The sequence below is a fragment of the Streptomyces tailanensis genome (genome assembly GCF_008386495.1).
Taxonomy (GTDB): domain Bacteria; phylum Actinomycetota; class Actinomycetes; order Streptomycetales; family Streptomycetaceae; genus Streptomyces; species Streptomyces tailanensis.
The window spans coordinates 1-113,133 of record NZ_VTHJ01000006.1 but is presented as its reverse complement, the minus strand read 5'-3'; the positions used below and the strand labels follow the sequence as shown (position 1 = coordinate 113,133).

102 protein-coding genes and 7 pseudogenes (1 of these 109 only partly in view) are annotated in these 113,133 nt (G+C 70.7%); 43 read left to right on the top strand and 66 right to left on the bottom strand.

The window, feature by feature from the left end; translation table 11 throughout:
- Positions 1–1,177, bottom strand: the 5' portion of a protein-coding gene (gene egtB, locus F3T56_RS07270; RefSeq protein WP_149823863.1) for an ergothioneine biosynthesis protein EgtB. The gene continues 170 nt to the left of window position 1, outside the view; 1,177 of the gene's 1,347 nt are visible here — the first part of the coding sequence; it begins with the start codon at positions 1,175–1,177; its stop codon lies beyond the left edge, outside the window.
- A complete protein-coding gene (gene egtA / locus F3T56_RS07265) occupies positions 1,174–2,448 on the bottom strand; it encodes an ergothioneine biosynthesis glutamate--cysteine ligase EgtA (protein ID WP_149823862.1) in 1,275 nt (424 codons plus the stop codon). The genes egtB and egtA overlap by 4 nt, the downstream gene beginning before the upstream one ends.
- A gap of 204 nt (positions 2,449–2,652) precedes the next feature.
- Between egtA and F3T56_RS07260 the strand changes: the two genes are divergently transcribed.
- The gene (locus F3T56_RS07260) at positions 2,653–3,486 is read left to right on the top strand and encodes a TIGR02452 family protein (RefSeq protein ID WP_172638838.1); all 834 of its coding nucleotides are present in this window, start codon (positions 2,653–2,655) and stop codon (positions 3,484–3,486) included.
- Here the strand turns inward: F3T56_RS07260 and F3T56_RS07255 are convergent.
- From F3T56_RS07255 to F3T56_RS07230, 6 genes and pseudogenes are all read right to left on the bottom strand, one after another.
- Positions 3,461–3,907 carry a type II toxin-antitoxin system PemK/MazF family toxin gene (locus tag F3T56_RS07255; RefSeq protein ID WP_149823860.1) on the bottom strand — a complete coding sequence of 149 codons (447 nt, stop codon included), beginning with the start codon at positions 3,905–3,907 and terminating at the stop codon, positions 3,461–3,463. The genes F3T56_RS07260 and F3T56_RS07255 overlap by 26 nt on opposite strands.
- A 97-nt stretch (positions 3,908–4,004) precedes the next feature.
- Positions 4,005–5,408, bottom strand: a complete 1,404-nt coding sequence (locus F3T56_RS07250; protein WP_149823859.1) for a flotillin family protein — start codon at positions 5,406–5,408, stop codon at positions 4,005–4,007.
- A 149-nt stretch (positions 5,409–5,557) separates the two neighbouring features.
- On the bottom strand, positions 5,558–5,782 hold the full coding sequence (locus F3T56_RS07245) for a hypothetical protein (RefSeq protein ID WP_149823858.1): 225 nt from the start codon (positions 5,780–5,782) through the stop codon (positions 5,558–5,560).
- Positions 5,783–5,806: 24 nt separating this feature from the next.
- On the bottom strand, positions 5,807–7,258 hold the full coding sequence (locus F3T56_RS07240; RefSeq protein ID WP_149823857.1) for an amidase: 1,452 nt from the start codon (positions 7,256–7,258) through the stop codon (positions 5,807–5,809).
- 121 nt (positions 7,259–7,379) lie between these two features.
- Positions 7,380–8,399: a helix-turn-helix domain-containing protein gene (locus tag F3T56_RS07235; protein ID WP_149823856.1), complete on the bottom strand. Its 1,020-nt coding sequence runs from the start codon at positions 8,397–8,399 to the stop codon at positions 7,380–7,382.
- Between the two features lie 308 nt (positions 8,400–8,707).
- Positions 8,708–9,683 (bottom strand): annotated as a pseudogene (locus tag F3T56_RS07230) (alpha/beta hydrolase).
- Positions 9,684–10,287: 604 nt separating this feature from the next.
- Between F3T56_RS07230 and F3T56_RS07225 the strand changes: the two are divergent.
- The gene (locus F3T56_RS07225) at positions 10,288–11,322 is read left to right on the top strand and encodes a LacI family DNA-binding transcriptional regulator (protein WP_149823854.1); all 1,035 of its coding nucleotides are present in this window, start codon (positions 10,288–10,290) and stop codon (positions 11,320–11,322) included.
- A gap of 160 nt (positions 11,323–11,482) precedes the next feature.
- Here the strand turns inward: F3T56_RS07225 and trxA are convergent, their stop codons facing one another.
- Positions 11,483–11,869, bottom strand: a complete 387-nt coding sequence (gene trxA / locus F3T56_RS07220; RefSeq protein WP_149823853.1) for a thioredoxin — start codon at positions 11,867–11,869, stop codon at positions 11,483–11,485.
- 127 nt (positions 11,870–11,996) lie between these two features.
- Here trxA and F3T56_RS07215 point away from each other — a divergent pair, with 127 nt between their 5' ends.
- On the top strand, positions 11,997–13,454 hold the full coding sequence (locus F3T56_RS07215) for a dihydrolipoyl dehydrogenase family protein (protein WP_149823852.1): 1,458 nt from the start codon (positions 11,997–11,999) through the stop codon (positions 13,452–13,454).
- Positions 13,455–13,461: 7 nt separating this feature from the next.
- On the opposite strand, the gene F3T56_RS07210 is transcribed toward F3T56_RS07215, so the two are convergent.
- Entirely contained in the window at positions 13,462–14,118 is a 657-nt protein-coding gene (locus tag F3T56_RS07210; protein ID WP_149823851.1) for a peptide deformylase, read from the bottom strand.
- 197 nt (positions 14,119–14,315) lie between these two features.
- On the opposite strand from F3T56_RS07210, the gene F3T56_RS07205 reads away from it, so the two are divergent.
- Positions 14,316–15,722 (top strand): PepSY-associated TM helix domain-containing protein, encoded by a 1,407-nt coding sequence (locus F3T56_RS07205; RefSeq protein ID WP_149823850.1) that lies wholly within the window; start codon positions 14,316–14,318, stop codon positions 15,720–15,722.
- An 82-nt stretch (positions 15,723–15,804) separates the two neighbouring features.
- Here the strand turns inward: F3T56_RS07205 and F3T56_RS07200 are convergent, their stop codons facing one another.
- Genes F3T56_RS07200 through F3T56_RS07190 form a run of 3 tightly spaced genes read right to left on the bottom strand, consistent with a single transcriptional unit; the run spans position 15,805 to position 17,135 of the window.
- Entirely contained in the window at positions 15,805–16,152 is a 348-nt protein-coding gene (locus F3T56_RS07200) for a tetratricopeptide repeat protein (RefSeq protein WP_149823849.1), read from the bottom strand.
- Positions 16,153–16,203: 51 nt separating this feature from the next.
- Entirely contained in the window at positions 16,204–16,656 is a 453-nt protein-coding gene (locus F3T56_RS07195) for a MarR family transcriptional regulator (RefSeq protein WP_149823848.1), read from the bottom strand.
- Complete coding sequence (locus F3T56_RS07190; protein WP_149823847.1) at positions 16,653–17,135, bottom strand: MarR family winged helix-turn-helix transcriptional regulator; 483 nt, start codon at positions 17,133–17,135, stop codon at positions 16,653–16,655. The genes F3T56_RS07195 and F3T56_RS07190 overlap by 4 nt, the downstream gene beginning before the upstream one ends.
- A 133-nt stretch (positions 17,136–17,268) precedes the next feature.
- Here F3T56_RS07190 and F3T56_RS07185 point away from each other — a divergent pair, with 133 nt between their 5' ends.
- A complete protein-coding gene (locus tag F3T56_RS07185; protein WP_149823846.1) occupies positions 17,269–18,234 on the top strand; it encodes a pirin family protein in 966 nt (321 codons plus the stop codon).
- A 613-nt stretch (positions 18,235–18,847) separates the two neighbouring features.
- On the opposite strand, the gene katG (F3T56_RS07175) is transcribed toward F3T56_RS07185, so the two are convergent.
- From katG (F3T56_RS07175) to F3T56_RS07125, 10 genes are all read right to left on the bottom strand, one after another.
- A complete protein-coding gene (gene katG, locus F3T56_RS07175) occupies positions 18,848–21,037 on the bottom strand; it encodes a catalase/peroxidase HPI (protein WP_149823845.1) in 2,190 nt (729 codons plus the stop codon).
- Between the two features lie 452 nt (positions 21,038–21,489).
- Entirely contained in the window at positions 21,490–23,442 is a 1,953-nt protein-coding gene (locus tag F3T56_RS07170) for an SMI1/KNR4 family protein (RefSeq protein WP_149823844.1), read from the bottom strand.
- Entirely contained in the window at positions 23,439–23,864 is a 426-nt protein-coding gene (locus tag F3T56_RS47515; RefSeq protein WP_246203464.1) for a hypothetical protein, read from the bottom strand. Before F3T56_RS47515 ends, F3T56_RS07170 begins: the two co-directional genes overlap by 4 nt.
- 105 nt (positions 23,865–23,969) lie before the next feature.
- Positions 23,970–24,800 carry a class I SAM-dependent methyltransferase gene (locus F3T56_RS07155; protein WP_246203462.1) on the bottom strand — a complete coding sequence of 277 codons (831 nt, stop codon included), beginning with the start codon at positions 24,798–24,800 and terminating at the stop codon, positions 23,970–23,972.
- A 123-nt stretch (positions 24,801–24,923) separates the two neighbouring features.
- Positions 24,924–25,814 carry an anchored repeat-type ABC transporter permease subunit gene (locus F3T56_RS07150; protein ID WP_149823843.1) on the bottom strand — a complete coding sequence of 297 codons (891 nt, stop codon included), beginning with the start codon at positions 25,812–25,814 and terminating at the stop codon, positions 24,924–24,926.
- On the bottom strand, positions 25,811–26,566 hold the full coding sequence (locus F3T56_RS07145) for an anchored repeat-type ABC transporter ATP-binding subunit (protein WP_246203460.1): 756 nt from the start codon (positions 26,564–26,566) through the stop codon (positions 25,811–25,813). The genes F3T56_RS07150 and F3T56_RS07145 overlap by 4 nt, the downstream gene beginning before the upstream one ends.
- A complete protein-coding gene (locus F3T56_RS07140; RefSeq protein ID WP_149823842.1) occupies positions 26,563–28,158 on the bottom strand; it encodes a TIGR03773 family transporter-associated surface protein in 1,596 nt (531 codons plus the stop codon). The genes F3T56_RS07145 and F3T56_RS07140 overlap by 4 nt, the downstream gene beginning before the upstream one ends.
- Positions 28,158–29,699 (bottom strand): anchored repeat ABC transporter, substrate-binding protein, encoded by a 1,542-nt coding sequence (locus F3T56_RS07135; RefSeq protein WP_149823841.1) that lies wholly within the window; start codon positions 29,697–29,699, stop codon positions 28,158–28,160. Before F3T56_RS07135 ends, F3T56_RS07140 begins: the two co-directional genes overlap by 1 nt.
- Before the next feature lie 94 nt (positions 29,700–29,793).
- Complete coding sequence (locus F3T56_RS07130; RefSeq protein WP_149823840.1) at positions 29,794–31,380, bottom strand: choice-of-anchor M domain-containing protein; 1,587 nt, start codon at positions 31,378–31,380, stop codon at positions 29,794–29,796.
- A gap of 68 nt (positions 31,381–31,448) precedes the next feature.
- Complete coding sequence (locus tag F3T56_RS07125) at positions 31,449–32,096, bottom strand: choice-of-anchor M domain-containing protein (protein WP_149823839.1); 648 nt, start codon at positions 32,094–32,096, stop codon at positions 31,449–31,451.
- Between the two features lie 111 nt (positions 32,097–32,207).
- Between F3T56_RS07125 and F3T56_RS07120 the strand changes: the two genes are divergently transcribed.
- The gene (locus F3T56_RS07120) at positions 32,208–32,615 is read left to right on the top strand and encodes a hypothetical protein (protein WP_246203459.1); all 408 of its coding nucleotides are present in this window, start codon (positions 32,208–32,210) and stop codon (positions 32,613–32,615) included.
- Between the two features lie 42 nt (positions 32,616–32,657).
- Here F3T56_RS07120 and F3T56_RS07115 read toward each other — a convergent pair whose 3' ends face one another.
- The 4 genes and pseudogenes from F3T56_RS07115 to F3T56_RS07100 all read right to left on the bottom strand — a co-directional run bounded on the left by F3T56_RS07115 (position 32,658) and on the right by F3T56_RS07100 (position 36,473).
- Positions 32,658–33,107: an arginase family protein gene (locus F3T56_RS07115; RefSeq protein WP_246203474.1), complete on the bottom strand. Its 450-nt coding sequence runs from the start codon at positions 33,105–33,107 to the stop codon at positions 32,658–32,660.
- Between the two features lie 116 nt (positions 33,108–33,223).
- Positions 33,224–33,349 (bottom strand): annotated as a pseudogene (locus tag F3T56_RS50010) (TetR/AcrR family transcriptional regulator); the annotation flags it as partial.
- Between the two features lie 10 nt (positions 33,350–33,359).
- A pseudogene (locus F3T56_RS07105) lies at positions 33,360–34,990 on the bottom strand (IS200/IS605 family accessory protein TnpB-related protein).
- Between the two features lie 271 nt (positions 34,991–35,261).
- Positions 35,262–36,473, bottom strand: coding sequence for a trans-sulfuration enzyme family protein (locus tag F3T56_RS07100; protein ID WP_149823838.1), 1,212 nt, complete (start codon positions 36,471–36,473; stop codon positions 35,262–35,264).
- A gap of 99 nt (positions 36,474–36,572) precedes the next feature.
- Between F3T56_RS07100 and F3T56_RS07095 the strand changes: the two genes are divergently transcribed.
- A complete protein-coding gene (locus tag F3T56_RS07095) occupies positions 36,573–37,070 on the top strand; it encodes an Lrp/AsnC family transcriptional regulator (RefSeq protein WP_149823837.1) in 498 nt (165 codons plus the stop codon).
- Between the two features lie 16 nt (positions 37,071–37,086).
- Here F3T56_RS07095 and F3T56_RS07090 read toward each other — a convergent pair.
- Both F3T56_RS07090 and F3T56_RS07085 read right to left on the bottom strand, forming a co-directional pair.
- Positions 37,087–38,431: pseudogene (locus F3T56_RS07090) on the bottom strand (RICIN domain-containing protein); the annotation flags it as partial.
- 202 nt (positions 38,432–38,633) lie between these two features.
- Positions 38,634–38,930 carry a DUF6215 domain-containing protein gene (locus F3T56_RS07085; protein ID WP_149823836.1) on the bottom strand — a complete coding sequence of 99 codons (297 nt, stop codon included), beginning with the start codon at positions 38,928–38,930 and terminating at the stop codon, positions 38,634–38,636.
- A gap of 181 nt (positions 38,931–39,111) precedes the next feature.
- Between F3T56_RS07085 and F3T56_RS07080 the strand changes: the two genes are divergently transcribed.
- The gene (locus F3T56_RS07080) at positions 39,112–39,312 is read left to right on the top strand and encodes a hypothetical protein (RefSeq protein WP_246203457.1); all 201 of its coding nucleotides are present in this window, start codon (positions 39,112–39,114) and stop codon (positions 39,310–39,312) included.
- 55 nt (positions 39,313–39,367) lie between these two features.
- Complete coding sequence (locus F3T56_RS07075) at positions 39,368–40,387, top strand: sugar ABC transporter substrate-binding protein (protein ID WP_149823835.1); 1,020 nt, start codon at positions 39,368–39,370, stop codon at positions 40,385–40,387.
- A gap of 30 nt (positions 40,388–40,417) precedes the next feature.
- On the opposite strand, the pseudogene F3T56_RS07070 reads toward F3T56_RS07075, so the two are convergent.
- From F3T56_RS07070 to F3T56_RS07055, 4 genes and pseudogenes are all read right to left on the bottom strand, one after another.
- Positions 40,418–41,454 (bottom strand): annotated as a pseudogene (locus F3T56_RS07070) (L-idonate 5-dehydrogenase).
- A gap of 24 nt (positions 41,455–41,478) precedes the next feature.
- Entirely contained in the window at positions 41,479–42,258 is a 780-nt protein-coding gene (locus F3T56_RS07065) for an SDR family oxidoreductase (protein ID WP_149823938.1), read from the bottom strand.
- Positions 42,259–42,383: 125 nt separating this feature from the next.
- A complete protein-coding gene (gene katG / locus F3T56_RS07060; protein WP_149823834.1) occupies positions 42,384–44,600 on the bottom strand; it encodes a catalase/peroxidase HPI in 2,217 nt (738 codons plus the stop codon).
- A 24-nt stretch (positions 44,601–44,624) separates the two neighbouring features.
- The gene (locus F3T56_RS07055; protein WP_149823833.1) at positions 44,625–45,068 is read right to left on the bottom strand and encodes a Fur family transcriptional regulator; all 444 of its coding nucleotides are present in this window, start codon (positions 45,066–45,068) and stop codon (positions 44,625–44,627) included.
- Between the two features lie 149 nt (positions 45,069–45,217).
- On the opposite strand from F3T56_RS07055, the pseudogene F3T56_RS07050 reads away from it, so the two are divergent.
- Positions 45,218–47,765 (top strand): annotated as a pseudogene (locus tag F3T56_RS07050) (FAD-binding and (Fe-S)-binding domain-containing protein); the annotation flags it as partial.
- Between the two features lie 3 nt (positions 47,766–47,768).
- Here F3T56_RS07050 and F3T56_RS50450 read toward each other — a convergent pair.
- Positions 47,769–47,948, bottom strand: coding sequence for a hypothetical protein (locus F3T56_RS50450; RefSeq protein ID WP_484422097.1), 180 nt, complete (start codon positions 47,946–47,948; stop codon positions 47,769–47,771).
- Positions 47,949–48,728: 780 nt separating this feature from the next.
- Here F3T56_RS50450 and F3T56_RS07040 point away from each other — a divergent pair.
- Positions 48,729–49,433, top strand: coding sequence for a UdgX family uracil-DNA binding protein (locus F3T56_RS07040; protein ID WP_149823832.1), 705 nt, complete (start codon positions 48,729–48,731; stop codon positions 49,431–49,433).
- Between the two features lie 6 nt (positions 49,434–49,439).
- On the opposite strand, the gene F3T56_RS07035 is transcribed toward F3T56_RS07040, so the two are convergent.
- Complete coding sequence (locus tag F3T56_RS07035) at positions 49,440–50,237, bottom strand: SAM-dependent methyltransferase (RefSeq protein ID WP_172638837.1); 798 nt, start codon at positions 50,235–50,237, stop codon at positions 49,440–49,442.
- Between F3T56_RS07035 and F3T56_RS46040 the strand changes: the two genes are divergently transcribed.
- Complete coding sequence (locus F3T56_RS46040) at positions 50,231–50,395, top strand: hypothetical protein (protein WP_172638836.1); 165 nt, start codon at positions 50,231–50,233, stop codon at positions 50,393–50,395. The genes F3T56_RS07035 and F3T56_RS46040 overlap by 7 nt on opposite strands.
- Before the next feature lie 124 nt (positions 50,396–50,519).
- Here F3T56_RS46040 and F3T56_RS07030 read toward each other — a convergent pair whose 3' ends face one another.
- The 6 genes from F3T56_RS07030 to rhaI all read right to left on the bottom strand — a co-directional run bounded on the left by F3T56_RS07030 (position 50,520) and on the right by rhaI (position 58,450).
- Entirely contained in the window at positions 50,520–51,173 is a 654-nt protein-coding gene (locus F3T56_RS07030; protein WP_149823831.1) for a LutC/YkgG family protein, read from the bottom strand.
- Complete coding sequence (locus F3T56_RS07025) at positions 51,170–52,675, bottom strand: LutB/LldF family L-lactate oxidation iron-sulfur protein (protein WP_172638835.1); 1,506 nt, start codon at positions 52,673–52,675, stop codon at positions 51,170–51,172. The genes F3T56_RS07030 and F3T56_RS07025 overlap by 4 nt, the downstream gene beginning before the upstream one ends.
- Before the next feature lie 31 nt (positions 52,676–52,706).
- Positions 52,707–53,462 (bottom strand): (Fe-S)-binding protein, encoded by a 756-nt coding sequence (locus tag F3T56_RS07020; protein WP_149823830.1) that lies wholly within the window; start codon positions 53,460–53,462, stop codon positions 52,707–52,709.
- Between the two features lie 182 nt (positions 53,463–53,644).
- Complete coding sequence (locus F3T56_RS07015) at positions 53,645–55,093, bottom strand: rhamnulokinase (protein ID WP_246203454.1); 1,449 nt, start codon at positions 55,091–55,093, stop codon at positions 53,645–53,647.
- Positions 55,090–57,129 carry a bifunctional aldolase/short-chain dehydrogenase gene (locus F3T56_RS07010; protein WP_149823829.1) on the bottom strand — a complete coding sequence of 680 codons (2,040 nt, stop codon included), beginning with the start codon at positions 57,127–57,129 and terminating at the stop codon, positions 55,090–55,092. Before F3T56_RS07010 ends, F3T56_RS07015 begins: the two co-directional genes overlap by 4 nt.
- Before the next feature lie 160 nt (positions 57,130–57,289).
- Positions 57,290–58,450, bottom strand: a complete 1,161-nt coding sequence (gene rhaI, locus F3T56_RS07005; RefSeq protein WP_149823828.1) for an L-rhamnose isomerase — start codon at positions 58,448–58,450, stop codon at positions 57,290–57,292.
- A gap of 257 nt (positions 58,451–58,707) precedes the next feature.
- Between rhaI and F3T56_RS07000 the strand changes: the two genes are divergently transcribed.
- From F3T56_RS07000 to F3T56_RS06955, 10 genes are all read left to right on the top strand, one after another.
- Positions 58,708–60,225, top strand: coding sequence for a sugar ABC transporter ATP-binding protein (locus F3T56_RS07000; protein WP_149823827.1), 1,518 nt, complete (start codon positions 58,708–58,710; stop codon positions 60,223–60,225).
- Positions 60,222–61,262 (top strand): ABC transporter permease, encoded by a 1,041-nt coding sequence (locus tag F3T56_RS06995; RefSeq protein ID WP_149823826.1) that lies wholly within the window; start codon positions 60,222–60,224, stop codon positions 61,260–61,262. The genes F3T56_RS07000 and F3T56_RS06995 overlap by 4 nt, the downstream gene beginning before the upstream one ends.
- Entirely contained in the window at positions 61,255–62,256 is a 1,002-nt protein-coding gene (locus F3T56_RS06990; protein ID WP_149823825.1) for an ABC transporter permease, read from the top strand. Before F3T56_RS06995 ends, F3T56_RS06990 begins: the two co-directional genes overlap by 8 nt.
- A gap of 105 nt (positions 62,257–62,361) precedes the next feature.
- Positions 62,362–63,444, top strand: coding sequence for a rhamnose ABC transporter substrate-binding protein (gene rhaS / locus F3T56_RS06985; protein WP_149823824.1), 1,083 nt, complete (start codon positions 62,362–62,364; stop codon positions 63,442–63,444).
- A 64-nt stretch (positions 63,445–63,508) separates the two neighbouring features.
- Positions 63,509–63,829, top strand: coding sequence for an L-rhamnose mutarotase (locus F3T56_RS06980; protein WP_149823823.1), 321 nt, complete (start codon positions 63,509–63,511; stop codon positions 63,827–63,829).
- Positions 63,830–63,895: 66 nt separating this feature from the next.
- Positions 63,896–65,320: a BNR repeat-containing protein gene (locus tag F3T56_RS06975; protein ID WP_149823822.1), complete on the top strand. Its 1,425-nt coding sequence runs from the start codon at positions 63,896–63,898 to the stop codon at positions 65,318–65,320.
- A 114-nt stretch (positions 65,321–65,434) separates the two neighbouring features.
- Positions 65,435–66,460, top strand: a complete 1,026-nt coding sequence (locus F3T56_RS06970) for a LacI family DNA-binding transcriptional regulator (RefSeq protein ID WP_149823821.1) — start codon at positions 65,435–65,437, stop codon at positions 66,458–66,460.
- A gap of 55 nt (positions 66,461–66,515) precedes the next feature.
- The gene (locus tag F3T56_RS06965; RefSeq protein WP_149823820.1) at positions 66,516–67,817 is read left to right on the top strand and encodes an alpha/beta fold hydrolase; all 1,302 of its coding nucleotides are present in this window, start codon (positions 66,516–66,518) and stop codon (positions 67,815–67,817) included.
- A 54-nt stretch (positions 67,818–67,871) separates the two neighbouring features.
- Positions 67,872–68,627: a PIG-L deacetylase family protein gene (locus tag F3T56_RS06960; protein ID WP_149823819.1), complete on the top strand. Its 756-nt coding sequence runs from the start codon at positions 67,872–67,874 to the stop codon at positions 68,625–68,627.
- Positions 68,624–69,142 (top strand): GNAT family N-acetyltransferase, encoded by a 519-nt coding sequence (locus F3T56_RS06955; RefSeq protein ID WP_149823818.1) that lies wholly within the window; start codon positions 68,624–68,626, stop codon positions 69,140–69,142. Before F3T56_RS06960 ends, F3T56_RS06955 begins: the two co-directional genes overlap by 4 nt.
- A gap of 22 nt (positions 69,143–69,164) precedes the next feature.
- Here F3T56_RS06955 and F3T56_RS06950 read toward each other — a convergent pair whose 3' ends face one another.
- Complete coding sequence (locus F3T56_RS06950) at positions 69,165–69,362, bottom strand: DUF5999 family protein (RefSeq protein ID WP_149823817.1); 198 nt, start codon at positions 69,360–69,362, stop codon at positions 69,165–69,167.
- Between the two features lie 124 nt (positions 69,363–69,486).
- Here F3T56_RS06950 and F3T56_RS06945 point away from each other — a divergent pair, with 124 nt between their 5' ends.
- Both F3T56_RS06945 and F3T56_RS06940 read left to right on the top strand, forming a co-directional pair.
- A complete protein-coding gene (locus F3T56_RS06945) occupies positions 69,487–70,317 on the top strand; it encodes a pentapeptide repeat-containing protein (protein WP_149823816.1) in 831 nt (276 codons plus the stop codon).
- 115 nt (positions 70,318–70,432) lie between these two features.
- Positions 70,433–71,158 (top strand): DUF2470 domain-containing protein, encoded by a 726-nt coding sequence (locus F3T56_RS06940; protein WP_149823815.1) that lies wholly within the window; start codon positions 70,433–70,435, stop codon positions 71,156–71,158.
- Here the strand turns inward: F3T56_RS06940 and F3T56_RS06935 are convergent.
- The 3 genes from F3T56_RS06935 to F3T56_RS06925 all read right to left on the bottom strand — a co-directional run bounded on the left by F3T56_RS06935 (position 71,126) and on the right by F3T56_RS06925 (position 75,000).
- Entirely contained in the window at positions 71,126–72,382 is a 1,257-nt protein-coding gene (locus F3T56_RS06935; RefSeq protein WP_149823814.1) for a lactonase family protein, read from the bottom strand. The two genes, F3T56_RS06940 and F3T56_RS06935, sit on opposite strands and share 33 nt — an antisense overlap.
- A 171-nt stretch (positions 72,383–72,553) precedes the next feature.
- Complete coding sequence (locus tag F3T56_RS06930; RefSeq protein ID WP_149823813.1) at positions 72,554–73,693, bottom strand: hypothetical protein; 1,140 nt, start codon at positions 73,691–73,693, stop codon at positions 72,554–72,556.
- Between the two features lie 35 nt (positions 73,694–73,728).
- A complete protein-coding gene (locus F3T56_RS06925) occupies positions 73,729–75,000 on the bottom strand; it encodes an FUSC family protein (protein WP_149823812.1) in 1,272 nt (423 codons plus the stop codon).
- Between the two features lie 128 nt (positions 75,001–75,128).
- On the opposite strand from F3T56_RS06925, the gene F3T56_RS06920 reads away from it, so the two are divergent.
- Positions 75,129–76,463 (top strand): erythromycin esterase family protein, encoded by a 1,335-nt coding sequence (locus F3T56_RS06920; protein ID WP_149823811.1) that lies wholly within the window; start codon positions 75,129–75,131, stop codon positions 76,461–76,463.
- Positions 76,464–76,472: 9 nt separating this feature from the next.
- Here the strand turns inward: F3T56_RS06920 and F3T56_RS06915 are convergent, their stop codons facing one another.
- Positions 76,473–76,967, bottom strand: coding sequence for an FBP domain-containing protein (locus F3T56_RS06915; protein WP_149823810.1), 495 nt, complete (start codon positions 76,965–76,967; stop codon positions 76,473–76,475).
- Positions 76,968–77,109: 142 nt separating this feature from the next.
- Between F3T56_RS06915 and F3T56_RS06910 the strand changes: the two genes are divergently transcribed.
- Positions 77,110–78,084 carry a phosphotransferase family protein gene (locus F3T56_RS06910; RefSeq protein ID WP_149823809.1) on the top strand — a complete coding sequence of 325 codons (975 nt, stop codon included), beginning with the start codon at positions 77,110–77,112 and terminating at the stop codon, positions 78,082–78,084.
- Between the two features lie 70 nt (positions 78,085–78,154).
- Positions 78,155–78,409, top strand: coding sequence for a hypothetical protein (locus F3T56_RS06905; protein ID WP_149823808.1), 255 nt, complete (start codon positions 78,155–78,157; stop codon positions 78,407–78,409).
- 86 nt (positions 78,410–78,495) lie between these two features.
- On the opposite strand, the gene F3T56_RS06900 is transcribed toward F3T56_RS06905, so the two are convergent.
- Complete coding sequence (locus F3T56_RS06900) at positions 78,496–79,524, bottom strand: SDR family oxidoreductase (RefSeq protein ID WP_149823807.1); 1,029 nt, start codon at positions 79,522–79,524, stop codon at positions 78,496–78,498.
- Between the two features lie 170 nt (positions 79,525–79,694).
- On the opposite strand from F3T56_RS06900, the gene F3T56_RS06895 reads away from it, so the two are divergent.
- Positions 79,695–80,363: a M15 family metallopeptidase gene (locus F3T56_RS06895; protein WP_149823806.1), complete on the top strand. Its 669-nt coding sequence runs from the start codon at positions 79,695–79,697 to the stop codon at positions 80,361–80,363.
- Between the two features lie 207 nt (positions 80,364–80,570).
- Here the strand turns inward: F3T56_RS06895 and F3T56_RS06890 are convergent, their stop codons facing one another.
- The gene (locus F3T56_RS06890; RefSeq protein WP_149823805.1) at positions 80,571–81,236 is read right to left on the bottom strand and encodes an HAD family hydrolase; all 666 of its coding nucleotides are present in this window, start codon (positions 81,234–81,236) and stop codon (positions 80,571–80,573) included.
- Between the two features lie 93 nt (positions 81,237–81,329).
- Positions 81,330–82,373 carry a PHP domain-containing protein gene (locus F3T56_RS06885; protein WP_149823804.1) on the bottom strand — a complete coding sequence of 348 codons (1,044 nt, stop codon included), beginning with the start codon at positions 82,371–82,373 and terminating at the stop codon, positions 81,330–81,332.
- Between the two features lie 142 nt (positions 82,374–82,515).
- On the opposite strand from F3T56_RS06885, the gene F3T56_RS06880 reads away from it, so the two are divergent.
- Positions 82,516–82,752, top strand: a complete 237-nt coding sequence (locus tag F3T56_RS06880; protein ID WP_149823803.1) for a hypothetical protein — start codon at positions 82,516–82,518, stop codon at positions 82,750–82,752.
- Here F3T56_RS06880 and F3T56_RS06875 read toward each other — a convergent pair.
- Positions 82,733–83,347 (bottom strand): VanZ family protein, encoded by a 615-nt coding sequence (locus F3T56_RS06875; protein ID WP_149823802.1) that lies wholly within the window; start codon positions 83,345–83,347, stop codon positions 82,733–82,735. The two genes, F3T56_RS06880 and F3T56_RS06875, sit on opposite strands and share 20 nt — an antisense overlap.
- A gap of 107 nt (positions 83,348–83,454) precedes the next feature.
- Positions 83,455–84,111, bottom strand: a complete 657-nt coding sequence (locus F3T56_RS06870; RefSeq protein ID WP_149823801.1) for a DUF4230 domain-containing protein — start codon at positions 84,109–84,111, stop codon at positions 83,455–83,457.
- Between the two features lie 210 nt (positions 84,112–84,321).
- On the opposite strand from F3T56_RS06870, the gene F3T56_RS06865 reads away from it, so the two are divergent.
- Positions 84,322–85,275, top strand: a complete 954-nt coding sequence (locus F3T56_RS06865; RefSeq protein WP_149823800.1) for a ribose-phosphate diphosphokinase — start codon at positions 84,322–84,324, stop codon at positions 85,273–85,275.
- A 36-nt stretch (positions 85,276–85,311) separates the two neighbouring features.
- On the opposite strand, the gene F3T56_RS06860 is transcribed toward F3T56_RS06865, so the two are convergent.
- Both F3T56_RS06860 and F3T56_RS06855 read right to left on the bottom strand, forming a co-directional pair.
- A complete protein-coding gene (locus F3T56_RS06860) occupies positions 85,312–85,692 on the bottom strand; it encodes an anti-sigma factor antagonist (RefSeq protein ID WP_149823799.1) in 381 nt (126 codons plus the stop codon).
- A gap of 147 nt (positions 85,693–85,839) precedes the next feature.
- Positions 85,840–86,268 (bottom strand): MarR family winged helix-turn-helix transcriptional regulator, encoded by a 429-nt coding sequence (locus tag F3T56_RS06855; RefSeq protein WP_149823798.1) that lies wholly within the window; start codon positions 86,266–86,268, stop codon positions 85,840–85,842.
- A gap of 157 nt (positions 86,269–86,425) precedes the next feature.
- On the opposite strand from F3T56_RS06855, the gene F3T56_RS06850 reads away from it, so the two are divergent.
- From F3T56_RS06850 to F3T56_RS49650, 3 genes are all read left to right on the top strand, one after another.
- The gene (locus tag F3T56_RS06850) at positions 86,426–87,883 is read left to right on the top strand and encodes an aldehyde dehydrogenase family protein (protein ID WP_149823797.1); all 1,458 of its coding nucleotides are present in this window, start codon (positions 86,426–86,428) and stop codon (positions 87,881–87,883) included.
- A gap of 33 nt (positions 87,884–87,916) precedes the next feature.
- Positions 87,917–89,026 (top strand): NAD(P)-dependent alcohol dehydrogenase, encoded by a 1,110-nt coding sequence (locus tag F3T56_RS06845; protein WP_149823796.1) that lies wholly within the window; start codon positions 87,917–87,919, stop codon positions 89,024–89,026.
- 696 nt (positions 89,027–89,722) lie between these two features.
- Positions 89,723–90,028 carry a hypothetical protein gene (locus F3T56_RS49650; protein WP_342786902.1) on the top strand — a complete coding sequence of 102 codons (306 nt, stop codon included), beginning with the start codon at positions 89,723–89,725 and terminating at the stop codon, positions 90,026–90,028.
- A 13-nt stretch (positions 90,029–90,041) separates the two neighbouring features.
- Here F3T56_RS49650 and F3T56_RS06835 read toward each other — a convergent pair whose 3' ends face one another.
- Both F3T56_RS06835 and F3T56_RS06830 read right to left on the bottom strand, forming a co-directional pair.
- Positions 90,042–90,596 carry a TetR/AcrR family transcriptional regulator gene (locus tag F3T56_RS06835; RefSeq protein WP_149823795.1) on the bottom strand — a complete coding sequence of 185 codons (555 nt, stop codon included), beginning with the start codon at positions 90,594–90,596 and terminating at the stop codon, positions 90,042–90,044.
- The gene (locus F3T56_RS06830) at positions 90,593–90,955 is read right to left on the bottom strand and encodes a DUF1304 domain-containing protein (protein ID WP_149823794.1); all 363 of its coding nucleotides are present in this window, start codon (positions 90,953–90,955) and stop codon (positions 90,593–90,595) included. The genes F3T56_RS06835 and F3T56_RS06830 overlap by 4 nt, the downstream gene beginning before the upstream one ends.
- A 149-nt stretch (positions 90,956–91,104) precedes the next feature.
- On the opposite strand from F3T56_RS06830, the gene F3T56_RS06825 reads away from it, so the two are divergent.
- Positions 91,105–91,497, top strand: coding sequence for a VOC family protein (locus F3T56_RS06825; protein ID WP_149823793.1), 393 nt, complete (start codon positions 91,105–91,107; stop codon positions 91,495–91,497).
- 6 nt (positions 91,498–91,503) lie between these two features.
- Here F3T56_RS06825 and F3T56_RS06820 read toward each other — a convergent pair whose 3' ends face one another.
- From F3T56_RS06820 to F3T56_RS06800, 5 genes are all read right to left on the bottom strand, one after another.
- A complete protein-coding gene (locus F3T56_RS06820; RefSeq protein ID WP_149823792.1) occupies positions 91,504–91,800 on the bottom strand; it encodes a DUF4235 domain-containing protein in 297 nt (98 codons plus the stop codon).
- A gap of 37 nt (positions 91,801–91,837) precedes the next feature.
- Positions 91,838–92,854, bottom strand: coding sequence for a glutathione S-transferase family protein (locus F3T56_RS06815; protein ID WP_149823791.1), 1,017 nt, complete (start codon positions 92,852–92,854; stop codon positions 91,838–91,840).
- Between the two features lie 403 nt (positions 92,855–93,257).
- Entirely contained in the window at positions 93,258–93,707 is a 450-nt protein-coding gene (locus tag F3T56_RS06810) for a nitroreductase family deazaflavin-dependent oxidoreductase (RefSeq protein WP_149823790.1), read from the bottom strand.
- Between the two features lie 118 nt (positions 93,708–93,825).
- The gene (locus tag F3T56_RS06805; protein WP_149823789.1) at positions 93,826–95,112 is read right to left on the bottom strand and encodes a cytochrome P450; all 1,287 of its coding nucleotides are present in this window, start codon (positions 95,110–95,112) and stop codon (positions 93,826–93,828) included.
- A gap of 51 nt (positions 95,113–95,163) precedes the next feature.
- A complete protein-coding gene (locus tag F3T56_RS06800; RefSeq protein WP_149823788.1) occupies positions 95,164–96,543 on the bottom strand; it encodes a glutamine synthetase family protein in 1,380 nt (459 codons plus the stop codon).
- Positions 96,544–96,837: 294 nt separating this feature from the next.
- Here F3T56_RS06800 and F3T56_RS06795 point away from each other — a divergent pair, with 294 nt between their 5' ends.
- The 8 genes from F3T56_RS06795 (at position 96,838) to F3T56_RS06760 (ending at position 104,843) form a co-directional block, all read left to right on the top strand.
- The gene (locus tag F3T56_RS06795; RefSeq protein WP_149823787.1) at positions 96,838–97,026 is read left to right on the top strand and encodes a ferredoxin; all 189 of its coding nucleotides are present in this window, start codon (positions 96,838–96,840) and stop codon (positions 97,024–97,026) included.
- A 28-nt stretch (positions 97,027–97,054) separates the two neighbouring features.
- Complete coding sequence (locus F3T56_RS06790; protein WP_149823786.1) at positions 97,055–98,296, top strand: NAD(P)/FAD-dependent oxidoreductase; 1,242 nt, start codon at positions 97,055–97,057, stop codon at positions 98,294–98,296.
- 21 nt (positions 98,297–98,317) lie between these two features.
- Positions 98,318–99,130 carry an acetoacetate decarboxylase family protein gene (locus F3T56_RS06785; protein WP_149823785.1) on the top strand — a complete coding sequence of 271 codons (813 nt, stop codon included), beginning with the start codon at positions 98,318–98,320 and terminating at the stop codon, positions 99,128–99,130.
- A 126-nt stretch (positions 99,131–99,256) separates the two neighbouring features.
- Positions 99,257–100,717, top strand: coding sequence for an aldehyde dehydrogenase (locus F3T56_RS06780; protein WP_149823784.1), 1,461 nt, complete (start codon positions 99,257–99,259; stop codon positions 100,715–100,717).
- Positions 100,710–101,654 carry a 3,4-dihydroxyphenylacetate 2,3-dioxygenase gene (locus F3T56_RS06775; RefSeq protein ID WP_149823783.1) on the top strand — a complete coding sequence of 315 codons (945 nt, stop codon included), beginning with the start codon at positions 100,710–100,712 and terminating at the stop codon, positions 101,652–101,654. The genes F3T56_RS06780 and F3T56_RS06775 overlap by 8 nt, the downstream gene beginning before the upstream one ends.
- 10 nt (positions 101,655–101,664) lie before the next feature.
- Positions 101,665–102,510: a fumarylacetoacetate hydrolase family protein gene (locus F3T56_RS06770; protein ID WP_149823782.1), complete on the top strand. Its 846-nt coding sequence runs from the start codon at positions 101,665–101,667 to the stop codon at positions 102,508–102,510.
- A gap of 105 nt (positions 102,511–102,615) precedes the next feature.
- Positions 102,616–104,106: an aldehyde dehydrogenase gene (locus F3T56_RS06765; RefSeq protein ID WP_149823781.1), complete on the top strand. Its 1,491-nt coding sequence runs from the start codon at positions 102,616–102,618 to the stop codon at positions 104,104–104,106.
- Complete coding sequence (locus F3T56_RS06760; RefSeq protein WP_149823780.1) at positions 104,103–104,843, top strand: gamma-glutamyl-gamma-aminobutyrate hydrolase family protein; 741 nt, start codon at positions 104,103–104,105, stop codon at positions 104,841–104,843. The genes F3T56_RS06765 and F3T56_RS06760 overlap by 4 nt, the downstream gene beginning before the upstream one ends.
- A 32-nt stretch (positions 104,844–104,875) precedes the next feature.
- On the opposite strand, the gene F3T56_RS06755 is transcribed toward F3T56_RS06760, so the two are convergent.
- The 5 genes from F3T56_RS06755 to F3T56_RS06735 form a co-directional block, all read right to left on the bottom strand.
- Positions 104,876–105,448 (bottom strand): MarR family winged helix-turn-helix transcriptional regulator, encoded by a 573-nt coding sequence (locus F3T56_RS06755; protein ID WP_149823779.1) that lies wholly within the window; start codon positions 105,446–105,448, stop codon positions 104,876–104,878.
- A gap of 96 nt (positions 105,449–105,544) precedes the next feature.
- Positions 105,545–107,242 carry an amidohydrolase gene (locus F3T56_RS06750; RefSeq protein ID WP_149823778.1) on the bottom strand — a complete coding sequence of 566 codons (1,698 nt, stop codon included), beginning with the start codon at positions 107,240–107,242 and terminating at the stop codon, positions 105,545–105,547.
- Positions 107,243–107,295: 53 nt separating this feature from the next.
- Entirely contained in the window at positions 107,296–108,297 is a 1,002-nt protein-coding gene (locus F3T56_RS06745) for an ABC transporter permease (protein WP_149823777.1), read from the bottom strand.
- Entirely contained in the window at positions 108,294–110,036 is a 1,743-nt protein-coding gene (locus F3T56_RS06740; protein WP_246203453.1) for a sugar ABC transporter ATP-binding protein, read from the bottom strand. The genes F3T56_RS06745 and F3T56_RS06740 overlap by 4 nt, the downstream gene beginning before the upstream one ends.
- Positions 110,037–110,045: 9 nt before the next feature.
- Entirely contained in the window at positions 110,046–111,080 is a 1,035-nt protein-coding gene (locus F3T56_RS06735) for a sugar ABC transporter substrate-binding protein (RefSeq protein WP_149823776.1), read from the bottom strand.
- Positions 111,081–111,780: 700 nt separating this feature from the next.
- Between F3T56_RS06735 and F3T56_RS06730 the strand changes: the two genes are divergently transcribed.
- Positions 111,781–112,863, top strand: a complete 1,083-nt coding sequence (locus F3T56_RS06730) for a helix-turn-helix transcriptional regulator (RefSeq protein WP_149823775.1) — start codon at positions 111,781–111,783, stop codon at positions 112,861–112,863.
- A 28-nt stretch (positions 112,864–112,891) separates the two neighbouring features.
- On the opposite strand, the pseudogene F3T56_RS47505 reads toward F3T56_RS06730, so the two are convergent.
- Positions 112,892–113,133, bottom strand: a pseudogene (locus F3T56_RS47505) (IS200/IS605 family accessory protein TnpB-related protein); the annotation flags it as partial.

Sequence of the window (113,133 nt, the reverse complement as noted above, 5' to 3'; positions counted from 1 at the left end):
CCTTGTACGGGAACGCCGTGAACCCCGGGTAGGGCAGGAAGTCGCTCGACGTCCACTCCCACACATCACCGATCAACTGCCGTACACCCAGTGGTGATTCACCCGCCGGATAGCTGCCGGCGGGGGCCGGGCGGAGGTGACGCTGGCCGAGGTTGGCGTGCTCGGGCGTCGGGTCGGCGTCGCCCCACGGGTAGCGCGTCGAGCGGCCGGTGACCGGGTCGTGCCGGGCCGCCTTCTCCCACTCGGCCTCCGTGGGCAGCCGGCGCCCCGCCCAGCGGGCGTACGCGTCGGCCTCGTACCAGCACACGTGCAGCACCGGCTCGTCGGGCGGGACGACCTCGGTGACGCCGAAGCGCCGCCGCAACCACTGCCGGCCGTCCCGGCGCCAGAACAGGGGCGCGGAGATATCGTGCGCACGGATGTGGTCCCAGCCGTCGGCCGTCCACCAGCGCGCGTCCTCGTAGCCGCCGTCCTCGATGAACGCCTGGTACGCGGCGTTCGTGACCGGCGTGGTGTCGATGTGGAACGGCGGGACGACACGCCGGTGCGCGGGCCGCTCGTTGTCCAGCGCCCATGGCTCGGCCGAGGTGCCCATCATGAACTGCCCACCGGGCACGAGGACTTCGGCCGGGCCGGTGAACAGCGGCGTCGGCGCGGGGTCCGGCGCCGTGAGCACGGCGGGGCCTTTGCGGAGCTGATGGGTGATCAACATCGTCTCGTCGTGCTGCTGTTCATGCTGGGCGATCATGCCGAAGGCGAAGCCCGCGTCGGTGAGCCGGCTGCCGTGAAAGGCGGTGCTCTCCAGTACGTCCAGGGCCCGGCCACGCACCTCGGCGAGGTATTGGCGGGCCTCCCCGGGCGGCAGCAGCGGCAGCGAGGGCCGCTCCGCGCGCGGGTGCTCGAACGCGTCGTACAGCCCGTCGATCTCGGGCCGCATCGCCTCCCGCCCCGCGACGTTCCGCAACAGCCACAGCTCCTCCTGGTTGCCGATGTGGGCGAGGTCCCACACCAGCGGGGACATCAGCGGCGAGTGCTGTGCGGTCAGGTCGGGTTCGTCGACGACGGAGGTGAGGAGCGCGGTACGGGCACGGGCCGTGGTGAGCGCCGCCAGCGCGCGCTCCCGGAGTATGTCGGGGTCGGCGTCGTTCGTCGGTGCCGGGGTCTCGGGTGCGGTCATGCGGGGATGTCCTTCCCGTGGAACAGGTCGAGCAGCTCGTCGGCGGGGCAACGGCCCCGGGCCACATAACGGTCGGTGAACTCGGCGACGGCGTCCTGCACTTCGGTGCTCGCGCCGAGCCGGGGCAGCGCCTCGGCGGCCGCGGCGAAGCACACGGTTGCCGCCTCCCGCAGCTCGGGGTCGGCCAGTCCCGAGCGGGCGGCCGCGACCCACAGGGGATTACGCGGCGGCGGCAGCGAACCTGCCCGTTCCGCAAGGGGTTTGACGGACAGATAGGCGGTTTCGGCGGCCTCCGCGTCCTCGAACAGCGCCGCCGTCACGGCGAGCGGCACGATCCACCCGTCCGCACCCGGCTGGGCGTCGATCATGCGGAATTCGAGGTGGCCGCGCGGCCGGATCGGCGGGAACAGGGTCGTCAGGTGATAGTCGAGGTCCTCGCGGCTCGGCGGCGCGTCGGACCTGGTCCACTCCCGGAACGTCATCCCGCCCGGAACGCCCCAAGGCCCCTCCGCCGCCCGCACGCACATCACTGGCGCGTCCAGCGCCAGCCGCGCCCAGGCCCCGCGCGGGTCACCGTCCAGCGCCGGGGCGTTCGTACGGCCCGGGTCCATCGCCGCCCACAGCGCCTGCCGCGTGGAACGCCAGCCGGTGGTCCGGCCACGCGCCAGCGGGGAGTGCGCGAACGCGGCCACCAGCACCGCGCCGAGCTGGTGCGCCAGCCACCAGCGCCGCTCGTGGCCGAGGGGCCCCGGCTCCTCGTACCCGGCGTCGAGACACACCTGGACGGAGGCCGAGGAACACATCATGGCCCGCCCCTCGGGCCCGAAACGGTCGAGGTAGACCTCCATCGCGTCGTACCGGGGCTCACGCAGATACCGGGTCGGGGGGTTCCAGGGTTCGTGGCCGAAGCCGCTGAGGGCGAGCTCCGACTCGCGCAGCGTCGCGCGTACGGCGTCCAGATCGGCCGAGACGGACCTCACGCACTCCATCAGGGAGGCGGCGGGAGCCGAGCTGAGCTCCAGCTGACCACCGGGCTCGATGGTCAGAGCCGAGGTCAGGGGCAGGGTCCGCAGTGCGGCGTAGGCCGCTTCGAGTCGTGCGGGTGGTGCCGGGAGCCGCGGATCACGCAGCTCGTGGACGTGCCATTCCAGTTCGACACCGAGGGTGCGGGGTGGGCCGGTCTTGAAGCAGATGCCCCGCACCAGGGCCTCCACCTCGGCTTCGGTGACGCCGGAGCGGTGCTCCGTACAGCCACTCACCGAATCTGACATGTTCAGAATCCTCCTGAGATTCCACCGTGTCGCCGACCCGATGCGTGGGGGCCGGCTCGAGAGTGCTCATCCAACCCAAGACCCTCACGAGGCTTCGCACAAGGGTGCACATCGTGGCAATGCGGAAACTCTCTTGCCGTCATTCCCCAGCATCACCCACGATGCGTCCATGAGCACGACGGGGGAGCGCACGGGGGTGGCGCCATGAGCGCACGCCTGCGCGGAATCGCACGGGAGACCGAGGAAATCGTCGCTGCGGGCCACTACCGCACGCCCGAAGGCCGAGAGGTGTCCATCGCGGCCGAGGTCGAGGCGGCGAGGACCGGGACGCGCCTGCACGGACCGGAACCGGTGGAGACGCCGCGGGTCGCCACCGTCACAACACTCATCGAGGTCACCGGCGAAAGCAGCCTGGAAGCCGCGTACCGTCTCACCCGCCAGGACGCCGCCCCGGTCACCGTCCTGAACTTCTCCTCGGCCCGCAACCCCGGCGGCGGCTACCTGAACGGCGCCCAGGCCCAGGAAGAGGCCCTCTGCCGAGCCTCCGCCCTGTACACCTGTGTCCGCGAGGCCCGCGACTTCTACGACCACCACCGCGCCCACCGCGACCCGTTCTACACGGACCGTGTCATCCACTCACCCGCCGTACCCGTCTTCCGAGACGACCGCGGCCATCTCCTGAACGACCCCTACCAGGCCGGCTTCCTGACCTCGGCCGCTCCGAACGCGTCGGTCGTCCTGCGTACGGCCCCGGAGCGAGCGCCGGAGCTCCCACGAGCGCTGGCCACGCGGGCCGAGCGCGTCCTGGAGACAGCGGCGGCGTACGGCTACCGCCGGTTGGTGCTGGGCGCCTGGGGCTGCGGGGTGTTCGGCAACGACCCGAGCCATGTGGCGGGCGCCTTCCGGGAGCTGCTGGTCGAAGGCCGCTTCGAGGGGTACTTCGCGCACGTGGTGTTCGGGGTACTGGACCGGACCAAGGGTGCGGTGGTCCGGGGCGCCTTCGAACGAGAGTTCAACGCCAGCCGTACCGCTCCCTGAGCCGGTGCACCACGGAGTTGAACCTCATCCGGTCCAACGCACAGGCCTCGCGCCGCATCCCCGCCTCATGCAGCCGCAGCACCCGATCCACATCCACCCACGAATCCCGCCCGGACCGGTCCCAAGGCCCACTCCCGATCGGCACCCACTCCCGGTCCCCGTCATGCCGCTTGCTCGACAACTGCACGGCGAGCAACGTCCCGCCCGGCTCCCGGGCCACCACCAGCACGGGCCGATCCTTCCCCCGCCCGTCGTTCTCCTCGAACGGCACCCAGGTCCACACGATCTCCCCGGGATCAGGATCCCCGTCATGGGCAGGCGAGTACTCAGTACGCACCCGCCCCACACCACGGGGATCGGCTTCGGTGGTGGCGGAGGGCCCGTAGCGCCCAGGAACATGCTGATCGGCAAAGGCAGTCACGGGACAACGCTATCCCGCGCCCCGTCAGGGGCGCGGGGAACTGCGCGATCAACCACAACAGACCCGCAGTCGACCACTACTGGTCGGAGTTACGGCGCTACGACTCTCGATCCACCGGCACCTTCTCAACCGGCAGCCCATTGACCCCTGCCGAGCCGCCGGCAGGCACGCCGTTCTGGTTCATGGACGCCAGCAACTGCCGAGCCAGCCCCAACCCGGTCCCACCCATCGTCAGCGCCTTGGCGAACATGTCCGCCATCCCCTCGGCCCCGTTGAGCAGCACCATGTTGTCGACGTTCCCGAACGCACTCGCCCCGGCCTGCACGATCTCCGGCCACTGCTCGGCGAGTTGCTGTGCAATCACCGCCTCCTGGTTCTCCGCCAGCGCAGCGGCCCGCGCCTTGATTCCCTCGGCCTCGGCGAGCCCCTTCGCCCGCGTGGCCTCGGCGGCGGCGAGCCCCTTGGCCTGCCGGGCGGCGGCCTCGGCCTCACCGGTGGCGCGCGTCGCGTTCGCCTCGGCGGCGGCCGCCAGTTCGGTCTCCTTGGCCTTGGCCTGCGCGGCGGAGATACGGGCGTCGCGCTCGGCCTCGGCGAGGGTCCGCTTCTCGTAGGCCTTCGCGTCGGCCGGCTTACGGACGTCCGCCTGGAGCTGCTGCTCGCGCCGGGCCGCCGCCAGCTCCGCGACCCGCGTCTCCTGGACGACGACCTCCTGCATGGCGGCCGCCTCGGCGAGGGGGCCGGCCTGCTTGGCCTTCGCCGAGGCATTGTCCCGCTCGGCCTGGTAGCCGGCCTGCAGGATCTCGCTGTCCCGGGTGGCCTCCGCCATGCGTGCGGCGGCCTGCTGCTCGGCCTCGGTGGCGAGCCGGTTGGCCTCGGCCTGTGCGATCCGGGCGTCCCGCTGGACGGCCGCCGCGTGCGGCATGGCCAGGTTCTTGATGTATCCGGTCGGGTCCTCGATCTCGTGGATCTGCAGCGAGTCGACGATCAGACCCAGCTTCTCCATCTCCGTACCGCACGCCGCTCGCGTCTGACCGGTCAGCTTCTCTCGGTCGCGGATCATGTCCTCGACCGTCAACCCGCCCACGATGGACCGGAGATGACCGGCGAACACGTTGTGCACCCGCTCCGAGACCCGCTTCTGCTGGTCGAGGAAGCGCCGGGCCGCGTTGGCGATGGACACGAAGTCGTCGCCCACCTTGAAGATGACCACGCCCCGGATCTTGAGCGGAATGCCCTGGTGGGTCACGCAGTCCACGGACAGCTCGGTCTGGTTGAGGTCGAGCGACAGCTTGCGCACCGCCTGCATGCCGGGCGCCACCAGCGTGCCGCGCCCGGTGACGATACGGAAGTTCATGCCCTCCTGCAGGCCCTCCGTCTTGTGCTTGGAACCGGAGATGATCAGCGCCTCGTTGGGTTCGGCGACGCGCCACATGAGCTTGAACAGACCGACCAGTACCAGGACGGCGCCCACGGCCGCCCCCGCGATCATGCCGATGAACATCGGCACACCCCCTCTGCCAGGTGCCCTTTCGGCACCGAACGTCGGAAGTGTCCCGCGTGACACAGCGGCGGTACAGCTACCGGGAGACCGTTGTTGCAGTCCTGATGCGAACCGGTGTCAGAAGGCCGACAGGCGGACCCGACGGACCGTCAACTGTCGTACGCCGCCGACACATACACCGTGCGCGGCGGCAGATACTCCATCACCATCACGAGCGTCCCCGGCTCGATCCGGTCCTTGGCGGAGGCGGGATACGCCAGGAAGTGCTCGGCACCGCCCCGCACCCGGAGGATCACCTCGCCGACGAGCCCGGGACCGACCGCACCGGTCACCCGTCCCATCAGCCCGACCATCGACGCTTCGTCCATGGTCACAGCGTACGGGTCACCGGGTACGGATCAGCTGGTGCGGGGCGAACCGTTCACGCCACGGGTGAGCCCATGGCCTCCCGCCGGCGGCCACAGCTCGTGCCAGTGCTGGTCCGCCTCCAACTGCGCGGCCAGCGACAGGAGCAGAGGCTCACTGTCGGCCGGACCGAGCAACTGCGCGCCCACCGGCAGCCCGTCCCCCACGAACCCCGCCGGTACGTTCACCCCGGGCCAGCCGAGCACGTTCCACGGCCAGGCGTACGGGCAGGCGGCGATCATCGCCCGGTCGGTGCCGAGGCCGCCGAGGTCGAGCATGGACCCGATGCGCGGCGGGGGAGCGGCGGTCGTCGGCGCCAGCAGCACGTCGTAGCCGTACGACGTGAAGAGCGCGCCGATCCGCTGGTGGAGCGTGGCCTCCGCGCGGCGGGCCAGCCGCAGGGGCGCCCCGCCGAGGAGCCGGCCGAGGCGTGCGGCGTCGCGGGTGCGCCGGTCGAGGAGGTCCTGCCGGGCGATCGCGCCGACCCGTTCGGCGATCCCCGCGGTGGCGCGCGGGACGAACGTCAGCCCGATCTGCCCATAGCGCGGCTCCGCCTCCTCCACCACGTGCCCGAGCGCGGCGAGCCGCTCCGCGACCGCGCGGACCCGTTCCCGTACGAGGGGATCGAGCCGCGCGGGCAGCGCCGTGAACGGCGGCTTCAGGGACAGCGCGATACGGAGCTGGCCGGGGTCGCGTCCCACCGCCTCGGAGGCCTTGATCGCGGCCGGCCGGTGCAGGTCGCCCTCGTGGTTGCCGCTGGCCGCGTCCAGGAGGAGGGCGGCGTCGGCGACCGTACGGGCGAGGGTGCCGTTGACGGTGATGCCCTGGAAGGACTCCGCGTGCGGCCAGGTCGAGATGCGGCCGCGCTGCGGCTTGATGCCGATCAGATGCGTCCAGGACGCCGGGATGCGCACCGAGCCCGCGCCGTCCGAGCCCAGCGCGGCCGGCACGAGCCCGGCCGCGACGGCCGCCGCCGAGCCGCCCGAGGAGCCGCCGGGTGTGTGGTCCGGGTGCCAGGGATTGCGGGTGGCGCCGAAGGCGGGCCCCTCCGTGAACGGCCACTGCCCCAGCTCGCAGGTGTTGGTCTTGCCGACGACGATCGCCCCGGCCGCCCGCAGCCGCCGTACCGCCTCGCCGTCCTCCGGCAGCGAGGGGAACTCGCCCCGGCAGCCGAACGCGGTCGGCTCGCCGGCCACGTCCATGTCGTCCTTCACCGCCACCGGCACCCCGAGCAGTGGCCGTCGCCCGCCCGCGGCCAGTTCCTCGTCCGCCGCGTCGGCCTCCGCCAGCGCCGCCTCCGCCCGCACCCGCCGAAACGCGTTGACCGTCGCCTGGCTCGCCTCGATCCGGGCCAGCGTCCGCTCCACGAGCGCCCGCGACGTCACCTCCCCCGCGGCCAGCGCACGGGCACACTCCGCCAGACCCGGGGCACGGTCGGCAGCCATACGGAACACCTCCGGAAGCAGCTTGTCTACTGAACGGTAACGTTCGTGCGGACGCTGCGGTACGAGGCGGGAATCATGCCTGGCGGGCCCGGCGTTTCGCTCCCTTGCCGGCCGGAACCGATCAGCCGCGTGCCAAGTGCCGCATGCTCAGAGCCAGATGGAGCCGCAGCCGGCCCCGAGGCGTGCGGACCGGCCAGCCGAGCAGGGTCTCCGCGTGGGCGAGGCGGTCCTGCAGGGTGGAGTGGTGGACGTTGACCTCGGTGGCCGCCGCCCGCAGGCTCGCCGTGGCCGCGACGGCGTGCAGGGTCGCGAGCATCCAGGGGGCGTCCGCCGCGGCCCGCTCCAAGTCCCGTACATCCGGCGGCGGTTCGCTTCCCGGGGCGATCAACTCGGCGAGAAGGGCGAGCCCGCCGAGGTCCTCGGCGTGGACCACACGCTCGCCCGGATCCCGCGCGGTGCCCTCGGAGGTGAACCGGAGCGCGGTCCGCGCCGCCTCCCAGGAGCCGGGCAGAAGGAGCACGGGCACGGCTGGACCGACCCCGACCCGCCCGGCGGGCAGTTCGGCCTCGTCGGGCCGCCCGTCTCCGTGTACGGCCATGATCCGGGGCCGGCCGCCGAGCGAGGCGAGGGCGCGGGCCCGGGTGCCGGTGGCGTCGAGGCCGAGCCGGCGGGCCGCGTGCAGCCGGGCCCGCTCGCCGGCGGCGGGGTCGAGCACGGTCTCCACGAGCGCCGGGTCGTCGGCGGGGGAGAGGGGCACTCGGCCGCGGGTCCGGTCCAGCACCAGCCGGAGGGCGCCCGCGGCCCGCTCCAGGATCACGGCGTCCACGACGCTCGGCTCGGCCGTCCCGGTCCGCTCCAGCCACAGCGCGGGGACACCGTCCGGCACCAGCGCGGCGGACGGCCACGCCGGGTCCGGCGCCAACTCGTCGTCCCGCCGCCGCCCATCGGGCTCCACCCGTATCCGCACCCGCCGCTCCACGTCGACGAGCCGCGCGGGACACCCGGCCAACACGGCCGCCCCACGCACCAACGCCTCCAGCCCCGCCCGGGACTCACCCAGCGCATCGAAGTAGGCGATAACCCGAACAGTGGCCCCGGCATCCGGATCGACCGCAGTCAGCCGCCCCGCCAGCTCTTTCATACGCACCATGGTGTGGCATGGGCGCCCAAGAGCTCGATCGGGCAGTTACTCGGGCGACTGCGGGTCGTTCGTGGTTGCTCGCGCAGTTCCCCGCGCCCCTTAAAAGCCAGGGGGCCGCCAGTTCTTTTAGGGGTGCGGGGAACTGCGTGACCAGCCCCCACCAACCCGCACCCGCCAACGCACCGACTGAACCGAGCTCGAAGGCGTGGCGGGGTCGAAGGGGCGGCAGCCCCTGGGGATGATGGGGGGGTCCCCCCGCTCGAGCGAAGCCGAGAGTGGGGGAGGGCAGGGGCGGCGGGGGCGAGACCTCACTCCCCGAACAGCCTCCGCAGCCACCGCACATGCGCCCCCCCGGCTGTCCTGGGACAGCGCCGCCTGCGGGGCGAGTCCGTCGAACCCGTGGAAACCGCCAGGCCACACATGGAGCTCGGCAACCCCACCGGCCTGCCAGAGGCGAGACGCGTACGCGACGACCTCGTCCCGGAACGTCTCCGCGGAGCCGACATCGAGGAAGGCGGGCGGCAGCCCGGACAGATCCGTCACCCGGGCAGGCGCGGCGTACTCGGAGACCTCGGGCCCACCCCGCCGTGAGCCGAGCAGCGCGGTCCACCCGGTCTCGTTGGCCGTCCGGTCCCACACCCCGAGCCCCGCCATCTGGTGGACGGACGGCGTGTCGTTGCGGTCGTCGAGCATCGGGCACAACAGCATCTGCCCGATCGCCCGCGGCCCCTTCCGGTCCCGCGCGAGCAGCGCCAACGCGGCGGTCAGCCCGCCACCCGCGCTCGCACCCGCGATGACGATCCGCTCGGCGTCACCGCCGATCTCCTCCGTGTGCTCGGCGGTCCACAGCAGCCCGGCGTACACGTCGTCGATGGGCGCCGGATGCGGATGCTCGGGCGCCAGCCGGTACTCCACGGACACCACGACCGCCCCGAGTTCCCGCGCCCAGGCCAGGGGCGCGTCCATGCCGACCCTGTTGTTGCCGACGACCATGCCGCCGCCGTGGACGTGGTAGATCACCGGCAGCGGACCCGGCCGCTCGGGAGCGGTCGGGCGGCAGATGAGCAGCGAGACCTCGGATGCGCCCTCGGGCCCCGGCACCAGCCGGTCCTCCACCGCGAAGGCCCCGTCCATGGTCAGGTCCAGCTGCGCCAGCATCTCGATACCTGGCCCCTGGCGCATGGCCGGGATCTCGTCCATGGTCAGCTGCCGCGGAAGCACGTCCCTGATCGCCTCAAGAGCCGCCGAGAGCTCGGGATCGAAGGGGGGCGGGACCATGCTCATGGCTGCTCCTCATGCGTTTTCGTGCCAGTGGTTCGTACCGTGATGATGAGCGCGGCGACAAGCCGCGAGGATGCCGTCGTACGGCGGCGAGTGCCCGCCATCCGGCGGGTGCCGCCCGCGGCCGGCACACAGTTCACGCCATTGGTGTGAAGCGTCGCTTCCTCATACCCGGCGCACAGAATCCCGGCCGTCGACCAGCACTGTTTCAATGGTCGTCGGCCATCGCGTGCCCGTGGGACAGCAGGTGTACGTCGCTGTCGCCGAGCCGGGCCGCCCGCCGGTGCCGAACGGCCACGCGTATCCGGAGGACCGCTTCCCGAGGACCGGTCACACGCCCTTGGCCAGGCGTGACACCGCTTACCGAAGGCCGGTCCCCGGCGGACCGAACCGAGGCGGGAACCCGGACCGCTGTCCGGGAAAGAAGCCCATCTCCCCACCTTGGCGGGCATGGCGCGAAATGGTTGCAGGGTTGAACGGATTTCGAACAGATTCGCCAAACTGCCCAGCCAGCATAGATCGGGTGGCCCGAGACCCGAGCTTCCGTGTGGCCGGTACTCCCCCGGCCGGAACGCCCTTCACAGCTTCTGCAAGGATGCCCCCCCTCATGGTGCAGATATCGAAAGAGCCCGCCCCGCCCTCGCCCCTGCAACGTTCCGTGCCCACGAGCGCCGATGTGGCCCGCCTCGCGGGAGTCTCACGCGCGACGGTCAGCTACGTCCTGAACAACACCAGTGCCGTCCGCATCAGCGAGCCCACCCGCCGCCGGGTCCACGACGCCGCCAAGGAACTCGGATACGTCCCGCACGCGGCGGCCCGCAGTCTGCGCGCCGGCCACAGCCGCATGGTGCTGATGCCGACCCCGAAGGTGCCCATCGGGCCCCTGTACAGCCAGTTCATCAACGACCTGCAGTGGGCCCTCAGCCGCCTCGACTACACCGTCGTGCAGTACGGCGGTGTCGCCCTGCGCGGCGACGAGGCCGCCCGTGCCTGGGCCGAACTGCGCCCGGTCGCGGTGATCGTGCCCGGCGAAGGGCTCGGCCCCCAGGGCGTGGCCGTCCTGAAGCGCTCCGGCGCACGCGCCGTCGTGAGCCTCAGCCCCGAGCCCGTCGAGGGCGCCCATGTGCTGCTCCTGGACCACGGCTGCGTCGGCCACAGCGCAGGCCTGCACCTGGTCCAGCGAGGGCGCCGTCGTATCGGCGTCGTCGTACCCGACGAGCCCGGCCTCGGGGTCTTCTCCCGGCCGAGGCTCGCGGGCGTACGACGCGCGGTGCGGGGCACGGAGGCGACGGTCACGGAGCTGCCCCTGGCGTACGACGAGGGGGCCGCGGCCCAACTCGCCGCGCGGTGGCGCTCCCTCGGCCTGGACGCCGTGTTCGCCTACAACGACGAGTACGCGATGCTGCTGATGCGGGCCCTGCAGGACGAGGGCATCCGCGTCCCCGACGACACGGCCGTGGTCGGTGCCGACGACTTGATGCTCGGCCGGTTGCTGCGCCCCCGCCTCAGCACCGTCCACATCGAACTACCGGCCGGCCGCGCCCTCGCCGAACTCGTCGACCGCGCGGTCCGCGACCCCGGCATGATCCCCGCGACCCACGACGTACTCGGCGCGAGAATCGTCCACCGCGAGTCGAGCTGACCCGGGTGCCGACGCCGACCGGACCCCGAGCGCGGGCACAACTACCGGTCCGCTGACCGGAGTTGTGCCCGGGACGCGTGACCGCGACTGCCCCTCCTGCCGTGAACCGGTCCCTCTTGCTTGCCGTGAACCGGTCCCTCGTGCCGTGAACCGGCCGCCCTCACTGACCGTTCTGTTCGGCCTGCGCCTGCTGTTCGGCGACCGCCTTGCGGACCTCGTCCATGTCGAGCTTGCGGGCCTGTCCGATGACGTCGGTCAGTGCCGCCTCCGGCAGGGCGCCCGGCTGTGCGAACACGGCGACCTGGTCACGGACGATCATCAGCGTCGGGATCGACTGAATGGCGAAGGCCTGGGCCAGCTCCGGCTGTGCCTCGGTGTCCACCTTGCCGAACACCAGGTCAGGGTTGTCCGCGGCGGCCTTCTCGTAGACCGGCGCGAACTGACGGCACGGCCCGCACCAGGACGCCCAGAAGTCGATCAGGACGAACTCGTTCTCGGTGACCGTCTGGTCGAAGTTCTCCTTGGTGAGCTCCACGGTGCTGCTCATGGCGTACATCCCTCTTCCTGGTCTCGGTGCTCGGGGCGAGCCGCTGTCCACAACGCCACCCGGGGGTGGCGTATTCCGCGCACGTACCCGTGTGGCCACGACGCACACCAACAACCAGACTGACCCCATGACGGATACGGAACACACCGAAGACACAGCGCAAGCGACCGCGACCGCGTACGACGTCGTGGTGCTCGGTGCCGGACCCGTGGGGGAGAACGTCGCCGACCGCACCCGCGCCGCCGGCCTGTCCACCGCGGTCGTGGAGAGCGAACTGGTCGGCGGCGAGTGCTCGTACTGGGCGTGCATGCCCAGCAAGGCCCTGCTGCGCCCCGCCATCGCCCGCGCCGACGCCCGCCGCGTCCCCGGCCTGCGCCACCAGGTGGACGGACCGCTGGACGCCCCCGCGGTCCTCGCCCACCGCGACTACATGGCCGCCCACTGGAACGACGACGGGCAGGTCGCGTGGCTGGAAAGCGTCGGGGCGAGCGTGTACCGCGGCCACGGGCGTCTGGCCGGACCCCGCCGGGTCGTAGTGGACGCCCCCGACGGCGGGCGCCATGTCCTCACCGCGCGGCACGCGGTGGTGATCTCCACCGGCAGCCGTGCCCAACTGCCCGACCTGCCGGGGCTCGCACAGGTCAGGCCCTGGTCGAGCCGCGAGGCCACCAGCGCGAAGGAGGTCCCGGGCCGGCTGCTCGTCGTGGGCGGCGGTGTCGTCGCCGTCGAGATGGCCACCGCCTGGCGGGCCCTCGGCTCCGAGGTCACCGTCCTTGTACGCGGCAAGGGCCTGCTGCCCCGCATGGAGCCCTTCGCCGGTGAACTCGTCGCCGAGGCGCTCACCGAGGCGGGCGCGGACGTCCGCACCGGGACCTCGGTGACGGCGGTGACCCGCGAGAACGGAACCGTGGTGGCCCTCACCGACACCGGCGACCGCATGGAGGCCGACGAGATCCTCTTCGCCACCGGACGCGCCCCGCGCACCGACGACCTGGGCCTCGACACCGTCGGCCTGGAACCCGGCTCCTGGCTGCCCGTCGACGAAAGCCTCCGGGTGACGGGCAGCGAGTGGCTCTACGCGGTCGGCGACGCCAACCACCGGGCGCTGCTGACCCACCAGGGCAAGTACCAGGCCCGTATCGCCGGGGCCGCCATCGCCGCCCGCGCGGCCGGGGTCCCCCTCCTGGAGAGCGACCCCTGGGGCGCCCACGCCGCCACCGCCGACCACGCCGCCGTCCCGCAGGTCGTCTTCACCGACCCCGAGGCCGCCGCCGTCGGCCTCTCCCTCGCCGAGGCGGAACAGGCCGGCCACCGCGTCCGCGCCGTCGACGTCGAGTTCAACTCCGTGGCGGGGGCGGGCCTGTACGCCGAGGGCTACCGGGGCCGCGCCCGCATGGTCGTCGACCTCGACCACGAGATCCTCCGGGGCGTCACCTTCGTCGGCCCCGCCGTAGGCGAACTCATCCACTCCGCCACCATCGCCGTCGCCGGCGAGGTCCCGATCAGCCGCCTCTGGCACGCGGTCCCCTCGTTCCCGACGGTCAGCGAGGTGTGGCTGCGACTGCTGGAGGCATACCGGGGCTGACGAGGTCTCACTCCGGCAGCAGGAACCCGAGGTCCCGGGCGGCGCGGGCCGGGGTCGGGTCGTTCCAGCGGTCGGCCATCGCCTGGTTCGAGGAGAGGGAGCGCAGTTCGGCGCGGTCGAGGTAGAGCATGCCGTTGAGGTGGTCCGTCTCGTGCTGGACGATCCGGGCGGGCCAGCCCGCGAACTCCTCGTCCACCGCCCGCCCGTGCTCGTCGAGCGCCCGCAGCCGGACCTTGGCGTGCCGGGCCACGACGGCCTGCCACCCCGGCACGCTCAGGCAGCCCTCGAAGAACGCGTCACGGTACGACCCCACCGCCTCGTACGACGGGTTGACCAGGACGCGGAACGGCTGCGGGACCCGGCCGCGGGCTAGCCGTACCTCCTCCGGGACCGGCGCCGGGTCCTCGATCACCGCGATCCGCAGGGACACCCCGACCTGCGGCGCGGCGAGGCCGACGCCCGGCGCCGCGTGCATGGTGGCGCGCAGGGCCGCGATGAAGCGGGCCAGGAGGGTGGGGTCCAGCTGGCGGGCGAAGGGCTCGGCGGTGCGGCGCAGCACCGGGTCGCCCGCGGCGACGATCGGCAGCGGGCCCTCATGGGCGAGGAGTTCCTCGACCCGGTCGCTCAGGGGGCGGGACTCGGTGCGATCACGTTCATAGGCCATCGAGCCAGGATGCCAAGCGGGTTGGCGGGATGCGAGGCGGCTCTCGCGGAGGCGCGTCCGGCGGCAGACCTGACGCAGCGGTCGGGTCATGTGACCCGCGTCACGTGAATCGCAGGGAACTCGGCGGCTGCACGCCCCGACTACTGAACCGCTACTGAACCACCACGACGTCCCCCGTACCCCGGAGTGTCCCGCCGATGACCCTCGCCCCCGCGACCGAGACGGACGAGCCCCAGAAACCCGTCAAGCCCGACGTCACCCCGAAGGGCTGGGTCTCGCTCAAGCCGCTTGTCCTGCGACTGCACTTCTACGCGGGCGTACTCGTCGCCCCGTTCCTGCTGGTCGCCGCCCTCACGGGTGGGATGTACGCCGCGTCGTTCCAGATCGAGAAGATCGTGTACGCCGACGAGATGACCGTCTCGAAGGTGGGCGACGAGAAGCTGCCGATCTCCGAACAGGTGGCCGCCGCCCGCGAGGAGTACCCCGAGGGCACCATCTCGGCCGTACGCCCCTCCCCGGAGGACGACGCGACGACCCGGGTGCTGCTGTCGGGGGTCGAGGGCGTCGACGAGACCGCGACGCTCGCGGTGTTCGTCGACCCGTACACGGCACAGGTGCGCGGGGCGCTGGAGCAGTACGGGTCGACCGGCGCGCTGCCCATACGGGCCTGGATCAGCCAGTTCCACGCGAACCTCCAGCTCGGCGAGACCGGCCGCCTCTACAGCGAACTCGCGGCCAGCTGGCTGTGGGTCATCTCGGGCGGCGGCCTCGTTCTGTGGTTCGCCCGCCGCCGTACCCAGCGAAAGGTGCGCGGAACCAGTGGCCGCCGTCGCACCCTGGGGCTGCACGGCACGGTCGGCGTGTGGGCCGCCGCCGGATTCTTCTTCCTCTCGGCGACGGGCCTGACCTGGTCGGTCTACGCCGGCGCAAATATCGACGTGCTGCGCACCGAGCTCCGCCAGGCGACCCCCGCCATCTCGGCCGAGGCCGGCGACCACGGGGGCCATGACGCCGCCGCCGCGGAGGGCGCCGCCGCCGCGGAGGGCGACCTGGACAGGATCCTCGCCGCCGCGCGCGCCGAGGGGCTGGGCGACCCCGTGGAGATCGTGCCGCCGGCGGACGTGTCCTCCACGTACGTGGTGAGTCAGGTCCAGCGCAGCTGGCCCACCAAGCAGGACGCGGTGGCCGTCGACCCAGCGACCGCCGAGGTCACCGACACGCTCCGGTTCGCCGACTTCCCAGTGCTCGCCAAGCTCACCCGCTGGGGCATCGACGCCCACACCGGCGTCCTGTTCGGCATCGTCAACCAGCTCGTCCTGCTGTCCCTGGCGGCCTCGCTGGTCCTGCTGATCCTCTGGGGCTACCGCATGTGGTGGCAGCGCGGCCGGGCCTCGTCCTTCGGCCGTCCGATCCCGCGCGGCGCCTGGCAGCAGGTGCCGCCGCACATCCTGGTCCCCGCGATGGCGGCCGTCGCCGTCCTCGGCTACTTCGTCCCGCTGCTCGGCATCCCGCTCGCCGTGTTCATCGCGGTGGACGTCGTGCTGGGCGAGATCGCGTACCGGCGCGGCAAGCGGACGTACGGCGGCCGGGCGGAGGCGAAGTAGGCGTAGAGGAGCGGTAGGACGTACGAGGGTGGGTCCGTGTCCCGCCGGGACACGGACCCACCCTCATCTGTACGTCTTTACGTCACTGCCGCTCGAAGTCGCCCGCGAGCGCCGAGGCGATCCGCAGGTGGGACTCCGCCTCGTCGTGCCGGGCCTGTCGCTGGAGCGTGCGGCCCAGCATCAGCCGGGCATAGTGCTCCACCGGGTCCCGCTCGACGAGGATGCGCAACTCGGCCTCGGCACGGCGCAGTTGGGCCGAGTGGTAGTAGGCGCGGGCCAGCAGCAGCCGGGGGCCGGTCTGCTCCGGCACCTCCTCGACGAGTGTGCCGAGGACGCGTGCGGCGGCCGTGTAGTCCTTGGCGTCGAAGAACATCCGCGCGCGCTCCCAGCGCTCGGCGGGTGTTCCGTGGTCGTAGTACGTCGTGTCCACTGGTGACCTCCTTCGACGGCCCACAACCCCGACCGGCTGTTGAATATTCCACTACTTCATGGCGGCCAGCTCCGCGTTCGCCCGCTCGGTGACGAGCGCCAGTACGCGACCGGCGACCGCCAGATCCTCGGCGGGGATGCCGGCGTAGATCCGGGCGGAGACGGGCGCGGTCTCGGCGGTGGCCCTGGTGTGCAACTCCCGCCCGGCGGCCGTGATCCTGAGTCGGGACGGCTGTGCCGGATCCGGCTCCACCAACTTCGCGGAGAGCAGCTCCTCGACGACGGCCCGTATGTCGGCCCTCGCGACCTTGAGGGAGTCGACGACCTGATCCAAGAGCAGGTCACGGTCGACGGGTTCGTCGGCGACCGCGACGACCCGGAGGGTCACCGACTGCTGGAACGTGGCGCCGTGACCGGCCAGCACGCTCTCCAGGACCGCGCGCCCGGCGTAGTGGGCGAGGGCGATGACCCGGCCGTTGACGGTGGGTGTCGCGGTGGTGGTCATGTCTGCTCCTTGTCGTGCTCGGTGACAGGGGTGAGGGGTACGTCGAGCAGGGCCGTCAGCTCGCGGGTGAACTCCCGTGTACGGGTGCTGTCGAGGCCGCCGAGCGGCTCCAACAGCTGTTGCAGGAGCCCCTGGACGACCTCGATCGCCCGCCGGGCCGCAGCGCGTCCCTCCTCGGTGAGCGCCAGCTGTACGGCGCGCGGGTCGCGGGGGTCCCGGGCGCGTTCGAGGAGCCCGGCGGTCTCCAGGGCGCGGGCCAGCTTGGAGACGTAGAGCGCCTCCAGACCGGTGTGGTCCGCGAGCTGCCGCTGACTGGGCCGCAGGCCGGAGCGGTGCATGTCGTACAGCGACGCCACCAGCGAGTACTGCGCGTGCGTCAGCCCCAGCGGAGCGACCGCACGGTCGACCGCCACCCGCCACTTCATGGACAGACGCCAGACGAGAAACCCGGGCGTGGCGCCCTCGAAAGCCGAACTCATGCGAATACCGTACATGGCTACTGTAGCCATGGCTACTATTTTGCGGCAGGGGTTCTGAGGCAGGTGGAGGGACGGACTGATGGGCGGACTGATGGACTGACGGCGGGTGCCGGTCGGGTCTAGGTTGTGAGGTATGAGCAATCTTGATCGGGAGGCGGTGCCCGCGTTGTGCGGCGGCCGGGGTTTCGTCGTGGCCGAGCCGGTGCGTGAACTCCTCAGCCCTCGCCGGGTACAGCTCGGCGAGTCCACCGAGGTCCGGCGGCTGCTGCCCAGCCTGGGCCGCCGTATGGTCGGCGCCTGGGCCTTCGTCGATCACTACGGGCCGGACGACATCGCCGACGAACCCGGCATGCAGGTCCCGCCGCACCCGCACATGGGCCTGCAGACCGTCAGCTGGCTGCACGAGGGCGAGGTGCTGCACCGCGACTCCACGGGCAGCCTCCAGACGATCCGCCCGCGCGAGCTCGGTCTGATGACCTCCGGCCGCGCGATCTCGCACTCCGAGGAGAGCCCGAAGCCGCATGCCCGCTTCCTGCACGGCGCCCAGCTGTGGGTCGCCCTGCCGGACAGCCACCGGCACACCGACCCGCGCTTCGAGCACCACGCCGAGCTGCCGACCGTCACCGCGCCCGGACTGCGCGCCACGCTCATCCTCGGCTCCCTCGACGGCGCGACCTCTCCCGGCACCACGTTCACCCCGATCGTCGGCGCCGACCTCGCCCTGACCCGCGGCACCGACCTGCGCCTGCCCCTCGAACCCGACTTCGAGTACGCCGTCCTGGCCATGTCCGGCGAGGCCCACGTCGACGGTGTCCCCGTCCTCCCCGGCTCCATGCTCTACCTCGGCTGCGGCCGCTCCGAACTCCCCCTGCGCGCCGAGTCGGACGCCGCCCTCATGCTCCTCGGCGGCGAACCCTTCGAGGAGGAGCTCATCATGTTCTGGAATTGGATCGGGCGGTCCCAGGAAGAGATCGCACAGGCGCGCCGGGACTGGATGGATGGAACGCGCTTCGGCGACGTGAAGGGCTACGAGGGTGCCCCCCTGCCTGCCCCTGAGTTGCCGCCCGTGCCGCTGAAGCCACGGGGGAGGATGCGCTGACCTGCGCGCATATAGGACGCATGCTGACCCGCCACAGGCGGGGGCTGCGGCTCGGCCGGCCCATGGGTGGTCCGGATCTTGGCTGCTTACCGACCGATCTGGGCGCCTCTGTGGCGGCTCACATGTGTAGGACCGAGACCCGTTGACAAACTGATTGTCGAGGGCGAGTGGGAATCGGCGAAGTGAGCCGTGTCTGTGGGCGGCGTCCTTCGGCAGCGGCGTGCCGCACGACCTCGTCGCCGCTTTCGCCGGCGGACGAAGTCCTCCGTGCCCGGCAGAAGTTCGCCGCGTGAGAAGTCGGGTTCGCCGCCGGGGTTGTGCTGGTGCGCTTCGTCAGGCCGACCGCCCTGCGTGGTAGACGCGTCCTCTGCCTGCTGCCCATCGGCTGCGCATGTCGGGCTGAGCCGACGTCGGTCCGGAGCCGTGGGCTGCATCCCCGCCGCCGTCCAGCTCCGGGTGGTCGTTCGCGGAGAGTTCGTGCGCGGCCCCATCTGAGGGCCGGCGGTACCCCGCTGGTGGGCACGCGCGCTGCAGGTGGAGTGCGCGTGCCCACCAGGGGAGTGCTGCGGGGCTCTGAGCGATCCGTGGCACTGCCCCGGCCGGGGCGTCGGGTTCAGGAGAGGTCGAACCGATCGAGGTTCATCACCTTCTCCCACGCGGCGACGAAGTCACGCACGAACTTGTCTCCCGCGTTCTGGGACGCGTAGACCTCCGCGACGGCTCGGAGCTGGGAGTGTGAACCGAAGATGAGGTCGACCGCGGTGGCGGTCCACTTGGGTTCGCCTGTGGCGCGATCCCGGCCTTCGAACACGTTGTCGTCCGAAGCCGACGCCCTCCACTTCGTGCCCATGTCGAGCAGGTTGACGAAGAAGTCGTTGGTCAGTGTCTCCGGCCGGTGGGTGAGGACGCCGTGTGAGGATTGCTTGAAGCCGGTGTTCAGGACCCGCATGCCGCCGATCAGCACCGTCATCTCGGGAGCGGTCAGCGTCAACAGGTTGGCGCGGTCCAGCAGAAGGGTCTCCGGCGACAACTTCTCTCCCGCCCGGAGGTAGTTGCGGAAACCGTCGGCCCTGGGTTCCAGCACGGCGAACGACTCCACGTCGGTCTGTTCCTGCGAGGCGTCCGTGCGCCCCGGTGTGAACGGGACCGTGATGTCGTAACCGACGTTCTTCGCGGCTTGCTCGACGGCCGCGCACCCGCCCAGGACGATCAGGTCGGCGAGCGAGACCTTCGTTCCGCCGGCATGTGAGACGTTGCATTCCTGCCGGATCTGCTCCAGCTTCTGCAACACCTCGGCCACCTCGGGCAGGCGGTTGACCTCCCAGTCCCGTTGCGGCGCGAGTCGGATCCGTGCCCCGTTGGCCCCGCCACGCTTGTCGGTGCCGCGGAAGCTCGCTGCTGACGCCCAAGCGGTGGTGACCAGCTGGGAGATGGACAGTCCAGATGCGACGATCCTGCTCTTGAGGGCAGCGATGTCCTCGTCCGCGACCAGTTCGTGATCGACCTCGGGGACGGGATCCTGCCACAGCTGCGGCTCGGGAACCCACGGGCCGAGGTAGCGCGAGACGGGGCCCATGTCGCGGTGCAACAGCTTGTACCACGCCTTGGCGAACGCTTCCGCAAGCTGGTCCGGGTTCTCGTGGAAGCGCTTCGTGATCGGGCCGTAGACCGGATCCTGCTTCAGCGCGAGGTCCGTCGTCAGCATCATCGGAGCGTGCCTCTTCGACGGATCGTGAGCATCGGGCACCGTGCCCTTGGCCGAAGGATCCGTGGGAGTCCACTGCTTGGCACCGGCGGGGCTCGTCGTCAGCTCCCAGTCGTACCGGAACAGGGTGTCCAGGTACCCGTTGTCCCACCTGGTCGGCTCGGCAGTCCATGCGCCCTCGAGCCCACTGGTGAGCGTGTCGGCGCCCTTGCCGCTGCCGTACGTGTTCCGCCAGCCGAGGCCCTGCTGATCGATGGGGGCGGCCTCGGGTTCCGGGCCGATGTACGCGGGATCGACCGCACCATGACACTTGCCGAATGTGTGGCCGCCGACGATGAGCGCGACCGTCTCCTCGTCGTTCATCGCCATGCGCCCGAACGTCTCGCGAATGTCCCGGGCGGCGGCCATCGGATCCGGGTTGCCGTTGGGTCCCTCCGGATTGACGTAGATCAGCCCCATCTGCACGGCACCGAAGGGAGTGGCGAGTTCCCTGTCGCCGCTGTAGCGCTCATCTCCGAGCCAGGTGTCCTCGGGCCCCCAGAAGATTTCCTCGGGTTCCCAGATGTCCTCTCGCCCGAATCCGAACCCGAAGGTCTTGAACCCCATGGATTCCATGGCACAGTTACCGGCGAAGACCAGAAGGTCGGCCCAGGAGATTTTCTGGCCGTACTTCTGCTTGACCGGCCAGAGCAAACGGCGCGCCTTGTCGAGGCTCGCGTTGTCCGGCCAACTGTTGAGGGGGGCGAAGCGCTGAGCGCCGGAGCCGCCCCCGCCCCGGCCATCGGCGACACGGTACGTGCCCGCGGCGTGCCAACTCATCCGGATGAAAAGCGGCCCATAATGGCCGTAGTCGGCAGGCCACCAGTCCTGTGACGTCGTCATCACCTCGAAGACATCCTGCGTCAGCGCGTCGAGGTCGAGGGTCGCGAACTCTCTCGAGTAGTTGAAGTCCTCGTCCATCGGATTGGAGCGGGACGAATGCTGGTGGAGAATTTGAAGGTCCAGCTGATTCGGCCACCAGTCCCGGTTCGTCTTGGGCCGAGTCGGCGTGGGGATCGGGGAGGAGATTGCCGGGTTCTCGCTTTCGCTGCCGGACACGTCGTCCTTCTTTCGCTCTCGGTGTTTCCACGCACAATGCCGATGATGGTGATGTCGGCGTCCGTATGGTCGCGCACCGCAGACGGCACCGCTACGAAACACGCAGAGCACCCCCCCCGCATGACAAACATGAGAGTAGAGGCTTATTTTCTGCTCGGAAATCGACTTCCGAGCCGACGGGGCCGGGCGCCTGCCCTCACGCTCGTGGAGCAGACGGCGCGGTACGCCGGTGAGTTCGGCTGACATGACTGACAGTTACAGGTCAGGACTCGGTGGTCCCGGAAGGGCCATACCGTCTTGAGACATGTGTGAGACGACGAAGCTCCGCCGGGGGGCGGGGCTTCGTTGCGCGAGGGACTACGACGAAGCCCTGGGAGTTCGTCCTCCGACATCCGAGGGCTTCGTTCTCTCCACTCTCACCGCATTGAGGATTTGGGCGGCCTGGCCGGTCTCTACCTGTTCCCCGGCCCGTCCTCTCCCGTCCGGCCGCTGTCCGCCGGCCGCGCGGATCCCCATTCCATGCGGATCACCGCGTACGTCTCGCCGTCCCTCGGCGGACGCGTCCAGGAACGGGTGGCGAACGTGTGCAGCCGCCCGTTCACGATGGCATGACGCGGCAGAGACGCACCGAATTCCCCGGCCACCGCTTCCAGCAGCGACCGTTCCACCTCGGCCCCGTCCTCCGTGTCGCCGAAGAACCGGTTCGGATCCAGCGCCGGCGGTATCTCCCCGCTCTGCCGGATCTCTCCGTCCGCGTACGTGAATGAGTACTGCTCGGCACCGTCTTGCGCCACCGAGAGGTGGAAGAAGGGCTCCCCGTGCCATGTCCTCAGGCCGCTCCACACCACCACCGCACGGGTGTCCTCGCCGGCGGTCGCGGCGGGGGAGACGAATCGCCGCTGGTCGAACGGGGCGGGGTCGCCGTCGAATGCGAAGCTCCAGCCGGTGCCGGCCTGGCCGACCGCCATGAGAGCCCTGTCGTCGTAGGACGAGAACTCCCGCTGGTTGTGCAGCGACCGGTGGCGCGCCTCCCAGAGGGTCATGGGTTCGTTCAGCACGGTGTGGTTCCCGTCCGCGAGACGTCCGGGCAACTCCTCCGGCTGCACCCCCTCCACCAGGATGAACCGGTAGGACGTGCGGTTGTTGCCCGGGTCCGGCTCCGCGAGCCACGCCAGGCCGCCCGGGTCGAGCCCGGCCGTCGGCCTCGGTGTCTCACCCGTCTGCCCGCCCCTCGGCGTGGACAGCAGCTCCCGGCCCCGCTCCGGGGTCAGCAGCGGCCCAAGGACGGGGTCGGCCACCCATCCCAGCGGCGCCAGGTGGTCCGGTCCCAGCGGCTCCCACAGGGGCAGAGCATTGATCAGTGTCCGCCATGCCCCGTCGGAGTCTCCCCACCGCGCCAGCTCCCGCGCTCTCTCGATCGCTTCCCCGAACGGTCCGGCCGCCGTGTGCCGGTATGTTCCGTTCCTCACCTGATCCAGCGTCGCGTAAGCCAGTGACACCAGGTCGTCGTGGGCGCCCCGCAGATGGAACGTCAAGGTGGAGTCGTCCCGGTACGAGTGCGCCGCGTGCTCGGCGACCAGCGGTGGCAGCAGCTCGGGCGCGTACTGATGGTCCGTCACCAGGCCGTGGAAGTACACCATGTAGGTCTGTCCGAGCAGGCGGCGTATCTGGTCGCCCAGCCCGGCGGCCCGCGGTCTGCCGTACTCCTTGGCCTCGTCCAGCGCCTTCCCGGCCTGCTCCCAGCCGCCGCGCAGCGCCTCCAGCCGGGCCTCCTCCACCGAGGCGTCCAGCTTTCGCGTCGTGTCGTTGGCGAACACCGGCTCCCCGTCGCTCGGGCGCGACCGCAGGCTGTGGAACTCCCGGTGCATGTCCCGCATGAACTCAAGGAAGTTCGCGTGCCGCTCCGGCGGCGCGGCCCGCCAGCTCGCCCACGTGTACACGGCCCACTCACCGTCCTCGTCCACGTCCTCGGGATCCATGAGGACGTGGGTGATGTCGGACTCGACGTCGAGCTGCAGCCCGCGCCGCCAGATGTCCACCTCCAGCCGTTCCTCGGGTCCGGCGTCCTCGTCCAGGTGCTCCTCGAACATGACCGCGAGTCCCGACTCGTCGTTGTGCCAGCGCGTGTCCTCGGTCCCCGCCAACAGCCACACGAACCCGCCCGTGTGCCGCCACCCGTCGCTGACCTTGAGGAACTCCCGGTACGACGGGGGCATCCGTCGGCCGAGGCGCTCCTCCATGGCTGCGATCCGCTCCTCGGACGCGGGTGGGAACCCGAGCCATCGCGCCTGCCGCGCGGCCTCGTCGTCCTCGCCCTGCGTCTCGTCGTCCGGCAGGGAATCTGCCCACTCCCCGCTCCACCTGAGCAGGAAGGACCGCCAGTCGAATGCCGTGGTGTCCGTCATGTGTCCGATGCTGCCACCCGCCACTGACAGTGCTCCCGCGGCTTGCTGCGGTCAACGGGACCCTCTCGTAGGCAACCGGCCCGGCAGGCTGTGCCGACGTTCTCGTGCCCTGCTTGGTCGATGGAAAAGTCGGCGAACTCCACGTCGGTGAAGGCGTTCCCAAGACCGTGGGCGCGGCTACCCCCGTCCGGGAAGCAGGCGTGCCCCAGCCCACGGATGAGGATCACCATCTGCTGCTCGCCCGCGCCGGCGTCCCGGGCGGCGAACAGCTCCCGCGCGACCTGCGGTACGCGCGGCCTTATCGGACGCTCAAGGTGCAAGCACGCCTTAGCCGTCCGGATGCCCCAAGCACTGAAGATTCCGGACCCGATGGTCGAGATGTTCAAGGGTGACATCCGCGACGGCGTCGTCGGCACCGGCATCAGGGCCAAGCATGCTGAAGTGCGCGATCGAAGACCAGGGGCTCACGCCCGGGGTCGGGCGGGCGATGCGGGCGATAACCCCTGCCCGGCCGGACTGGGTCTCGCCTACGGCAGCTGGACCAGGTTGAGCCGGTACTCCTCGACCTGCGGCAACCGCTGTTCGGCGAGGCCGGAGAGCATTTCCCGGTACGCGACGGGCAGCCGGTCGTGCAGAGGTGCCGGCAGCCCTGTGAGCGTGCGGGAGTCGAGGAGCCGGGTCCCGGGACGCCATGCGCTGAGGTCGGCCGGGTCGGCGCAGGTCCACTGCATACGGGCCTCGACCTTGCTCAGGGCGTCATGCTGGTCCTGGGTGCCGACGATCCCGGGGCCCGCCGTGTCCAGGGCCAGCAGCGAGCCGGGGAAGTTCTCGGCGAGCAGGTCGACGACGTGGCGGACCTCGCCCTCCTCCAGGAACGGCAGGACGGCTTCGGCGGCGAAGAAGTACGGACCCTCTGCCTGGGCGGCCACGGCGGAGGCCCAGGCATCGTCCGTCACCGACCCGGCGATCATCGTCCGGCGCGGGGTGTCGGCGAAGAAGGTGCGGCGCAGGTCGATCACGTCGGGCAGGTCGAGGTCGAACCAGCGGGCCCGTTCGTTACCGACGCGTTCGTAGCGGGTGTTGAGTCCGGTGCCGATCTCCACCACCGTGCCGGTGGGATGCGCGGCGAGGAAGTCCGCGACCCACAGGTCGAACAGCGCAGTGCGCAGCACGGCGCCGACGAGGCTCGGGAGGTTGTCGAAGCGGGAGAAGTCGTAGTCGATCGACGCGACGATCTCCTCGGCCCGGGGATCGCGCAGGGCCGACTCCTCCTTGCGGTTCTCCACGGCCCGGCCGTACAGCGGGATCAGGAGTGTTTCCTGGACCGTGCCCAGGCGCATCTCGCGCTCTGTCGTCATGGCTGCCTCTCGGAGCGGAGCGAGCTGGTTCCTCGACGCTATATGAAAATGGGATCCGTTGTAAGAAAGTTGCTGTCGGTCGGTCAGAAGGCCGCTCTCACTTCGCGACCGACAGTTCGCCCGTCACGTCGCGACCGCCTGTTCGCCGACCGGTCGCCGGGTCTCACCTCTCCGCCGTCGGGCCCGGGCCAACAGTCCGTGCCGGGGCGCCAGGCACCAGGTCAGGGCGAACAGGGCGGTCAGCACGCAGACGATGGAGCCGCCCGCGGCGAGGTCGTAGGCGTAGGACACATACAGTCCCGCCAGCGCGCCCGTGCCGCCGAAGAGCGAAGCCATCAGCGTCATCGCCCACAGCCGTTCGGTCAGCATCCGCGCCGCCGCGGCCGGGGTGATCAGCAGGGACAGGACGAGGATGTTGCCGACCGCCTCCAGGGACATCACGATCGTGGCGGTCACCACGGCGTAGAGGATCAGGTCGAGCCGCATGACGGGCAGCCCGGCCGCGCGGGCCGTCTCGCGGTCGAGGCTGACGGCGACCAGTTCCTTGCTCAGCAGCAGCACGACCGTCACCAGGACCACGCCCAGGCCCGCCGCCGTCCACACGTCCTCCGGGCCGACCGCGAGCACCTGCCCGAACAGGAACGAGGACAGGTCGGTGGACCAGCTGTCCTGCGTGGACACCAGCACGATGCCGAGACCGAACGCGCAGGAGAAGAACACCCCGATGACGGTGTCCTCCTTCAGGCGGCGGTTCTGTGAGACGAGGGCGATGAGGAGGGAGGTGGTCAGCCCGGCCAGCGCCCCGCCGAGCAGCAGGTTGCCCTGGAAGGCGTAGGCGAGGGCGACGCCCGGGAACGCCGAGTGGGACACGGCCTCGCCGATGAACGCCATCCCGCGCAGTACGACGTACACGCCCACCACCCCGCACACCAGCCCGGTGATCGCGGCGACCGCGAACGCCCGCTGCATGAAGGGTAGTTGCCAGGGATCGGTGAGGAACTCCACGACGGTCACGCGGCCCTGCCTTCCCGAGTGGCTCCGATCGCGGTGTCCAGGCCGAAGGCGCGCAGCATCTGGGCGGGATCGGCCAGCAGTTCAGGGCCGCCCTCGGCGACGACGGTGCGGTTGAGGAGTGCCACGCGCGTGCAGGTGCGGGCGGCGGCGGCCAGGTCGTGGGTGGTCATCAGCAGGCCCTTGCCGTCGGCGGCCAGGCGGCCGAAGAGGTCGCCCAGCAGTTCCTGGGTGGGGATGTCCACGCCGGTGAACGGCTCGTCCAGGAGCAGCAGTTGGGGGTCGCTCGCGAGTGCGCGCGCCACCAGTACCCTCTGTCGCTGCCCGCCGGACAGCTCACCGATCGGGCGGCGGCGCAGATCGGCGAGGCCGACCAGCTCCAGCGCCTCGTCGACGGCCGCGCGGTCCGCGGGCCTGGGCCGGCGCAGCCATCCGATGGAGCGGGTACGGCCGGACAGCACCGCCCCCGCGATGTCGATGGGGAAGTCCCAGGCGAACTCGTGGCGTTGCGGCACGTATCCGACGAGGTGCCGGGCGCGGCCCGGGGGCAGGCCGTCGATCAGCACCTCGCCGCTCGCGAGGGGGATCAGGCCGAGGGCGGCGCGCAGCAGGGTGGTCTTGCCCGCGCCGTTGGGGCCCAGCAGGCCCAGCAGGTCGCCTCGACGCACGGTCAGCCGCGTGTCCTCGACGGCGGTCCGGCCGCCGAGGACGACGCTCACGTCCCGGGCTTGGAGCAGGGGCTCCACGGTGGTCACGCGGGGGTCCTTCCGGCGGTACGGCCCCGGTGCCTGCGGGTGACGGTCACGAAGACCGCACCCAGTGCGGCGAGCGCGGCAGCGGTCCCGCCCAGCAGCACCGCGTTCCCGGCGCCGGTCGAGGCCATGGAGCCGTTACTGTCCGAGGAGCCGCCACCCGTGGACGCGTCGTCGTCGGTCGCCCCGTTGCCGGACGAGCCGTCGTCGGATGCGTCCGTCCCGCCTGTCCCGCCCGTCCCGTCCGTGCCTGATGAGGAACCGCTGCCCGACCCGTCGCCGGGTTTGACGGCGCCCGGGTTCTCGTCGCCGACCACGAAGGCCACGGTCTCGGTGTCGCTGACCGCCGTACCGTCGGCGAGCTTGCCGCTCATCTGGAACGTCAGCCGGTAGGTGCCCTCCTTGGTGAACGCCCAGCCGCCGTGCGCGTGCGTGTTCGCCGGGATGTCGAAGGAGTCGGGGACACCGTCCTTGCTGTTGAACAGCACGGTCGCGCCGGACATGGCGTCGTAGGTGTAGAGCGCGACCGTACCGGGGCCCTTGACCTCGGTGAGGGAGAACTTCACCCCGCCCTTGGTGGCGCCCGCCTGGATGTTGTCGGTGGACCAGCCGGGCCACAGCAGTCCGTCCTGCTGCACCTGGTCGAGCAGCCACACGGGGTCGCCGGCCTTGCCGAGGAAAGCGAAGTCGTCCCCGTCCGGGAGGGTGTTCTTGGCGGCGGGCTTGACGTGCAGGACCACGGAGGAGGGTTCGCGCCAGGTGGTCTTTCCGGAGACCGTGCCGTCCTTGAGATGGATCTGCATCCTCTTGTCGACGACCCGTGCGGCGATGTCGACGTGGCCCTCGTCGATGACCTTCGGGGTCGAGACGACGGCGTCGGCGTCCGCGGCGGCGCGTGCGGGGGCCGGGGCGGAGGGTGTCTCCTCGGCGGCCGGTGCGATGAGGTTCCGTGGCTCGGTCGTCGGTTCCGTGTCGGAGCCGGGGGTGGCGGGCTCGTCGGAAGCGCCACCCGTTCCCGTACCCTTCTCCGGCGTCTCGTCCGCCCGTGCGATGGCCTCGTCCCCGACGAGCACCGTGTAGACGGTCCCGATGGACAGCTCCCGCCCGTCGACCGTCCGGGCCTCGGCGGTGAAGATGGCCTGGTAGGTGCCCTCGGCGGTGAACGCCCACCGGGTGGAGCCCTCCTGTCCCACCGGCAGTTCGTAGCCGTCGGGCAGCCCGTCCGCGCTGTCGAACAGCAGCGGATCGTCCTGTTCATCGCCGGTGTTCGCGTACACCCGCAGATCGCCCGGCCCGGCCAGCCCGGTCAGCGCCCACCGCACGGTGTCCTGGTCCACGGCGCCCTCGGGCACCCCGGTGGTGTCCCAGCCCGGCGCCGGAGCGGTCCTCAGCTGAGCGTCGGGAACCTCGATCACATGAGCCTCGGGGCCGTCCGTGGCATCGAGGGTCAACACCCCGTCCGCGTAAGCGATCCGGCCGAATGCGGACCCGGTGCCGCCCTCGCCGGCGACCGCCACACCGCCGCCCGCGAGCGTGGCCGCGAGCGCCACCGCCACGGCGACGCGTTCCCTGTGTGCCCTACGCGTGGCCCTCATCAGGCGTCCTTCCCAAGGCACTTCGCGAGCTCGTCCGCGTTGTGCCGCATCATCGATACGTAGTCGTGGATCTCGTCGCCGAACGAGTCGCCGTAGATCGTGCAGACCTCGACGCCCTGGTCCTGGGCGACCCGTTTGAGCACGTCGGCGCGGGCGGCGAGGTTCGGCTCCAGGAACACGGACGGGACCTGCTTCTCGCGGATCGTGTCGCCGAGTTCCTCCACCTCGGCCGCGCTCGGCTCCCGGTTGGGCACCGGTACGACGAAGCCGGCGACCTCCATGCCGTACGCCTTGGCGAGGTAGCCGAAGGCGTCGTGCGTGGTGATCAGCTCACGGTTCTCCTCGGGGATGGTCGCGAGCTTCCGGGCGACCTCCTGATCGAGGGCGCCGAGCTTCTTCAGGTAGGCGGCGGTGTTCTTCTCGTACGTCGCCTTCCCGTCCGGGTCGGCCTTGATCAGCTCGGCCTCGATGCGGCGGACGTACGCCTCCGCGTTCGCGACGTCCTCCCACGCGTGGGGGTCCATGTCGCCGTGAACGTGCTTGCCGATGACGGCCTGGGGGAGTACCCACAGGTCCGTACCGGGCCGACCGAGGAAGGCGTACGGCTTCTCCTTCGGCACGGATTCCTTCGCCCGGTCGGGCACATTGAGCACGACATCGCCGGCCGGGTGCTCGGTGCGGGCGCCGCTCTTCTCCTCGTCCGCGCGGACGTACACCTTGCCGGTCTCGGCGTTGAGAGCGACGTCGGCGTGGCCTCCGTCCAGCACGGTCGCGCCCTCGGGGGCCTCGGCCGCGTCACCGACGGTGAAGGTGAACGTACCGCTGCCGAACTTCTCGGCCTTCCCGTCGAGGGTCTCGGTCCGTCCCTCGACGGTCAGCCTGTACGTACCGGGCTTCTCGAACGCCCAGTTGACGTGGGTGTGCGCCTCGGGCGGCAGGGTGAAGGAGTCCTTGGCATCGAGGCCGTCGGCGGAGTCGACGTACACCTTTGGCCGGCCGAGCGTGTCGGTGAGATACACGCGCAGCTCGCCCGGACCCTCCAACTTCGTCGCGGTCGAACGCACTTGGGAGCCGTCGCCCGCGATCCGGCCCTCGACCGCCCAGCCGAGCCAGAGGACGTCGAGGCCGAGGTCCTCCTCCAGCTTCATGACCGTGCCGCCGTACTGCTCCAGCTTCTCGGCGATCTGGACCTTCGGCGTGGACTCGGGCGCGTTGTTGTGGACCATCTTCATGATCCCGGGCTCTTCGAGCAGCAGCCCGTTGCTGAACACGAGGTCGGCGTCGGCGACCTCGGCGGCGTCGCCGGGGCTCGGCTCGTAGGAGTGCGGATCGCCGTGGTGCGGCACGATCGAGGTGACGTCGACGCGGTCGCCGCCCACCTGCTCGACCAGGTCCGCGATGATCGCCGTAGTCGCCGACACCGTCAACGCGGCGTCGGACGACCCGGCTTGGACGCCGCTGCACCCGGTGGCCACCGCGGTGAGCAGTGCGCAGGTAGCGGTGAGCGTGGTGGCGGTGGTACGTCTGGCGTGGCCCCGCATGGGGCTCCTCCTTCGCTTGAACCTTGAACAGGGTGGATCCGTGGGACGGCGGACCGGGTGGCTGCCGGGTGCCGGTCCGCCGTCCCGCGGGTTTTCAGGGGGTGGCGCTGCGGCGCCGTACGAGGAACACCGCGCCGCCACCCGCGAGCACGGCGGCCGCGGCAACGGCGGCGAGTACGGCGACCTGGGCGCCGGTGGAGGCGAGCGTGCCGGATGGGGCGTTGCTGCCGCCGCTGTCACCGCCGGACGCGCCTGAACCTCCCTGGCCCCCCGATGAGTTGACGCTGTCCGACGCGCTCGGCGACGCCGAGTCCGGCGCCGTGGGCGATACGGATGCCGAGGCGGAAGGCGTCGGCGTCGCCGAAGGTGTCGCCGAGGGCGTGGTCGTCGGCGTCGCCGTCGGTTCGTCGCCCGTTCCCGGCGTCACGGTCCCCGGGTCCACGTCGTCCCCGACCACCCACGCGAAGGTCTCCGTGTCGCTCACCTTCGTACCGTCGGCCAGGGTGGCGCTGACCGTGAACGTGGTGCGGTAGACGCCCTCTGCGGTGAAGGCCCAGTTGAAGTGGCTGTGGGTGCCCGGCGAGATCGTGTGCGCGTCGGGCAGGCCGTCACCGCTGTTGAGCGAGACGACCGGGATCGCCATCGCGTTCGTATGGAACATCGCGACGTTTCCGGGCCCTTGTACGGAGTCGAGCCGGAAGGAGATCCTGCCGCCGACCTCGTCCTTGGCGTACTCCTGCGTGTTCCAGCCGGGCCACAGAAGGCCGGCCTTCTGCTGCAGCGGCAGCCACCACACCTCGTCGCCGACGGTGCCGAGGAACTCGTACTCCTCCGGAATCTTCCGCCTGGCGGCGGGCCGCACATGGAGGACCACCTTGCCCGGCTCGTACCACTCGTACTTGGTCTCTGTTCCTTCCTTGAACTGGAACTCCAGGTCGCCGTCCACCGGGCGGGCCGCCATGTCGACATGGCCTTCGCCGATGACATGCGCCGCCGGAGGGGTGGGCGGCTGGCTGGTAGGCGGAGCCGAACTCGTCGGGGTGGAGCCGTCGCCAGGGAGTACGTCGGCCGGGTCGACGTCGTCGCCGACGACCACGGCGAGGGTCTCGGTGTCGGTGGCGCCGCCGATGGTCACGGTGAACGTGAGCCGGTAGACGCCCTCCGCCGTGAACAGCCAGGTGGGCAGCATCCGTTCCTGGCCGCCGGTCAGCGTGAAGGAACGCGGAGCGGCCTCGGTGCTGCCGAGATGGGCCTCGGCCGGGATGTCCGAGGAGTCCATCTCCCGGGTGTACGTGGCCATGCCGAAGTCCCCGGGGCCGTCGAACCCCGCGAGCGTCACCTCGGTGTCCCCGCCCGCCTCGGTGCCCTTCCAGCCGGGCTCGGGCGCGAAGATGTCCGCGGCCTCCCAGCCGTTGAGCTGCCAGGTGTCCAGGTCGGTGGTGCCCAGCGCGTTCGCGACCGGGCTCAAAGTGGTCTGCAGGGACTCCTGCACGGCGTGCAGGACGACGGTCGAAGGCTCGCGCGTGACCGTCGTGCCCCCGCTGCGGTCGTCGATCTGCAACTGCGGCTTCCCGTCGACGAGTCGGGGTGTGAAGTCCAGTTCCCCCTCGCCGAGTACGACGGCACCGCCGGCGGCGCGGGCTGCCCCGCTGCCGCCGGCGACCAGCCCTGCCGCGCCCACGAGTGACGCGACAGCCGCGGTGAGGACTGCGGCTGTGCATGCGCGACCGCCGCGCGTCAGGGCTCTCATCACGAGCTGACGACCACGGTGTACGTGGCGTCGGTGAACTCGGTGACGCCGCCGACCGTGCCCTGGACCCGGAACGTCAGCTCGTAGGCGCCGGCCTCCTCGAAGGCCCAGTTGGCGTGGTTGTGCGTGCCGATGGCGAAGGACTTCGACTTGAAGTTGGTGGTGGCGGTGTTGCTGTCGTACCAGCGGGTGCCGGCACCCTCGTAGACGCTGAAGTCCTCGGTGGCGGCACCGTCGCGCGTGGCGCTCACCAGGCGGTACGTCACCGAGTTGTTCGCGAAGACGCCGGTGGACAGGTGCTCGGTGGAGATGCCCGGGAAGAGCACCCCGGCGGCGTCGGCCTCCAGCTCCGTGTCCGGAAGCAGCCAGATCTGGCTGCCCGAACCCAGGAAGCCGTAGCCGGGGTTGGCGGTTCTCGCGGCGGCCGGCACGGACAGCGTCACGTCGGCCGGCTCGTACTCGGCTTCGTTCTCCTCGTCGTGGACGTGCAGATGCAGGTCGGCGCCGTCCCACTCGGCGTCGAGGACGTCGACGTGGCCGCTGCCGAGCGTGGTGGCGGCGACCGCCGGGGTGGCGGCCAGACCGCCGAGCGCGACGGCCGCGGCGAGGGAACCGGAAAATGTCAGAGTGCGGGCAAGGGTACGCAAGGGGATCCCCCCGGGTCAGAAGGTACACGCGCTTGAGCGTGCACGGACAAGACACATGGTAATCATTTTCAAATAGACCACAAGCGGGTTCGTGGCGCACCGAGGCGACTGGTGGTCGGCGACGGCACCAACGACGCGCCCGCCCTCGCACTGGCCGACGTCGGCATCGCCATGGGCGAACACTCCTCCCACGTCGCCCTGGAGACCGCCGACATCGCCCTCGCCGGCAACGACCTCCGCCAGGTCGCCGCCGTCGTGGAACTCAGCCGCCACACCCTCCGCGTCGTACGGCGGAACTACGGCCTCGCCATCGGCGTCAACCTCGCCGGCCTGCTCGCCGGCCTGCTCGCCGGCGCGGGCGGCTCCCTCAACCCCGTCGCCGCCGCCCTCCTGCACAACACCAGCAGCATCGCCGTAGTCGGCAACTCCGCCGGCCTGGTCAACCACACACCCCACCTGCCCGCCGAGACAGGCCAGACCATGAGTGTGGCTCCGCTCGAAGAGACCCGGGTGCGCTGACCGCCCCCGTCGCCCCGGCCGGTTACCCCGCCCTGCACCGCCTCACGCTGCCGCGCCATCCAGTCCAGCGTCTCGGGCGGCGGCCAGTAGCCACGCAGCCGATCTGCAGGAAGCGGTCGCCGCGTATCGCGCCGGATTCGATGAGCCGGCGCATGGGCTGGCCGTGTCCGACTGCGAGCCGAACTCGACGTCGACGGTGTCGACGTGGGCGTCGAAGTGGATCACCGAGACCCTGCCCTGTCCGATGTGCTGGGCCACGCCGGCCGCGTCCGGCCAGGCGATGGTGTGGTCACCGCCGAGGATCAGCGGGATCGCGCCGGTACGTGCGACGGCGTGCACGGCGGTCTGCAGGTCGCGTACGGAGCGTTCGGCGTCGCCCGAGAACATCTCCACGTCGCCGGCGTCGTAGCCGCGCAGGTCCCGCAGGGCGTCGACCCGCATGGCCGGCGAGGGACGCGAGCCGTCGTGCGGGTTGTAGTCGGTCTGGCGGATGTACTGCGGGCCGAACCGTGTGCCCGCGCGATGGTGTCCTGGGCGAGGTTCGGCATGACCGCGTCGATCAGCGCCTCGCGGGAGCCGAACCGGTTGTACAGCGTGCCCGTGCTCACCCCGGCCCGCTGGGCGATCTCCTCCAGCGGGGCGTGCAGGCCCTTCTCGCGGAAGACCTCGATGGCGGCCGCCTTGAGCTTCTCGATGTTGCGGCGCGCATCCGCGCGCAGGCCTGCCTTCGCCATCGAACCGTTCCTAGAGACTGAGCGGGAGTGAGTCCTGTTGCCAGGATTCATGCTCGGCCGAACGCCCCGGACGGTGTTGGGCGTTCTGGTTGCCCGCGTTCGCTCCGCGTCCGGGCGGCACGGATCGTGTCCGTGGTCCGGGGATGCGGGGGCGGGTTCCCTCACGCCCAGGGACGCCTGGTCGGGCCTGGACGGTCCGATGCCCCACCGCATCACTCCGGTGCTGTGGGGGCGGTGTCGTCCGTCGCCGGATCGGGTGTCCCTGGGCGCGCCTTCCGATCGCCACGGCGGCTGCGTCGTGGCGAGTGGTCTCGCGGGTTGTGGTGGTGAGGGGTTTGTGCCAGTGCTGGGCGCCCCAACGGCTGGTGTAGGCCGGGTCGACGGCGATGACCGCGATACCCGTCTGATCGGCCATGGATGACAGTCGGGCGCGGAGTTTGCCGGTGGGCATGCCGGAGATCAGCTGTCGGAACCGATTGCGGCGTCCGTGCTTTTCGCGGGTCTTCTCCGCGGCGAAGTCCAGATCCTCCACCGCGACCGCCTTCACACCACAGGACCTGGCCCAGTGCAGCAGACGGGTCAGGGCATGGCGGACCTGGGCGTCGCGGTGTTCGCGGGTGCCGGACAGGTCGTAGAAGAAACGGCGCGGGCCGCCCATCGGGTTGCCGTGGACGTCCAGGCGCCAGGCGGCCAGGTGGTCGGCGTTCATGTCGACGCCGATCACACCGTGGACGAGCGCGCCCTGGAGCGGGACCCTCTGTTCCACCGGGATCTGCCAGGACGCGGTCAGATACCAGCGGTCCCGGCCCGTATCCAGGTGGAGGCGGTAGGCGATCGCCCGGTTGGCCGCGACGCGGTCCGCCCATTCGGTGCCCCGGTGCGCGAACACGACCCGGCACGCCAGGACGTACCGCCCGTGCGGAGCGTTGGCCAGATGCCCGAGGGGTGCGGGCAGTTTGAGGCTCACCTCGCCGTCGGGACTGACGCGGATCGTCTCGTTGCCATAGCGCTTGCCGGACTCACCGTCCGCCTGGCAGAACCAGCGCTCCGCCTCCCAGGCCCGGCGCCACTGCGACTCCGTGAGCTGGGCGGCCTCCAGGTGGTGCCGGGTGCGGGCCAGTTGCCTGCCGCCCCGCACGACATGCACGACTCCGGCCTCACGGTCGGCCCACACTGTAGTCAGCCGGTCTTCCAGCGCCCGCAGCCGCCGCGACTTCGCATGCCACTCCCGCTGGGACCGGTAACCCCCGGCGCTTGCTTGGTTCCCTTCTGCCCGACCGGCAGGGACAGCCGGTGCTTGATGGTGCGGATGCCCGCTCCCAGGTTCTGGATGTGCGCCAGCTGGCAGCGGCGGGCCAACGCCCACTGGTCATGAGTGGCCTTGGTGATACTGCCCGCCCACCGCGACGACGACAGGGGCGTCAGTGCCCGCTTGCGCACCGCCCATGCCTCAGCCGAGCGCTCCAGACCGTCCCGGCAGCGGGCCTTGAGATCCTTCGAAGCCAGCGCGCCCAGATGCGCGCCGACCAGCCGCAACACCTCCTCATCCCCGGGCGTCAGGTGCTTGAGGCGGGTGCGGATGGCCACACCGCTCGGACCGGACGCGACGAACGACGGCGCCACGCTCCTCAGCTCACCCACCCCGTCACCCCCGCCCCGACCCCACCCGAAGATCCCGTCACCATGGGAAACGAGCGTCACCCATGAAGGTCACACCTTCGATGAAAGAACGTCAGTTCCCCACAGAAGCCGGCCCTACAGAAACCGCCCCCCGGCCGCCCGGACCACGCGACACGACACAGACCACCCACACTCACTCCCGCTCACCAGAACGCTCTTGAACGCACTCCAACGTCAGCAGCTCCAAACCCTCCTCGTAACTTGACGCTGTCGCCAAGTTTAGTGCTGAGGGCTACGCGTGCGACGCGCCCGCCGGCACCGGGACCCCGCGATGTGCGGCGAGGGCCTGGTCCAGGTCGGTCATCAGGTCCTCGGGGGCTTCGAGGCCGATGGAGAGGCGGAGGAGGCCGGGGGTGGGGCGGGCCTCGGGGGCGACGGGGCGGTGCGTCAGGGCGGCGGGGTGCTGGATGAGGGAGTCGACGCCGCCCAGGGACACCGCGTGGGTGAAGAGGGTTACGGCTGAAGTGACGTGCTTGGCCTGCTCGTAGCCGCCGAGGAGGTCGATGGAGATCATCGCCCCCGGCCCTTTCAGCTGGGTGCCCAGCAGACCCTGGGGGTCTCCCGCGATCCCGGGGTAGTGGACGCGGGCGACGCTCGGGTGGGTCGTCAGCCAGGCGGCGATGCGCTGGGCGTTCGCCTGCTGTGCGCGTACCCGGATCGGGAGGGTGGCGAGTCCCCGGTGCAGGAGGTAGGCGCCCAGCGGGTGGAGCAGGCCGCCGGTGACGGCTCGTACGCGGCGCAGTGCGGCTGCCCGTTCCTGGTCGCAGGCGATGACACCGGCGACGACATCGCCGTGCCCGCCGAGGTACTTGGTCGCGCTGTGCAGGACCATCGAGGCGCCGAAGTCGAGGGGATTCTGCAGAATCGGGGTCGCGAAGGTGTTGTCCACGAGCACGGGAACAGTGCCGGCGGCCTCGACGACGGCACGGATGTCGACCAGGTCGAGGGTCGGGTTGGCGGGTGTCTCCAGCACGACCAGCGCCGTGTCGGGCCGGACGCAGGTGGCTACGTCGGACGCCGCGCAGTAGGTGACCTCGGCTCCGAGCAGGCCTGATGCCAGCAGGTGGTCGGTCCCGCCGTAGAGGGGGCGGACCGCCAGGACGTGGCGGCGGCCGGTCTCCTTCGTCGTCGCGAGGACCGCCGCGGTCATCGCCGCCATGCCCGAGGAGTACGCCACCGCCGCCTCGGCGTTCTCCAGCCGGGCCAGCGCCGACTCGAACCGCGCCACCGTGGGGTTCCACAGCCGCGCGTAGACGGCCCCGCCCTCGGCGGTCGGCATCCCCCCCGACGCCATGGCCTCGTAGGACAGGCCGCCGGACTCGATGTCCGGCAGCGGACTGGTCGACGACAGATCGATGGGCGGAACGTGTACGCCGAGCCCTGCCAAGTCCTCACGGCCGGCGTGCACGGCGATGGAGTCGAGTTGAAGGCGTGACGAAGTCATGCCCAGACTGTGAGTGGATCCACAGGAACATGCAAGATGTGTTGTGGAAAGTAAATCACCTCGCCGGAATCGGCGCGGATTCAGCAAGCGGAGGGCCCTGTGGCGGACCAGCAGCCGAAGAAAACACAACCCGCTCCCGGCGCTCTCGACGGCACCGATCTCGCCATCCTGGCCGCCCTCGTGGAGGACGGCCGGATGACGAACGCGGCGCTCGCGGCCCGCGTGGGCGTCGCGGAGTCGACCTGTGCCTATCGGGTACGGGCGCTGCGCGAGTCCGGTGTCCTCACGAGCATCAGCGCCCGGCTCGATCCCGGCGCACTGGGCCGCCCCATCCACGCCATCATCAAGGTCCGGCTGGGCAGCCACAGCCGGGACCATGTCCGCAACCTGTACGACCGGCTGGTCGAACTGCCGGGCGCGCTCACGGTCTTCCATGTCGGCGGCGCCGACGACTTCCTCCTGCACGTGGCCGTGGCGAGCCCGCAGGGCCTGCGCGACCTCATCCTGGAACACATCACCACCCACCCGATGGTCCGGCAGACGGAGACCCAGCTGGTCTTCGAAGTCCGTGAAGGGCGCGGCGCGTTGCCGGGATGAACTCCCTCATGCCTGGCTACTGGACGAGCTCCCAGTCCTGTGAGCCGTCCGCCGTCGCGTTCTGCAGGGTGAGCGGGGCCCCGGCGGAAGCGCCGGTCAGGTACAGGTTCGGGTTCTTGATCGCCTGCAACCTGTAGAACCCGTCCTCGGTCCGGATGAGGTTCCAGCTGCCGGTGGCGCTGTTGTCGACCCACTGGCCGATCCGCTGGCCGACCGTCGCGTTGCCCGTCCAGATGGCCGCCGCGCGGCCGCCCGACTTGTTCAGCAGCGTCACGCCGCCCTTCGGCTCGGTCACCACATGCCAGTACTGGGTGTCCGTGTTCGACACCGAGCCGGGGGCCTCAAGACGGACGTCGGGAACGTCTCCGTTGCCGATGTTCGCGTCATTGGTCCTGCCCCCGGTGCCGATCACCTGGTCGGTCCTGCGGTTCACCAACTGGTAGTAGGAGCCGTCGGATTGACCGAGGCCGACCTCGGTGTACGCGAGCGTCGACGAGTCCTGGTTGTTGAGGATCACGACGCGACCGGTGCCGTCGACGTACTGCAGATTGCGGCTGTAACCGGGCCGCGACGTCGTCTGGTACTCCTTCCACACCCCGTCGCCGCGCCCGCTCTCGTTGACCCAGACATTGCCGCTGCCGGCCGCGTTGTACACCAGGCGCCCGCCCGGAAGCCGGATGAGGACCGGGCTGCCCGCCCATGGCCAGGCGCCGGGAACCGGTGTCGACCGGCAGGGAGGTGACGCCCTCGCCGGTCGGGGAACCACGGTGGAACTCCCACGGGTTGTCGGCGAGCCGGAACCTGGTGTTGGCCCCGCCGCCCCAGTACTCGTAGGTGAGGAGCCACTTGCCGTCCGTCGTCCGGACGACGTTCGTCATGCCCGGCCGCCCGCCGCCGATCTCCGTCTTGCCGCCGCCCATGTCCTGGGTGAGCCCCGCGATGTCGACGACAGGAGCGCTCCACTGCGCGGCGCGCCCGTCCCACGTCTTGTGCACGAGGATCTGACCGTGCGAGTCGGCTGCCGTGTCGTTCGCGGGGTCGAGGACCGGGACGCCGGTGTTCGGGTCGAAGCCGGTGTAGTCGTTCTCGTCCGAGTAGTAGCAGACGAGCTTGCCCTTGTGGACCATCAGGTACGGCTCCCACAGGGGATCCACCTGCTTGTGCGTGTTCGCGGCGGCGATGTTCTGCCCCACCGCGCCCGCGCTGCCGCCCTGCCAGCCGCCGGTCGCGACGACGTTGAGGACCCGCCAGGTCCGGCCTTCGTCGGTGCTGGAGTACAGGGCGATGGCCATGTCCGAGCGGTCACCGTCGTTGGACGGCGTCCAGTTCCAGTCGGCCGCCTTGTGCTCCTTGTAAAGGTGAACGGCTCGGTCGACTCCGCGGCCGAGCGCTCCGCGACCCACGCGTCGAAGTCGGCCACGGCCGATCCGGCGACCGCCGCCCTCAGGACCGATACCGGCCTCGGTACTGGTGGGCTCGCGTATTCAAGTGTCGCCAGCTCTGGGGCTTGGGAGACGGGGCAGTGACTGTGCGCGTTCGCTGGGAGGCAGGGATCGCGTGCTGTCAGGCTCCTGCGTCCTGCAAGCAGTCGACCGACTCGGCGACCGGGAGGCCGTCGTAGGACGCCGAGAGCTTGACGGTGTGGGACTCCGTCGTGACGGTCGCCTCGGGGGTGTCGCACTCGGTGCCGTCGGCGAGCTTGACCGAGCTCTCGCTGCCCGAGGCGGTCTCCGCCTGCTCCGTCGGCGTGCCGAGGAGCGTCGGCAGATCCTTGTGGTTCAGCGCGGTGCACAGCTGTGCACCGGAGACCTTCGTGCCCGCCGGTCGGGCCGCGAGCGTCGGCCGATCGTGGACGATCAAGGAACGTACTGGCCAATGCCGCTGCAACGTTCTGGTGCGAGGGATGTTCGTAGGCCGTTGGGAGGTCCGCGTTGAGCCACCGCAACGTTCTGGGCGCATACCGGTCCGGGCCCTTGACAGGACATTCTGTTGCTGGCGTACTGCTACTGCTCGTCTAGAGCGGTCTAGTCCTGGAGTCGCGATGCGCACGTTGGCGGTCTGCGCCGAGACGGTCTTTCAGGAGCCGCCGATCGAGGATCGGGCACGGCGGATCCACGACGCGGGCTTCCAGAAGGAGATCTGGGACGGCGAGGCCACCGGTGAGATGTGGATCCCCGCGCACCGTACGCTCACCCGCCTGGCCGAGCAGGGTGAGAGCGCGGGCGTCACCCTCACCCTCTGAACCCTCGGCCGCATTCCCCGCTTCCCCCGCAGTCAGCACAGTGAGGTACCGAGACATGAACCGTTCGCTCCACTCCCGCTCCCGCAGACTCACCCCCGTCGTGGCCCTGGCGGCCGCGGCCGCCCTCACTCTCGCCGGATGCTCCAGCGGCTCGGGCGGCAAGGAGGCCGAGGACAGCGGCGCGAACGCCTCCGCGGGCAAGGCCGACACCCCTCGGATGACGGTCGCGATGATCACGCACGCGGTTGCCGGAGACACCTTCTGGGACATCATCCGCAAGGGCGCCGAGGCCGCGGCCGCCAAGGACAACGTCAAGCTGATCTACTCCAACGACGCCAACGCCGCCAACCAGGCCAACCTCGTGCAGAACGCGATCGACCAGAAAGTCGACGGCATCGCGGTCACCCTCGCCAAGCCGGACGCCATGAAGGACGTCATCGCCAAGGCCAGGAAAGCCGGCATCCCTGTCGTCGGCTTCAACAGCGGCGTGAACGACTGGAAGGAACAGAGTCTGCTGGAGTACTTCGGCCAGGATGAGCAGATCGCGGGTGAGGCCCTCGGTAAGCGGCTCGGTGACAGCGGCACCAAGCACGCCGTCTGCGTCATCCAGGAGCAGGGCCATGTCGCCCTGGAGGCCCGCTGCGCCGGTGTGAAGAGGGGCTTCTCCGGCGAGACCGAGAACCTCTACGTCAACGGGTCCGACATGCCCTCGGTGAAGTCGACCATCACGGCCAAGCTGAAGCAGGACACCTCCATCGACGAGGTGGTCACCCTCGGCGCCCCGTTCGCGCTGACCGCGGTGCAGTCCGTCGACGACGCGGGCAGCGAGGCCAAGGTCGCCACGTTCGACCTCAACAAGGAGCTGACCGGCGCCATCGAGAGCGGCGACATCGAGTTCGCCGTCGATCAGCAGCCCTACCTCCAGGGCTACCTGGCCGTGGACTCGCTGTGGCTCTACAAGAACAACGGCAACTACATGGGTGGCGGCGAGCAGCCGGTGCTGACCGGCCCGGCCTTCGTCGACAAGAGCAACGTCGACTCGGTCGCGAGCTTCGCCGCGAAGGGCACCCGATGACCCCGTCTCAGCAGAGCTCCCGACGTCCGGTCACGCGCCGGACAGGTCCAGCAGCACCTTGGAGGCGACGGTGCGGTCCTGAGCCGTGGTGAACGCGGCGACGGACCGCTCCAGCGGGAAGGTGTGGGTGACGACCGGCTCCACGGGCAGACCCCCAGCCAGCAGCGCCAACGCGTCGTCGAACTCGGTGTCGAAACGGAAGGCACCGCGCAGGTCGAGTTCACGGGTGACCACGACATTGCCCAACAGCCCGGTCTCACCGGGCGGCAGCAGCCCGAGCATGACCACGGTGCCGCCGCGCAGGACCCGCTCCACGCAACTCCGCAGCCCGGCCGGCGCCCCCGACGCCTCGACGGCGACGTCGAAGGCACCGGCCCAGGCGGGATCGCCGGCCCGGTCCGCTCGTACGGTCGCGGTGGCTCCCACCTCGGTGGCGATCCGCAATGGTGCGTCGTGGAGGTCGGTGACGACGACCTCCGAGGCGCCGCCGTGCCGCAGCGCCGCCACGACGAGACAGCCGATCGGACCGGCCCCGGTGACCAGGATCCGCTTGCCGGTCACCTCACCCGCCCGCCGCACGGCGTGCAGCGCCACCGACAGTGGCTCGGCGAGCACGGCCCGGCGCAGGCTCAGCCCAGGCGGCAGGGGACGGATCTGATCGGCGGGCAGGTTCATGAGCTGGGAGAAGCCGCCCTGGACATGCGGGGTGTGGGCGGCGCTGCCCAGATAGCGGGTGTGGGCGCAGACGTTGCGCCGGCCGCCGACGCATTCACGGCAGGCTCCGCAGGGGGTGGCGGGATGGATCGCGACGGCGGCGCCGACCGCCGTCCGGCCGACTCCTCGACCCCGGGCCCGAGAGCGGCGACACGGCCGACGACCTCGTGGCCGAGCACCATCGGCTCACTGACGGCGAAGTCGCCCACCCGGCCCCGGTGGTAGTAGTGCGGATCGGTACCGCAGATTCCGCCGAACGCGACGGCGACGGCGATCTCACCCGGTTCGGGAGCGGCGTACGGCCGTTCCTCGACCCGGAGATCGCCTGCTCCGTGGACAACACACGCGTGCATAGGGCTCCTTGAAGGGGCACCGGGTCACAGGACGGAGAGCATGCCACCGTCGACGTACAGCAGCCCGTTGACGAAATCGGAAGCCGGAGAGGCCAGGAAGAGCAAGGCGCCGACGAGGTCCTCGACCCTGCCCCAGCGCCCCGCCGGGGTCCGCTTCCGTACCCACGCGCTGAACTCCTCGTCCGCGACCAGCGCGGAGGTCAGTTCGGTGTCGAAGTAGCCGGGGCCGATGCCGTTGACCTGGATGCCGTGCGGCCCGAGGTCGGCGCACATGCCCTTGGTCAGCATCTTCAGGGCGCCCTTGGTCGCCGCGTAGGGCGCGATCCCGGGGCGTACGGCTTCGCTCTGCAGCGAGCAGATGTTGATGATCTTGCCGTGGCGTCGGGGCACCATGCGCCGGGCGACCTCACGGCCGACCAGGAACGCGCTGGTGAGGTTGGTGTCGAGCAGGCCGTGCCACTCCTCGTCGGTGAAGTCGACGAAGGGGGCGCGGTGTTGGGCGCCCGTGTTGTTCACCAGGATGTCGATCGGTCCGGCCCGGCCCTCGATCCGGGCGACGCCGCCGGCGACCGCGGCGGAGTCGGTCACATCGAAGGCCTCGGCGAGGACCGCCGCGCCGAACGCCTCGGTCAGCTCCTCGCGCGCGGCCTCCAGGGCGACGGTGTCGCGCCCGTTGAGGACGACTCTGCACCCGGCTTCCAGCAGCCCCTTGGCCAGGGCCCGGCCGATACCCCGGCTCGATCCGGTGACCAGGGCCACCTTGCCGGTGACATCGAAGACGGGGTGACAGACAGGGCGGCTCATACGGCTCATACGGAGAACGATTTCATCCCGCTCCCCGGGAACGGGTGCTCCTCGTGAACGCACAACGTCCGGGCCGGCCCATGCGGGCCGACCCGGACGTCGGGGTCCGACTACGTCGGAGGAGATCAGACCAGGTCGAACCGGTCCAGGTTGGAGACCTTGACCCACGCCGCGACGAAGTCGTTGACGAACTTCTCCTTGGCGTCGTCGCTCGCGTACACCTCGGCGAGGGCACGGAGCTCGGAGTTCGAGCCGAAGACGAGGTCGGCACGGGTGCCGGTCCACTTGACCTCGCCGGTGGCCGCGTCACGGCCCTCGAAGAGGGTCTGGTCCTCGGAGGTCGACTTCCACGTCGTGCCCAGGTCGAGCAGGTTGGCGAAGAAGTCGTTGGTCAGCTTGCCCGGGGTCTTGGTGAGGACACCGTGCGTGGACTGGCCGGTGTTGGCGCCCAGGACACGCAGACCACCGACGAGGGCCGTCATCTCGGGGGCGCTCAGGGTGAGCAGGTTGGCCTTGTCGAGCAGCAGGTACTCGGCGGGGAGGCGGTTGCCCTTGCCGAGGTAGTTGCGGAACCCGTCGGCGGTCGGCTCCAGCGCGGCGAACGACTCGGCGTCCGTGTGCTCCTCGGTCGCGTCCACACGGCCCGGCGTGAAGGGGACCTCCACGTCGAAGCCGGCGTCCTTGGCGGCCTTCTCCACGGCGGCGGCACCACCGAGGACGATCAGGTCGGCCAGGGAGACCTTCTTGGCGCCGGAGTTGAACTCCGACTGGATGCCCTCGAGGACGCTGAGGACGTGACGCAGCTGGTCGGGGTCGTTCGCCTCCCAGCCGCGCTGCGGCTCCAGGCGGATACGGGCGCCGTTGGCACCGCCGCGCTTGTCGCTGCCACGGAAGGTGGAGGCGGAGGCCCAGGCGGTGGAGACCAGCTCGGAGACGCTCAGACCCGAGCCGAGCAGCTTGGCCTTGAGTGCCGCGATGTCGGCGGCGTCGACGGCCTCGCCCTCGGCCTCCGGCAGCGGGTCCTGCCAGATCAGCGTCTCCGCCGGGACCTCCGGGCCGAGGTACAGCGACTTCGGGCCCATGTCACGGTGGGTCAGCTTGAACCAGGCGCGGGCGAAGGCGTCCGCGAACTGCTCGGGGTGCTCGTAGAAGCGACGCGAGATCTGCTCGTAGACCGGGTCGAAACGCAGCGACAGGTCGGTGGTGAGCATGGTCGGGAGGTGCTTCTTCGACGCGTCGTGCGCGTCGGGGATGATCGCCTCGGCGTCCTTGGCGACCCACTGCTTGGCGCCCGCCGGGGACTCCGTCAGCTCGTACTCGTACTCGAAGAGGTTCTTGAAGAACCCGTTGCTCCACTGGGTCGGCGTGGCCGTCCAGGTGACCTCCAGGCCGGACGTGATGGTGTCGCCACCCTTGCCCGTGCCGTAGGTGCTCTTCCAGCCGAGGCCCTGGTCCTCCAGCGTGGCGGCCTCGGGGTCGGCGCCGACGTGGTCCGCCGGGCCTGCGCCGTGGGTCTTGCCGAAGGTGTGACCACCGGCGATGAGGGCGACGGTCTCCTCGTCGTTCATCGCCATGCGGCGGAACGTCTCACGGATGTCGCGGGCCGCCGCGATCGGGTCCGGGTTGCCGTTCGGGCCCTCCGGGTTGACGTAGATCAGACCCATCTGGACGGCGCCGAGCGGGTTCTCCAGCTCGCGGTCGCCGGAGTAGCGCTGGTCGTCGAGCCACGTGGTCTCGGGACCCCAGTAGACGTCCTCCTCGGCCTCCCAGACGTCGGCGCGGCCGCCGCCGAAGCCGAAGGTCTCGAAGCCCATCTGCTCCAGCGCGACGTTACCCGTGAGGATCATGAGGTCGGCCCAGGAGAGGGACTGGCCGTACTTCTTCTTGACCGGCCACAGCAGACGGCGGGCCTTGTCCAGGTTGGCGTTGTCCGGCCAGCTGTTCAGCGGGGCGAACCGCTGCTGACCGGCGCCGGCGCCGCCGCGGCCGTCGCTGATGCGGTACGTACCGGCGCTGTGCCAGGCCATACGGATCATCAGCGGGCCGTAGTTGCCGAAGTCGGCCGGCCACCAGTCCTGCGAGGTGCTCAGCACCTCGGCGATGTCCTGTTTGACGGCCGCGAGGTCGAGGTTCTTGAACGCCTCGGCGTAGTCGAACTCCTCACCGAGGGGGTTCGCCACGGCGGGGTTCTTGGCGAGGATCCGCACATTGAGCCGCTCCGGCCACCACTGGCGGTTCCCGCCACCCTGGGTGGGGTGCGCGGCGCGCCCGTGGGCGACGGGGCAGCCTCCGGTCTCCTCGGGCTTCGCGTCTGTGACGATCGCGTCGTGGTTCTCAGTCATGGGAGTCCTTCCGGAACGGGTGGATCACGGTGCTGAACTGCTGGCTTCGGAACAAGAGGGGCACAGGCCCCAGTAGATGACCTCGGCCTCGTCGATCGCGAAGCCCTGGTCGTCGGAGGCGGTCAGGCACGGGGCATGCCCGACCGCACAGTCCACGTCGACCACGACACCGCACGAGCGGCATACGAGGTGGTGGTGGTTGTCCCCGACACGGCCCTCGTACAGGGCCGGGCTGCCGGGAGGTTCGAGGCGGCGTACGAGACCGGCGCCGGTGAGCGCGTTCAGGGCTTCGTACACGGCTTGGAGCGATATGTGGCCCACACGGTCGCGCACCCCTGAGGCGATCGCTTCGACACCGAGGTGGTCGCCGGCCCGGACGGTCTCCAGCAGCGCCACGCGCGCGGCCGTCACCCGCAGGCCGGCACCGCGCAGCTCCTCGGCGGGGTTCGGAGTCTGGGCTGCGGTCATGGCGAACAACCTACCCCCATAAACACGAACAGTTCAAGAAAACGAATGACCCAACTTTTGGTCGGGTGTGCGGTTGTGCCCTGGGGGTCCCTGGGTACCCGGCGCGATCGAGCTTCCGGTGACGGTCCGGTGGCCGCGAGGAGGCGTTCATGGGTGTGAGGGGCCTGGAGGGCACGCTGCGCGAGCGGGTCGACGGGGAGGTCCGCTTCGACGCCGGGAGCCGGGCCGCGTACGCGACGGACGCCTCGAACTTCCGGCAGACCCCGATCGGCGTGGTCGTCCCCCGGACGCCCGAGGCGGCCGCCGAAGCCGTGGCCGTCGCCCGCGAGCACGGCGCCCCCGTACTGTCGCGGGGCGGCGGGACCAGCCTCGCCGGGCAGTGCGTCAACACGGCCGTGGTGATCGACTGGTCCAAGTACTGCACCCGCGTCGAGTCCGTCGACGTGGCCGCCCGCACCTGTGTCGTCCAGCCCGGCGTCGTGCTGGACGGACTCAACCGCCGGCTCGCCCCGGCCGGCCTGCGCTTCGGCCCCGAACCCGCCACCCACATGAACTGCACGGTGGGCGGCATGATCGGCAACAACTCCTGCGGAGCCACCGCACAGCAGACCGGCAAGGTCGTCGACAACATCGCCCGCCTGGAAGTGCTCCTCTACGACGGCACCCGCTTCTGGTGCGGTGAGACCGGCGACGAGGAGTACGCCGAGATCGAACGCCACGGCGACCTGCGGGCCACCCTGTACCGGCGGCTGCGCACCCTGCGCGAAACCTACGCGGACGAGATCCGCCGCCGCTACCCGGACATCCCGCGCCGGGTCTCCGGCTACAACCTCGACCCGCTCCTGCCCGAGCACGGCTTCGACGTCGCGGGACTGCTGGTGGGCAGCGAGTCGACCCTGGTGACCGTCCTGCGGGTGGAGCTCGACCTGGTACCGGTGGTCGCGGAACGCACCCTGGTCGTGCTCGGGTTCGACGGCATCGAGGAGGCCGCGGACGCCGTGCCGGGGATCCTGCCGCACGAGCCGATGGCCCTGGAAGGCGTCGACGAACGGCTGATCCACGACGAGCGGCTCAAGCACCTCAACCCCGAGGCCATCGCCGAACTGCCCGCCGGACACGCCTTCTTGATGGTGCAGTTCGGCGGTGACACGGTCGAGGAGGCGGACGCGCGAGCGCATCGGATGCTGGCCGCGCTCCACGAGTCGGAGCACGACCCGGAGGTGGCGTTCCTCGACGACCCGGCCCACGAGGCGGAGTTGTGGCAGGTGCGCGAGGCCGGGGCTCGCCGCCACCGCGCACGTACCGCACGGGCCCGACACCTTCGAGGGCTGGGAGGACTCGGCGGTGGCGCCCGACCGGCTCGGCGACTATCTGCGACGACTGCGGGGCCTGTACGAGGAGTTCGGCTACGAGAGCGACACTGGGCCCAGCCTCTACGGCCACTTCGGTCAGGGCTGCGTCCACACCCGTATCCCGTTCGACCTGTACACCGCCGACGGTGTCGCCACCTACCGGCGGTTCATGGAACGGGCGGCCGACCTGGTGGTGGAGTTCGGCGGCTCCAACTCCGGGGAGCACGGCGACGGGCAGAGCCGGGGTGAGCTGCTGCCGCGGATGTTCGGCCCCGAGCCGGTCGAGGCGTTCGGGCGGCTCAAGGCCGTCTTCGACCCGCTGAACCGGATGAACCCCGGCAAGGTCGTGGCCCCGTACCAGCTGGATGCCCCGTACCGACTGGACGAGAACCTGCGACTCGGCGCGGACTGGGCCCCGTACGACCCGCACGACCTGCACTTCCGCTTCCCGGCCGACCGCGGCTCCTTCGCCCGGGCCGCCAACCGGTGCGTCGGCGTCGGCAAGTGCCGGCAGCCCACCACCGAGGGCGGCGCCGTGATGTGCCCGTCCTTCCAGGTCACGGGGGAGGAGGAGCACTCCACGCGCGGGCAGGCCCGGCTGCTGTTCGAGATGCTCGACGGCCACGGCGACAGCGCGATCCGCGACGGCTGGCGCTCCCGGGAGGTCCGCGACGCACTCGATCTCTGCCTGGCCTGCAAGGGGTGCAAGCGCGACTGCCCGGCCGACGTGGACATGGCCACGTACAAGGCGGAGTTCCTCGCCCACCACTTCGCGGGCCGCCCCTGGCGCCGCCCACGCTCCGACCTGTCGATGGGCCGACTGCCGGCCGTCGCCCACGCCGAGGGACGGGCCCGCCTCGGCCGGGCTGCCAACGCCCTCACCCATGCCCCGCTCCTGTCGCGCGCCGCCGTCGCCGTCGCGGGGATCGAGGACCGGGAGGTCCCGCTGTTCGCGGCGGAGACACTGCGGCAGTGGTTCGCCCGGCGTGAGCGGTACGGCCACCTGGACGTCAGCCGGGCCTGCGCGGAACGCGTCCTGCTGCCCCCGCTGCGCGAGGCGGACGAGGCGACGGTCGTCCTGGCCGACGGCTTCAGCTGCCGAACCCAGATCCACGAACTCGACAGCGGCGGTCACGAGGCCGTGCACCTGGCGGAACTCCTGGCCACGGGCCTCCCGCCGACGCCGGGCCGGCCGGAGCGGCAGCCGGGCAGCGCGTACGGCGTCGCCCCGGGCGCGCGCCCCGACCCACCGGGGCACCTCGCCAAGTCCCTCGCCCTCACCGGCACCGGCCTCGCCGCCGCGGGCGCCGCCACCGTGCTCGGCAGGGGCTTTCGCCGGGCGAGCTGCTCAGCCCAGGCTGAGCAGCACGATCGCGGCCGCCGCGCTCACCAGACCGACCGTCTGCCGGGCGGTCACCCGCTCGTGCAGCAGGGTCAGGCCGAGGACGGTGGGAACGGCCGGGTACAGCGAGGCCAGGACGACCACCACGGACAACATCTGCCGCTGGGCCGCCCACAGGTACAGCACCAGCGCGAGCGCCGCGCCCGCCCCGATCGCGACCGCCTTCCCCCACGCCTCCGCCGGCTGACGGAGCCGCCCGGCACGCCCCGCAGACTCGGCAGCAGCAGTACGACCGCGGCCGGCCGTCCCGCGACCACCGGCCACACCCCGCTCCCGGCACCGGCCTGGGCCGGCCCGAGGTACTGCACCGCCACGCCGAGGCCGGCGATCACCCCGTCGGCGGTGGCCCGCCCCGTATCCGGGCCGCTCGGGCCCCTCCCGCCGGACACCAGCCACAGCGCGGGCACCGTGACACAGATGCCCAGCCACGCCACGGGAGCGGGCCGGTCACCGAGCAGTACGACCCGGCACAGGACCGGACAGCGCGACCCCGGTGACAGCGCTCACCGGCACCACCACGGTCATGCTGCCCCGGCTCAGCCCCCGGGTTGAGGTATGTCATGGCCACACCGCTGCCGACGCCGGACAGCGCACCCCACAGCACATCCGGGAGCCCGACCGACGACGCGGGCACCGATAACGCCACCACGAGCGCCGGCAGCAGGCCTCCCACCTGGCCGAGCAGCGTGACCACGGCGAAGTGGACCCGGCGGGACAGCACCCCGTCGGCGTAGTCGACGATGCTGTACAGGGCGGCGGAGGCGAGCGCGAGGAGGGCGGCCATGCGTCCGTGGGTGCCCCGTACACACGGATCCATGATGGATTCGAGACGGACGGGGTACCCGGGAGAGAGTTCCGAGCAGCAGGCACCCGGCTCCCGGCTCTCGGTGAAGGAGGTGGTCGCGGATGAGCCCCACCAAGCACACCAGCGGCACGGAGGCACCGTCGCGGGACGGGCGGGCCTATGACGCGGGACCGTATCTGCCGAGCCGTGGCGGCCTCGCCGCGCACCGGCGGGCCGCGGCCGACTGCCGGGGCTGCCCGCTGTTCGAGGACGCGACCCAGACGGTCTTCGGCAAGGGTGCCGAGCCGGCGCGGCTGGTCCTGGTCGGTGAGCAGCCGGGGGACCAGGAGGACAGGCAGGGCGAGCCCTTTGTCGGCCCGGCCGGACGGCTGCTGCGGCGGGCCGTGGAGGAGGCCGGGATCGACATGGACACGGCCTATGTGACCAACGCGGTCAAGCACTTCAAGTTCACCCGGCCCCCGGGCGGCGGCAAACGCCGCATCCACAAAGCGCCCGAGCTGCGCGAGGTCGCCGCCTGCCGCCCCTGGCTGCTCGCCGAACTGCGTCTGGTGCGGCCCGAGGCCGTGGTGGTCCTCGGCGCGACCGCCGCGAAGGCCCTGATGGGCAGCTCCTTCCGGGTCACCAAGGACCGGGGCGCACTGCTGAACCTGCCGCCGGGAGTGCTCGAACAGGATGATCAGCCGTACGTCGTCGCCACCATCCACCCCTCGGCCGTACTCCGCGCCGACGACCGCGACAGCGCGTACGCGGGGCTGGTCGCGGACCTGAGGGTGGCCGCGAGGGCTCTCGACGAGGCCGGTGCATGACGTGACCTACGGCTTGCGCCCCACCCCGCCGAAGCAGTCCACCTCCCACGGCTCCGCGGAGCCACCCCGCTCGGCCCGCCACTGGGCCACGGACAGCAGCCCCGGCTCCAGCAGCTCCAACCCGTCGAAGAAGCGGGCGAGTTGCTCGGGGGAGCGGTTGACGCGCGGGTTGTCGCTCGTCTTGTTCCAGTGCTCGACCATCGCCCGCATCGCCTCCGGTCGGTACACCTCCGTGCTGTCGCCGAACACCAGATGACTCCCGGCGGGCAGGGCGTCCATCAGCCGGGCAACGATGTCGTACGCGCTCTCGTCTGGCACGTGGGCGGCGACGCCGAGCAGGATCAGGGCGACGGGGCGCGTGAGATCCAGCGTGCGCGCGGCCTGTTCGAGGATGCTGTCCGGATCGCGCAGGTCGGCGTCGGTGTAGGCGGTGGCACCCTCGGGAGAACTGGTGAGCAGGGCCGTGGCGTGGACGAGGACGGTCGGGTCGTGGTCGGCGTAGACGATCCGCGCGTCCGGGGCGATGCGCTGGGCGACCTCGTGGGTGTTGTCCACCGTGGGCAGACCGGAACCGACGTCGAGGAACTGGCGCAGGCCCGTCTCCTCGGTGAGCTGTGTGACCGTCCGTCGCAGAAACGCCCGCTGGGCGCGGGCGATGTCGACGATCTGGGGGTTCGCCCTGCGGATCTCGTCACCGACCTGCCGGTCGATCTCGTAGCAGTCCTTCCCGCCCAGCCAGTAGTTCCAGATCCGCGCCGAGTGCGGCACACCGCTGTTGATCACCGGAGGACGGTCATGTGGCATGGAAGCTCCCCGAGTTGCCGTTCGTGGTCGCCATCCAACGTAGCAAGATCACCGCGCGGATGATCGGTGTGCGGACGTCCGGGAGGCCGCCCATCAACGGACGCAGGGCGTACGGCCTCCTGGGCCGCGAGAGCACCTCGAAGAAGAGCAAGCCGTAGCCGCCGGGGCAGACAACTCGACGGCCGGGTACCAGGCCGTCTCCCCGATGTCGAGCCCCGTGCCCCACGTGCGGCACTCCACGAATCCCCGAATGTCCGTCCCCACGGGCCGATTGTGCCCGTCCTAGTCGACGCTCGGGGCCACCAGCACCACCTCAAGCGTGCGCGGACCGTGCACCCCCTCCACCCGGTCGAGCTCGATGTCGCTGGTGGCGGAAGGGCCGGAGATCCAGGTCAACGGGCGTGTCGGGTCGAGGCGTTCGAGGGCTTGGGGGACCGAGGAGACGACCTGGTCCGGGACTCGTACGACGCAGATGTGATGGTCGGGCACGAGTGTGATCCGGCGGCGGCCCTGGTCGGGGGAGCCGTCGAGGACGATCGTGCCGGTCTCGGCGATGGCGAGGGCGCAGGCGGTGATCACGCTGTCGACCTGGTCCAACTCGTCGGGAGTGCTCTCCACCCGGTCCGCCACGCGTGCCGTCTCGGTGGCCGCCAGCCACTCCTGCGGCAGCCCCGGCGGTACGAGGACCGTCGAGGATCCGTGCGCGGCGAGCAGGCCGGCGATGGTTCCGGCGAGCCCGGCGGTGTCCGTGCGGTGCACGATCGCCCGGTAGTCCGCCAGGTTCTCCGCCAGCAGCTCCACGGTCTCCTCGACGCTCAGGTCACCGTGCTCCCGCAGATAACCGCGCGGAACGGCCTGCTCGTACGGCGTGTCGTCCGGCTGTACGTCGGCGAGGGCGCGCCGCACCCGCCCCAGGATCAGCTCCCTGCTGCTCACTTCGTACCCTCCTGCTTGCCACCGTTCGTACGCCCGCCGTTCGTGCGCTGCCACCAGTCGCGGAACGGCTCCGCGGGCACCGCGGGCAGATCACGGCTCGCGCTCCACGCCTTGCCGGGGCCCGGCAGCGTCCGCGGATGGAGGCGACGGGTGCGGGACGCGAGCCGCTGCCCGGTGCGCAGCGCGCCGGGGTGGCTGAGCGCCCAGCGTGCCGCGCGCATCGCCGCCCGCTCGGCGGCATGCCCCTTCGCGGGCTTGAGCACGACCTTGTTGCCCTTCTCCGTCGCCGGGCCGCCCTGTGCGACCCGCTCCCTCAGGTGCACCAGCACCTCCGGGATGTCGATGGCGACCGGACACACCTCGTAGCAGGCGCCGCACAGCGACGAGGCGTACGGCAGCGAGGCGTCGATCTCGCTTGCCGTGCCCCGGAGTTGGGGGCTGAGGATCGCGCCGATCGGGCCCGGGTAGACCGAGCCGTACGCGTGGCCGCCCGCCCGCTCGTACACCGGGCAGACGTTGAGACATGCCGAGCAGCGGATGCAGCGCAGGGCCTGGCGGCCGACCTCGTCGGCGAGCGTGTCGGTGCGGCCGTTGTCGATGAGGACGAGATGGAAGGTGCTCGGCCCGTCAGCCGTCTCGGAGTCTGTCGTGCCCGTCCAGGTCGAGGTGTACGGGTTCATCCGCTCGGCCGTCGAGGAGCGGGGGAGGGTCTGGAGGAAGACCTCCAGGTCCTGCCACGTCGGCACGATCTTCTCGATGCCGACGACCGAGATGAGCGTCTCGGGGAGGGTGAGGCACATCCGGCCGTTGCCCTCGGACTCCACGACCACCAGCGTGCCGGTGTCGGCGACCATGAAGTTGGCGCCGGAGACCCCGACCTTGGCGCGCAGGAACTTCTCCCGCAGATGCAGCCGCGCGGCCTCCGCCAGCTCGGCGGGCGAGTCGGTCAGACCCTCGGGAGCCGGGCGGCCCCACTCGCTCATCTCGCGCGCGAAGATGTCCCGGATCTCACCCCGGTTGCGGTGGATCGCCGGGACGAGGATGTGCGACGGCCGGTCCTTGCCCAACTGCACGATGAGCTCGGCGAGATCCGTCTCGTAGGCGTGGATGTCCTCGGCCTCCAGCGCCTCGTTGAGCCCGATCTCCTGCGTCGCCATCGACTTGACCTTGACGACCTCGCTCTCACCGGTCGCCTTGACGAGATACGTCACGATCCGGTTCGCCTCGTCGGCGTCGGCGGCCCAGTGCACGGTGCCGCCGGCCGCGGTGACCGACTCCTCCAGCTGCACGAGGTACCGGTCGAGATGACGAAGGGTGTGGTCCTTGATCCGCTTACCGGCGTCACGCAGTTCCGCCCAGTCCGACATCTCCATGACGGCCTTGGCGCGTTTGCCGCGGATCGTGTGAGTGGCGTGGCGCAGATTGCCGCGCAGGGTCGTGTTGTGCACGGCCTCGTGCGCGGCCTTCGGGAACGCCGGCATTCCGACGAAGGTCCCGCTCATAGGGCCCTCCCGGGCTTCTCCGTACGACGGCTCATCCCAGGGGCTCCTCTTCCGTACTCGCCAGGATCTCGGCGATGTGGACCGGACGCATCCCGGTCCGCAGCCGGGTCATCGTGCCGCCGATGTGCATGAGACACGAGTTGTCGGCGGCGCACAGCACGTCGGCGCCCGTCGACTCGGCGTTGCGCACCTTGTCGGCACCCATCGCCGCCGAGACATCGGAGTTCTTCACGGCGAACGTGCCACCGAAGCCGCAGCACTCGTCGGCGCCGGGCAGCTCGCGCAGTTCGAGTCCCTTGACCGCCTGGAGGAGCCGGCGTGGCCGTTCCCCCAGCCCCAGGCCGCGCAGACCGTGGCAGGTCGGGTGGTAGGTCACGGTGTGCGGATAGTACGCACCCACGTCCGTCACACCCAGCACGTCCACCAGGAACTCGGTCAGCTCGTACGTCTTCGGCACGACCGGCGCGAGCGTCCGCGCCAGGGTGTCCCCGCGCCCCTCCGCCCGGGCCCGCTCACCCATCCGGGGATACAGCTCCCGCACCATCGCCCCGCAGGAGCCGGACGGCGTCACGATCGCCTCGTACTCCCTGAAGACATCGGAGAACTGCCGGGCCAGCGGCTCCGCCTCATGCCGGTACCCGGTGTTGTAGTGCGCCTGCCCGCAGCAGGTCTGCCCCATCGGGAAGTCGACGTCGACACCCAACCTGGTCAGCAGTTTCACCACGGCGCGGCCGGTATCCGGATAGAGCGTGTCGTTGACACAGGTCAGGAACAGAGCGACACGCATCGCGGCTCCTCGGGGTCGATCATCGGATGGATGCAGAGTACGGCGACGATACGCCGTAGGGGAGAGGGCCCGCGCACAAGCACAGAAGTACCAGCACAGAAACAGACACCTGAACGTTGGGACGGGGCCCCGCCCGTCGTCCGCCGTCGGCGACGGACGGGGCCCCGGTCATGAGGGGCGGCTCACCGCCCGGCGAGCCGGGCCTCCGCGGCGCGCCAGGCCGCAGGGTCGCCCTGCGGCTCGTACCGCACCAACGGCTGGGTACGGGCGAGGAGCTGCCGCATGGAGGCGCGGTCGCCCACCACTCCGTGCGCCCGGGCCTGGACGAGGACGTTGCCCAGGGCCGCCGCCTCCGCCGGACCCGCCACCACCGGCAGCCCGCAGGCGTCGGCGGTGAGCTGGCAGAGCAGGGCGTTGCGGGTGCCGCCGCCGACGATGTGGACGACGTCCACGGGGTGATCGGCGAGCGCCTGGGCCTCGGCGACGGCCCGCCGGTGGGCGAGCGCCAGCGAGTCGAGGATGCACCGGGTGATCTCGGCGGGCGTCCCGGGAACCGGCTGCCCCGACTCCCGGCACGCCTCGGCGATCCGCTCGGGCATCCGCCCGGGCGCGAGGAACGCCGCGTCACCCGCGTCCACGACCGACCGCAGCGCGGGCACCCCCGCCGCGGCCCGCAGCAGCTCGCCGAGATCGGGGTCACCCCACTCCCGTACGCACTCCTGGAGCAGCCACAGCCCCATGATGTTCCGCAGATAGCGGACGGTGCCGTCGAGCCCCAGCTCATTGGTGAAGTTGGCGGCCCGGCTCGCCTCGGTCAGCACCGGCGCGTCCAGCTCCAGGCCCGCCAGGGACCAGGTGCCGGTGCAGATGTACGCGAACCGCTCCCCGGTGGCCGGTACGGCCGCCACCGCGGAGGCGGTGTCGTGCGACCCGACGGTCGTCACCGGCACCGGCCCGGTCAGCCCGGTCTCGTCCAGCACCCGCTGCTGGAGCCACCCCGCTGGATCGCCCGGCCGCCGCAGCGGCGCGAACAGCTCCAGGTCGATCCCGAGCCGCGCCGCCACGTCGTACGACCAGTCGCGCGTGCGCGGATCGATCAGCTGCGTCGTCGAGGCGTTCGTCAACTCCGTCCCGAACTCACCCGTGAGCCAGTACGTCAGCAGATCCGGGATGAGCAACAACCGCTTGGCGTACGCCAGTTGCGCGGACGACCGGGCGGCGACCAGCTGGTACAGCGTGTTGAACGGCGCGTACTGCAACCCGGTCGCCGCGTACAGCTCGGCGGCCGGCACGGTCGCCCACACCTTCTCCGCGACACCCTCGGTCCGGGTGTCCCGGTAGTGCGCCGGGTTGCCCAGCAGGGCCCCGTCGGCGTCCAGCAGGCCGTAGTCCACGGCCCAGCTGTCGATGCCGACGGAGTCGACCTGCCCGGCCGCCTTCAGCCCGTCGAGCACCCCCGCGTACAGGGAGAGGACGTCCCAGCGCAGTCCCTCGGGCGTCCGCACCGGCCGGTTCGGGAACCGGTGCGCCTCGACGAGCTCCAGCGAGTCCCGTCCCGCGCGGCCGACCATGACCCGCCCACTGGACGCGCCCAGGTCGACCGCCGCGTACGACTTCACGGACCCGCTCATCGCAGGAAGGCGGCGGCGACGCCGGCGTCGACCGGGATGTGCAGACCGGTGGTGTGCGTCAGCTCCCCGCCCGTCAGCGCGAACACCGCGTTGGCGACGTGCTCCGGCAGCACCTCGCGCTTGAGGATGGTCCGCTGCGCGTAGAACTCGCCCAGCTTCTCCTCCTCGATCCCGTAGGTCGCAGCCCGCTGGGCACCCCAGCCCGCCGCGAAGATCCCGGAGCCGCGCACCACACCGTCCGGGTTGACGCCGTTGACGCGGATGCCGTGCTCACCCAGCTCGGCGGCCAGCAGCCGCACCTGGTGCGCCTGGTCGGCCTTGGTGGCGGAGTACGCGATGTTGTTCGGCCCGGCGAAGACGGCGTTCTTGGAGGCGATGTAGACGATGTCGCCGCCCAGCCCCTGCGCGATCATCACCCGTGCCGCTTCCCGCGACACGAGGAAGGAGCCACGGGCCATGATGTCGTGCTGAAGGTCCCAGTCCTTGGCGGACGTCTCCAGCAACGGCTTGGAGATGGAGATACCGGCGTTGTTGACCACCAGGTCCACCCCGCCGAAGGCCAGCGCGGCAGCCTTGAAGGCCGCGCCGATCTGCTCCTCGTCCGTCACGTCGACGGTCACGGCGACGGCCTTGTCCGGCCCGCCCAGTTCCTCGGCGACGGCGGCGGCGTTCTCGGCGTTCAGATCGGCGACGACGACACAGGCACCCTCGGCGACCAGCCGATGCGCGATGGCCTTGCCGATCCCACTACCCGCACCCGTGACGAGCGCGACTCGCGTGGCGAGCGGCTTCGGCTTGGGCATCCGCTGAAGCTTGGCCTCCTCCAGCGCCCAGTACTCGATGCGGAACTTCTCCGACTCCTCGATCGGCGCGTACGTCGACACCGCCTCGGCGCCCCGCATGACATTGATCGCGTTGACGTAGAACTCACCCGCGACCCGGGCCGTCTGCTTGTCCTTGCCGAAGCTGAACATGCCCACACCCGGGATCAGCACGATCGCCGGGTCGGCGCCGCGCATCGCGGGGGAGTCGGGCTCGGCGTGCCGCTGGTAGTAGGCGGCGTACTCCTCGCGGTACTCGGCGTGCAGCTCCTTCAGCCGGGCGATCGCCGAGTCCAGGTCGGCGGTCGGCGGCAGGTCGAGCACGAGCGGCCGGACCTTCGTACGGAGGAAGTGGTCGGGGCAGGAGGTACCGAGGGCGGCGAGCCGCGGGTGCTCGGCGGCGGCCAGGAAGTCCAGGACGACCTCGGAGTCGTTGAAGTGCCCGACCTGGGGCTTGTCCTGCGAGGCGATGGCCCGGATGTGCGGGGCGAGGGCGGCGGCCCGCTCCCGGCGCTCGGGGGCGTCGAGCGCCTCGCACCCCTTGATGACGGGCCCGAAGGGCTCCACCTTCCCCTTCTCTTCCAGGAAGGCCTCGGCGGTACGGATGATGTGCAGCGAGTTCTTCTCGCACTCCTCGGCGGTGTCACCCCAGGCGGTGATGCCGTGCCCACCGAGGACGCACCCGATGGCCTGCGGGTTGGCCTCCTTGATGGCCGCGATGTCGAGCCCCAGCTGGAAGCCCGGCCGACGCCAGGGCACCCACACCACACTGTCCCCGAAGCACTCGGCGGTCAGCTTCTCCCCGTCGGCGGCACAGGCCAGTGCGATACCGGAGTCGGGGTGCAGATGATCGACGTGCGCCGCGTCCACGAGACCGTGCATGGCGGTGTCGATCGACGGCGCCGCCCCGCCCTTCCCATGCAGGCAGTAGTCGAACGCGGCGACCATCTCGTCCTCGCGCTCCACCCCGGGGTACACATCGACGAGCGCCCGCATCCGGTCCAGCCGCAGAACGGCGAGCCCGGCCTCGGTGAGCGTGCCCAGGTCACCCCCGGACCCCTTCACCCACATCAGCTCGACGTCACCACCGGTGACGGGGTCCGTCTCGGTCCCCTTGGCGGACGTGTTGCCGCCGGCGTAGTTGGTGTTACGGGGATCGGCGCCGAGCCGATTGGAACGAGCAAGAAGGGCGGCGGCTTCGGGATGGGTTGCCATGCGAGATCAATCCTTACGGTGACGTTACGTGACGTTGTGACTAGGGGCGCGACCTATAGGGGCGCGGGGCTGGACATTTGCGGCTCCGCCGCGTGGGCGCGATCAACCACGACGGACCCGCAGCCCGCAACGAACAAGAACTGGCAGATGGAACCCGGAATCAGGCCCCCCAACCCGCCTGCTCTCCTCCCACCCGCTCATCAACGATCTTCGAAGCCCACCCGGACCGGCGGTAGGCCTTCATGGGCTCGGGGTCCAACCCCATCTCTTCCCGCACCTCACGAAGCAACGGCCGCACATCCGTGTTGTACGCGTCCATCAGCACGGCGTTGGCCTCAAGCACATCCCCGCCCCGCTGAGCAACAGCAAGAGCCTCCCGGTCCACGAGCAGCGCCTTCGCCGTGGCTTCCTGCACATTCATCACCGACCGAATGATCGCCGGAATCTTCGCCTCGATGTTGTGGCACTGGTCGAGCATGAACGCGACCTCAGGAGTGAAGCCACCCCCACGCACCACCTCGTACATGATCCGGAACAACTGGAACGGATCGGCGGCCCCGACCATCAGGTCGTCATCGGCGTAGAAGCGAGAGTTGAAGTCGAACGCCCCGAGCTTCCCCTCCCGCAGCAGCGTCGCCACGATGAACTCGATGTTGGTGCCCGGCGCGTGGTGCCCGGTGTCGACGACGACCTGCGCCTTGGGGCCGAGCTTGAGGCAGTGGGCGTAGGCGGTGCCCCAGTCCGGCACATCGGTCGTGTAGAAGGCCGGCTCGAAGAACTTGTACTCCAGCAGCATGCGCTGGTCGTCACCGAGCCGCTCGTACACCTCGGCGAGGCCTTCGGCGAGCCGGTCCTGGCGCTCTCGGATGTCGTCCTGGCCGGGATAGTTCGTACCGTCCGCGAACCACAGCTTCAGGTCCCGCGACCCGGTCGCGTCCATGATGTCGACGCACTCCAGCAGATGATCGACGGCCTTGCGGCGGATCGCCGCGTCCGGGTGGCAGATGCTGCCCAGCTTGTAGTCGTCGTCCTGGAAGGTGTTCGAGTTGATGGCGCCCAGCTTCACACCACGCTGCTCGGCGTGCTTGGCGAGCGCCGCGTAGTCCTCGACCTTGTCCCAGGGGATATGGAGCGCCACGGTCGGGGCGACGCCGGTGAACTCGTGCACCTTGCCGGCGTCGTCGAGCTTCTCCCACGGGTTGCGCGGCACGCCTGCCTGGGCGAACACCTTGAAGCGCGTTCCCGAGTTTCCGTACGCCCACGACGGCGTCTCAATGGCCTGTGTCTTGAGGGCGGCCTTCACCGCGGCGAGCTCGGTCACGTCAGGGCTCCTACCGGCTTTGATGTCTGAAACGATTCAGGACGGGAAACTATGAGTGACTCGCCGAACTGTCAACCCCCCTGGTCAAGCCCGCCTTCCGTGACACTGTTGTGACCTCTCATATCGAAAAAATTTCGGCCGAAACCCATTGACGTGACCTGCGTGTGGTGCCTAACGTCCCGGCAACCAAGTTGAAACCTTTCACGACGCAGTGAGGGCCCCCGGCCTTCCGCTACCGGCGTCGTCGAGGAGCCCCCATGACCCACCGGTCCGACAAGGGTCCGGCCCCCGTCCTCGCGTTGAAGGGCATCTCCAAGTCCTTCGGCGCCGTACGCGCCCTGCGGGACGTGTCCCTCGAACTGTTCCCCGGAGAGGTGCACGCCCTCGCCGGAGAGAACGGCGCGGGCAAGTCGACCCTGATCAAGACGCTCGCCGGGGTGCACCGACCGGACTCCGGTCAGGTGCTCCTCGATGGTGAGCCCACGGTGTTCCACGGTCCGGCCGACGCCCGGGACGCGGGCATCGCCGTGATCTACCAGGAGCCCACGCTCTTCCCCGATCTGTCGATCGCCGAGAACATCTTCATGGGCCGACAGCCCCGGCGCGCCCTCGGCCGTATCGACCACAAGGCCACGCACGCGGCCACCCTCGCCCTGATGCAGCGGCTCGGCGTCGAACTCGACCCCGACCGCCCCGCGCGCGGCCTCTCCATCGCGGACCAGCAGATCGTCGAGATCGCAAAGGCGCTCTCCTTCGACGCCCGCGTTCTCATCATGGACGAGCCGACCGCCGCCCTCACCGGCAGCGAGGTGGCCCGCCTCTTCGGCGTCGTCCGCACCCTGCGCGAGCAGGGCTCGGCGGTCCTCTTCATCTCCCACCGGCTGGAGGAGATCTTCCAGATCTGCCAGCGGGTGACCACCCTGCGGGACGGCGCCTGGATCTCCAGCGAGCTCCTGGACGGCATGACCGAGGACGACCTCGTCCGCCGCATGGTCGGCCGCGACCTCGACGAGCTCTACCCGAAGCAGGAGGTCGAGCCGGGCGAAGTCGCGCTGAGCGTACGCCGGTTGACCCGCGAGGGCGTCTTCACCGACGTCTCCTTCGACGTCCGCCGCGGCGAGATCGTCGGCCTCGCCGGGCTCGTCGGCGCCGGCCGTACGGAGGTGGCACGGGCCGTCTTCGGCATCGACCGCTGGGACGCGGGCGAGGTCGACATCGACGGCAAGGCGCTCATCAACGGCGCCCCTTCCACCGCCATGGCCGCCGGGCTCGCCCTGGTCCCAGAGGACCGCCGCGCCCAGGGCCTGGTGATGGACATGTCCATCGAGCGGAACATCGGCCTCACCGGACTCCGTACGACGGTGAAGGCCGGCCTCGTCGACCGCGGCGCCGAACGCAGCCGCTCCCTCGACTGGGCGGTCAAGCTCCAGGTCAAGTACGCCCGGATCGCCGACACCGTCAACACCCTGTCCGGCGGGAACCAGCAGAAGGTCGTCCTCGCCAAGTGGCTCGCCACCGGGCCCAAGGTGCTGATCGTCGACGAGCCCACCCGAGGCATCGACGTTGGTACGAAGGCCGAGGTGCACCGGCTGCTCAGCCAGCTCGCCGCCGACGGTGTCGCCGTTCTGATGATCTCCTCCGACCTGCCCGAGATCCTCGGCATGGCCGACCGCGTGCTCGTGATGCACGAGGGCCGGCTCACCGCCGAGATCCCTCGCTCCGAAGCCACCGAGGAAACCGTGATGGCCGCAGCCACCGGGAGGGCCGCCGCATGACGGTGACCACCCCTCAGAACACTCCCGTCGCCGAGGTGCCCAAGTCCAGCGGCACCCGGCTGGTGGACCGCGTCTTCAAGATGCGTGAACTCGCCATCCTGGCCGTCTTCCTGGTGATGATCGTCGTCACCCAGCTCGGCAACAGCGAGTTCCTCACCGAGCAGGGCATCAAGGACCTGCTGCTCAACGCGACCATCCTGGTGCTGGTCGCCGTCGGCCAGTCGCTCGTCGTCATCACCCGGAACGTCGACCTGTCGGTCGGCTCCACCCTCGGCATCAGCGCCTTCGCCGCCGGTACGTATCTCCAGGGCGGCGGCAACGCGGTCGTGGCCGTGGCCCTCGCGGTCCTGCTCGGCATCGGCTTCGGTCTGCTGAACGGCCTGCTCGTCAGCCTCGGCCAGGTACCCGCCCTCGTGGTCACCCTCGGCACGCTGTACATCATCCGGGGCATCGACTCGATCTGGGTCGGCTCCCGCCAGATCGTCGCCTCCGGCCTCCCGGACGGGTTCGTCGACTTCGGCTCCGGCGGCATCTCCGCGGTGCCCTACCTGGCGCTGATCGCCGTGGCGGTGCTGGTGGCGACGGCGTACTACCTGAAGCACTTCGGCAGCGGACGCGAGCTGTACGCGCTCGGCTCCAACCCGGAGGCCGCCCGCCTCGCCGGTATCCCGGTCCGCAAGCGGATCCTGATGGCGTACACCTTCTGCGGCGCCCTCGCCGGCCTCGCCGGAGCGCTGTACCTGGCGCGCTTCGGCAACGTCGACTCCAGCACCGGCAACGGCTATGAACTGACCGTCGTCAGCGCGGTCGTGGTCGGCGGTGTCGTCTTCACCGGTGGCTCCGGCAGCGTCTACGGCGCGGCGCTCGGCGCGCTGCTGCTGACCTCCATCAACAGCGTGCTGCCCGCCCTCGGCGTCAGCTCGGTCTGGGTGCTCGCGATCAACGGCATCCTGCTCATCCTCGCCATCGCCGTGGACCGTGTGGTCGCGCTGCGGGTGGCGACCGCACTGAAGAAGAGGAACGCCCGCCATGGCTGACTCCACCCTGTCGCGCGCGGTTCGCTGGGACACGGTCGTCGGCGCCCTCCTGATCGTCGTGCTCCTGCTGTCCTTCACCACCGTGGACGGCTTCGGCAACGCGCTCAACCTGTCGTTCCTCATCGGCAACACCCTGCCGATCGCGCTAATCGCCCTGCCGATGACCCTGCTGGTGGTCTCGGGCGAGATCGACCTGTCGGTCGCCTCCACGGCCGGACTGTCCGGCGCGGTGATGGGCGCCCTGTGGAACCAGGGCATGACCATCGAGACGATCATCCCGATCTGTCTGGCGCTCGGCGTGGTCTGCGGCCTCATCAACGGTCTCCTGGTCACCCGGCTCGGCCTGCCCTCCCTCGCCGTCACCATCGGCACCCTCGCCGCCTACCGGGGCATCGCACAGATCGTGCTCGGCTCCGACGCGGTGACCGACTTCCCCACCCAGTACCTGGACTTCGCGGCCGGCCGCATCGGGGACTCCTTCGTCCCCCAGGCCTTCATCCCCTTCCTGGTGCTGCTCGCCATCGCCGTGATCGCCCTCCACCTCACCCCCTTCGGACGCTCCCTCTACGCGATCGGCGCCAGCGAGGAGGCCGCGCGGTTCGCCGGCATCCGGGTCAAGCGGCAGAAGCTCATCCTGTTCACGGTGACCGGCCTCATGGCCTCCCTCACCGGGATCTTCTGGGCCCTGCACTACGCCAGCGCCCGCTTCGACAACGCGACCGGGCTCGAACTCTCGGTTGTCGCCGCCGTGTTGCTCGGTGGTATCGACTTCGACGGCGGCAAGGGCACGTTGGGCGGCGCGATCGCGGGAGTCTTCCTGCTCGGTGCGCTGCAGAACGTGATGAGCCTCGTCAATGTCTCCGCGCAGTCGCAGATCGTCGTCACCGGCGTCCTGTTGGTTGTCTCGGTTCTCGGTCCCCGGGTCGCGCGGCAGATCGCTGTCGCGAGGGCCGGTCGAAAAGCGGCGGTTGGCTCCGCCGGGAAGACCGCTTGAAAACCGGTCCGTTGAAAGCTTCCGGTCGTTCGTGGCTGGTCGCGCAGTTCCCCGCGTCCCTTACAGGGCGCTCCCGCTCACCTCTCTCAGAGAAGGACCCATCCCATGCGCAAGGCAACCCTCCGCCGCTCCTGCGCGGCCCTCGCCGCCGTCACCTCGTTCGCTCTCGCCGTCACCGCCTGTGGTGGTACGACGAAGAGCGACGTCAAGGACGAGGGCGCCTCGGCGGCCGCCACCGGTAAGGCCGACCCGAACGCCGAGCTGAAGAAGGGGCTGACCGTCGGCTTCCTGCCGAAGCAGGTCAACAACCCGTACTTCACCTCCGCCGACAAGGGCGGCGAGGCGGCCCTGAAGGAGCTGGGCTCCAGCTACAAGGAGGTCGGCCCCTCCAGCGCCACCGACACCTCCGGCCAGGTCTCCTACGTCAACACGCTCACCCAGCAGCAGGTCGACGCGATGGCCGTGTCCGCGCAGGACCCGGGCGCCCTGTGCACCGCGCTCAAGCAGGCCATGAGCAACGACATCAAGGTCGTCACCTACGACTCCGACACCAAGCCGGAGTGCCGCAACGCCTTCGTCTCGCAGGCCAGCGCCGAGGACCTGGGCCGCACCGAGGTCCAGCTGCTCGCCGAGCAGATCGGCTACAAGGGCGAGATCGCGATCCTGTCGGCCGCGCAGACCGCGACGAACCAGAACATCTGGATCGACTTCATGAAGGACGAGCTGAAGGACCCGAAGTACAAGGACATCAAGCTCGTCAAGGTCGCGTACGGCAACGACGACGCCCAGCAGTCCTTCCAGCAGACCCAGGGCCTGCTCCAGGAGTACCCGAACCTGAAGGGGATCATCTCCCCGACCACGGTCGGCATCAAGGCGGCCGCGCAGTACCTCTCGGGCTCCAAGTACAAGGGCAAGGTCAAGCTGACCGGTCTCGGCACCCCGAACGACATGCGCAAGTACGTCAAGAACGGCACCGTCGAGGCGTTCGAGCTGTGGGACCCGTCGAAGCTCGGCGAGCTGGCCGCGCGTACGGCCGTGGCGCTGGTCTCCGGCCAGATCACCGGCCAGGAGGGCGAGACCTTCACCGCCGGTGACATGGGCGAGTACACCATCGGCAAGGACGGTGTGATCAGCCTCGGCAAGCCGACCGTCTTCAACAAGGACAACATCGACGACTTCGACTTCTAGTCACTTCTGGTCGTCGCAGGTCGCTTGACCACCCCCCACCCCTCTCACCCAGGAGCGGTCTCTCATGCAGCGCGTCTGTTTTCTGCTCAAGGTCCGTGAGGACCGGATCGACGAGTACCGCGAGCGGCACGCCGCCGTGTGGCCGGAGATGCTCGAAGCGCTCTCGGCCACCGGCTGGCACAACTACTCCCTCTTCCTGCGCGACGACGGCCTGCTCGTCGGCTACCTGGAGACCGAGGACTTCCAGGCCGCGCAAGCCGGCATGGAGGCCGCCGAGGTCAACGCCCGCTGGCAGAAGGAGATGGCGCCGTTCTTCGAGTCGCTGGACGGCGCCCGGCCCGACGAGGCGATGATGCCCCTCACCGAGGTCTTCCACCTCGCCTGAGCTCTTGTTACACACGACACGACCCTCTCCCCGTTCCCCACCTCGCTCGACAATGGAGTCCCCGAGATGAAGAGACGTACGCTGCTGGGCGCCGCCCTCGCCGGTGCCGTGGTGACCCCCGCCCTGGGCTCGGCCACCGCCAGCGCCGCCGACCCCGGTCCCTCCGTCACCCAGACCGGCAACACGCTGCTCGACAGCCAGGCCATCTTCTTCGTGTCGTACGACGGCCTGGTCAACAACAACGCGTTCCAGAAGAACGCTCTGCTCACCTACAAGGGCTACCAGTACGCCGTCTGGTACACCGCCGACCGCAACGCCGTCGTCGGCCGCCGCGTCCTCGGCTCCAGCACCTGGTCCACCGTCAAGGTCGGCCACACGCTGCGCTACAACGACTCCCACAACGTCATCTCGATGGGCGTCTCCAAGGTCGACGGCCGGCTGCACCTCAACATGGACTCGCACAGCGACGGCTTCACCTACGTCAAGTCCGTGGCCGGCCTGATGGACAACCCGGCCGGGCTGAGCTGGACCACGAGCCGCTTCGGCGCCCCGCAGTCCACCCTGGACGGGCTCGCGCTCACCTCGCAGTTCACGTACCCGCAGTTCATCTCGATGCCCGACGGCAAGCTCCAGCTGAGCTACCGCGCCGGCATCTCGGGCAACGGCCGCAACGCCATCGCCGAGTACAACGGCACCTCCTGGACCAACCTCGGCGAGTGGACGTCCTCCACCGGCACGTACACCAGCGAGCACGGCTCCTCGACGGCCCGCAACATGTACCTGCACGGCATCGACTACGACCGCAACGGGCGCCTGCACGCCATGTTCACGTGGCGTGAGCAGAACGGCGCCGTGATGTGCAACGGCGGCGGCATCACCAACCACGACACGGGCTACGTCTACTCGGACGACCTGGGCCGCACCTGGCGCAACAACGCGGGCGCCGTCGTCGGCACCACCGGCGGCTCCGACAAGGTCTCCGTCACCGACGCGGGCCTCGTCGTGGACGCGCTCAACCCGGACCATTCGCTGATGAACCAGGAAAGCCAGTGGACCGACTCCGCCGGCCGTCCGCACGCCATCATCAGCTACGTCCCCGGCCGTTTCGGCCAGTGCACGACGGGCTACGTCGCCGACCGAACGGCCAACGGCCGTGCCTTCCTCGTCCGCAAGAGCTCCTCCGGCGCCTGGGCGAAGACCGAGATACCGGTGCCGCTGAACTCCAGCCAGCGCACCAAGCTGGTCATGGACAAGTACAACAACGCCTACGCGATCTTCCCGTTCGGCCGGATCGCCGGTGCCTCGGCGGCCTCCGGACACACCGACTGGAGGATCCTGTTCGACGGCTCCGGGCTCAACGCCTTCGGTGAGGTCGTCTTCGACGAGATGCGGATCGCCCAGGACAATGTCCTGTCGGTCTTGTACCAGGTGAAGTCCACCGGTACGACGCCGTCCGCACTCCGCGTCATCGACTTCGCACTGCCCGCCTGATCCCCGTACGACGGGAACGTGCGTTCCTGCACCTGACCGGGCCATTTCTGTGTGGCCCGCAGGTAATGTGAACGTATGCCCGCCGTCCCGCACCTTCCTGGAGGTCCCCTTCCGATGTCGCAGTCGGTGGGTATCAAGGACGTCGCCGCGGCCGCCGGAGTCTCCGTCGGCACGGTGTCCAACGTCATCAACCGGCCGGATTCGGTGGCCTCCGGGACCCGGGCCCGTGTGCTGGCCGCGATCGACCGCCTCGGCTATGTCCGCAGCGAGTCGGCGCGCCAGCTGCGGGCGGGGCGCAGCCGCATCATGGGGCTGCTGGTGCTCGACATGGGCAACCCCTTCTTCGTCGACGTCGCGCGCGGTGCCGAGCGGGCCGCGCGTGACGCCGGGCTCGGCGTGATGGTCTGTAACAGCGCGCAGAGCGCGGGCGAGGAGTCCGAGTATCTGGCGCTCTTCGCCGAGCAGCGGGTGCGGGGCGTCCTGCTCACGCCCGCCGACGCCACCGGGCGCAACATCAATGCGTTCCGCCGGCACGGCATCCCCTTCGTCCTCGTCGACCGGGTCGCCGAGGGCACCACCGAGTGCTCGGTGTCCGTCGACGACGTGGCGGGCGGCGCGCTCGCCGTACGGCATCTGGTCGACGCCGGCCACCGCTCCATCGCGTACGTCAGCGGACCGGCGGGTCTCAACCAGGTCCGCGACCGCCGTACGGGCGCCCTGAACGCCCTGCAGGAGGCGGGGCTCGGCCCGGGCGCCCTGCGTGAACTGCCCACCGAGCGCCTCGACGTGGCCGCCGGCCGTGACGCGGGCGCCCGCCTCCTCGGCCTCGCCGACCGCCCGACCGCCGTCTTCTGCGCCAACGACCTGCTCGCCCTCGGCGTGCTCCAGGCCATGTACGCGGCCGGCGTGAGCGTCCCGGACGACCTCGCCATCGTCGGCTACGACGACATCGAGTTCGCCGCCGCGGCCGCCGTCCCCCTCACCTCCGTACGGCAGCCCGCGGTCACCATGGGGGCCCTCGCCGCCGAACTGCTCCTGGAGGAGACCGAGGCCGAGATCGCGCCCGAGCGGCACGAGCACCGGCGGGTCGTGCTCCAACCGGAGCTGGTGGTACGGCGCTCCAGCCTCTCGGCACGCTGAACAATCTGTGCTGGACTGGACCACGGCCCGGAAACCGTCAGTCCAAGGAGCCCTGTTGTCCGTCAGCTACCGGCAGCCCGGTGTCGTGCTCACCGACCGTCGCTTCACCGTCCCCCTCGACCACGACGACCCGGCGGGGGAGCGGATCGAGCTCTACGCGCGCGAGGTCGTCGCGAGCGACAAGACGGACGCCGAACTGCCCTGGCTGGTCTACCTCCAGGGCGGCCCCGGCTTCGGAGCGAACCGTTTCATCGGCCGTCAGGCCTGGCTGGAGCGGGCCCTGAAGGAGTACCGGGTGCTGCTCCTCGACCAGCGCGGCACCGGCGCCTCCACCCCCGCCAACCGCCAGACGCTCCCGCTGCGCGGCGGCCCCCGTGAACAGGCCGACTACCTCGCCCACTTCCGCGCCGACTCCATCGTCCGCGACTGCGAGGCCATCCGCCCCGAGGTCACCGGCGGCGCCCCCTGGACCGTCCTTGGCCAGAGCTTCGGCGGCTTCTGCACGGTCACCTACCTCTCCACCGCGCCCGAGGGCCTGAACACCGCCGTCATCACCGGCGGCCTGCCGACCCTGGACGGTCACGCCGACGACGTCTACCGCGCCGCCTACCCGCGCATCGAACGCAAGGTCGCCGCGCACTATGCCCGCTACCCGCAGGACGTGGAGCGGGCCCGCCGGATCGCCGGGTACCTCCTCGAACACGAGCCCGTCCTGAACGGCGGCTACCGGCTCACCGTCGAGGCCTTCCAGTCCCTCGGCATCCTCCTCGGCCGCGGCGACGGCAGCCACCGGCTGCACTTCCTCCTGGAGGACGCCTTCGTCACCACCCCCCAGGGCCCCGCCCTGTCCGACGCCTTCCAGGAGGAGGTCCAGAGCCTGCTGTCGTTCGCCGGACACCCGCTCTACGCCCTTGTCCACGAGGCCTGTTACGGCCAGGGCGAGCGCCCCACGGCCTGGTCCGCCGAGCGGGTACGCGCCGAGTTCCCGCAGTTCGACGCCGCCAAGACGCTCACCGGGGACGGGCCGCTGCTGTTCACCGGAGAGTCCGTCCACCCCTGGACCTTCGACACCGACCCGGCCCTGCGCCCCCTGCGCGACACCGCCGGGGAACTGGCCGCCCGCACCGACTGGGCACCCCTGTACGACCCGGCCCGCCTCGCCGCCAACGACGTCCCGGTCGCCGCCGCGATCTACCACGACGACATGTACGTCGACACCGCCCACTCGCTCAGCACGGCCCGCTCGATCAAGGGCCTGCGCACCTGGGTCACCGACGAGTTCGAACACGACGGCGTACGGGCCGGCGGACCGCGCGTACTGGACCGGCTGCTGGCCCTGACGCGGGACGAGGAGTGACGGACGGCGTGTGAGCCGGGCCCCGTTGTCAGTGGTGCGGGCTACTGTGCGCCCATGACCGACGACCCGCAGCAGGAGCAACCGAACCAGCTCAAACCCATGCCCGACGACTGGCGGCGCGCCCTCGCCGTAGTGGCCCACCCGGACGACCTCGAGTACGGCTGCTCGGCGGCCATCGCCGCCTGGACCGACGCCGGCCGCGAGGTCGCGTATCTCCTGGCCACCCGTGGTGAGGCGGGCATCGACACCCTGCCGCCCGCCGAATGCGGCCCGCTGCGCGAGCGCGAGCAGCGGGCCGGCGCCGCCGTCGTGGGCGTGAGCGAGGTGGAGTTCCTCGACCACAGGGACGGCGTGATCGAGTACGGTCTCGCCCTGCGCCGGGACATCGCGGCCGCCATCCGCAGACACCGCCCCGAACTGGTCCTCACCCTCAACCACCGCGACACCTGGGGCGGCGTCGCCTGGAACACCCCGGACCATGTGGCCGTGGGCCGCGCCACCCTGGACGCCGCCGGCGACGCCGGGAACCGCTGGATCTTCCCGCAACTCGTGGAGCAGGGTCTGGAGCCCTGGAACGGCGTCCGCTGGGTCGCCGTGGCCGGTTCCTCGACCCCCACCCACGCGGTGGACGCGACACCTGGCCTCGACCGCGCGGTCGCCTCCCTCCTGGAACACCGCACTTACATCGAAGCGTTGACGAGCCAGGACCCGGAGACCTACGTACGGGAATTCCTCACCGGCTACGCACGCACCACCGGGGAGCGCTTCGGCGGCAGACCGGCGGTGGCCTTCGAGGTGTTCGCCCGATGACGGGCGGTCAGGGCGACTCGGGCGGGGTGCGCCTTGTGCCCTGGTCGGAGGGTGACTTCTGGCTGCTCCGGCGGATCAACAGCCCGAGGATGACCCAGTATCTGGGCGGCCCCGAGACCGAGGAGGAACTCGTCGCCCGCCACCGGCGCTATCTGGAGGTGGCGGAGGGGCAGATGTGCCGGATCACGCTTTCCGACACCGGCGAGACCGTCGGGTCGATCGGCTACTGGGCCGACGAGTGGGAGGGCGAGACGGTGTGGGAGACCGGCTGGCAGGTGCTGCCCGAGTTCCAGGGCCGGGGCCTCGCCGTACGGGCCGCCCGCACGGTTGTCGACATAGTCCGGGACACGGGCACCCACCGCTATCTGCACGCGCTTCCCCGAGTGGAGAACGCCGCGTCGAACGCGGTGTGCCGCAAAGCCGGGTTCACGCTGCTCGGCGAGATGTCCGTCGAGTATCCGAACGGGCAGTGGAGCGTGTCGAACAACTGGCGGCTGGACCTCGCACGCGCATGACCCGCGCGCGGCCGTGTCCGATTCAGGCGGCGAGCGCGTGACCGAGCGTCCGCTGCGGGGCGACGACACTGCCGTCCGGCAGGAGTTCACCGGTGTCGTCGAAGACGATGGTGCCGTTGCACAGGAGGCTCCAGCCCTGCTCGGGGTGGGCGGAGACGATCGCGGCGGTGTGGTGGTGCGGACTGTCGGCGCTGGGACAGGCGGGCCGGTGCGTGCACATGATGTCTCCTCAGGGGATGCGTCCGAGGTGGCTTCCTCAGTCGTAGCGCAGCTTGTTTTCCGTTGTATTAGGGACCCCTCCCGACCCGAAAACTCATCGGTGAGTTCTCGTTAAGGTGAACCGTATGGAACAAAGATCCGGTGACGTCCTCCACCTGCGTGATCTGCGTGCGGACTGCGGCAGTTGCTTCGGGCTGTGCTGCGTGGCGCTGCCCTTCGCCGCCTCGTCCGACTTCGCCGTCGACAAGCCGGCGGGCAAGCCGTGCGGGAACCTGCGGGACGACTTCCGGTGCGGGATCCACACCCGGCTCCGGGACACGGGCTTCACCGGCTGCACGGTCTACGACTGCTTCGGCGCCGGGCAGAAGGTCTCCCAGGTCACCTTCGGCGGCCGGAACTGGCGTACGGGCGGCCGGGAGCACGCCCGGCGGATGTTCGACGTGTTCCCCGTCGTACGCCAACTCCATGAGCTCCTCTGGTACTTGACCGAGACGCTGACGCTTCGCGCCGCCCGGCCGGTGCATGCCGACGTACGCCGGATGCTGGACGAGACGGAGAAACTGACCGGGCGGACAGCGCAGGAATTGGCGGAGTTGGACGTTGCCGCACACCGGCAGCGGGTCAACGAGCTGCTGTTGCGGACCAGCGAACTCATGCGGGCGGGTGCCGGACGCAAGAAGAACCGCCGGAACGCCGACCTCATCGGCGCCCGCCTCAAGGGAGCCGACCTCAGCCGGGCCAATCTCCGGGGCGCCTACCTCATCGCCGCCGACCTGACCGGTGCCGATCTGCGTGGCGCGGATCTGATAGGCGCCGACCTGCGCGACACCGATCTCACAGACGCCGACCTCACCGGCGCCTTCTTCCTCACCCAGCCCCAACTCAACGCGGCCCGCGGCAGCGCCGGGACGCGCCTTCCGACGTCGGTCACCCGCCCCGGTCACTGGGCGGCGTGACGCCGCGGTCGCACCCCGCTGTGGCGAACAGAAGTTCATGTACTGGCGGGTTCTGGTTGGCGTACGCCCCGATCTCGGATAGGTTAGGCAAGGCTTACCTAAGGGAGGTATTGGGATGGGTGACCGTCACACCTGGACGGCCGCGCCCGCCGCGGCGGAGCGTGCCCGCTCGGTGCTCGCGGCGGCGTGGTCCTGTGCGGTGACCGCCGAGGGCGGCCGCGAGGAGTTCGTCGGCGCGCACACCGTCACCGAGGACGGCCGGGTGATCCTGTGCGTCCCCGAGGACAGTACGCTCGTCGCCGCCGCGATCTGCGCACCGCGCGGTGAGCCGTCCGCCGTGCTGGAGTTCGCCGACGTCGCGCCCGTCCCCGTGCGCAACCGTATCCGCGCCCGGCTCTGGCTGGCCGGCTGGTTCGCGCCCAAGGACGGCGACCTGGAGTTCAAGCCCACCCGGATCGTGCTGCGCGAGCCGGCCGGCGCGGTCGTGGTCGACCTCGACGAGTTCGCCGCCGCCGCACCCGACCCGCTGGTCACGGCCGAGTCCCATCTGCTGACGCACCTCGCCGACGCGCACCCCGACGCCGTCGAGCGCCTCACCCGGCTCGTCCCGCACGACAGCCTGCACGGCGCCGTACGCGTCCAGCCGCTCGCCGTCGACCGGCACGGCCTCACCCTGCGCATCGAGCGGGCCCGCGGCAACGGCGACGTACGCCTGACGTTCCACAAGCCCGCCGACACCGTGGCCCAGCTCACCGAGCGCATGCACATCCTGCTCACCCAGGCCACCGCCGCCTCCTGCCCCCGCGCCCTACAGCGGCAGCGCACAGACGGCGACGGGTGACGCGAACGGCTCGCCCGCGGACCGCAGTTCACCGCTCTCGGCGTCGACGTGGAAGACCCCGACCGTGCTCGACCGCTGATGCGCGGCGAACAGCAGGCTCCCGTCCGGTGAGAAGGCGATCTGACGGGGGAACTCCCCGCCCACCGGCACGGTGTCCAGGAGCCTCAGCCGGGCACCCGACTCCTCGACCGCGTAGCGCGTCAGGCTGTCGTGCCCCCGGTTGGCGAGATACGCGTACGAGCCGTTCGGCGTCACGAGGAGCTGCGCGGGATAGCTCGTGCCCGAGCCCGTCCCCGTGGGCTGTGGATCGCCAGGCGTGAGCTTGCCGCTCCCCGGGTCGTAGGCGCAGACCACGACCGTGTTGTCGACCTCGTTGGCGAGATAGGCGTATCGCCCCTCGGGATGGAAGGTCAGGTGCCGGGGACCCGCCCCCGCCCGTGTCCGGGCGCGCGACACCTCGGTCAGCGTGCCCCGGGATTCGTCCAGCCGGTAGGTGTACACCGTGTCGGTGCCCAGGTCGACGGCGAGGACGTGACCGCCGTCAGGGCCGGCGGCGATGTAGTGCGCGTGCGGGCCCTCCTGGCCCGGGCCCGGTGCCGGACTGCGGTGCACGACCAGATCCGTGCGCTCGCCGAGGGCACCCGAGTCCTCGACGGGGTGCACGGCGACACTGCCCGTGCCGTAGTTGGCGCTCAGCAGCCACCGCCCGCTCGGGTGCACCGAGAGGTGGCAGGGGGCCTCGCCGCCGCTGCTCCGGGTGCCGAGGACCTTGCGGTCCGACAGCCGTACGGCGGTCACACCGCCCTCCGCCCGCTCGTTGACGGCGTACAGCGTCCGTCGGTCCGGATGCGCCGCGAGATACGACGGGTCGCCGACGCCGGAGATCGTTCCCTTGCCCGTGATACGGCCGCTCCGGGCGTCGTAGGTGGCGACGCCGATGCCGGTGCCGCCGCCGTCGGCCGAGGTGTACGTGCCGAGGAACAGCGGCCGGGGGCCGGAGGGGGTGGGGGACGGGGTTGCCGTTTGTGCACCCGCTTCCGCCGCCGCCGAGGGTGCTGTCGGCGTCGAGGCGCCCCGCGCCGGTGAGGAGGACGTGGGCCCGGCGGTCGTCCCGTCGGAACCGGAGCAACCGGCCAGGGACGCCGGCACGGCCGTCGCCGCCAGCATGCCCAGGACTCGGCGCCTGCTCCAGCCGCCCGGATTCCGTCCCGGCTCATTCGTCATTCGCGCACCTCGGTCGTCGCTCTTCCCGTCCGTCACCCAACCTTGACGGGTACGAGCGGTCCGGCGCAAAGAACGACGGCGGACGTTGCGCGCCATGCAACGCCCGCCGCCGAGGTCTGCCGATCCGCCGCGCGATGCCCGGATCCGCTGAGGGACCCGTGCCGGGGTTCGCTACCAGTCGCCGTCCTGGATCGGCCTGCCCGGCGCGTCACCGAGTGGCTTCACCTGGCCGGGAGTGGGCGCCTGCCACGGGTCGAAGTCCGTGCCGAGCCAGTCGCCGACGGGCTTCACCGCGCCGAGGGTGTCCGCCGGGTCGACGTCGTGGGCGGCACCCTCGTCGGCGGAGTAGTACTCGAACCAGGGGAGCCCGGCCTTGGTGTAGGCCGCGCGGTCCACGGGCGACGGCGGTGGGGCCTCGCCGGTGATACGACGCCACTCGGGCGGTGTGACCAGGTGCACGAAGATCCGGCCCGCGGGCTGCTCGGCCCAGCTGCCGCTCGGCCAGTCGTCCTTGTAGACCTCCTGGCGCATCGAGCCGCCGACCCCGAGGCCCATCGCGGCCGGAGCCCGGGTCCGGGCCGCGGGAGCGCCGCCCATCGGGGCCGAGCCCGGCGCGGACATCGGCATCGCCGCCCCCGGAGGCATCGGATCGCCGGCCGGCGCAGGAGGCATGGGGGCACCGTACGTGGGCGGAGGCATCGGGGCCGCCGGCACCGGGCCGCCGTAACCACCGACCGGCCCCATGTTCCGCTCCCGCTCGGTGCGCAGCCGCTCCTGCTCCCGCCACCCGGCGAGCTGCTTGTCGTTCAGCGGGAAGGACTGGAGCTGGACCCCGCCGAACACCTCCTCGCCGGTGACCTGGCCCTCGACGGTGGCGCCGAGCCCGAGCGGGACGGCCACGAACTGGCGGACCGTGCCCTTGCCGGAGTTGATGCCGTCGAGCCACGGCTGACGCGGCAGCACCACATAGTTCTGCGGCTTCCGGGTGAGCGTGCTGCTCCATGGCTTGCCCGACACCGCGCACACCTTGCCGACGCCGACCTGGAGCGCGGCCGGTTCCTTCGTACCGCCGAAGTGCAGCCACATGGCCTCGCGCAGATACACCGGGAGCATCACACCGCCGCGCGTCCGCATCTGCTCGGGGGCCGTGTGCGGGTAGTCCTCGACCCGGCGGATCGGGAAGTCGCCCAGCCCCGGCGGGAGTTGGTGCGTACCCGTCTCGGGCAGGCGCAGCGTGCGCTTGAAGCGCACCTGCACACCGCCCGGCAGATGCAGTGTGGTCCCGTCGATCCGCACGGCGCCGCCGGCCATTCCGTACGCTCCCCTCGCTATCGCGTCGTACCTCGTCACTTAGTACGTCCGGTGAGGGCGGACCGGTTCCGCGAAGACCGGTTCCGTCGAAGGGGAGAGGGGATGCGCAGGTGCTCGCGGAGGCGCGTGAGGCGCGGGGAGCGCTCGCGCTGTTCACGGGTGCAACGGTCGAGCTCCTCCAGCAGCCGCTGGGAGCGGTGCTCGGTGTCCAGCTCGTCCAGCATGCGGTTGACCTCCGTCAGCACGGCACCGTGCAGCTGCCACTGGCGGGGGTCCCGCTGGATGTCGTCGAGCAGTAGTTGGGCCAGCTTGTCGCGGGTCGCGGTGGCCGTGGACAGCTCGGCCGCCAGCCGGGCCTCCGCGGACTCGGCGCTGCGGCTGACATCGGTGGTGACCAGCACCGCGAAGCTGACCACCGCGTCACCGATCTCGGCCAGCAGCCGTTCGATGGCCGCCCCCACCTGGGGCGAGAACAGCGGCTCGGGCTCCCGCTCCCGGGCTAGGTCGGTGAGCGTACGGGCCAGCACCCTCAGGACCACCGTGCAGATCTCCAGCGTGTCCAGACCGGTGCGCAGCACGACCCGGTGCAGCAGACCCTCCCGTACGCGCGGATTGAGCTTCAGGCTCTCCTCGGCCTGTTTGAGGGCCGCGTCCACCTCGACGATGTCGAAGTCGAGCTTGCGGGCCTCGTCGAGGTGGGCCTCCGCGGCCTCCACGGGGGTACGGCCGGCGGCCTCCTCGCCGACGCGGATCATCAGCCGCCGCATCCGGCGGGCCAGGTCCTCGATGGACTCACCGGCCGCCTCGACCCACACCGGGGGAGCGAACAGGAAGTTGAAGACGAGCCCGACGACGGCGCCGATCAGCGTCTCGAACACACGGGCCCACGCCGTGTCGCCGACCTCGGTCACCCCGAGCACCAGCATCGCGCTGATCGCCACCTCGGGCACGTACTCGCTGACCCGCACCAGATGGCCGACGGCCAGTGAGGCGAGGATCAGCAGGGCGAGGCTCCACCAGGTGAGACCCACCAGGACGCTGAAGCCGATGGCGATGACGACGCCGGCCACCACCGAGTTCACGCGGCGGATGCCGTTGGTGAGCGTGGCGTAGAGAGTGACCTGGACGACGAGCAGCGCGGTCAGCGGAGCCGTCAGGGGCGCCGCCTCCGAGCTCACCTGCAGGGCTACCACGTAGGCCACCGTCGCGGCCGCCGCCGATCGCACGGACTGCACGATCACCGGATCCTGCCGCCATCGGGCGACCCTGGGGCCGACCGCGGCCCACACACCACGTACGTCTCGCATCCTTGCGCTGCTTTCCTTCCGCCACCTCATCGAACGCATTGTTCGAGGACCTTAACCGGGGTTCTCCCCACCTCGAAGCGGTGGGCCGCCGGATGGTGTGCGACCGGTCCGGCGGACAGCCTTGGATCATGAAATGGCAACGGTCCGCAATCGCACTGTCCCTGCTCCTCTGCCTCGGCACCGTGGCGGCAGGAGCCCCGCCCGCCGCGGCGACGACCGGGGGTCCCGTCGTCTCCGCCCTCGAACGTGCCGCGTACCCGCTGGACACCGTGGAACCACGCGGCAACGCCCGTGGTTTACGTCCGCTCGACCGCATGATCGGCGACGCGCGTGTGGTGGGTCTCGGCGAGGCCACGCACAGTTCGCACGACTTCTTCGCCATGAAGGACCGGGTCTTCCGCCACCTCGTCGAGACCAAGGGGTTCCGCACCTTCGCCCTGGAGGGCAGCTGGAGCACCGGCCTGCGTCTCAACGACTACGTGCTGTACGGGAAGGGGGACGTACGGCGGATCATGCGGGTGGAGTTCCAGGCCGACTACCTCTGGTGGAACAACACCGACTTCCTGGCGCTCCTGGAGTGGATGCGCGCCCACAACCAGCGGCATCCCCGGGACCCGGTCCAGTTCATGGGCAACGACCTCGGCTGGGCCGGCCCCGAGCTGTACGACAAGGTCATCGAGTACGTGGCCGGCGCCCACCCCGACCTTCGGGACCGTTTCGCCGAGCTGTACCGGGGTCTGAGGCCCACCGTGCCCCTCGCCGAGTACATGAATCAGTACATGACCAAGCCGCTCGCCGAGCGCCGGAACATGGCGGCCCGGGCCGGCGAGGCCCTGGAGCTGCTGCGCAAGCGGTCACCGGGGGCGGACCGGGCGGCGTACGACTGGGCGGTCCAGCACGCCACGGTCGTCGACCAGGTCGCGCGCTTCTTCGCGTTCGACTTCTTCGACGACGAGGCACAGCTCGCGGAGGCCATGCGCTACCGCGACCAGGTGATGGCGGACAACACGGCCTGGTGGCAGGAGCACACGGGCACGAAGGTCCTGCTGTCGGCGCACAACGCCCACGTCGGCTACGAGTCGAACGACCCCGCCAAGTACCCCCGGATGCAGGGCGCCTTCCTGCGGGACCGCCTCGGTGACGCCTACCTCAGCGTCGGGTTCACGTTCGACCGGGGCTCGTTCAACGCGACCGGCCCCGACGGAAAGGTCCAGCGCTTCACCGTCGGCGCGGCGGGCCCGGGCACCAACGAGCACACACTGGACCGCGTCCGGTACCGCGACTACGTGGTCGACCTGCGGACCACTCCGGAAGCGGCCCGGTCCTGGCTGGTCCGGGCCCGACCGACGCGCAGCATCGGTACGGCCTACCCCGACCCGGAGTACGACATCGCGCTCGCCCGCAACCACGACGTCCTGATCCATCTGCACGACATCGAAGCGGCGCGCCTGCGGGACCGGTAGTGGCGGGGCTCAGCCGTACAGCTTCTTCAGGAAGGCGGACAGATTGCCCACCGTCCGGGCGATCTGCTCCTCCGTCGTGAGGCTCTCCTCGAAACGGCTCCCGGAGTCGAGGGCCTTCTTGCCGCGTACGTACAGGGAACACGCCAGGTCGGCGCACATGTAGACGCCCACCGAGTTCCCCTCACGCCCGGCCGCCCCCGCCTTGCGGGCCGTCATCAGCGAGACCCCGTTGCCCCGGTGCGTCGTGAGACACAGCGAGCACATGCTCCGGTGCAGGAAGCCGCGCTGCGCGGACGGGAAGCGCAGGGTGACGCCGACGAGCCCGTCGGCGCGTTCGGCGACGAGATAGCTGCGATCGGGCGCGCCCGGGTCGCGCCAGCCCAGGAAGTCCAGGTCGTCCCAAGGACGTCGGTCCAGATCGCGCGGCAGCGAGATCCGCTTCGCCTCGCCCTTGGAGCAGTTGACGAACGAGGCGCGGATGTCTTGCTCGGTGAGCGGCTTCATGGGTGGACCTCCAGGGAGAAGAGCTATGGCCGTAACCTAGGATCCCTAGGTTACGGCCTAAGCTAATAGGCAATCTGGTGAAGGGGCCACAGGTTTTCGTAGAGTGGGCCCGCACACCGGTTTATGGCAGAGGGGGACTGTGGTGGATGACTGGGAGCGGGCTCGGCTCGTCCTCGCGGCGGCGGGGCTGCCGCCGGAGAGCCTCGCCGAACGGGAGCCGCTCGGCGGTGGCACGTACAACACCGTCGAGGAACTGCGCCTCACCGACGGCACCCGCCTCGTCCTCAAGATTCCCCCGCCGCCGACCACTCCCGGCATGGCCTACGAGAGTGAACTGCTGGGCGGCGAGGCCGAGTTCTGCCGAGCTGCCGAGACGGTGGGAGTGCCCGCGCCACGGGTGGTCGGAGCCGCCCTCGACGACAGCGCGCCAACCGGCCGCCACGTTCTGCTGACGTACTGCCCGGGCGCCGGGTGGGAGAACCTGGAGGCGGCCCAAGTCGCCGCGCTGCGGCGGGAGTTGGGCGGGATGGTGGCCCGGCTCCACCGGGTGACCGGCCCCGGCTTCGGCTACCCGTCCGGCACCTTCGGGCCCCTCGCCCCCGACTGGCGCACCGCTTTCACCGCCATGTACGACGCCCTGCTGGACGACGCCCGCCGCTACCGGGCCTGGCTGCCCCGGCCCGTGGACGAGGTGGCCCGTACGGCGAAGGCCGCGTACGACTGCCTGGACGAGGTGACCGTGCCGCGGCTGGTCCATTTCGACCTGTGGGACGGCAACATCCTCGTGGAGCGCGGCGAGTCCGTGCGGGTGGGAGGCCTGATCGACGGCGAGCGCATGTTCTGGGGCGACCCGATCGCGGACTTCGTCTCGCTCGCGCTGCTGGGTGACATCCGGCAGGACGAGAACTTCCTGGCGGGGTATCAGGAGGCGGGCGGAGGCGTCGAGTTCACCGCGTCGGCCCGGCGACGGTACGCCCTCTACCGCAGCTACCTCTACCTGATCATGCTGATCGAGTCGGTACCGCGCGCTCTGGACGACGGGCACCGCGCCTGGCGGCGGGAGCAGGTGGCGCCACAGCTGACGGCGGCCCTCGACGAGTTGTGCGAGGGCGATTGACCAGGCACGTGGTTTGAGCCGATCAGGTCGAGGTACCCGCTCCCGGCGCACGACAGGAAGGGAGCACGCCGTGACCGATCACCGGCTGGAGGGTCCCGGCGAGAACGGTGACCCCGTCCCCAGGGATCTGCCCGATCAACAGGCGAACGAGGGCGAGGACCCGTGGGAGGTCGCTTCGACGCAGGGCTCCGACGGCGAGGAGGAGGACGGCGAGCCCGCCACCGACGTGCCCGACACGGACGAGGCGGGCACAGGTCGGCAGGGCGCACCCCAGTCGGGCGCCGTCAACCCCGAGCAGCCGGTACCGGACGAGCCGTCCGGCTGACCCAGGGACCCTCGCAGTTTTCCGGCTGCCCAAGAACTCGGCGCCTTCCCGGCGGGACCCGGGCAGGCGCCGTCCGCCGGTAGCCCTCACCCCACCTTCCGCCCCCGAAGCGGCTCCGTCTCCGCCCCGGCCCCCTGCCGCAGCCCCTCCAGGAACTCCTCCAGCACCTCCACCGCCGTGCGCTCGGGCCGCCAGCCCAGTTCGGCGCGGGCCTTCGTGCAGTCCATCAGCGGCAGCCGCAGTACGGCGTCGAAGAGGTGCGGGGAGGCGGGCAGCAGCCGGAGGTTCCACGCGGCGGCGACCGCGGACCGCGCCGCGACCCGAGGCATCCGCAGCGGACGGGAGCCCAGCATCTCGCCGAGCAGCCCCGCGTCCACCGGCGGATCCGCCGCGAGGTTGAAGGCGCCGTGCACATCGGTGTGCAGCGCCAGCCGGTACGCCTGGGCGGCGTCCTCGGTGTGCAGTGCCTGCACCTTCAGGCCGGGGATGTCGGGCATGAACGGCAGCAGCTCGGGACGCATCAGCGGCCCCGGCAGGAAGCGCCCGCCGAAGATACGCCGCTGCTCGCTCGCCGACTCCCGCTTGAACAGGAACGCGGGCCGCATCCGCACCACCCTGACCCCCGGATGTTCGTACTCGAAGGAGTCCAGGGCACGCTCAAGATAGGCCTTCTCCCGGCAGTACGCGGCGCCCGGCCAGCCGTGCGTGGGCCATGACTCCTCGACCGCGTGATCCTTCGGACCCGGTGAGTACGCGCCGACCGACGAGGCGTGCACCAGCGTCGGAACCTTCGCCGCTGCCACCGCCCCGAAGACCCGGATACCGCCCAGCACATTGGTCCGCCAGGTCACGGCCGGATCGTGCGTCGGCTGGAACGCCCAGGCGAGATGGACGACCGCGTCCGCCCCCTCGAACTCCTTCACCAGGTCGGCGCCCTCGGACCCGAGGTCCACGGCCGACCACTCCGTCTTCGCGGGCGTCCACTCGGGAACCCGACGGGCCAGTCCTCGCACCTGACCGACCTGTGCGTCCTCCGCGAGCAGACGCACCAGACTCGTACCGACATTGCCGGTGGCGCCAGTGATCACGATCCTGCGGCCGGCTGCCTCGCTCATGGTCGGCTCCTCTAGCGCTGCGCATCCTCGGGGCGGCTCACGAGTACCCGCACCGGGCGGATGCACGCGACCTCCGCCCAGGGTTCGGTCGTCACCCCGGTGGTCACTTGGTCAACAGTCACTTGGTCAATCCCGGCGGAAACAGGCCGCGCCCACGAGAAGATCGGCCCATGACCGAGATCATCCTGATGTCCGACCCGAAGGTGGCGGCCGTACCCGTCCACGACGTCGACGAGCCGCTCGTCGACGTACGCAGCGACAGCCCCCTGCTGGTCGACGCGCGCAAGACCGATGCCACGGGGGCCTTCGCCCAGCTGCGCGCGGGCGTGCTCGACCGGCTGGTCAAGGCCCAGTCGCTGCTGCCGAACGGGCTGCGGCTGCTGTTCGTCGAGGGGTACCGGCCGCCGTCCCTGCAGCGCGCGTACTTCGAGCAGTACGCGGCCGAGATGCGTGCCCTGCATCCCGACTGGGACGCCGAGCGCATACGCGCGGCGGCCAGCCGCTATGTCTCCCCGCCCGAGATCGCCCCGCACTCGGCGGGCGCCGCCGTGGACCTGACCCTCGTCGACGCCGACGGCCGTGAACTCGACTTCGGTACGCCGGTCAACGCCAGCCCCGAGGAGAGCTCCGGCGCCTGCTACACGGGCGCCGGGAACATCACCCCCGAGGCCCACGCCCACCGCGAGACACTCGGCGCCGCCCTCACCGCGGCCGGCCTCGTCAACTACCCGACGGAGTGGTGGCACTGGTCGTACGGCGACCGCTACTGGGCCCTGATGACGGGAGCACCGGCCGCGCTGTACGGCCCGCGGGAACGCGAGGACGAGGACCGAGCCTGACGCGGCCTGGCACAAAGAGAAGCCCCGACCGGACGGGGGAATCACGGTCGGGGCAGTCTGCGGCGGGGCGTGCGGGGCGCTCTGCGTCCCCTCCGTACCCACGCTTCGTTCAACGGGAAGGTACCAGCGACTGTTCCTTCCGGATCCGGACAATGCCGGTGATCTGTGTCACGTCGTCCGAGGTTGCCCACAGCTGCCCTGACCAGGTCATTCCCCCCGCCCGAGCGGACTCTCCGCCAGCGCGGCCAGCAGATGCGCCGGATTCCGGAACACCGCCTCCGCACCGGCCGCCTCCAGTTCGACGCGCGGAATGCCACCACAGAGCACCGCCACACAGCGCACTCCCGCCCGGACGCCGGCCCGCATGTCCCAGACCGTGTCGCCGACGAACACCGATTGCTGGGGAGAGGCCCCGACCAGCTCCAGCGCGTGCTCGACCGGGTCCGGCGCGGGCTTGCCCTCGGCCACGTCGTCGGCGCTCGCCGTGGCCGCGATGGCATCGTCCGCCCCGATCGCACGACGCAGCGCGGACAGCTCCGACCCACCGGCCGACGTGGCCAGCACCACGTTCCACCCCTGACCGTCGAGCCGCCGCAACAACCGCCCCGCGTCGGGCAGCGCGGGCAGCCGATCGAAGTACGTCCCGTACAGACTCTTGTGCGCGGCACTGAGGGCGTCCGTCTCGTCCGGGTCGATCTCCTCACCCAGCAGATGTGTGATCAGATCCCCGGACGGAAGCCCCACCGCCCGATGGATGTCATGCATCGCCACCTGACGCCCACTCTGCCGAAAGGCCTCCCACCAGGCAACAACATGCAGATGGTTGGTATCGACAAGGGTCCCGTCGACATCAAACACAGCAGCCCGCACCATGTACACCCACCTCAACCAAATCAGGGGCGCGGGGAACTGCGCGAACAACCACACGCAGCCCGCACCCGCGAACGCACCGAACCCCCCGAGCTCTCAGGCGCCCCCCACCCTCAAACCAGAAGGAATCTCCCTCTCCCGAGCCCACCCCAACACCTCCTCCACCCCCCAAGCAGTCACCACCCGCTCCGCCGGCACCCCACACTCCTCCGCCCGAGCACACCCATGGATCTGCCAGGTCAACTGCCCCGGGGCATGCGCGTCCGTGTCGATCGAGAACAGCGCCCCCGCCTCCATGGCCTCCCGCAGCAACCGCCGAGGCGGGTCGAGCCGCTCGGGCCGGGAGTTGATCTCCACGGCCGTCCCGGTCTCCGCGCACGCCGAGAACACCGCGTCCGCGTCGAACTCCGACTCGGGCCGCCCACGCCCGCTGACGAGCCGCCCCGTGCAGTGCCCGAGCACATCGGAGTGCGGGTCGCGCACGGCGGCGACCATCCGACGGGTCATCGCACGGGCGTCCATCCGCAGCTTGGAGTGCACGGACACCACGACCACGTCGAGCCGGTCCAGCAGCTCGGGCTCCTGGTCCAGCGAGCCGTCGTCGAGGATGTCGCACTCGATACCGGTGAGCAGCCGGAACGGCGCCCACCGCTCGTTGATCGCGGCCACCACGTCGAGCTGCTCGCGCAGCCGGTCCGCGGACAGCCCGCGGGCGACGGTCAGGTGGGGCGAGTGATCGGTGAGCACCGTCCACTCGTGCCCGAGGCGCGCGGCGGCCCGGCCCATCTCCTCGATTCCGCTGCCTCCGTCCGACCAGTCCGAGTGCACATGGCAGTCGCCCCTGATCAGGGCCATCAGCCGGTCACCGCGATCGGTGAGTGGGGTCTCGGCCTCCGATTCCAGCTTCCGCAGATACTCCGGCACCTGTCCGGCCAGCGCCTCCCGCACCACTTTCGCGGTCTTCGGCCCGATCCCCTTCAGGTTTTCCAGCGAGCCCGTGGCCGCCCGCTCGGCCACCTCGTCCGCGGGCATGGCTTCCAGCACGGCGGACGCCGTACGGAACGCCCGTACGCGATAGGTGGGCGCCCGGTCCCGTTCCAGCAGGAAAGCGATCCGGTCCAGGGCCTCGACGGGATCCATGCCACCTCCAGCCTCCGGTTTCCAGCGTCGCCCAGTCACCGGGTACCCGCACACCCGGACTCACCCGGCCGGACGCTCGCCCGGTCGCCGACGGCCGGACCTCGCCCGGTCACACACCGCTGAACCGCTCTACGCTCTAGACATGACGGAAATCGCGAGCCCCTACATTTCCCACCCCCGGGTCATGGTGCTCGGGGTGCTGCCGGGTACGCCGCCGTTCCGGATCGTGGAGATCGACGGCCAGGTGGTCGGCGAGGCGAAGGCGATGACGGACGTGCTGGAGGCCGCGGCGGCGTACGGGATCGTCGTCCACGACCTCGACGACCCGGACCAGGTGCGTTGGGTGGGCGGCGACAAGTTCACTTGGTCGCTGCACTAGCGCCCTTGCGGCGGATTCCGCGCAGGCGCCCGGCGAGGCCGCCCCGTGGCGCTTTCGGCTGGGCCGGGGCGGCGCCCGGTGGTACGTGCACGGCCCGCCCGAGGCGCCGCCCCAGCAGCAGGTAACCCAGCAGCGCCCCGGTGGTGTTGAGGATGACGTCGTCGATGTCGAACGCGCGGCCCGTGACGACCGCGCCCTGGACCAACTCGACCAGCAGCATCATCACGGCGGTCAGCGCGGGGACCCGCAACAGCCCGTGAGCACCGGGCGCCAGTACCGGCAGCAGGATCCCGAAGGGCACGCCGAGCAGGACGTTCCCGCCGATCTGCTTGATCGCGTCGCGTGGTGAGGGGTGGTGCCAGTAGAGCTCCAGGGAACTGCCGGGTCGCAGGTTGCTGTGAGTGAGGGCTTCCGATGCCGGGGACGGCTGGAGCGTGAGCCCGGCCAGCACCGCGCCGAACAACACCATGGCCGCGAAGGCCAGCGCCATCACCAGCAGCCGTACGGGCAGCGGAAGCGGCCGGCGACCGCGCGGTGCCGCCGACGAGCGGCGCTTGGGGGTCGTGGATCGGGAACGTGACGTGGTACGGGCCATGCAACCCTCCCAGTTTCAACTTCCCTTTGTCCCAAGGTGGTTACCCACGAGGAACAACCGAAATCCCCGCCCGCACGAGCCTCCTCCGGACGGTCAGGAGTCGCCCGTCAGGCCGCGAATGTCACCTTCACCTCCTTGAAGCCGAGGGACTTCAGCAGGCCTTCGAGCATGTCGGTGGTGTTGGCCTCGGCGCGGTCGGTGAGCCGGCTCTGCTTCGCGGCGTCGCCGATGTGCTTGACCGCGAGGCGCTGGACGGCCTGTTCGCTGTTGGGGTTGTCGGAGAACAGGTCGCCGAGGCGGTCGAGCAGACCGCGCTGCTTGGAGACGGCGTAGGAGTGCTCGGTGTCGAGGGCGGGCTTGCCCAGCTGGGCTTTGGGGAGGTTGATGGTGGCCGACGTGCGGTCCTCGTTGACCTTCACATCGTTCTCGCCGACCTTGCCGAGGTCGACGTAGGCGTCGACGGTGCCCGCGCCGACGTACAGCGTGCGGGTGCCGCGGATCGCGTCCGGCAGGTACTTGGCGTCCTTCTCCAGGTCGACGACCACCTGGAAGTTGCCGGAGGCGGCGTCGTAACGGCTCATGTCCTGGATGGACTTCAGCAGTGTGGGCCCCGAGCGGTCGTGCTCCTCGGTGCCGAACACGTCGTCCAGCCCTCCGAACACCAGCATCCGCAGCGCGGCCAGCAGCACCACTATGAGGATGATCACGGCGGTGAGCAGCTTGGCCCAGCCGGGCACTCGTGTGCGCTTGATGGACGTCGTCATGTCGACGGCCCTCCTTCCTCTTTCAACAAATGCCCTCAAACTCCTTGGAAGAACGCCGAGTTGGGTGTTTGTTCCACACTTCGCCGTAGGGCGGGACGTAGGCCTGGAGGGCGTGCCGTCCGGGTCGCCGTATCGAATCGGCGTACGGGTGGTGGCCAGTAGCATGAGCCGCGCAGCCCGTAATGATCATGTTCATACGAGGAGCCGACCGTGCGTGACATCGCCGTTTTCACCGGCAGCGCCCACTCCGAACTCGCGGACGAGGTCTGCGCGCACCTCGGGGTGCCGCTGAGCCCGTCCCGGGTGAGCCGGTTCGCCAACGACTGTCTGGAGGTGCAGCTCCAGGCCAACTGCCGGGAACGGGACGTGTTCCTGGTGCAGCCGCTGGTCGCGCCGGTGCAGGAACACCTCGTCGAGCTGCTGCTGATGTGCGACGCGGCGCGCGGCGCCTCCGCGGGCCGGATCACCGTGGTCATGCCGCACTACTCGTACGCCCGCTCCGACAAGAAGGACGCCCCACGCATCTCCATCGGCGGCCGGCTCGTCGCCGACCTGCTGGTCTCGGCCGGTGCCAGTCGCGTACTCGCCATGACGCTGCACTCGCCGCAGGTGCACGGCTTCTTCTCGGTGCCGGTCGATCATCTGCACGCGCTGCGTGAACTAACCGCGCACTTCCGTCAGTACGACCTGACCCGGACGACGGTCGTCTCGCCGGACCTCGGCAACGCCAAGGAGGCGGCGGCGTTCGCACGGATGATCGGCGCGCGGGTGGCCGCGGGCGCCAAGCAGCGGTTCGCGGACGACCGGGTGAGCATCAGCTCGGTCATCGGCGAGGTGGCGGGCCGGGACGTCATCGTCCTCGACGACGAGATCGCCAAGGGCAGCACGGTCATCGAACTCCTCCAGCGGCTGCGGGAGTTGGGGCCGCGCTCGATCCGGGTGGCCTGCACCCACGGACTCTTCGCGGCAGGCGCCCTGAAGCGGATCGGCGAGCAGCCCGACGTACTGGAGATCGTGTGCACCAACACCGTGCCCGTCCCGGCCGAGGAGCGCACCGAGAAGCTCAAGATCCTCTCCATCGCCCCCGCCCTCGCCGAGGCCGTGCGCCGCATCCACAACGGCGAGTCCGTCAGCGCCCTGTTCGACGCGCCGCCCGGTGAATGAACCCGATACCGCAGAGCCCGCCGGAGTGGTGGGTCATCACGTGTGGGACGTGGCCTCGGGCTGTTCCAGGGCCGCGTCCAGCGTCGGCGCGGGCGGCAGCAGGCGGGACAGGCCGGTCACCTTCAGGACGCGCAGGGTGAGCGGGTGGGTGCAGACCAGGCGGAGCTCGCCGCCGCGGTCGAGGACCCGCTGCCGGGCGCGGTAGAGCAGGCGCAGGCCGGAGCAGTCGAAGAACGCGACGTGGCGCAGGTCGATCACGACCCGGGCGTCACGGCGACCCGTTACCGCGTCCAGATGCGGAATGATCTCCACCGCCGCGGCGATGTCGATCTCGCCGTGCAGTTCGAGCACGGTGTGACCGCGGTCCGTGCGGACCCGCAGATACCCGGTCGTGGGCGGTGTGGGGTCGTTCGACACGACGGCATCCCCTCCAACCGGCCCGCGTGAGGCCAAATCCCGTCCCCGCCCTGCAAGTTACCCCCGTCAGAGTGAATTTGAGCATGTTCGATTGACATATGTCTTCGATTTCTTCGGCATCCTGTCCGGAGTTTTTCGCAGGGTGTCCTACGACAGCGCCTGCCAGGCCTTGGACAGGGCCTGCCGGAACTGCTCGGCCTGGTGTGCGGTGAGGTCGCTGATCATGCGTTCCTCCAGGTCACGCACTTGGTCGGCGACCTCGGCGAGCAGCTCGCGCCCCTCGTCGGTGAGCAGGATCAGCAGCTCGCGCCGGTTGCGCGGATTGCGCTCCCGGCGGACGAGTCCGCGGTTTTCGAGACTTCGAACGAGATCCGCGATGGACTGGGCGGTGACGAACGAGTCGCGGGCGAGCTGGGCGGCCGACAGGCCGTCGTGCCGCTCCAGGACGGTGAGGGACGTGTACTGCAGCGCCGTGATCCCGGCCGGCTTGACCAGCTCGTCCAGGCGTGAGCGGACAACCAGCTCGACCTGCTTGACCATGTACAGGAGGGAGGGGGGTGCCTTGGTGCCGACCATGAGGTCAGCGTAAGGCATTGACAGGAAACCTGTGTGTAATGAAACTGCGAACCAACAGGAATCCTGTTGGTTGAAGACTTAGTGATCAAGACTTAGTGATCAAGACTTAGTGATCAAGACTTGGCGATCAAGGCTGAATCAAGCTGAGGAGTGGGCAATGACGACCACCTTCGAGAGCGAGCCCGGGCGGCTGTTCATCGGTGGGCAGTGGCGCGAGGCGACTGACGGGGCACGCGCCGACGTGATCGACCCGTCCACGGGCCAGGTGGTCACGACCGTCGCGGAAGCGAGCGCGGCCGACGTCGACGCCGCCGTACAGGCCGCGCGCGAGGCGTTCGACAGCGGCACCTGGTCCGGGCTGAGCGGCCGGGAGCGCGGCCGGATCCTGCACCGCGTCGCCCAGCTGATACGGGAGAACGCCGACGAGATAGCGGCGCTGGAGAGCCGTGACGTCGGCAAGCCGATCACTCTGGCCCACGCCGTCGACGTGACCAACGCGGCCAACGACTACGAGTACTACGCCTCCCTCGCCTTCAGCCTGGAGGGCGGTAACCGCGACGTCCCGGGGAACCGCCACGCCTACACCAAGCGCGGCCCGATCGGCGTGGTCGGCGCGATCACCCCGTTCAACTTCCCGTTGATCCTGGCCGGCAGCAAGATCGCCCCCGCGCTCGCGGCCGGCAACACGGTCGTGCACAAGCCCGCCGAGGAGACCCCGCTCAGCGCCCTCTACATGGCGGGCCTGCTGAAGGAGGCCGGTGTCCCGGACGGCGTCTACAACGTCGTCACCGGCACCGGACCCGTCGCGGGTGAGGCCCTGCTGCGCAACCCGGGCGTCGACAAGATCGCCTTCACCGGCTCCACCGCGACCGGCCGGTACGCGGCGAGCGTCGCCGGCGAGAGCCTGAAGCCGGTCACCATGGAACTCGGCGGCAACGCGGCGCACATCGTCTTCGAGGACGCCGACGTGGAGAAGGCCGTCGGCGCCGTCATCAAGGGCTTCGTCTTCAACACCGGCCAGTTCTGCATGGGCGGCCCCCGCCTGCTCGTCGCCCGCCCGCTCTACGACATCCTGGTCGGCATCCTCGCCGACGCCGTGCCCGGCGTGCCCCTCGGCGACCCGCGGCAGCCCGAGACCGTCATCGGCCCGATGGCGGGGGAGCGGCACCTGAAGAAGGTCGAGGAGTACGTCGAGCTGGCCCGCAAGGAGGGAGGCCGCATCGTCTGCGGCGGCGAGCGTCTCGACCTGAACGGCGGCTTCTACTACAAGCCCACCGTCATCGCCGACCTCGCCAACGACTCCCGGGTCGTCCAGGAGGAGATCTTCGGCCCCGTCCTCACCGTGCAGCCCTTCGACTCCGAGGACGAGGCCGTCGAGCTCGCCAACTCCACGCCGTACGGCCTGGCCTCCGGCATCCAGACCACCGACCTGGCCCGCGCCCACCGCGTCGCCGACCGCCTCCAGGCGGGCATCGTCTGGATCAACGACTGGGCGATGCTCGACCCCGCCGTCCCCTTCGGCGGTGTGAAGGCCTCCGGCTTCGGCCGCGAGTACGGCCCCGAGGCCCTGGAGTCCTACACCAAGGTCAAGTCCGTCGTCGTCTCCCTCGACTGAGCAACCCCCTTACAGGCAAAAGGAGTTACCGCGATGTCCACCACCACTCGCGCCGCCGTGGTCGAGTCCGGGGGAGCACCCTTCACCCTCTCCGAGGTCGTCCTCGACGAGCCCGGCCCCCACGAGGCGATCGTCCGCATGGTCGCCACCGGCCTCTGCCACACCGACCTCGGTGTCGCCGGCGGCGGACTGCCGTTCCCCCTGCCCGGCGTCCTCGGCCACGAGGGAGCGGGCGTCGTCGAGGCCATCGGCTCCGCCGTCACCGGTGTGGCCCCCGGCGACCACGTCGTCCTCTCCTTCACCTCCTGCGGCGGCTGCGCCAACTGCCGCGACGGGCACCCCGCGTACTGCGCCACCTGGCTGCCGCTGAACCTCATCGGCGGCCGCCGCGCCGACGGCACCAGCACCATCAGCCGCGACGGCGAGCCGCTCGGCGGCCACTTCTTCGGCCAGTCCTCGTTCGCCGAGCGCGCCCTGGTCGACGAGCGCAGCCTCGTCAAGGTCGACCCGGACGTACCGCTGGACTCCATCGCCCCCCTCGGCTGCGGCGTGCAGACCGGCGTCGGCGCCGTCTGGAACGTCCTGGAGCCCGGCGCGGGCAGCACCGTCGTCGTCCTCGGCGCCGGAGCCGTCGGCCTCTCCGCCGTGATGGCCGCGGCCCTGACCCCGGCCACCAAGGTGATCGCCGTCGACAAGGTCGCCGAGCGCCTGGAGCTGTCCCTGGAGCTGGGCGCCACCCACACCGTGAACGCCGGCGAGGTCGAGGACATCACCGCCGCCCTCATGGAGCTGACCGGCGGCCAGGGAGCCAACGGCATCGTCGAGACCACCGGCAGCGTCTTCGTCCTGCGCAAGGGCGTCGACGCGCTCGCCGCACGCGGCACCCTGGTCATCGTCGGCGCCCCGCCGTTCGGCACCGAGGTCTCCCTCGACGTCAACGGCATGCTCGGCGGCAAGCGGGTCGTCGGCCTCACCCTCGGCGACACCGAGACCCAGACCGACATCCCCGTCCTGGTCGACCTGGTCAAGTCGGGCAAGCTCCCGCTGGACCGCCTGATCAGCCGCTACAAGTTCGAGGACATCGACCAGGCCGTCGCGGACATGGGCGGCGGCAAGGCCATCAAGCCGGTACTGATGTTCTGATCCACCGCGGATTCACTGCGGATCCACCGAGCCTCCTCCCCGCCGATCATCGAACGTCCCGGGTCCCTTCCGCGTCACAGGAGGGACACCGGACGTTCGGTGTTCCGGAGAGCTTCGATTCAGGGAGGAGCGGGGGATGTGCGCGAGACGCGTGGCGACGGTACTCGTCCTGGCCATGGCGGCGGTGGGGTGCGGAGGCGAGACCGAGGGCGGTCTGTTGGTCGAGGGCAGCCCTCCGGCCGCGCCGTACGACGGGCCGCTCCATGTGCCGCACCGGGAGGTCGACGAAGACGGCGTAAGGGCGATGGAGATCGAGTCCGGCGCGGCCGGGAGGGCGCTGGAGTGCGACGGCGCGATCTACGCGGGCGGAGGCGGCCCCGGCGGTTGGAGTGAGAACGACGGCGGAGACACGCCCGAGGAGGGGTTGAAGGCGTACTTCGACATCGAGGTGCCCGACGTCCCGAGCTCCGGTTACCGCGTCGAGCGCGAGGAGAAGGACCGCGTTCTGTTCTCCTACGACGTCGATGGAAAGACCAAGGTCGCCGTGATCGTCGCCAAGGACCGGAAGGCAGCCCCGGTTGGGGCCCGGAGACCAGCGCCTCCTGCGACCCGGCCGAACTCCCGGCGAGCTTCACCGGCTCGCGGTGGTACGAGATCTGGACCGACGAGAACGGCAGGCGCGTACCGATCACCAAGGTGCACACGTCCGCGGGTGCGGAGCACTGCGGCTGGCAGACGGCCCACTTCCTGTCCCTGGGCGGCGACGCCGACGAGGATGGCCGGTTGTACGCCCGAGACCCCGAGGGCGTCCTGCCCGACGGCATGCTCACCTCCGCCTACGACAGCGGCGTACGGATGCCCGAGAACGCGCATAACACCGGGTACCGCTACGAGGACCGGGCGCTGTGGCTCGTCGCGGACGACCCGTCGAAGGTGTACGTGCGCACCCCCGACGGCGTCGAGGTGTGGCCCGAGGTGGCGGAGGGCCACGGCTGCGCCTGACCGGGCGTGGTGCTCATCGGCTGCGGTGCAGCGCGACCAGCAACTGCCAGGCCTGGTCGGCGATCTCCTGCGGGGTGGCCTCGATGAGGCCGTGCAGCCAGTCGGCGAGGACGCCCGCGAAGGTGGCCGACACGGCGGAGGCCACGAGCGGGGCGTCCGCCGCACCGGCGAGCTCGCGTTCACGCAGGCTGTAGGCGCGCAGGTCCCGGTGCAGGACGTGGCCGAGCGGGCCGCCGCCACCCGGGAGCAGCAGGGCACGGTACAGGTTGGCGTGCGGGGCGAGACCGGCGAAGAACTCCGGCAGGGCCGCCGGCGCCCGCACCGGGTCGGGCCGGCCGCGCCATGCGTGCAGGGCCTCCACCGCCTCCCGTACGACATCGGCGCAGGCGTCCACGGCCAGCGCCTCCAGATCCGGATAGTGCAGGTAGAACGTGGCCCGCCCGACCCCCGCCCGGCGGACCAGCGCGGCCACGCTGACCTCGGGCAGTGGACGCCGGGCGCACTCGTCGAGGAGGGCTTCCCGCAGCTTGGCCCGGGTGCGGGCGGCCCGGGGGTCCTCCACGGTCATCCGGCGACGAGGACGGCCGCCAGCGCGAGCGCGCCGGGGAGCGCCTGGGCGACGAGGATGCGGCGGTTGGCGGTGGCCGCGCCGTACACACCGGCGACGATCACGCAGCCCAGGAAGAAGATCTGGACCCGGAAGCCGGTCGGGTCACCGGCGATCAGCCCCCACACCAGCCCGGCCGCGAGGAATCCGTTGTAGAGACCCTGGTTGGCCGCCATCGGGGCGGTGCGCCGAGCCAGCTCCGCGTCGAAGCCGTGGAACCCCATCCCCGGCTTCTTCTGCCACAGGAACATCTCCATCACCAGGATGTACACATGCAGCGAGGCCACCAGAGCGACCAGCACATTCGCCACTATCTCCATGTCAACAGACTCCGTTGTTCACTCGATGCTTCCGCACTTCTTGGACAGGTGTCCACTATAGCTGGACAGTCGTCCAGGAAATTACCAACGACGGTCGGGTACGGCTGGCGGGGTACCCGGGGGTCGTATAGCTGACCCACGGAGGAGACATGGCACTGGTACAGGCAGGCCTCGTGGTGCTGGACTGCGCCGAACCCGAGAGGCTCGCCGCGTTCTACACGGGACTGCTCGACGCCGAGGAGACGGACGCGACGGCCAACCGGGTCGACATCCAGGGGGCCTGTGGCACCCGGCTGGCGTTCCGCCGCGATGTCAACGCCACCCCGCCGAGCTGGCCGCGCCCCGAGAACTCGCTCCAGACCCATCTGGACTTCTACGTCGAGGACCTCGACGAGGCCGAGCGGCGGATCGTCTCCCTCGGCGGGCGCCCGGTGGACACGAATGAGCCGACCGGGCCGTTCGAGGAGCGTGGCTACTCCGACCCGGCCGGCCATTCCTTCACGCTGCGCCGCGAACACCCCACGGCACCCAAGTCGGGCTGAGGAACGTCAGTCCCGGCCGCCCTTCTCGGCGGTCGGCCACACCCCGGTGGACCGCTCGATGGCCTTGGCGCCCGTGCGGTCCACCGCGCTGCGTACGACCGCGAAGATCGCGCCCTGCACGGCGGCGGCGAGCAGCACCTCGCCCCAGCCGCGATCCCGGTCCAGCGCGTCGGGCGCGTCGTCCTCGTGGCGGATCGCCTTCCACGTCGCGCGGAACGCCATCGAGGCCAGCGCCCCGCTCACCCAGCCGAGGGTGAAGCCGAGGGGCTTGTAGGCCAGGGGGAGTTTCTTCCTCTTGGGCATCTGGCTCTCCTCCTTCGCGTCGCGATGTCGCCGGTGGTCAGGGACGCCCCTGCGGGGGCACGACCTCGGCGGCGGGCACCGGCCCCGGCGGCGTCCCGTCGCCGAACGGGCGGCCGCCCAGCTCCTCGCGCTGGTGGGGCGTGAGCCAGCCCGACAGATCGGGGCCGAGCGGCACGATGCCGGTCGGGTTGATGCCCGTGTGCACCCGGTAGTAGTGCCGTTTGATGTGGTCGAAGTCGACAGTGTCACCGAACCCCGGGGTCTGGAAGAGGTCACGGGCGTACGCCCACAGCACCCGGTCCTCCGCCAGCTTCCAGCGGTTGCACTTGAAGTGACCGTGGTAGACGGGGTCGAACCGCACCAGCGTGGTGAACAGCCGGATGTCCGCCTCGGTGATCGTGTCGCCGACGAGATAACGCCGCCGGGTCAGCCGCTTCGACAGCGCCTGAAGCCGACGGAACACCGCGTCGCACGCCTCCTCGTACTCCTCCTGGCCCGTGGCGAACCCCGCCCGGTACACGCCGTTGTTGACGTCCTCGTACACCTCGGCCATCACCGCGTCCATCTCGTCGCGCAGCCCCGCCGGATACAGGTCGGGCGCGCCCGCGCGGTGCAGGTTCGTCCACTCGGTGGCGAGGTCGAGGGTGAGCCGCTGGTAGTCGTTGGTGACCAGCTCGCCGCTGGGTACGTCGACGATCGCCGGGACGCTGACACCCCCGGGATACTCGCTCTCCCGGGCGTCGTACGCCTCCTTCAGGAACCGGATGCCCAGGACGGGATCGCGGTCGTCCGGGTCCAGGGTGAACCGCCAGCTGCGGTCGTCCTGGATCGGGTCGGCCACGGCCAACGACAACGCCCCCTCCAGGCCGAGCAGCCGCCGGGAGATCACCGCCCGGCTCGCCCACGGACAGGCACGGCTGACGACCAGCCGGTAGCGGCCTGCCTCCACGGGCCAGCCGTCCCGGCCGTCGGCGGTGATCCGGTCCGTGAAGTGGCTCTTGGACCGCTTGAACGCCTTCCTGCCGTACTGCTCGTTCCCCTCGCCGACGCTCATCTGGCCTTCCTCCCGATCCATCCGGATACGTCTGCCTTACGTCCGCATTGCGTCTGCACTGGTGAGAGTTCCCCGTTTTCCGCGCACCCCACGGTGTGAGCGGGACCACTCGGGGCAATCGGCGAAGGTGAGCCGGACAACAGACACGGAGACGACAGCAGACACGGAGACGACAACAGATACGGAGACGACGGCGGACACGGAGACGATGTGACGGACGCCCGGGCCGCGAGGAGGGCAGCGGAAAGCCCCGCCGCGACGGGGGAACGCGGCGGGGCCTGATCCTCGTGTGCCCGGTGCGTGAGTGATCATGCGCACCGAATCGAAGATTTTTCTCCCGGCTTTTCGCCGGCTGCCAAGCCGACTGCCAAGCCGACTGCCAAGCCGACTGCCAAGAAGGCGGTCACTGCCCGGTCGACGGCTCCAGCACGAAGACGGGGATCTCCCGGTCGGTCCGCTTCTGGTAGTCGTCGTACGGCGGGTACGCGGCGACCGCGCGCTCCCACCACTCGGCCTTCTCGGTCCCGGTGACCTCTCGTGCCGTCATGTCCTGGCGCGCGGGCCCGTCCTGGATTTCGACATGGGGGTCGGACTTGAGGTTGTGGTACCAGACCGGGTGCTTGGGCGCGCCGCCCTGCGAGGCCACGACCGCGTACCGCCCGTCGTGCTCCACGCGCATCAGCGGAGTCTTGCGGATCTTGCCGCTCTTCGCGCCGCGCGTGGTGAGGACGACGACGGGCATACCGGTGTCCATCAGCGTCGTCCCTCTGGTGCCACCCGAGCTCTCGTACAACTCGACCTGCTCGCGCACCCACTGCGTCGGACTCGGCACGTACTCGCCCTCAAGAGGCATGACAACTCCCTTGCTGTCACGTACAGATGCTGTCCCTCGCATTCAACACCGGTCTCCCGCGGATTCATCCGCCCCGCGGCCGGGACCGACTTTTCCGGCCCGGCAGGGGCCCGACCCCTCAGGCCAATGTCACCTCGACCGGCAGTTTCTTGATTCCGTTTACGAAGTTGGAGCGGACGCGGGGCACGTCACCGGCGAGGCGGATGTCCGCGAGGCGGGGGATCAGCTCCTCGAACATGATGCGGATCTCGGTCCGGGCGAGCAGATTGCCGAGGCAGAGGTGGGGGCTGCCCTTGCCGAAGGTGACGTGGTCGTTGTCGGCGCGGGTGACGTCGAAGTCGTACGGGTTGCCGAAGACCTCCTCGTCGCGGTTGCCGGAGGCGAACCACATGACGACCTTGTCGCCCTCCTTCACCTGCTTGCCACCGAGTTCGACGTCACGGGTCGCGGTGCGGCGGAAGTGGTAGACGGGGGAGGCCCAGCGCAGGAACTCCTCGACCGCCCCCGGGATCAGGGAGGGGGCGTCCTTGAGCCTGGCGAGCTGCTCGGGGTGCTGGAGCAGGGCCAGCATCGAGTGGGAGATGGTGTGCCGGGTGGTCTCGTTGCCCGCCACGACGAGCAGCAGGAAGTAGTTGTCGAAGTCCTGGGCGGAGAGTGGGACTCCGTCGCGCGGGATGGTGTTGACCAGTTTCGACACCAGATCCGCGCCGTCGCCGCCGCGCCGCTGCCGGGCCAGTTCACGGCCGTATTCGAAGACTTCCAGGGAGGCGGGGGAGCGGAACGGCAGATCGCGGTACTGCTCGCTCTCCGCGCTGTGCAGCAGGACGTCGGCGTAGTCGGGGTCGGTGTTGCCGATGATCCGGTTGCCCCAGTCGATGAGCTTCTGGTTGTCCGCAGGCGGCACGTCCAGCAGCCTGGCCAGGACGTTGATGGGGAAGTCGGCGGAGACATCGGCGACGAAGTCGAAGCTGCCCTTGGCGAGGGCCGTGTCAAGCGTGGTCGCGGTCAGGCCGCGCAGGAAGTCGGTGTAGCTGTTGATGACGTTCGCGCCGAACTGCCGCTGGATCACGCTGCGGAGCGCGCGGTGCCGTACACCGTCCAGCTCCAGGATGGAGGCGCGCTTCTTGATCTGGTCGTCGTCGACCTCTTCCAGGTTCACGAACCTCGTGGAGGTGAAGGTCTCGGCGTCGCGGTCCACACGGGCGATGTCCGCGTGCCGGGTCACCGCCCAGAAACCGGAGTTGGGGGCCTCCTCCGGCTGCCAGTGCACCGGGTCCTCGTGGCGCAGGGTGTGGAACATCCGCCACGGGGTGACGCCGTCCGTGAAGTTGTCCAGGTCGGCGAGGTCGACGTCTTTGAGGGGCAGGGGTTCGTACACGGCGGTGGTGGTGGGGGTCTCGGCCATCGATGGATCCTTTGCGTCAAGAACTTCGGGAGCGGCTGTCACGGGTGGCTGTCACAGGTGGTAGGCGTACTCGGTGAACTCCCAGTCGGTGACGTGCCGTCGGAAGCGCTCGACCTCGTTCCGCTTGTAGGAGAGGAAGGAGGAGACGAAGTCCTTGCCGAGCACCTCGGCCAGGGCGGTGTCCGCCTCCAGTGCGTCGAGGGCTTCGGTCAGGGTCGTGGGCAGCAGGGCGGACCTGCTGGTGTCGTACCCGTAGCCCTTCAGCGGCGCCGGCGGTTCCTCGCCCGCCAGGACACCGAGCAGCGCGGTGGCTGCGGTGCCCGCGACGGCCAGGTACGGATTGGCACTGGCGTCACCCAGCCGCAGTTCGAGACGGGCGCCGGAACCGCGCTCCGGCGGGATGCGGACCATCGCGCTGCGGTTGTCGAGCCCCCAGTCGATCAGCCACGGGGCGAGGGTGTCGGGCCCGAAGCGTTTGTACGAGTTGATCGTCGGGTTGAGCAGCGCGGCGAGGGCGGGGGCGTGTGCGACGACCCCGGCGACCGCGTGGCGGGCCGTGCTGGACAGCCCGTACGGGCCGGAGGCGTCGTCGAAGAGATTGCGACCCTCCGCGTCCTCGCACGACAGATGGAGGTGGAAGCCGGAGCCGCCGGCGTCGTTGAACGGCTTCGCCATGAAGGTGGCGAGCCTGCCCTCGCGACGGGCCAGCTCCTTGATCGCGGCCTTGAAACGGAAGGCGCGGTCGGCGGCCGACAGGGCCTCCGAGTGCACGAGGTTGATCTCGAACTGTCCGCCGTCGAACTCGTGGTTGCCGCTCAGCACCCCGATGTTCAGGTCGCGGACGTGGCGCAGGGTGCGCAGCAGATGGTTGTCGGGGTCGGCGCGCAGCCCGGCGGTGTAGACGACCCCGGAGTCCCCGGCGTAACGACGCCAGCCGCTCGCCGGCCCCGTCCCGGGTTCGCGTTCGGGTCCGGGTTCGGGTTCACACAGGTAGTACTCCAGCTCCGGGCCGACGACCGGTCGCAGCCCGTGCTCGGCACACCGGGCGAGTACGGCCCGCAGCAGGTCGCGGGGGGACTCCGGCGCGGGTGACCCGGTCGCCGGGTCGATCACCTCGCCGAGACAGGTGGCCACCCCCGGCTCCCAGGGCAGCTTCACCAGGGTGTCGAGGTCCGGTCGTACGGAGATGTCGGGCAGTCCGGCGTCGAGACCGCCCGCCACCGGGACGACATCGCCCTGTGGGGTGGTGTGGTATACGGCTCGACAGAAGGCGAGCCCGTGCTCGCAGGCCCGGGGCAACTCCTCCAGCAGCACATCACGCGCCCGGTCAGTGCCGAGCAGGTCGGGATAGGTCACCCGGACGACGTCGATGCCGTCGGCGGCGAGCCGGGCCATCTGCCGGCGGACCTCTGGGATGTCGGATGCGCTCACCGATGTCTCCTCGGACAGGTGATGGGGTCACGACCCTGGGCCGTTTATTTGATGCCAAACGGTAAGAGGGGGTGGCTCGCCCTGCAAGGGGCTACGGAAAGAAATTATCCATGGGGATAGATATTGACCAGGGTTCCTGGTCCGCCTACCTTGTTTGAAGCCAAACGAGTTAGGGGGTGCGGTCCCTTGTGGTCCCGCACCCCTTTGGCCGGGGCCCGGCGCCACCCGCGCGGCCGGGTCCCTCTTCCCTCCTTCACCCCCGCTCCGACGCCCTCACCTCCAGGAGGACCGGCCATGAAGGTCGTCGTCGACATGAACAAGTGCCAGGACCACGGCCAGTGCGTCTTCGCCTCCCCCGATGTCTTCTCGATGGACGACGAGGGGCGTCTGCTGTACGTCTCCGACCCCGACGAATCGCTGCGCGACGAGGTCGAGGAGGCGGCGGACGTGTGCCCGCTCCAGGCCATCCGGATCGAGGCCTGACGTGCCCGCCGCGCCCTCGCCTGTGCCCGTGACCGGTCGTGTCGTCGTCGCAGGCGCCTCCATGGGGGGTCTGCGCGCTGCCGAACAACTGCGCGCCGCCGGCTGGACCGGCGCGATCACCGTGGTCGGCGACGAGCCGCACATGCCGTACAACAGGCCGCCGCTGTCCAAGGAGGTCCTGGCCGGCAAGGCTTCCTTCGACTCCCTGGCGTTCACGCCCAAGGCGGCCGCGGCCGACGTCGAATGGCGGCTCGGCAGCCCCGTCGCCGCGGCCCGCCTCGCCGAACGGACCCTGGACCTGGCCGACGGATCCACCCTCGCTTTCGACGGCCTGGTCGTCGCCACCGGCATGCGACCGCGACGGCTCGGCTGCCCCGGCCCGACAGAGGGCCGCCACACCGTCCGTACGCTCGCCGACGCCCAGGCCCTGCGCGACGCGCTCACCCGGCCCGGCGTCCGCGTGGTCGTGATCGGCGCCGGCTTCATCGGCTGCGAGGTCGCTGCCACCGCCGTGGGACTCGGCGTCCGGGAGGTGACCGTCGTCGATCCCCTGCCCCTGCCGATGGTCGGACCCCTCGGTGAAGCCCCCGCCCGAGCCCTGCTGCGGCGCCACGAGGAACGCGGGGTGCGCTTCGCGCTCGGCACGGGCGTCGCCGGGTTCGAGGGCGTCGGGGGTGCCGAGGGGGGTGAAGACCGGGTCACCGGCGTCGTCCTGAGCGACGGCCGCGTGCTCCCCGCCGACGTGGTCGTCGAGTCCGTCGGCTCGGTCGCCAACACCGAATGGCTCGATGGCAACCGGCTCGACCTCACGGACGGAGCACTGACCGACGAGCAGCTGAGAGTCGGCGGACTTCCGTACGTCGTCGCGGTGGGTGACGTGGCCCGCTTCCCCAACGCCCGCTACGACGGGGTGCCGCGCCGCGTCGAGCACTGGTCCATTCCCACGGACACCGCCAAGCACGCCGCCAAGGTGCTCACCGCCCAGCTCGCCGGATTCGAGGTCTGCCTGCCGGCCTTCGCGCCGCTGCCCACCTTCTGGAGCGACCAGCACGACTTCCGGTTGCAGTCCTTCGGGGCGCCGGCCCTCGGCAAGGGCGATGTCCGCGTCCTGGACGGCGATCCGGACGGCGACCGGGACGGGGACGTCCTGTTCGGCTACCACCGCGGCGGCCACCTGGTCGGTGTCGTCGCCCTCGGCGGACAGGCCGCCGCGATGGGCGCCGCCAAGTACCGCGCCCAGCTGCTCAAGCAGCCCGCCCTCACCGCGTGAGCAAGGTAAGGAACCTTCGTCATGACCAGTGTCCGTGGATACTTCCACCCCAAGACGGCGAGCGGTGCCTCGTCACTCATCCCGTCCCCGCCCTGGCGCTACTCCGGGGACCTGCTGACCGTCGAGTACCGGACCGATCCCGCCCGGGTACGTGAACTGCTGCCCGAGCCGCTGGAGTTGGCCGACGACGACCCGGGTGCGGTCGCGCTGATCTGGGCCGACTGGCAGTCCTGCTCGGCGTCCGGCGCGGAGCTGCTCGATCCGGTGCTCTCCCAGTACAAGGAGGCCTTCGCGGTCGTCCGCTGTCAGTACAAGGGGCGGACGTACTCGCGGTGCGTCTACATCTGGGTCGACAAGGACTTCGCGATCGCCCGCGGGCTGCACCAGGGGTACCCGAAGAAGCTCGGGTCCATCCATCAGACGCGGCCGCATCCGTACGGGCCCGCTCCGCGGATCTCGGCGGGGGCGAGGTTCGGGGCGACCTTGGCCGCCGCCGACCGCCGGTTGGCCCAGACCGTCGTGACGCTCCGGGAGCCGTCGGAGACGAATGGGTTCGTGAACGGGCATCCCATGGCTCATCATCGCTGGCTGCCGTCGATCGAGAAGGGGAAGGGGTTGGCGCTGGACGAGTTGATCGAGTCCGGGGCGGCTTCGTTCGAGGGCGGGCAGGCGTGGGTGGGGGACGCGGAGTTGGAGCTGTTCGAGGCGCCTACGGAGGAACTTGCTCGGCTGGAGATCCGGGAGCCGATAGCCGCGTATTACCGGCAGGTGGGTGTCGTCTGGGACGGCGGGCGGCTGCTGGTGTCCGGGACGTCGGAAGCGTCTGCCGAGTAGGGCCGGTTTCGGAGCGTGGGTTGTTTGTGGCTGGTCGCGCCCACGCGGCGGAGCCGCAAATGTCACAGCCCCGCGCCCCTTAAGGGGCGCGGCCGTTCCCCTCTTCGTACATCTGGAGCCATCTTCATGTCTGAGAAAACCATCGTCGCCGGAGTCTCCGTCGACACCCGCCACTGGATCGGCGGTCGCCGCATCCCCTCCGCCGAGACCTTCACCGACGTCTCGCCCATCGACGGCCAGCCCCTCGGCGAGATCGCTCGCGGCGGGCCGGTCGAGGCCGAAGCCGCTGTTGCCGCAGCTCGTGAGGCGTTTCCCGCCTGGGCGGCAACCTCCCGTGCCGAACGCGCCCGCATCCTGCACGCCATCGCCGACGGGGTCGAGAAGCGGCTCGAAGAGCTGGCGATCGTCGAGACGACGGACAACGGGGCGCTGCTGCGTTCGCACCGGCGGGGCGTGATGCCCCGGGTGGCGCACAACTTCCGGTTCTTCGCGGACTGGCTGCTGTCGCTGGAGCACGAGGACTTCGAGACCCGGGGTCACAAGAACCACGTCAGCTGGGATCCGGCGGGCCCGTGTGTGCTGATCACGCCGTGGAACGCGCCGTTGATGCTGGCGACGTGGAAGGTGGCGCCGGCCCTGGCCGCCGGTAACACCGTCGTCCTCAAGCCCGCCGAGTGGTCGCCGCTGACCGCGTCGCTCCTCGCCGACATCGCCGCCGAGGCCGGGCTTCCGGCCGGTGTCCTCAATGTCGTACAGGGCTACGGCGCCGAGATCGGCGACGCGCTCACCTCGCACCCGGACGTACGGCGCATCAGCTTCACGGGGTCCGTGCCGACCGCCAAGCGCATCGCGGAGTCCGCCGCCGCCAACCTCACGCCGCTCAGCCTCGAACTCGGCGGCAAATCACCGCTGTTGGTGTTCGCGGACGCTGACCTGGACATCGCCGTGGACCTCGCGGTGGAGCAGTACGACAACGCCGGGCAGGTCTGCCTCGCCGCCACCCGCTTCCTTGTCGAGGAGTCGGTCGCCGAGGAGTTCACCCGCCGGTTCGCCGAGAAGGCGTCCGGTCTGCGGCAGGGCGACCCGAGGGACGAGGCCACCGACATCGGGCCCAACATCCATCCCCGCCAGCTGGAGAAGATCGACGGATTCGTGCGGCGGGCGGTCGCGGCCGGGGCACGGGCGGTCATCGGCGGGCACCGCAAGGACGGCCAGTACTACGCACCGACCCTCCTCACCGATGTCGCCCAGGACTCGGAGATCGTGCAGGAGGAGGTCTTCGGGCCGGTCCTGACCCTCCAGACCTTCGCCACCGAGGAGGAGGCGATCCGGCTGGCCAACGACACCCGCTTCGGACTCGCCGCCACCCTCGCCACCGGCAACCCCGAGCGCGCCGAACGGGTCGCCGCACAGCTGGTCGCGGGCACGGTCTGGGTCAACTGCTTCTTCGTACGCGACCTTCAGGCGCCCTTCGGCGGCTCCCGTCAGTCCGGTGTCGGCCGGGAGGGCGGCACCTGGAGCTTCGACTTCTACTGCGACCTGAAGAACACCGTCACCGCACCTGGAGGGTGGACGTCCCATGGGTGAGATCGTCGGGGCGGGCCTGCTCGCCCACGTCCCCACCATCGTGCTGCCCGAGGCCGACCGGCTGGAGCTCAACGAGGGCAAGGAGATCACCCTCGTGACCGGGCTCCGGGAACTCCGCCGGGACGTCTTCGAGGGGGATGCCGCCAACGAATACGACACCGTCGTCGTCCTCGACTCCCACTGGGCCACCACCGTTGAGTTCGTCGTGACCGCCCAGCAGCGGCGCGCCGGGCTGTTCACTTCCGAGGAACTGCCGCGCGGCATGTGCAGGATGCCGTACGACTTTCCCGGCGACCCCGAACTCGCGTACAACATCGAGAAGTTCGCCGACCGGCACGGCACCTGGATCACCGCGATCGAGGACGAGTACCTGCCGATCTACTACGCCACGATCAACCTCTGGAAGTTCCTGGGGGAGGGGCTGCCCGACAAGCGGTGGGTGACCATCGGGGTCTGCCAGACCGGGGACATGGAGGACCATCTGCGGCTGGGCCGCGCCCTCGCGGACGGTATCGCGGCCACGCCCGGCCGCCGGGTCCTGCTCATCGCCTCCGGCGCGCTCTCGCACACCTTCTGGCCGCTGCGCGAGCTGCGCGACCACGAGGCGAGCGACCCGGTGCACATCTTCACGCCGGAGGCCCGCGAGGCGGACTACAAGCGGATCGCCTGGTTCAAGGAGGGCCGGCACGACAAGGTCCTCGACACCATGGACGAGTTCTGGAAGTTCAAGCCCGAGGCGAAGTTCTTCCACTACCTGATGATGGCCGGTGCCCTCGGCGAGCAGGCGTGCGTGGCCAAGGCCCGCCAGTACGGCGAGTACGAGAACTCCATCGGTACCGGCCAGGTCCACCTCTGGTTCGACCGCCCGGCCGACGGCTGGACCGGCACCGGCCTGCCCGCCGCCTCCACCCCGCGCACCCCTCACAGCCGTATCTAGGAGCCCACCCATGCCCGAATACCGCCGCATCCTCCTCGACGGCGCCGCCGTCCAGGTCACCGTCGACGGGGACGAACTCGTCGCCGGGGACGGCCGCCGTGTGAAGATCGAGGAGGCACAGCACCTGCCGCCGGTCGTCCCTTCCAAGGTGATCGCGGTCCACCTCAACCACCGCAGCCGCGTCGACGAGTTCCAGATCGAACTGCCCGAGACGCCCACCTACTTCCACAAGCCGACCTCCTCCCTCAACTCCCACCAGGGCGCGATCGTCCGCCCCGAGGGCTGCAAATGGCTCAACTACGAGGGCGAAGTCGCCATCGTCATCGGCAGGACGGCGCGGAACATCGCGCCCGAGGAGGCGGGGGAGTACATCGCCGGCTACACGGTCGCCAACGACTACGGCCTGCACGACTTCCGTGACACCGACGCCGGCTCGATGCTCCGGGTGAAGGGCTCCGACACCCTCTGCCCGCTCGGGCCCGGCCTGGTCACCGACTGGGACTTCCGCGGCAAGCGGCTGCGGACGTATGTCAACGGCGAGGTCGTCCAGGACGGTTCGACCGACGAGATGAAGTGGGACATGCACTACCTCGTCGCCGACATCGCCCGCACGATCACCCTGTACCCGGGTGACGTGCTGCTGTCCGGCACCCCGGCCAACTCCCGTCCCGTCCAGCCGGGTGATGTCGTCGAGGTGGAGGTGGAGGGCCTCGGTCGGCTCACCAACCGCATCGTCACCGGCCCGGCCCCCGTACGGACCGACGTGGGCGCCCAGCCCACCGAGTCCGAGGAGGTCCTGTCCACCGCGCTCGGCGGCGACTGGGAGTTCCGCGGCGTCAGGGCGCCGCGTCGCTGAGGTGTGCCGCGACTGAGCGGACACCTCCGGCATCCGCCGAAGACAGGCGGTGCCGCCCACGCATTGTTCGACCTCACCTCTAACCGACCTGCTCTGGAGGCCCCCATGCCCGCCGCCACCCACGACGAGTGGCTCCGCCGCGCCAAGGCGCTCGTGATACCCGGCGCGCACCACATCGACGGCGCCGACGAACCGGGTGGCGGCGGCACCTTCGCCGTCGTCTCACCAGGCGACGGCCAGGCCGTCGCCGAGGTAGCCGACGGCGGGCCCGCCGAGATCGACGCGGCCGTGGCAGCCGCCCGGCGGGCCTTCGACGCCGGACCCTGGCCGCGCCTGGCACCCGCCGAGCGCGGCCGGATCCTGCTGCGCCTCGCCGAACTGCTCGAAGCGCAGCGGGAGTCACTGGCCCTGGCCGTCAGCCTGGAGATGGGCAAACCCATCACGGACGCGTACGGCATCGAACTGCGGGCCGCCATCAACACCTTCCGCTGGTACGGGCAACTGGCCGACAAACTCACCGACGAGTCCCCTCACACCGCGCCGGACGCCCTCGCCCTCGTCACCCGGGAACCGGCCGGTGTGGTCGGCGCCGTCGTGCCCTGGAACTTCCCCCTCACCCTGGCGAGTTGGAAGGTCGCGCCCGCGCTGGCCGCCGGCTGCACGGTGGTCCTGAAACCCTCCGAGAACTCACCCCTGTCGGCCCTCCTCCTCGGCCGCCTCGCGACGGAGGCCGGGCTGCCGCCGGGCGTGCTCAACGTCGTCAACGGCAGAGGGCCGGTGGCGGGTCGCGCCCTCGGGCTCCACCCCGACGTGGACGTCCTAGCCTTCACCGGCTCCACCGCCGTGGGCCGCCACTTCCTCCACTACGCCGCCGACTCCAACCTCAAGCGCGTCTGGCTGGAACTGGGCGGCAAGTCACCCAACATCGTCCTCCCGGACGCCCCCGACCTGGACAAGGCCGCAGCCACCGCCGCCTGGGGCATCTTCTTCAACCAGGGCGAGATGTGCACCGCCCCCTCCCGGCTCCTCGTCCACTCCTCCATCGCCGAACAGGTCACCGAGGCCGTCGTACGCCGGGCCCGCGAACTACGCGTCGGCGACCCGCTCGACCCGGCCACCGAGATGGGCGCCCTGGTCGGAGAGGACCACCTCACGCGCGTACGGGAGCACATCGGCACCGGCCTGGCGGCGGGCGCGAGGCTGCTCACTGGAGGCTCGCGCATCCTCACCGACACCGGCGGCAGCTTCCTGGAACCGACCGTCTTCGACCACGTGGACCCCGGCATGCGTCTGGCCCGCGAGGAGATCTTCGGACCCGTACTCTCCATCCTCGCCTTCGACGACCTCGACGAGGCGGTACGACTGGCCAACGCCACCGAGTACGGCCTCGCCGCGGGCCTGTGGACCTCCGACCTGTCCCTCGCCCACAAGGTCTCCCGCGCGCTGAAGGCCGGGACCGTCTGGGTCAACTGCTACGAGGAGGGCGACCTCACCGTCCCCTTCGGCGGGATGAAGCAGTCGGGCAACGGACGGGACAAGTCCGCCCACGCCCTGGAGAAGTACACCGAGCTCAAGACCACCTGGATCCAGCTGTGAGCCACCGGGAAACCACTGGCCACAGTCACACGTCTGTACGGCCGCTGATCGCCATCCCCGCCCGGTTCTCCGCGACGACCTCCGCGCTGCGGTACGCCGCCGAGGTCAACGCCCGTGCACTGATCGAGGCCGTCTGGCGGGCCGGGGGTGAGCCGGCGACCGTCCACCCTGTCGACTCGGACGTGGCCGCCCGTCTCGCCCGCTTCGACGGCGTCCTGCTCCCCGGCGGCGGCGACCTCGCCCCGCACCGCTACGGCGCGGCCGGGATCCACGAGACCGTCTACGACGTCGACGACCTCCAGGACGCCTTCGATCTCGAAGTCGCCCGCCGCGCACTGGACCTGGGCCTGCCGCTGCTGGCGATCTGCCGGGGCCTCCAGGTCGTCAACGTCGCCCTCGGCGGCACCCTGGAGCAGGACATGGGCGGCCCGGAACGGGAGCACCGGCACGTCGTCCACCCGGTGGCGATCCAGCGCGGCACCCTGCTGGAGCGGGCCACCGCCACCGAGAAGGCCGAGGCGTCCTGCTACCACCACCAGCGGGTGGCCGATCTCGGCACCGGCCTCACCATCACCGCCCGGGCCGCCGACGGCACCGTCGAGGGACTCGAACTCCCGGGCGCCCCGGGCTGGTTCACCGCCGTCCAGTGGCACCCCGAGGACACCGCCCACGAGGACCCGGCCCAGCAGCGACTGTTCGACGCGTTCGTGACGGCGGCCCGGGAACACGGCGGCTGACCAAGGCAGTTGGGCCGCGCGCCGTGCAGCGGTCAGGCCTTCGGGCGGCGGCCGCTGCGGCGCGGTGCGGGCTCGGCGCCGTTCAGCAGGGTCCGGCGGCGCTCCTCGCCGTGCTCCTCGACCTGGAGCACGACCGTGCGGAGGCCCTCCGCGAGGCTCCGGCACTCGGTGTCGCTCAGCCCCGCCGTGACGAACGCCTCCTCCTCGTTGAACTCCGGGAACACCCGCCGCATCAGCTCCTCACCCTTGTCGGTGAGCGTCAGCAGGACCAGCCGGCCGTCGGTGGGGTGGTCGGCCCGCCGCAGCAGGCCACGCGACTCGAGGGTCCGCGCCACGCCCGTGAGCGTGCCCTTGGAGATGCCGGCCTCCTCCGCCACGTGCCGGGTCTCGGACTCGCCCCACACCCAGACGACCCACAGCACCACGAAGGCCGTCCAGGTGAGGTCGGAGCCGCGCAGCACGGAGTTCTCCAGGTGCTGCCGTACCGCCGAGGCGGCCCGGTAGATGTTCGCCACCGCGGCCATCTGCTCCCGGCGGATCGGAAAGCCCCCGAGCTTCGCCGCGGCGAGCTTCTCGGCTTCGGTGATGGATCGCTGGCCGGGCACGGGCCGCCCCCTCGTTGGTTGGGTCAATCGGTCGTTCGGACTCAAATTGTACGGAGATCCCGCGAGGAACGACCGCCCGCACCCCGTCGGCACTGCTCAGCGCTCGAAGACGACCCCGCCGTCGAACACCGTCATGTCGACCCCGACCCGAGTGATGTCACGAGGGTCCAGATCCAGCAGCGGCCGGTCGAGGACGCACAGGTCCGCCACCTTCCCCACCTCCACCGACCCCTTCCAGTCCTCGGCGAAGTCCTGCCGCGCCGGGTTGATCGTGTACGCCCGCAGCGCCTCGGCGAGTCCCACGCGCTGTTCCGGTCCGCTGACCCGGCCACTGGCCTTCGACTCCCGCAGCAGCATCCCGGCGACGCCCTGACGCCAGTCGGGCTCGGTGATCGGCGCGTCCGAGCTCGCGCACACCGCGACGCCCGCCTCGAAGGCCGAGCGCACCGGCCACTCGTACGCCGACCGCTCGGGGCCCACGACCTCCTCCATCAGGTCGGAGATCGTCCACTTGATGGCGGGGTTCATATTGACGCCGTAGCCGTGCGCGGCCAGCTTGGCGAGGCTGTCCGCGCCGATGAAGTCGCCGTGGATGACGTAGTGCCGGGCGTCCCGGCGGGGCGCGTCATGCTGCGCGGCCAGGAACGCGTTCACCACGATGTCGATGGCCCGGTCCCCGGTCACATGGACGCCCAGCTGGTAGCCGGCCTCGTGGGCGACGCGGATCATCTCGTACAGCTCGTCCACCTGGAGCTCGGGCGTGTGCCCGTGCACGCACAGGGAGCCGTGGCCGCCGTCGAGGTAGGGCTCGTTCATCCAGGCCGTGCGGTTCGGGGGGACCCCGTCGGCGAAGATCTTGACGCCGATGGCGTTCAGCAGCCGGGGGTCGGCGGACTCGGGGCGGTGGAGCGTCGCGAGGCCCTTGCGGACGTCGTCGGCGGAGCCGCCCATCGGCGCGGGCAGGAGGAGGACACTGACCCGGGCATGGAGACCGCCGGTCGCGGCCAGATCGGCGTACGCGGTCCAGTTGTCGGTGCTCAGCCCGCCGAACAGGGTTTCGGAGCCGCCGGGGCCGAGTCCGGGCTCGGTGTAGCTGGTGATGCCGCGCGAGTGGAGTTCGGCGACGACGTTCCGGATGGCCTGGCGGCGCTGGGCGACGGTGGGGGAGGGCAGGGCGGCCTGGAGCAGGACCCCGGCGGCCTCGCGCAGGATGCCGGTCGGCCGGCCGTCGGCGTCGCGGTCGATGACACCGCCGTCGGGCGCCTCGGTGGCGGCGTCGATCCCGCAGCGGCGCAGCGCCTCGCTGTTGGCCCACACCATGTGCTGCGAGAAGTCGGTCAGACAGACGGGGTGGCCGGGCGCCACCGCGTCCAGATCCGCGCGGTGCGGGAAACGGTCCGGATCGGCGCGACACTCCGCGAGATAACCCGGATCCCAGCCCAGGCCGACGATCCACTCGCCCGGCCCGGCGGCCCGTGCCGCCTCGCCCACCGCCGCCGCGATGTCGGCGATCGAACCGACCGCCGGATGGCCGACGTTCAGGGCGAACGGCGGCTTGGCCAGCCCGTACGCGGCGCCGTGCAGATGCGAGTCGTTGATGCCCGGCAGCACGGTCCGCCCCGCCAGCTCGACGATCCTGGTCGTCGGCCCGGCCAGCGCACGCATCTCGGCGTCCGTGCCGACCGCGACGATCTTCCGGCCGCGCACGGCCACACCTTCGGTGACCGTGAAACCGGCGTCGACGGTGATGACCTGACCGCCGGTCAGGACGAGGGAGGGGGTGGTGTCGCTCACGAGGACCTCTCTGGGGTGTCCGAAGGAGTGCGGAGGGGGAAGGAAGGGGCCGTTCACCGGGTCGTTCGTGGGCCGAAGTACGCGAGCGCGGCGCCCGCCACCAGGGCCACACCCTGGGCCATCTGCTGCCAGAACGTCGGCACGCTCAGCAGGGTCAGCCCGTTCTGCAGACAGCCGAGGAACAGCACGCCGAGAAGGACACCGAGCACCGAACCGGAGCCGCCGCTCAGCGCGACCCCGCCCAGCAGGACCGCGGTGAGCACCGTCAGTTCGAAGCCCGCGCCCGAGGTCCCGGAGACCGCGCTGTCCAGCACCGACGCCTTGATGGCCCCGGCCAGGGCCGCCGCCGTACCCGTGACCACGAACAGCGCGAACGGCGTACGGCGGACGTCGATGCCGGACAGGTACGCCGCCTCACGGTTGACCCCGATCGCGAACACATGCCGCCCGGTCGGCGTGTACGCCAGGAACAGCGCCCCGGCGACGAGCACGGCCCCGGCGATGACGACGGGCGCGGCGATCCCGGCGATCCGCGCCCCGCCCAGCCACGCGAACCCGTCGCCGAACCCGCTGAGCGGCAGCGGGAAGAGCTGCTGGGCCAGTCCGCGCACGGCCGCCAGCATGCCCAGCGTCACGATGAACGGCGACAGCCCCAAGTAGCAGCACAGCACGCCGTTCACGGCACCGACCGCCGCACCGACGGCCAGCGCTCCCACCACGGCGACCACCGGGGACTGGGCCTGCTCACCCGCGAGCCAGCCGGCCGTCAACGCCCCGAGCGCCAGCGTCGAGCCCACCGACAGATCCAGATATCCGCTGATCACCAGCAGAGCCAGCGGTACGGCGACGATCGCGAGGGCCGCCGCGTCGGTGGCGATCCCGCGCAGATTGCCCGGGTCGAGGAAGCTGCCCGTGGACAGCTGGAACACCAGCACCAGCAGGGCGAGAACGAGGAGAAGAGGTTGGCGTCGCAGGGTCGCCAGGCCCCCGGCGGCCAGGGCGCGCGGGCCGGGAACGGCGCGTTCGGCGGCGGTCGCCGTGGTCGCGGTGGTCATGCTGCTCCTTCGTGGTGTGGGGCGTGCGGTACGGCGGGGGTGGGGGCGGAGGCGGATGTGGGCGGAGGGTCGGGGTCGGCGTCGTGTACGGCCGCCAGCAGGGCCTCTTCGGTGAGTTCGGCGCCCGACAGTTCGCCGATGACCCGCCCCCGGTCGACGATCAGACAGCGGTGGGCGAGGGCGGCCGCCTCCTCCGGGTCGCTGGAGGCGAACAGCACGGCCGTGCCGCGCTGTTCGGCGAGGGTGGAGACGACGTCGTAGATCTCCTGGCGGGCGCCGACGTCGACGCCCTGGGTCGGCTCGTCCAGCAGCAGGACGTCGACGGCCCGGGCCTCGTTGATCCACCGGCCCAGCAGCAGCTTCTGCTGGTTGCCGCCGGAGAACGCCGAGGCCGGCAGCCCCGGCCGCGCGGGACGCAGCCCGATGGCCTCGGCGAGCGAACCGAACACCCGCCGCTCGGCACCGAGCGCCCGCACCCCGCGCCGGGCGAGGGTCCCTACGGTCGGCAGCAACACGTTGTCCTGCGCGCTCAGTCCCGGGAACAGGCCCTGGGCCCGACGGTCCGCCGGCACCAGCGCGATCCCGACGGCCAGCGCGTCGGCGGGCCTGGCGGGCTCGACGACCCGCTCCCCGACCCGCACGGTCCCGCCGGAGGCGCGGCGCCTGCCGAACAGGGTCTCCAGCATCCTCGTACGCCCGGACCCGATCAGCCCGTACAGCCCCAGGATCTCCCCTTCACCGACGGTGAGATCGACCGGTCCGAAGCCGGGGCCGCGTAGCCCGCGCACGGTGAGGCGGGCGGTGGGGGAGGCGGTCGGCGAGGTGGTGGCCATGGTCGGGTCGGGGGCCGCGCTCCCAGGGGGATCCACCGCGCCAACGGCGCTCGCGCCCCGCTCCCTGGCTGACGAAACACCGGCCGAAGCCGCCCTGTCTTCAGCGGAATCCGCCGACGCGGCCCCCCGTCCACCCGTGATCGCGTCCACCAGCTCCCGGCGGCCCTGCCTGGCCCCCGTCGAATGATGGGCGACCCGGCCGTCCCGCAGGACGGTCACCGCGTCGGCCAGTCGCTCGACCTCCGCCAGCAGATGCGTGACGTAGACGATGGCCAGCCCCTGCCTCCGCAGATCCTCCACCCGGGCGGCGAGCGCGTCGCTCTCGGTGCCGGAGAGGGCGGCGGTGGGCTCGTCGAGGACCAGGACCGAGGCACTGCGGCTGAGCGCTTTGGCGATCTCCACCAACTGCCGCTGGCCCATGGGGAGTTCCCCCACCCGGTCGCGCGGTGAGCAGCTCGCGGCGACGCGGTCGAGGAGTTCGGCGGCCACCTTCTCCTGGGCCCGGCGGTCGATCCGGCCGTACCGGGTCCACTCCTGGCCGAGGAAGATGTTCTCGGTCACGGTCAGCGAGTCCACGACGCTCAGCGTCTGGAAGATGATCGCCACCCCCGCCGCGATCGACTCACGAGGGCTGAGCCGGGTGTGCGGGACACCGCCCACCTCGATCGTCCCCGAGTCCGGCGGGAAGGCGCCGCCGAGGCACTTGATCAGGGTGGACTTTCCGGCGCCGTTGTGACCGAGGAGGGCATGGACCTGCCCCGCGGGCACGGTGAGGTCCACGCTGTCCAGGGCCCGGACCCCGCCGAAGGACTTGTTCAACGCGGTGATCCGCAGGTTCGGCGGGTTGGCGGCCCCGCTCTGCCCGGTGGCGTCGGTCTGCCGGGTCGGCTCGGTCATGTCTGCCATGGCGGAGCCCTACGCGTTCTGGGCGAGCAGCGCGTCGATCTCCGCCGTGTCGCCGCTGCCGACCAGCTTCACCGGCACCTGAACGCTCGGGTTCGCCTTCCCTGCGGCTACCGCGAGCGGCACATCGACGATCGCGTTCGCGATGTCCTGCGGGGCGAGGGCGGAGGAGGCCCGGTAGAAGGTGCCCTGCTTGATGGCGAGGAGCGAGGGAGCCGCACCGTCCTGCCCGCCGACGAATGTCTTCGCGTCCCCCTTCTTCCGCCCGGCCTGCTGCAACGCCTTGAAACCGCCGTACGCCGCCGCGTCCGTGATCCCGAGGACGATGTTGAGGTCGGGATGCTTGGCGAGGATCGCGTTGGACTTCGACAGACCCGTGTCGGGGTCGATGGCCTGCTCCTGCGCGACCACGTCGACACCCGGCGCGAGCTTCGTGAACGCGTCGACCATGCCCTTCGTGCGCTCCCGGCCCAGTTCGATCGTGTTGTCGACCAGGAACGCCACCTTTCCCTTGCCACCCAGTTCCTCGTCGGCCCATTTCGCCGCCGCCTCCCCGAGCAGCCTGCCGCCCTCCCGGAAGCTGAACTGGATGTCGGCGCTCTGGTTCTCCAGCGTTCCGCCGTACGTCACCCAGATCAGCCCCGCGTCCAGCGCGGCCTTGGCGATCGACTCGGCGGCCTCGAAGACCATGGGGAATGACACGATCGCGGGCATCTTCTGCGCGACCCAGGTGTTGAGGTTGGTGGCCTGGGTGTCGGGGTTGCTCGCGTCGCTCGTCGTCAGCAGCTTGACGTCGTGCTTCGTCGCGGCGGCCGTGGAGAGCTTCACCAGGGTGGTGTAGAGCGGGAGTTGGGTGAAGGGGTAGTCGAGTCCGATCCGGCTGAGCGTCGTCGGGGAGGGCGAGGCGCCCGCGGCCTTCGCCGAACCGCTGCCCTCGGGGGCGCTGCAGCCCGAGGCTGCCAGCCCGGTCGTGGCGAGGGCCCCGGCGGACCACGTGAGGAACTGCCTACGCGAGGCCGCGGCGACGAAATACGGACGTCTGGTCATGGCGGGGCTCTCCAAGGGGACGTGGACGTGGACCCGGATCGACCGGTGTCCGGCTGTGCCGACCAGAAAAGACCCCACCGCCCCGCCCCACCATCCGTACAAATACCGACCGCTTACGGCGGACGAGATCACGCCGAGGAACAACGGCCGCAAGGACGAGGCATCCCGGTGCGCCACGGCTCAGCGGTCCGCTGCGCCGCGGCCGGGCAGACGGCTGGGCCCGGTTCGGTGGGCCGGTGTGTCGGTGCCGGGTGGACGGCTGCGCCTTGCTCCGGCGGACCGGTGTGTCACGGCCGGCCAGATGGCTGGGCCCGGTTCGGTGGGCCGGTGTGCCGCGGCTGGGTGGACGCCTGGGCCTTGACCCGGCGGGCCGTTGTGTCGCGGCCGAGCAGGCCGCTGGGCCACGGCTCGGCTGACCGGCGCGCCACAGTCGGCCAGGTGGCTGGGCCACGGTTCTGTGGATCTGTGTGTCGCGGCCGGGCGGATGGCTGGGTCACGACTCGGAGGACCCGCGCGCCCCGGCCGGCCCGCTGAACCATGTCCCATCGGCCGCCTGAGCCACAGCCCGGCAGACGGCCGAGTCCACAGCCCCGCCACCCCCGCGTCACGGATAGGTGAATGTCTTGTCCAACCATTGCCGGACCCATATCGTTAGGCCCCAAAAGACCTGCACGGTCTCGGGCAGGCCCGGGAGGCTCGCATGCTCGACCACCACCAGATCGCGGCCGCCACCCGCATCGGCATGCTCACCCGCGAGCGCGACACCGCGTCCGCCTGCGCCGAGGCGCTGCGGGAGCTCGGCCGTGCCCTGCCCCTCGACGCCGCCACCCTGCTGGAGGTCGACCCGATCACCGGCACGTACGTGCAGATCGCGGGCGTCGGCTACGACGCCGAGGTCTCCGAGGCCCTGGCCGCCGAGTTCATGTCGACGCCCTGGTACGGCAACGTCCTGCGCAGCGAGGTCCCGCCCTCCATCTCGGAGGACATCGAGGACGTCGAGCAGACCGAAGGCTCCGGGGAGCGTTACCGTGACGGCTGGTTCTACGCCGAGCGGATGCGCCCGGCGGGCGTCCGCGACGCGGTGACGGGCGCACTGCGCCACCGCGGCCGGCTCGTCGGAATGATCACCCTCTCCACCGACACCCCGGACGCGTACGACACCGACACCCGCCGCCTGCTCGCTTCCCTCCTGCCCGCCCTGGGCGTCCTCGCCGATACCACCGCCCACGCCGGTGACCTCCACGACCTGCCGGCGGAGGGCGGAGCGAGCCTGCTCGTCGCCGACGAGGCCATTGACGTCCCGGGCCGGGACCCGGCCGGAGTGCTGCGGGACGCCGAGTTCCGCCGGCTGGCGCGCGCCTTCGCCGACTCGCGCGGCACGCGGCTGCGGCTGCTGTGGCCCGTCGGACAGGACTGGTACCGTGTCACGCTCCGGCGGCACACCCTCGGCGCGGCGGTCGTACGCCAGGCGGTCCTCGTGCACGAGGCGCCCGTCCCGCTGCCGTACGGCCTCAGCCCGCGTGAGCTGGAGGTGCTCACCAGGGCGGCCACCGGTCAGACCAACCAGGCCATCGCGCAGGCGCTGTTCCTGTCCCCGCGTACCGTGCACACGCACGTCGAACACCTGCTGCGCAAGACCGGCGCGGCCTCGCGCGCCGAGGCCACGGCCCTCGCCGTACGGGACGGGCTGCTCCGGCCGACCGCCGCAGACGTAGAACGCTTCGTCGAGAGGACAGCCGAGAGGACACAAGAGACCACCCGGCGGCTGAAGCCGGTTCAGTAGTGTGCGACGGGTGACCACGAAACCGTTCCTAAAGACTGAGTGGGAGTGAGTCCTGTTGCCTGGACTCATGCTCAGCCGAACGCCCCGAACGGTGTTGGGTGTTCTGGTCGACCGCGGTCTCGCCGTGTCCGGCTCCAACGGATCGTGTCCGTGGTCCGGGGATGCGGGGGCGGTGTCCCTCACGCCCCGGGGTGCCCGGTCGGGCCTGGACGGTCCGATGCCCCGCACGATCGCTCTGGTCGTGCGGGGGCGGTGCCGTCCGTCGCCGGA

Bases quoted from the DNA above. Each gene is read 5' to 3' on its own strand.
- F3T56_RS06885 (WP_149823804.1), bottom strand. From the start codon at position 82,373: ATGGATCCCGTCGAGGCCCTGGACCGGATCGCTTTCCTGCTGGAACGG.
- F3T56_RS07065 (WP_149823938.1), bottom strand. From the start codon at position 42,258: ATGAGCCGCCCTGTCTGTCACCCCGTCTTCGATGTCACCGGCAAGGTG.
- F3T56_RS06775 (WP_149823783.1), top strand. From the start codon at position 100,710: ATGGGTGAGATCGTCGGGGCGGGCCTGCTCGCCCACGTCCCCACCATC.
- F3T56_RS06890 (WP_149823805.1), bottom strand. From the start codon at position 81,236: ATGGTGCGGGCTGCTGTGTTTGATGTCGACGGGACCCTTGTCGATACC.
- F3T56_RS07100 (WP_149823838.1), bottom strand. From the start codon at position 36,473: ATGACTTCGTCACGCCTTCAACTCGACTCCATCGCCGTGCACGCCGGC.
- F3T56_RS06900 (WP_149823807.1), bottom strand. From the start codon at position 79,524: ATGAGCGAGGCAGCCGGCCGCAGGATCGTGATCACTGGCGCCACCGGC.
- F3T56_RS07135 (WP_149823841.1), bottom strand. From the start codon at position 29,699: ATGCGGGGCCACGCCAGACGTACCACCGCCACCACGCTCACCGCTACC.
- F3T56_RS06945 (WP_149823816.1), top strand. From the start codon at position 69,487: ATGGAACAAAGATCCGGTGACGTCCTCCACCTGCGTGATCTGCGTGCG.
- F3T56_RS07155 (WP_246203462.1), bottom strand. From the start codon at position 24,800: ATGACGACAGAGCGCGAGATGCGCCTGGGCACGGTCCAGGAAACACTC.
- F3T56_RS07055 (WP_149823833.1), bottom strand. From the start codon at position 45,068: ATGACCGCAGCCCAGACTCCGAACCCCGCCGAGGAGCTGCGCGGTGCC.
- F3T56_RS07235 (WP_149823856.1), bottom strand. From the start codon at position 8,399: ATGAAAGAGCTGGCGGGGCGGCTGACTGCGGTCGATCCGGATGCCGGG.
- F3T56_RS07205 (WP_149823850.1), top strand. From the start codon at position 14,316: ATGACCCTCGCCCCCGCGACCGAGACGGACGAGCCCCAGAAACCCGTC.
- F3T56_RS07140 (WP_149823842.1), bottom strand. From the start codon at position 28,158: ATGAGGGCCACGCGTAGGGCACACAGGGAACGCGTCGCCGTGGCGGTG.
- katG (WP_149823834.1), bottom strand. From the start codon at position 44,600: ATGACTGAGAACCACGACGCGATCGTCACAGACGCGAAGCCCGAGGAG.
- F3T56_RS07185 (WP_149823846.1), top strand. From the start codon at position 17,269: ATGAGCAATCTTGATCGGGAGGCGGTGCCCGCGTTGTGCGGCGGCCGG.
- F3T56_RS06805 (WP_149823789.1), bottom strand. From the start codon at position 95,112: ATGGCCGAGACCCCCACCACCACCGCCGTGTACGAACCCCTGCCCCTC.
- F3T56_RS06815 (WP_149823791.1), bottom strand. From the start codon at position 92,854: ATGAGCGTCGGCGAGGGGAACGAGCAGTACGGCAGGAAGGCGTTCAAG.
- F3T56_RS06935 (WP_149823814.1), bottom strand. From the start codon at position 72,382: ATGACGAATGAGCCGGGACGGAATCCGGGCGGCTGGAGCAGGCGCCGA.
- F3T56_RS06835 (WP_149823795.1), bottom strand. From the start codon at position 90,596: ATGACCGTGGAGGACCCCCGGGCCGCCCGCACCCGGGCCAAGCTGCGG.
- F3T56_RS06830 (WP_149823794.1), bottom strand. From the start codon at position 90,955: ATGGAGATAGTGGCGAATGTGCTGGTCGCTCTGGTGGCCTCGCTGCAT.
- F3T56_RS07195 (WP_149823848.1), bottom strand. From the start codon at position 16,656: ATGACCACCACCGCGACACCCACCGTCAACGGCCGGGTCATCGCCCTC.
- F3T56_RS06825 (WP_149823793.1), top strand. From the start codon at position 91,105: ATGGCACTGGTACAGGCAGGCCTCGTGGTGCTGGACTGCGCCGAACCC.
- F3T56_RS06745 (WP_149823777.1), bottom strand. From the start codon at position 108,297: ATGACCACCGCGACCACGGCGACCGCCGCCGAACGCGCCGTTCCCGGC.
- F3T56_RS06950 (WP_149823817.1), bottom strand. From the start codon at position 69,362: ATGTGCACGCACCGGCCCGCCTGTCCCAGCGCCGACAGTCCGCACCAC.
- F3T56_RS07260 (WP_172638838.1), top strand. From the start codon at position 2,653: ATGAGCGCACGCCTGCGCGGAATCGCACGGGAGACCGAGGAAATCGTC.
- F3T56_RS06730 (WP_149823775.1), top strand. From the start codon at position 111,781: ATGCTCGACCACCACCAGATCGCGGCCGCCACCCGCATCGGCATGCTC.
- F3T56_RS07000 (WP_149823827.1), top strand. From the start codon at position 58,708: ATGACCCACCGGTCCGACAAGGGTCCGGCCCCCGTCCTCGCGTTGAAG.
- F3T56_RS06855 (WP_149823798.1), bottom strand. From the start codon at position 86,268: ATGGTCGGCACCAAGGCACCCCCCTCCCTCCTGTACATGGTCAAGCAG.
- F3T56_RS06765 (WP_149823781.1), top strand. From the start codon at position 102,616: ATGCCCGCCGCCACCCACGACGAGTGGCTCCGCCGCGCCAAGGCGCTC.
- F3T56_RS06740 (WP_246203453.1), bottom strand. From the start codon at position 110,036: ATGGCAGACATGACCGAGCCGACCCGGCAGACCGACGCCACCGGGCAG.
- F3T56_RS07170 (WP_149823844.1), bottom strand. From the start codon at position 23,442: ATGACGGACACCACGGCATTCGACTGGCGGTCCTTCCTGCTCAGGTGG.
- F3T56_RS06845 (WP_149823796.1), top strand. From the start codon at position 87,917: ATGTCCACCACCACTCGCGCCGCCGTGGTCGAGTCCGGGGGAGCACCC.
- F3T56_RS07035 (WP_172638837.1), bottom strand. From the start codon at position 50,237: ATGCCACATGACCGTCCTCCGGTGATCAACAGCGGTGTGCCGCACTCG.
- F3T56_RS06990 (WP_149823825.1), top strand. From the start codon at position 61,255: ATGGCTGACTCCACCCTGTCGCGCGCGGTTCGCTGGGACACGGTCGTC.
- F3T56_RS07020 (WP_149823830.1), bottom strand. From the start codon at position 53,462: ATGCGTGTCGCTCTGTTCCTGACCTGTGTCAACGACACGCTCTATCCG.
- F3T56_RS06735 (WP_149823776.1), bottom strand. From the start codon at position 111,080: ATGACCAGACGTCCGTATTTCGTCGCCGCGGCCTCGCGTAGGCAGTTC.
- F3T56_RS07210 (WP_149823851.1), bottom strand. From the start codon at position 14,118: ATGGCCTATGAACGTGATCGCACCGAGTCCCGCCCCCTGAGCGACCGG.
- F3T56_RS06895 (WP_149823806.1), top strand. From the start codon at position 79,695: ATGACCGAGATCATCCTGATGTCCGACCCGAAGGTGGCGGCCGTACCC.
- F3T56_RS06795 (WP_149823787.1), top strand. From the start codon at position 96,838: ATGAAGGTCGTCGTCGACATGAACAAGTGCCAGGACCACGGCCAGTGC.
- F3T56_RS07025 (WP_172638835.1), bottom strand. From the start codon at position 52,675: ATGAGCGGGACCTTCGTCGGAATGCCGGCGTTCCCGAAGGCCGCGCAC.
- F3T56_RS06960 (WP_149823819.1), top strand. From the start codon at position 67,872: ATGACCGACGACCCGCAGCAGGAGCAACCGAACCAGCTCAAACCCATG.
- F3T56_RS06975 (WP_149823822.1), top strand. From the start codon at position 63,896: ATGAAGAGACGTACGCTGCTGGGCGCCGCCCTCGCCGGTGCCGTGGTG.
- F3T56_RS07010 (WP_149823829.1), bottom strand. From the start codon at position 57,129: ATGGCAACCCATCCCGAAGCCGCCGCCCTTCTTGCTCGTTCCAATCGG.
- F3T56_RS06930 (WP_149823813.1), bottom strand. From the start codon at position 73,693: ATGGCCGGCGGCGCCGTGCGGATCGACGGGACCACACTGCATCTGCCG.
- F3T56_RS07190 (WP_149823847.1), bottom strand. From the start codon at position 17,135: ATGAGTTCGGCTTTCGAGGGCGCCACGCCCGGGTTTCTCGTCTGGCGT.
- F3T56_RS06820 (WP_149823792.1), bottom strand. From the start codon at position 91,800: ATGCCCAAGAGGAAGAAACTCCCCCTGGCCTACAAGCCCCTCGGCTTC.
- F3T56_RS06970 (WP_149823821.1), top strand. From the start codon at position 65,435: ATGTCGCAGTCGGTGGGTATCAAGGACGTCGCCGCGGCCGCCGGAGTC.
- F3T56_RS06770 (WP_149823782.1), top strand. From the start codon at position 101,665: ATGCCCGAATACCGCCGCATCCTCCTCGACGGCGCCGCCGTCCAGGTC.
- F3T56_RS07240 (WP_149823857.1), bottom strand. From the start codon at position 7,258: ATGGCTGCCGACCGTGCCCCGGGTCTGGCGGAGTGTGCCCGTGCGCTG.
- F3T56_RS06925 (WP_149823812.1), bottom strand. From the start codon at position 75,000: ATGCGAGACGTACGTGGTGTGTGGGCCGCGGTCGGCCCCAGGGTCGCC.
- F3T56_RS06880 (WP_149823803.1), top strand. From the start codon at position 82,516: ATGACGGAAATCGCGAGCCCCTACATTTCCCACCCCCGGGTCATGGTG.
- F3T56_RS07015 (WP_246203454.1), bottom strand. From the start codon at position 55,093: ATGAGCGGGTCCGTGAAGTCGTACGCGGCGGTCGACCTGGGCGCGTCC.
- F3T56_RS06980 (WP_149823823.1), top strand. From the start codon at position 63,509: ATGCAGCGCGTCTGTTTTCTGCTCAAGGTCCGTGAGGACCGGATCGAC.
- F3T56_RS06870 (WP_149823801.1), bottom strand. From the start codon at position 84,111: ATGACGACGTCCATCAAGCGCACACGAGTGCCCGGCTGGGCCAAGCTG.
- F3T56_RS06955 (WP_149823818.1), top strand. From the start codon at position 68,624: ATGACGGGCGGTCAGGGCGACTCGGGCGGGGTGCGCCTTGTGCCCTGG.
- F3T56_RS07075 (WP_149823835.1), top strand. From the start codon at position 39,368: ATGAACCGTTCGCTCCACTCCCGCTCCCGCAGACTCACCCCCGTCGTG.
- F3T56_RS07215 (WP_149823852.1), top strand. From the start codon at position 11,997: ATGACGGATACGGAACACACCGAAGACACAGCGCAAGCGACCGCGACC.
- trxA (WP_149823853.1), bottom strand. From the start codon at position 11,869: ATGAGCAGCACCGTGGAGCTCACCAAGGAGAACTTCGACCAGACGGTC.
- F3T56_RS06915 (WP_149823810.1), bottom strand. From the start codon at position 76,967: ATGAAGCCGCTCACCGAGCAAGACATCCGCGCCTCGTTCGTCAACTGC.
- F3T56_RS07225 (WP_149823854.1), top strand. From the start codon at position 10,288: ATGGTGCAGATATCGAAAGAGCCCGCCCCGCCCTCGCCCCTGCAACGT.
- F3T56_RS07080 (WP_246203457.1), top strand. From the start codon at position 39,112: ATGCGCACGTTGGCGGTCTGCGCCGAGACGGTCTTTCAGGAGCCGCCG.
- F3T56_RS06850 (WP_149823797.1), top strand. From the start codon at position 86,426: ATGACGACCACCTTCGAGAGCGAGCCCGGGCGGCTGTTCATCGGTGGG.
- F3T56_RS06810 (WP_149823790.1), bottom strand. From the start codon at position 93,707: ATGCCTCTTGAGGGCGAGTACGTGCCGAGTCCGACGCAGTGGGTGCGC.
- F3T56_RS06780 (WP_149823784.1), top strand. From the start codon at position 99,257: ATGTCTGAGAAAACCATCGTCGCCGGAGTCTCCGTCGACACCCGCCAC.
- rhaS (WP_149823824.1), top strand. From the start codon at position 62,362: ATGCGCAAGGCAACCCTCCGCCGCTCCTGCGCGGCCCTCGCCGCCGTC.
- egtA (WP_149823862.1), bottom strand. From the start codon at position 2,448: ATGTCAGATTCGGTGAGTGGCTGTACGGAGCACCGCTCCGGCGTCACC.
- F3T56_RS06920 (WP_149823811.1), top strand. From the start codon at position 75,129: ATGAAATGGCAACGGTCCGCAATCGCACTGTCCCTGCTCCTCTGCCTC.
- F3T56_RS06995 (WP_149823826.1), top strand. From the start codon at position 60,222: ATGACGGTGACCACCCCTCAGAACACTCCCGTCGCCGAGGTGCCCAAG.
- F3T56_RS06875 (WP_149823802.1), bottom strand. From the start codon at position 83,347: ATGGCCCGTACCACGTCACGTTCCCGATCCACGACCCCCAAGCGCCGC.
- F3T56_RS06940 (WP_149823815.1), top strand. From the start codon at position 70,433: ATGGGTGACCGTCACACCTGGACGGCCGCGCCCGCCGCGGCGGAGCGT.
- F3T56_RS07250 (WP_149823859.1), bottom strand. From the start codon at position 5,408: ATGTTCATCGGCATGATCGCGGGGGCGGCCGTGGGCGCCGTCCTGGTA.
- F3T56_RS07040 (WP_149823832.1), top strand. From the start codon at position 48,729: ATGAGCCCCACCAAGCACACCAGCGGCACGGAGGCACCGTCGCGGGAC.
- F3T56_RS47515 (WP_246203464.1), bottom strand. From the start codon at position 23,864: ATGCCGGTGCCGACGACGCCGTCGCGGATGTCACCCTTGAACATCTCG.
- F3T56_RS06785 (WP_149823785.1), top strand. From the start codon at position 98,318: ATGACCAGTGTCCGTGGATACTTCCACCCCAAGACGGCGAGCGGTGCC.